We start from the raw sequence: 115,343 nt of genomic DNA, 5'->3' as shown, positions 1-115,343 counted from the left end.
CCCTCGTGCCGTGACGTCGGCAGGCGCACCTGTCAGGCGTTCGGCGAAGATGATGCGGCGATAAAGCGGCAAAAAAGCGGCAATGAAGCGGGCGTAAGAATCGCCAGTATATTACGCGAGGGCCCGCCTTGCCGGGGCCTGCCTTCGACGACAGTACGTCCCGAAACCCTCAGGATGCTGGTCGCTTGAACGGCGTATGCGCTTCCAGCTCGCCGATGTGCTCGTCCATCGCGGACGTCTCCCGATCGAGAAAATCCTCGATGGCCTGAGCAAATCGTTCGTCGGCAATCCAATGGGCCGACCACGTAGGCGTGGGCAACAGACCGCGCGACATCTTGTGCACGCCTTGCGCGCCGCCTTCGAAACTGCGCAGCCCGTGCGCGATGCAGTACTCGATGCCCTGCGCGTAGCAGGTCTCGAAATGCATGCCGGAGACGAAGTCCGTCGTGCCCCAGTAGCGGCCGTACATCGTGTCGCCGCTCACGACATTGAGGGCACACGCGAGCGGCTGGCCGTCGCGCTCCGCCATGACGAGCAGCAGCGCGTCGGGCATCGTCGCGTGCACCTGCCCGAAGAACGCGCGACTCAGGTACGGGGAATTCCAGTGCTCGCGGTAGGTGTTCTCGTAGCAACGATAAAAGAAGTCGAGCGCCGCGTCGTCGATCTGCTCGCCATGCAGCCATCGGTAAGTCACCCCGGCCTCGCGCACGCGCCGACGGTCCTGCTTCAGCTTCTTGCGCTTTTCCTGATTCATCTGCGCGAGGAAGTCGTCGAACGTGGCGAAGCCCGGGTTCTCCCAGTGAAACTGCACCCCCTCGCGCAGCATGTACCCGGCTTCGGTCAGCGCGGCCAGATCGTCGTCGTGCGTGAACAGCACGTGGATGGACGACAGTTCGAGCTGCCGGGCGAACGCAATCGCACCACGCGCCAGCGCCACGCGATCCGCCTGCGTGCGTGCGAGCAGACGCGGACCGGTCACGGGCGAGAACGGCACGGCACACAACAGCTTGGGGTAGTACTCGAGACCGTGACGCGCGAAGGCGTCGGCCCAGGCGTGGTCGAAGACGTATTCGCCCCGGGAATGCGACTTGACGTAGAGCGGCATCGCGCCGACGAGCACATCCTCCGCATGCATGAGCAGATAAGCCGGTTGCCAGCCCGTACGCTTGGCCGCGCATCCCGTCTCATGCATCGCATGGAGGAACGCGTGCTGCACGAACGGGTTGTCGCCCGCGAGCGCGTTCCACGCGTCGGCCGGCACGTCTTCGATCGATTGCACTACACGGATGACTACGTCGCTGCTCACTTCACACCTCGTCTGCGAACCGGCGGCTTGCCTGCCGCTTGCTTTCTGCCGCTCAGGCCAGCACGGAACACCGCCTCTGGCCGACATTGTCGCCGAACTTGCCATCGGCTTCAGGACGAAGATGCGACGCGAGCACAAACGTCGGCAAATGCCCTCAAGACACACCCAATAAAAAACCCGGCACACGGCCGGGTTTTCTTTGCGTCGACGAACGACGCGGCAAGCTTGGCGAAGTGGCAATTACTTCTTCGCGTTCGCCACGCCTTCGGTGATTTCCTTGTGGGCGGCTTCGATGCCTTCCCAGCCTTCGACCTTGACCCACTTGCCCTTCTCGAGCGCCTTGTATTGCTCGAAGAAGTGCTTGATCTGGTCCTTCAGGTAGCCCGGCACGTCGTCGATCGACTTCATGTGTGCCGTCATCGGGCAGATCTTGTCGACCGGCACGACCACGAGCTTGGCGTCAACGCCCGACTCGTCGGTCATGTTGAGCATGCCCAGTGCGCGGCAGCGAACGACCGAACCGGCCAGCAGCGGGAACGGCGTGACGACCAGCGCGTCGACGGGGTCGCCGTCGCCAGCCAGCGTTTGCGGAATGAAGCCGTAGTTGGCCGGGTAACGCATGCCCGTGCCGATGAAGCGGTCAACGACCAGCAGGCCCAGATCCTTGTCGGCTTCGTACTTCACCGGGTCGCTTTGCGCCGGGATCTCGATGATGACGTTGAAATCGTTGGGGAGGTCCTTACCGGCAGGCACGTGGTTGAAGCTCATGATGGCATTCCTGTGAATGAAAATTGGCATGCCGGTTGGCGGCGCGCATGCCCCGCCAACCGGCCGGATGCCACGCCGCCCGACGGCAATCGGGCGCGAAACATTATAGCGGGTTTGCCTGCATTGCCCCGCCGGAACGGTTCTCGTGCAACGACGGCAGCCGTGCCAGGCGCTCAGCCGTCAACGCGCCCACGTTGGCGCAGCCGAGCAGTTGCATCGTCGTGCGCAACTCACTGAGCAGCAACGCCAACACCCCCTCCACGCCCCGCCCGCCGCGCGCGGCCACGCCGTACAAAGGCGCGCGTCCCAGCAGCACGCCCTTCGCGCCCAGCGCGACGGCCTTGGCGACATCGGCCCCGCGCCGCACGCCGCCGTCCATGAACACGGACATCGCGGGACCGCCCGAACCCGACGCGCCCACAGCGTCGAGAATCGTCGGCAATGCTTCGACCGGTGCGAGCGTGCTGCCCAACTGGCGTCCGCCATGATTGGAGACCACGATGCCGTCCGCACCGTGGGCCTGCGCCGCACGGGCGTCCTCGACCGTCAGAATGCCCTTGACCAGCACTTCACCCGGCCAGTGCTTGCGCACCCACGCGAGGTCGTGCCAGCCGAGCGACAAATCCATCTGACGGCTCAGCATCGCCGCGTGACGCGCCAGATCCGCGCGCTCCCCCACGCTCTGCGCGATGTTGCGAAGCTGCGGTGCGCCGCCCACGAGCATCTGCCAGCTCCAGTGCGGATGCCGCATGCAGTCCGCCACGAGCCGCGGCGTGAAGCGCAGCGGCAGTTTGAAGCCGTTGCGCGTGTCGTGATCGCGCTTGCCGTGCACAGGGGTATCGACCGTGAGCATCAGTGTGCGAAAGCCTGCTTCGCGCGCCCGGCGCATCATGCTCTCGGCAATACGCCGATCCTGCTGCACATAGAGTTGCAGCCAAAGTTCGCCGTCGGGCACCGCCGCGCGCACGTCTTCGAGCAACGAGGTCGATGCCGTCGACAGCACGAACGGCAGTCCCGCATCGGCGGCTGCGCGCGCGAGCAGTTCGTCTGCGCGCGGCCAGAACAGGCCGTTAAGGCCCGTCGGGCCGACGACCATGGGTGCGGCGGCCGACCGTCCCCAGAAATTCGTCTCGCTGGATGTTGCGGAGATATCCGTCATGACGCGCGGCGCGAAGCCCCACTGTCCGAACGCATCCCGATTGCGCCGTAGCGCCTCGCCGTCCTCCGCGCCGCCTTCCAGATAATCGAAGGCCAGCTTCGTCAGACGACGCTTCGCCGCCCGGCGGTAATCCTCCACGCAGGAAAACGCGTGCATTGCTCCCCCTGTCCTGATGTTCTGGCGTGCCCCGTCGCCTTCTCTTGCGCATGCCCTGAAATCGGGCAAAGTTCGCTACTTGGGCACAAACAATTGCATTACAATCACAATCATTACAATCCGAACAACCCGCACCCCATGCCGCGCTCATCCGCCGGGGCGTCGCGCTCTGCCACAGACGCCGCCCAATCCACCAGCGACACCGCTTCGAGCGCCGCCGCCCCGCGTTCCTCGCTCTTCGTCGGCTCGACCGAGAAGACGTTTCAGGTGCTGCACGCCTTCGACGGTCCCGCGCGGTATATGACGCTGGGCGACATCGCCAAGGCGGCGGATCTGGATCGCAGCGCCACGCAGCGGCTGGTGCATACGCTCGAAGCTCTCGGCTATCTCTTCCGTGTGCCCGAGACGAGAACCTACGGACTGACGACCAAGGTGTTGCAGTTCTCGTACAACTACATTCGCGCCAACGAGTTGGTCGACAAGGCGTCGCCGTATCTGCTCGACATCAGCCGCCGTGTCGGCGAGACGACCAACCTGCAAGAGCTGGACGGCCACGAGATCGTGTTCGTCGCACGCTTTCCCGGACAGCATCTGGTGAACATCGATATCGTGGTCGGCGCGCGTCTGCCCGCGATGTTCACGGCGTCGGGCATTGCGATCCTGTCGCGTCTGCCTGAAGCACGCGTGCGCGAGATCCTCTCGGGCACGGCGCTCGAACCGATGACGCCATACACGCTCATCGACGAGAAGAAGCTGCTCGAACGGATTGCGCAGACCACACGTCGCGGCTACGCCATCGTCGAGAACGAAACCGTGATGGGCGACATCTCGGTCGCCGCCCCGATCACCGATCACGACGGTCACGCCGTCGCGGCCATCAACATCTCGGTGCCGACCTCGCGCTGGACACGTGAGCGCGCAGAAGCCGAACTCGCCCCGCACATTCAGGTCGCCGCGACCTCGATCTCGAAGTCGCGACTGTCGACGTTCCGACGCTGAGCGCGCTGAGCTGCTATCGGGTGCTGTCGAGTGTTATCTGGCGGTGACACGCGTCACCGCCGTCACACTTCAACGTCCTTCGAAAATCGCCAACTGACGCGCGAGTTCTTCGCGCAGTTCGGCCGACAATGCCGGTGCGGGCGGCACGAGCGGCGCGAGCATCGCCGGTGCGTTCACACCGATCAGATCCATCACCGACTTCATCGGACCGGGGTTCGTCTCGGCGAACGCCAGGTTCATCAGCGGAATCAGCGAGCGATGCAGCGCCAGTGCGTCGGCCGTCTCGCCTTCCGACGCCAGCGTGAAGATGCGTTGCCACGCCGTCGGCAGCAGCGACGCCGTCACCACGATCCCGCCACGCGCACCGGCTGCCACATGCAGCGGGAACAGCGTGTCTTCGCCGCTCAGCACGGCAAACGATTCGTCGACACCGGCGACGGTGCGCAAGAAATGCCACATGTCGGTGTTGCAGGCCTTCATGCCGATGATGTTCTCGTGGCGCGACAGCTCATGCAGCACTTCCGGCGCAATCGCGATACGTGTGCGATACGGAATTTCGTAGACGAGGATGGGCAGCGGCGACTCGTCGGCGTAGCGCAGGAAATAATCGCGAATACCGGCTTGCGTCGGGTTCGTGTAGTACGGCGTGAGGACCAGCAGACCGTCGGCGCCGGCAGCGGCGAAGTCGCGGCCCGCTTCGATGGCGTCGTGATAACCGGGGTCGAGTACACCAGCGATCACCGGCACGTCGCGGCCGTGCTCACGCACTTCCTGCGCCGTGAGTTCGGCCATGCGCACGCGCTCGGCGCGCGAGAGCGCACCGTACTCGCCAGTGCCGCCCAGCGGCACCACACCGTCGATGCCCTGCGCCAGCAGGTAGCGCATGAGCGCACGTGCGCCTTCGATGTGGATCGTGTCGTCGGTGTGCACCGGCGTGGGGATGGCCGGGAAAATGCCCTTCAGTTGTGCGGAGCGAAGCATGAGTTAAACGTCCGTGAATCGTGAGTTTGTTGGGGGCGGATACCGCATCCGGGCTTCAGGTCGCGAGGCTGCGCCGGCGCAGTCGCTCGGCCACCCAGATCAGTGCGGCGATGAAAAGGAACAGGCACGTGGAGACCGCAGCGATCACCGGCGAGATCTGCATCGTGATCTCGTCCCAGAACTGCTTGGGCAAGGTGGTCGACAGGCCGCCCGACGTGAACAGCGCAATCGTGAGTTCGTCGAACGACGTCGCGAACGCGAACAGGAACGACGACAGCAGACCCGCACCGAGAATCGGGAACGTCACCCGGCGCAGCGTCGCCCACGGGCGAGCACCCAGGCTGTACGCCGCCAGATCGAGACGCGTGTCGTAGTTGCGCAGCACCGCCATCATCGTGATGACGACGTACGGCACAGCCACCACGGTGTGCGCCAGCGTCAGCCCCACGCTGGAGCCGACCAGACCGATCTTCGCGAAGAAATAGAACACGCCGACGGCGAGGATCATGCGCGGCACCACAATCGGCGCGAGCACGAAGGCAAGCATCGCCGACTTGCCGCGCATGCCACCGCGTACCAGCAGGAACGCCGCCGGGGTGCCGATCAGCATCGACAGCAAGCCAGCACCGATACCCACGAGCATCGAACGTGTGACCGCCTGCATCCACAACGGCGAATCCCAGATCTGCTGGTACCACTGCAACGAGAAGCCCTTCGGCGGCCACGCCAGACCCGAGGCCGAATCGAACGACATCGGAATCATCAGCAGCGCGGGCGCGGCGAGGAACACGACCAGCAGGAAGACGACCACACGCAGCACAAGACCGTCGCCCTGCTCCGCCTGTGCGCCCCGGCCCTTCGGGAACGCGCGCAGCAAGAGGTCAGTCGCGGTGCCGAGCGTCGCAAGCACCTTCTCGCCGAGCGTGCGTGTCCAGCCGCCGCGCCGCTTGCCGGCTTTCACGTCCCCTGCGCCACCGGCCATCGTCGACAGACCGACCATACGGTCGTAGACGAAGAACACCACCAGCACCACGGCGAGTAGCAGCACCGAGATCGCACCGGCAAAGCCCCAGTTCAGCGCCTGCATCACCTGATCGATGATGAGCTGCGTGATCATGGTTTCGTGACGGCCGCCGAGCAGCGTCGGCGTAATGAAGAAGCCGATGGACGTGACGAAAACCATCAGCGCACCGGCCGCCACGCCCGGCAGCGACAACGGGAAGTACACGCGCCAGAACACCGTGCCGGGACGCGCGCCCAGTGTGGAGGCCGCGCTCGGCAGACGCCGGTCGATGTTCTCCATGACGGAGAGCATCGTCAGCACAGCCAGCGGCATGAGGGCATGCACCATCCCCAACACCACGGCGGGGAAGCTGTAGAGCAGCGACAGCGGCTGATCGATCAGTCCGAGATCGAGCAACGTGCGGTTCACGACGCCATTACGGCCGAGCAGCACCACCCAGGCGAACGTGCGCACAAGAAAGCTCGTCCAGAACGAAAGCAGCAGCCAGAACAGCAGGCGTTGCTTGCGCGCGCCAGTGAGCGTCGATAGCCGGTAGGCAATCGGATATCCGGTGAGTACCGCAAAAAAGGTCGTGTAGAGCGAGACCTTGAGCGTGATGAGCAACACCTCGACGTAGACCGACGAGGCGAACAGCCGCTGATATTCGGCAAGCGTGAAGCCGCTTTCACCGCGAATGCTCAGCAGCAGCAACTGGCCGACCGGGTAGATCAGCATGACGGCCAGCAGAATAACGATGGGTGCCGCCATCAGCAGCGGGCGCATGCGCGCGCGCCAGCGCGCCCGGCGCGGGGCCGGTTGAGCGGGTTGGGAAGACGAAGGACGGACCACGGCAGATGCACTCATGGCTTACCCCGCAATCGCCACGGCGTCGTCGGCACGCCACGCGAGGCCCAGCGTCTGACCGATTTCGAAACGGTTGCCCTGACGGCGCGTCGGGAACGCGGCCACGAGCGACTTGCTCGCGTCGCTGCCCGTCACCGTCGATTGCAGATACAGCTTCGTCATGCCGCCCGTGACCATGATGTCGGTCAGCTTCGCCGAGATCGTCGCCATGCCTTCACCGGCAGCGTCCGTGTCGTGCAGATGCAGGTTCTGCGGACGCAGCATCAGCTTGACCGTGCGGCCCTGCTCGACCTGCGGGTCGTAGACCATCGCGCCTGCGCCGTTCGCAGCTGTTACGCCCGGCATGGCCACGCGCACCTGATCGCCGGTGCGCGTAAGCACCGTTGCATCCAGCAGGTTCGACTCGCCCAGGAAGTCGGCCACGAACACGCTCTTCGGGCGGAAGTACAGATCGTCGGGCGTACCGAGTTGCGCGATCTCGCCCGCGTTCATCAGACAGATGCGATCGGACATCGTCATCGCTTCTTCCTGGTCGTGCGTGACGTAGACGATGGTGGTGCCCAACTCCCGGTGGATGCGCTTGATTTCGAGCTGCATGTGATCGCGCAGCTTCTTGTCGAGCGCGCCCAGCGGCTCGTCCATCAAAATGATCGACGGCCGGTAGACCATGCAGCGCGCAAGTGCAATGCGTTGCTGCTGACCACCGGAGAGTTCGCGCGGGTAGCGCTCTGCCACGTGCGGCAGATGCACCATTTCCAGCGCATTCATGACCATCTTGCGAGCGGCCTGTGCGTCGGTGCGACGCATCTGCAACGGGAACGCAATGTTCTCCGCCACCGTCATGTGGGGAAACAGCGCGTAGTTCTGGAACACCATGCCGATGTCGCGCTCGTACGGCGCGCCGTACGTGACATCGGTCCCATTGATGCGGATGGCCCCCGCATCGGGCTGCGACAGACCGGCGATGAGCGAGAGCAAAGTGGTCTTGCCCGAGCCGCTGGGGCCGAGCAAGGTCAGGAATTCGCCCTGGGCGACATCGAGGTCGGTCGGCGCGAGGGCGACGAAATCGCCGTAACGCTTGGACAGGCCCGAAACTTGAAGATTGGCAACGGTCATGAGATCAGCACCCCAAAAAACATGAAACGGAACAGCAGGTGAGGATCAGGTCAGGATCCAGCGGTTAAAGCGTTCGAGCGCCACGCTCTGGTTCTGCTGCCAGAACTGAGCGTTGATTTGCACGCCGCTCTTCATGTTGTCCGGGAACGTCGGGCAGTTCCTGGCGATCTCGGGCTTCACGAAGTTGAACGCTTCCGGTTGCGTCATGCCGGCCGGGAAGTACTTGGTCAGTTCCGCCTGACGCTTCGGATCGCTCGCGAACTTGATGAACTCGCGGCACGCGGCAGCGTTCGGCGTGCCCTTGAGGATCGACCAGTTGTCGCAGCCCCAGATGTTCTGGTTCCACACGATCTCGACCGGCACGCCGTTGGCCTGTGCCGACTGCGCACGCGACGCCCACGTGGCGACCATGTCCACTTCGCCCGAGCCGAGCATCTGCTCGACCTGCGCGCCCGTCGTCCACCACACGGCGACCTGCTTGGCGATCTTGTCGAGGCTCTTGAACGCACGGTCGAAGTCGCACGGGTACACCGATCCCGGCGCCACGCCATCGGCCAGCAGCGCTTCCTCGATGGTGTCGAACGGATACTTGCGAATCGAGCGACGGCCCGGGAAGTCCTTGACGTTCCACAGATCGGCCCACGACGACGGGGCCTTGCGGCCCTTGAACGCGTCGGTGCGATACGCCAGCACCGTCGAGTAGACGTTCGTGCCCACGCCGAACGGCGACATGTATTGCTTCGGAATCTTCGCGATGGTCGGGTCCGCTTCCAGACCGTGACGCTCCAGATACTCCTTGCCGCCCGACGTCAGCAGCAAGATCGCAGGCTGGCTGATCTTCGCCATGTCCCACGTGTAGCTGCCCGCTTCGACCATGCTCTTGATCTGCGCGGTCGGCTCGGCATTGGCCTGCACGCCGACGACCTCGATGCCCGTCGCCTTGGCGAACGGCTTGTAGTACACGGCGTCGTATGCCTTCGTGTAGATACCGCCGTCGTCACGCACCACGATGCGCTTGGAGGCGGCGCGCGAGGGCGTCCACACGAACGGGAAGGCGACGGCGGCCGCGCCGACGATGGCCGTCTTCATGGCCGTGCGACGGCCCGGTTGCGCGAGCGTCGCTTCGCTTTTGTGGGTGATATCGAGCGGGCTTGCGGAGGTCTTGCGTTTCATCATGGTCTCCGGTCTTGACTGGGAGGGTGGGCGCGGCGACGGACAGCAGGCTTGAAGAGACCGCCGCCACCGCGCGCGCAGTTATGGCAAAACAAACAGCAAAACTTGAAAAAACGTGTGTGCGTGAGTCCGTGCGCGATGTCTACGGAACGAGACGCCCCGGATTGAACAACTGGTTCGGATCGAGTGCCGCCTTCACCGTGCGCATCAGCGCCAGTTCGGCAGGCGCCTTGTAGCGCTGCATCAGCGGCAAGCCCGTTTGCCCGACGCCATGCTCGGCGCTGAAAGTGCCCGACAGACGTGCGGCGACATCGTTGACCGCAGCGCGCATCGCGTCGCCCATGGCGGCGCTGTCGGCGAGCGCCGCCCATGCGTCGAACGAGAACATCGGGATGAAGTGGACGTTGCCGTCGCCCATGTGGCCAACGATGGCGATATCGAGCCCCGGCACGATGGCGTGCACGGCGCGCGTGGACGCGTCGATGAATTCGGGCACGCTCGACACCGGCACGGCGCAGTCGGTGGTCAGGCCGATGGCGGCCTTCTTGTTCGCCTCGCTCACGCTATGGCGCACTTCCCAGAGATCGGCACGTTGCGTTTCGTTCGCGGCAATGACGGCGTCTTCGACCAGCCCTTGTTCGATGGCTTCGCCCAGCGTTTCGGTGAGCACCGCTTCGAGGCCCTCGGCATCGCGCGTGTCGCCCAGTTCGACAAGCACGTGCCACGCATGGGCAGCGGTGAGCGGATTGCGGCGGTTCGGCACGTTCGCCAGCACCAGGTCGAGCTGGTGACGGTTCATGATCTCGAACGCAGACAGACGCGAGCCACAGGCGTTTTGAAACATGCCCAGAATTTTCTGCGCGGCAGCCGGATCGCGCGGCGCGAACCACGCGAGCGAGTGATTTGTGGGCAGCGGATGGAGCTTGAGCGCGGCCGCCGTGACGATGCCGAGCGTGCCTTCCGCGCCGATGAACAGATGTTTGAGATCGATGCCGGTGTTGTCCTTGCGCAGCGCACGCAGACCGTCCCAGATGGTGCCGTCGGCCAGCACGACTTCGAGACCCAGCACGTTCTCGCGCGTGTTGCCGTAACGCAGCACGCTCGTGCCGCCCGCGTTCGTCGAGAGCGTGCCGCCGATCTGGCATGACCCTTCTGCCCCGAGACTCACCGGATACAGACGTCCGACATCGGCGGCCGCATCTTGCACGGTTTTCAGAATGCACCCAGCCTCGACAACCATCGAGCCGTTGGCCGCGTCGATCTGACGGATATGGCGCATGCGTGCCAGATTCAGAATGACCGGGGCCGGACCGTTGCCCGGCGGCACTGCGCCACCACACAGGCTGGTATTCCCGCCCTGCGGGAGGATCGATACCCCGGCCGCTGCACACAGCTTCACAATGTCGCTCACCTGCTCGGTGGACGACGGCAGCACCACGCACAGCGCCTCGCCCCGATAACGGCCGCGCCAGTCTTCGGTATGGCCCGCGGTATCCGACTCGCTCGTGAGCACGGCATCCGCGCCGAGCGCGTCCTGTAACCGGGTCAACAGCGGGGTCAACAGCGTCTCTTGGGTCACAGCGTGGTTCATCGCCTGCCTGCTCCTGAATGCTTCGGTTCGACTGCCTCGCCGGGTTCGTCGGTCGTTCAACCCGGCGGTACGCAGCGAACTGTAGTGCCATGCCAGACATCCGTCTGGCGATTCGATGTGATCAAGGATAGGCGATAAAAAATTGCAATAAAATATCTTTAATTGCAATGCGCTCATTTTAGGTGTTTATGCGGATGTGACCTATACGACGGTCAATGCTCTCGTGAGTTAAGTGATAATGGCCCCACCCTTCACACGAGGTGCAGTCGACATGCCCGAAGCTACACACTTCATCGGCAATCGCTGGGTCGCCCCCGCCAGGCGCGGCGGTGCCTCCGCGATGTCCCCGCTGTCGGCCAATACGGCCAACACCACCATTGCCGTCATCGATCCCTCCGACGGACAGCCCTTCACCGAAATCGCCCGCGGCGACGCCGAGGACATCGACCGTGCCGTGAGCGCGGCGCGCGCCGCCTTCAACGGCGACTGGGGCCGTACCGCCGCTGCCGAGCGTGGCCGCACGCTCTATGCCTTCGCCAGCCTTCTCGCGCGCCATCAGGAAGCACTGGCCCAACTCGAAGCCCGCGATACCGGCAAGCCCCTCAAACAGGCCCGTGCCGACGCCGCCGCCATCGTGCGGTACTTCGAGTTCTACGCCGGGGCCGCCGACAAGCTGCACGGCGAGACGATTCCCTATCAGCAAGGGTTCACCGTGTTCACGGTGCGCGAGCCGCACGGCGTGACCGGTCACATCATTCCGTGGAATTACCCGTTGCAGATCTTCGGACGCAGCGTGGCCGCCGCGCTCGCGACGGGCAATGCCTGCGTCGTCAAACCGGCAGAAGACGCGTGCCTTTCGCTGCTGCGCGTGGCGGAGCTGTCGCTCGAAGCCGGGTTGCCGCCGGGCGCACTCAATATCGTGACGGGCTACGGGGCCGAAGCCGGCGCAGCCCTGGCAAAGCATCCGGGCATCGATCACCTCTCGTTTACCGGCTCGCCCGCGACGGGCACGCTGATCTCGCAGATGGCCGCCGAGCACCACACGCCGGTGACGCTCGAACTCGGTGGCAAGTCACCGCAGATCATCTTCGCCGATGCCGATCTGGACGCCGTGATGCCGGTCGTCGTCAACGCCATCGTGCAGAACGCGGGGCAAACCTGCTCGGCGGGCAGTCGTCTGCTGGTCGAGCGCGATGCGTACGAGGGTGTCCTCGCACGACTGGCCGAAGCGTTTGCGCATCTGCGCGTCGGGCCGTCGCATGACGACCTCGATCTCGGTCCGCTCATCAACGCGAAGCAGCAACAACGTGTGTGGGACTTCCTCTCCGAAGCCCAGCACGACGGGATTGCCGTGATGTCGCAGGGCGAGGTCGTGGGTAGCGCGCCGGAGGCAGGCTTCTATCAGGCCCCGACGCTGCTGCGCGACGTCCCCGATACGCACCGTCTCGCCCGCGAGGAAGTCTTCGGTCCGGTGCTCGCCGCCATGCCGTTTACCGACGAAGCCGACGCCGTGCGACTCGCCAACGGCACGCTCTTCGGTCTGGCTGCCGGTGTCTGGACGCGCGACGGCGCACGTCAGATGCGACTGGCCCGCGATATTCGCGCCGGTCAGGTCTTCATCAACAACTACGGCGCAGGCGGCGGCGTGGAGTTGCCCTTCGGCGGCATGAAGCACTCCGGCCACGGCCGCGAAAAGGGGTTCGAAGCCCTTTACGGATTCACCACGCTCAAGACCGTCGCCATCCGGCACGGGTGATTCGCTTCGTTTGCGCTTCATTACCGCTTCATTACCGCTTCATTTCCGCTTACTTCGCACTTCGGAGACAAGGCATGCGTTTGCATCAGAAGGTGGCTATCGTGACGGGCGCCGGATCGGGATTCGGCGAAGGCATTGCCAAGACTTTCGCGCGCGAGGGCGCGGCGGTGATCGTGAACAATATGAATCGTGAAGCGGGCGAGCGTGTGGTCGGCGAGATCGTCGAGGCGGGCGGACGTGCGGCGTTCGTCTACGGCGACGTGTCGCGCGAGGAAGATCACGTCACGATGCTCACCGAGGCCGTCGCGCGCTTCGGCAAGCTCGACGTCGTCGTGAACAACGCGGGCACCACGCACCGCAACAAGCCACTGCTCGAAGTCACCGAAGCCGAGTTCGACCGCGTCTATGCGGTCAACGTCAAAAGCATCTTCTGGAGCGCCCGCGCCGTCATCCCCTACTTCCAGCAACATGGCGGCGGCGCGATGATCAACATTGCGTCGACGGCAGGCGTGCGGCCGCGCCCCGGCCTCGTCTGGTACAACGGCAGCAAAGGCGCGGTCATCACCGCGAGCAAGGCGATGGCCGCCGAGTTCGGCCCGCAGAACATTCGCGTCAACTGCGTCAATCCGGTCATCGGCGATACGGGCCTGACTGCCGAATTCATGGGCGTGCCGAATACGCCCGAGAACCGCGCCAAATTCCTCGCAGGCATTCCCCTCGGGCGTTTCTCCACGCCGCAGGACATCGCCAACGCGTGTCTCTATCTCGCCAGCGACGACGCCGCCTTCATCACCGGCGTGTGTCTCGAAGTCGACGGCGGCCGCTGCATCTAGCGCAGCCGCATCCGCCTGCGCGCATACCGTTTCCAGTCGTCCGTAGCACCCGTAGTTGTCGCACCACAACATAACGATAGACAACACAACGTCAAACCGGAGGAGATCCGTATGAACAGCGTTCCGACGCCCCCCTCGCCCATGGCCGACACGGCCTCGGCGGACTTTGAAACGGCCACCTACCGCAAGGTCGGCTGGCGGCTGATTCCGTTTCTGCTGCTCTGTTATGTCGTCGCTTATCTCGATCGCGTGAACGTGGGTTTCGCCAAGTTGCAGATGGTGGGCGACCTGCAATTCTCCGAGACGGTGTTCGGTCTCGGCGCAGGCATCTTCTTCATCGGCTACTTCATCTTCGAGGTGCCGAGCAACGTGATCCTGCATCGCGTCGGCGCGCGCGTGTGGATTGCGCGCATCATGATCTCGTGGGGCATCATCTCCGGCGCGACGATGTTCGTCTCCACGCCGTCGATGTTCTACGTCATGCGCTTCCTGCTCGGTGTGGCCGAAGCGGGCTTCTTCCCCGGCATCATTCTCTACATCACCTACTGGTACCCGGCCTCGCGTCGCGGGCGCATGACGGCATGGTTCATGACGGCGGTGGCGCTCTCGGGTCTTATCGGCGGTCCGCTCTCGGGCTGGATCCTGAAGGACATGAGCGGGGTGAACGGCCTCGCGGGCTGGCAGTGGATGTTCCTGATCGAAGCGATTCCGTCGGTGATCATCGGCATCGCGGTGCTCTTCGTGCTCGATGACCGGATCCGCGACGCCAGGTGGCTGAACGACGCCGAGAAGTCGATGCTTGAGCGCAACATCGCAAGCGACGTGCTCACCAAGGAAGATCTGCCGCTGCGTCAGGTGTTCTCGAGCCCGCGCGTGTGGATGATGAGCCTGATCTACTTCTCGTTCGTGATCGGCCTCTATGGTGTGGGCTTCTGGCTGCCTACGATCATCAAGAGTACCGGCGTGACGGATCCGTTGCAGATCGGTTTGCTCACGGCCATCCCGTACTTCTTCGCGGTCATTGCCATGGTCGCGGTCGGACGCCGTTCGGACCTGAAGGGCGAGCGTCGCTGGCACATCGCGATTCCGGCGTTCCTCGGCGCAATCGGCCTGTTCCTGTCGACGGTGTGGAGCCACAACACACAACTGGCCATGGTCGCGCTCACGCTCGCTACGATGGGCATCATGATCGTGCTGCCGCTTTTCTGGAGTCTGCCGACGGCATTCCTCGGTGGGACGGCAGCGGCTGCCGGGATTGCCATGATCAACTCGCTGGGCAATCTCGCGGGCTTCGTCGGCCCGTATCTGATCGGCTTTCTCAAGGACGCCACGCAGAGCACCAACAGCGGTATGTTCCTGCTCACCGTCTTCATGATTCTGGGCGGATTGCTGACGCTGGCAGTGCCTGCGCGGCTGGTGAACAAGTAGCCGGTGCGACCGATGAGGCGGTGGCGAACGAGACAGATCATCTGACAAAACGCCGTCTCGACCGCCGAGACCGAGGTGCTGCGGGGCTTCTGGCCGCGTGGCGCTTGCGGGAGTAACATACTCGACACGTTTCGCGTGAATCAGGCCGTCCCTGCCGGGGCGGCTTGTTTTTTGCTCCCCCAAGCATTCGTCTTCATCCGCTCGCATGTCCGCCAACGACTCACAGACGACACCGGCCGGCGTCTCGCCGACGCCCCTCACGCCCGCCGAGGTCAAATCGATCCTCACCGGCCTGCTGCTGATCATGTTTCTGGGCTCGCTCGACCAGACCATCGTCGCGCCCGCACTCCCGACCATCGCGCGAGATCTCGGCAGTTTCGACGCCGTCTCGTGGGTCGTGACCGCCTACCTGCTCTCGTCCACGGCGATCACGCCCATCGTCGGCAAGCTCTCGGATTTGTTCGGACGCCGTGTCGTCATCGCCGCGAGCGTCACCGTCTTTCTGGTCGGATCGGTGTTGTGCGCACTCGCACCCTCGATGCTCGCGCTGATCGTCGCGCGCGGCGTGCAGGGGCTAGGGGGTGGCGGGTTGATTGCGCTGTCGAACACGGTGATCGCCGATATCGTCTCGCCACGCGAGCGCGGTCGTTATCAGGGCTATATCTCGGGGATGTTCGCGGTCTCCGGCGTGGCCGGGCCAGTCACCGGCGGCGTGTTCGCCCAGTATCTCAACTGGACGCTCATCTTCTGGATCAACATCCCGCTCGGTCTGCTCGCGATCTATCTGAGCGACCGCGCGCTGCGACGTCTGCCGCGACGCGAAGGCAAGCCGAGCATCGACTATCTCGGCTCGCTGCTGCTGATCGTGTCGACGGTTTGTCTGCTGCTCGCGCTCACATGGGGCGGACACCGCTACGCATGGCTGTCGGCGGAAATCGGCGGTCTGGTTGCCGCGACGGTGATCGTCGGCGCGGTGTTCCTGCGCCACCAGCGTACGGTGCGCGAGCCGTTGCTGCCGGTCGCGCTACTCGCCAACCCGGTCTTTCGTATGACGTCGACGATGGCCGTGTTGGTGATGATGGTCAACATCAGCATCGGCATTTACGTGCCGCTGTATCTGCAATTGCAGCGCGGCGAGTCGGCGAGTAGCTCGGGGCTGATGCTGATCCTGCCCCTGCTGGGCATTGTGGTCGGTGCGCTGAGTTCCGGGCACTACATGCGTCGGACAGGGCATTACAAGCGTCCGCCACAGATCGGTTTGCCGGTGGCGTTCGCCGGGCTCGCGATCATCGCACTCGGCGTGCAGTCGCTGCCGCTTGCGGTGATCGGCATTTGCCTCGGCCTCGTGGGCATCGGCTTCGGCTCGGCCATGCCGGTCATGACCGTGGCGACGCAAAACGCCGTCGCGCCGCGCGACATCGGCATTGCAACCGCCGCGCATGCATTCTTCCGTGCCCTGGGCGGGATGATCGGCGTGGCGATGTTCGGCGCGCTGATCGTCGGCCTGCTGGTCGCAGGCGACAGCGGCAGCGGCAGCGCACCGCGCGAGTTGACCGACTTCCTGCGCCTGGGCGGCGCCCCCGCCGGGATGGAGGACCATCTGCGGCTGGCGTTCGGTGCGTTCTTCGGCGGCAGTGCGCTGATCGCAGCACTCGCCATTGTCGCCCTCGCACGGCTGCCGGAACTGCCGCTGCGTCAAAGCTCGGGTAACGAAGCGACCGCCATCGAGTAAGTCGTCTGCCGCTAACGCGTTGTGCAATTCGTCGGAACGGCCCATTCCGCAAAGTCCTGAGCACAGCGACAAAGTGCGACGCCGGGCAATACGGCACAGTGCGGACTCCCGTTCTTGTGACAAGGAGTCCGCGTTTGTTCCCTACACCGCGCTACAGCCCTACCGCGCCGTCCGGCCACGCTTGCGTCAACAGCGATACGACGACGACGGCGTCCCCACGGTCCGCAACGCCCGTAAGGCCCGCCACAGCCGCGTCGTCCGGCACCAGCGCCCCGGGCACGCCCACAGACACCTTCGTCCGCGATTTCTGGCAGACGCTACAGCGACCGCATAGCCCGCCTTGGCTCCTGCGGCCTGTCGTGCAGGATTCAGCGCCGCCTTCGGTGCCGTCACGCGCCCTGGGAAAGCGAGATGCTTGTGCTGCCTTCGGCAGTTTTGACGAGCCCCTTCATTTATCGCGCTGGAAGCGCCTTGCCGCCCTGCACGAGATTCCGGTGCTCGAACCCAAGCCGTCGACGTCCGGCGTCTCGTATCGCGCGAGCCCGCCGGTTCCCGATCACGTATTGCGCAAAGCGCTGCTGACGCTTGGCGACCCGGCATCGCAGGCGTCGGACTGGTTCGCGACGCTGGCGTCGCGCGCCATGGAAGCAGTGCTCGACAAATGCCCCTATGCCGATGCGCATCAACTGATGGAAGGCTTGTTGCGACGTCTGGAAGCCGAGCAGTCGCAAGCGAGCTGGACGACGGCCTTCGAACGGGTCGTCGCCCTGACGTACCGCTTCGAAGCCCGCACAGCGATTGCGGCACGCGCGATGCTGCTCACCGTCGACAAGCTGTCCGGCGACGGTGCGCAGGCGCTCGCGCAAACGTCGACATCTGCCAGCATCGAACATCTGATCGCGCATCGCCTGCACGCGATTGCCGATATGCGCGCGGACACACGCGCCGCTGCGTGGGGCGATTTACTCGCGGCCGTGGAACGTTCGAAAGCGTGTCCGCGAGCGCAGCGTCTCGTGCCGATGGCCCGGTTCATCGGGCTGCTCACGGAGGCTGAACAGCGCCCCGCTGCGTTAGCGGTCGTGAGCGCCTCGCGCAATTTCGTCATTCACGGCGGGTGGCGCGACCTCACGGACGCATTACTCAAATCCGTTCCCGGCAGTGAGATAGCCACCGTCGCGCGGGCCATCGTGCATCCCGATCAACGGCTACACAGCGCCGATATGTACGACACCATCGATGCGATATCCGACCGCGTCGACAGCATGCCCGAGCGCGACGCGCGAGCACTGCTGGCCCATCTGATCGAGATCGTCATGGCGCGCGCCGACTTCGTCTATCTCACGTTCTCGCCCGACGAATCCGCTCAGCTACTCGACGATCTGCGCTCGACATGCCGTCGCTGTGGCTTCGACGATCTGGCCGAAACGATGGCGCAAACGCTCGCGGAAGTGATGGACGACTACAAGGTCACGATGATGGATTGACCGGCCGCCACGCGGCTTTTCAGGATTCGCTCACCGCGTCGAAAACCGGTCGGGACCGTGATCGAAAAGCAAAGGTGTTCATCAGCGATGGGGCGCACGATGAAATCCCTCCCAACGAACTCAAGGAGTTCATGATGGAAATTTCCCCGGCATCCTCCTCGCCGAACGCCGTTGCCCCGCAGACTTCGGAAACGAACACCCACTCGAGCACGCCGCGAAACCCGACGCAAGCCGAGATGTCCGCCTCGCTGACCCGGATGTCCCAGACCGGCGATAGTCTCGACACGGGGACTATGAGCACTTGCACGGCGAGCAGCACCAATGTGCCCGTCCCGTTGAGGGCATTGCCGTCCCCCGCCAGCGCGGACGAGCCGACGAATGCCGAGCTGACCCAGCTTCGAGCTACGTTGAAGGCGATAAAGATGCAATTTCCCGATCGCCTCTCGAAAGAACGGACGCAACTCTTTCTGATGAAGCTCAACACCTCGTCCCCACTCTCCTCAAAAACGCTGGGCGTTTTCTTTGATGCGATAACCGATTTCCCACGCAACAAGCAGGAAAAGGACGCAAAATCAACGACGATCGCGACCGAGAAGGTCTTCACCGAGCTTGTGTCCCCTAAGGGCAATCCGATCGATGAAGGTGTGGCGAAAATCAGAGTCAGAGAGTTCTTCAGAAATATCGGTGACAAGGCCGTCAATTTGGAAACGGCAAATCACATCCTGAATTTCGCCTCGAACGAAATTAAAGATCGACCGGAAACCTGCCTTGCGCTCATCTCGGGACTCTGGGGAAAGTACAACGCCATCGAATTGGCATTCGCCCCTGAACTCGCCGCCCGGATCGTGACCCGCGAGATGTCGCTGACGCCGGAAGCCGATCGCTACAAGGTCTGGAAGCATGCGCTCGATAAGGTGGGGCAAGGCAACCCATCCTTCTCCCCCAGCGACATGTCGGGGTTCGTCAACGCGCTCTCGTCGAACCCTCCCGGTCAGGCGGAGGATATCGCGAGCGCCTGCGCCGACATCGCCAAGCCGCTTTATCACTACCCTCGTACGGTCTCGCGCGAAGACGATCAGATTCGGATTAGGGCACTGGAAGGATTTCTGAAAGGCGTGACAAGGGAGGATGCGCGTGCGTGCGTCATCGAAAAATTGATATCGCACATGGATCTGGCAACGCTCCCGGGCAAGCGCTGGAAACCCGCAATCGTCACCGTCACGAATAGCGTCTCGACACTCTTCAATACCGAGAACAAGACGAAAATCCGCAACGCGTTGAATGCGCTGGCCGGTGCGTAGGCCACATCAACGTCAGGGATTCGACACCTGAGAGGCACGCCTCACGCCTGTGCGGCGATCTTCGTGCGATCGCCGTAATCCGGGGCGCGCAAACGTCGGCGCCCGCTGTACGCGGGCGCTGACGAAACTTCGTTGCAAACCGGGCCATCGAAGGCCCGGCCATTGTCACGCCGTGGCGCACGCCCGGTAGTGACGATTCGCCTGATCCATCTGCCCCAGCCCTTCGAAGAGCTGTGCGAGCGCCAGATGCAGACGCTGTTGCAGATGCCGGTCGGCCGTATGACGCAGCGCCCCTTCGAGGAACGTCTGCGCCTTGCCCCACAAACGCTGATGCTGGCACAGCTTGCCCAGCGCGTAGAGCAGATCGGGGTCGTTCGGGTGACGCTGCTGCCACGCTTCCGCCTTCTGGATGAGCGGTAAGGCGTCTGCACCGGCGCACTCCGCATAGCGGCGCAGCAAACGGCCATCCCAATGCTCGGCCAGCGCAGCTTCGACGATGTCGCGCGCTTCGCGCGGACGGTCCAGCGAAATCAGCAGCTCGGCGGCGACATCGGCAGTCCGTGCCGAAGTACGCGCGTCCGCAGGCAGTTCTTGCCAGCATTTGAGCAGTGCGTCCGCATCGTGACGATGGTCGCGCAGAATGCCCTCGCTCGCTGTCTGCTTGAGCTTCGCGGCCAACGCCGGATGCAGCGCCTCGCGCTTTTCCAGCACCTTGAGCAGATTCAGCACCTCGGGCCAGTGCTTGAGATGCTGATGAGCCCGCAGGGCGACAAGCTGCGCCTGCATGCGACGTGCACCCTGCGCACGCATTTCCGTCAGCGCTTCGAGCGCGCCCTCGGCATCGCGCGTGTCGACGCGCAATTCGGCCGTCTGCAACAAACGTGCTTCTTCGAGATTCGCCCCTTGCGCTTCCGTCAGCCAGGCATCGCGCCGTGCGAATTCGCGCATGCGATGCGCTGCACGCGCACCGATGATCGCGGCCACGCCACGATTGTCGTCCTGCTCGGCCGCTTCGCGTGCCGCCTTCTCTGCGCGCGTATAACGTCCCGCAAAGAGATTCGCCACGGCATCGCGCAGCGCAATGTTCGCGCGACGGCTGCGCTGGCGATTGCGGTACGCGGCCACGCGTTCCGGCATCTTGTAGATGTTGCGCAGCACGCGAACGATCACGTACAGCGCCACGAACAAGGCCAGCAACGCCAGCACGAACAGGTTCAGCGACACGTCGATACGGTACGGCGGCACCAGCATGACCACCTGTCCGTGATTGAACGTGGCCAGCACCGCGAAGCCGGCCGCTACCGCAAACAGGAGCGTCAACCAGATCAGTCCTCGCATGCCCGGCTCCTTACGGCTTTTCCTTGACGTCCTTGACCTGACCGATGGCGGTCAGGCTGGCGTCAAGGGTCGGCAGTTCGATGGTGCGCGAGCCGGAATCGACCTGATCGAGCAACGTTTTGACGGCGGCGATGCGGCGCGACTTGGCGTCGAAATACTTGTCGAGCGCAGCCTCGGCGACCTGCACGTCGCTGTGCACGGCCGAGGCGTTGCGTGCGAGCAGCGCCAGACGTGCATTGAGCAGACGCAGCTTCAGGTTCGCACGCAAAAACGCGCCCTGCTCGGGGGCCACGAGCATCACATCCGGATCGTCGAGACGACGCACCTGTACCAGTTGCTTCAGGCTGCCGAGCATTTCACCGCTCAGGCGCTGCCACGTCGCCGTCCAGCCGGTCTCGCCCGCGCCGCTGGGGCCGGTGCCGTCCGCCTTCGGTGCGACGCGCTGCTCCTCGGCCTGCAACGGCAACGTATCGATCATGGCGATGGCCTGATCGAGCTTGCCGGTGAGTTGCGGCAGATCGGCGGCCGGTACGGCCTTGAGGCGGTCGATGTCTTTCTTCAGCGCATCGCGCACACCGGCGAGTTGCGGTGCGCCCGTGCGGGCCAGACGCGCATCCGCCCCTTCGAGCGCAATCAGCGCACCTCGCACGTTGCCCGTCAGTTGAAGCTGTTGATTCGCACTCGTGACGATCTGCTCGGTCTCGGCCAGCACCCATTCGTCGCGGTTGTGCGCGAGTTCCTGATAGAGCTGTTCGAGCGCAGCTTGCTGGCCGCGTGCGTCGGACACACGCCCTTCCAGCGAAGTGAGCCGATTCTGAAGATCGCGCTGATTGTCGAGCGCCTGCGCGGTACGGACCTGTGCCTGCAGGACCTGCGCATCGCCCGTTTGCTGACGGCGCGCCATTTCCTGCTGCACGCGGTCGAGCTTCTGGTTGAGCGACCACCCGCCGATACCGGCCCCCGCCGCGACAAGCACGAAGAGCAGCCAGGGGAGCGCCGCACCGGAGCCGCGACGCTTTTGCGGCGGCTCGGGTGGTTGCCACGCGGGCGGGCTGCCGGAAGTGCTGTACGTCGCACCGCCGGTCGCCGTGGAATGTGCCGTCGGGCCGGTCGACGCCGACGGGTTCTGGGAAGACTCTGGAACGCGATTATCTGTCGTCATGCTTGACTTGAATGGGATCCGCCCATGTTTTGAGTGCGGCCAGCAAGTTGTCGTCGCCGGGCGCGCACTGCGTAATCCTATCAAACCCCGCGGCACGCGCGGCATCCGCGATGCGGGTATGCGATGTAAAGCACGGTGCACTGAGGATCTGCGCGAGTACCTGCGGGGTGCGCGGCGTGTGCGCACCGTCGCGGGTGCCGTAGCGTGTAGCCAACAGTGTGCTCAGATGCCGGACCGCTTCGGAGCTGGTCAGCACCCACGCGCATCGCTGCGGCGAAACCAGCCGGGCTTCGAGTGCGGCCCACGTGGCGGCGTCCGGTTCGGGCGCACGACGCGTGTACGCGCTCACGATATCGACCTGCGTGCCGTTGGCCCGCAGCGTGTCGGCCAGCAACTCGCGCCCGCCGTCCCCGCGCATCAGCAGCACGCGGCGACCGGCCAGCGCCGGCAGATCCAGTTGTTCGAGCAAGGCTTCCGAGTCGAAGCGTGCCTCCGGTCCGCCCGGCGGGACGATCACGCGATGCGCCGGTGCCGCAATACCCGCTTCGGCCAGCGCTTGTGCACTGCCCGGGCCGACGACGGCCACCGGCAGCGTCTCGGGCCAGCGCACGGCGATCTCGCCATCGTCAGCCGCACCGCCAGGGGTTTGCAGATGCCCCCATCGCGACAGCGCATGCACCACAGCGTTAGGCGAGACAAAGACGGCCAGCGCGTACGACGTGAGCGAACGCAGCGCATCGTCGAGCGCAGCAAGCGCCGCCGGATCGGTCTGCGCCGCAATGTGCAACAGCGGAAAATCGAGCGTATCGATGCCCTCGACGTGCAGCCGGGCGGCCAGCGACTGCGCCTGTCCGTCCGGGCGCGTCAGGATCGCGCACGGCGCGACCGGCGCGGCGACGGCCCGAAGGTCAGTGCCAGCAGCGGCATCGACGGCTGAGGACGGAGCCGCTGCACGCGGCGCGCGCGACGTCAAACGGCGGCGTCCTTGGGCTCGGACGGCGGCACCAGCGCCAACCCGCCCGCGTCGATCAGTTCCTGCGCCACGCGCTGCCCCAGCGCCTCGGCACCCGCCACGTCCCCCTGTGCGATGCGCCCGACCCCTTGCGCACGAAGCACGGTCGCCCCGTCCGTCGACGCAATGAAGGCGCGCAGCGCCAGCTCGCCCTGCGGCGAGAACTCGGCGTAAGCGCCCAACGGCACCTGACACGAGCCACCCAGCGCTCGCGAGACGGCGCGCTCGGCGCTGACCGCGAGCGTGGTGTTGGCATCGTGCAACGGTGCGAGCCATTGCAAGATTTCGGGACGTCCGGCGCGCACCTCGATGCCCAGCGCCCCCTGACCGGCGGCCGGCAGGCTCGCGTCGGTCGGGATGATGGCGCGGATGCGGCTGCCCAGTCCAAGGCGCTTCAGGCCAGCGGCTGCGAGGATGATCGCCGCGAAGTCGCCCCGGTCCAGCTTGCCCAGACGGGTGTCCAGGTTGCCGCGCAGCGGCGCGACCTGGAGATGCGGATAGCGTGCGCGCAGACTCACCTCGCGGCGCAGGCTCGACGTGCCGACCACCGCCCCGGCGGGCAATGCGTCGAGGCTGTCGTAATCGTTGCTGACGAAGGCGTCGCAAGGGTCTTCGCGCTTAAGCACAGCGGCCAGCGTGAAGCCGTCCGGCAGTTGCATCGGCACGTCTTTGAGGGAGTGGACGGCGAGATCGGCACGGCCGTCGGCCAGCGCCAGTTCGAGTTCCTTGACGAACAGGCCCTTGCCGCCGACCTTCGCGAGCGAGCGGTCGAGAATTTGGTCACCGCGAGTGGTCATTCCGAGAATACTCACGTGACACTGCGGATATAATTTGTGCAGCGCGTCACGCACGTGTTCGGCTTGCCACATGGCAAGACGGCTCTCGCGCGATGCGATCACCAGGGTTTCAGGAGCAGCGAAGTTCATTCAGCAACCGCGTGAAGACCAAAAGAAAAAATGGTAACACGCTTGACCGGCCCGAAAGGCGGGTCTCGAGAGGAGCGACATGAAGAGCAGCGCAAAGGCAAAAGCCCCGAAAGAGGGCCGGGCCAAGTCGGTCGGCAAGACGTCCCCCGCGAAGGCAGCAGCCGCGGTTTCATCCCCCCCATCCAAGCGCCCGGGCCAGAAGGTCAACGGGCAGGACAAGTCCACTGCCATCGCCGCCGCGCCCAAAGTGCGCCGCTCGCGTGAGGACAAGGACGCGCCGCTGCGGGAGGACATCCGTTTTCTCGGCCGCCTGCTGGGCGACGTGCTGCGCGAGCAACAGGGCAGCGACGCCTTCGATCTGGTCGAGACCATTCGCCAGAACGCGGTGCGCTTTCACCGCGAAGGCGACCGCAGCGCCGCCAAGGCGCTCGATTCGCTGCTCAACGGGCTGACCAACGAGCAGGCCATTCAGGTCGTGCGCGCCTTCAGCTACTTCTCGCACCTCGCGAACATCGCCGAAGACCGGCACCATAACCGTCGCCGTCGCGTGCACGCGCTCGCCGGCAGCCGCGCCCAGCGGGGCAGCCTGAGCGCTGCGCTGCAAAGCCTGAAAGACGCCGGACGCGACGACCCCGCCACGCTGCAAGCCTTCTTCGCCAGCGCGCTCATCGTGCCGGTGCTCACCGCCCACCCGACCGAAGTTCAGCGCAAGAGCATTCTCGACGCCGAGCGCGAAATCGCCCGTCTGCTGGAACATCGTGACGACGCCCTCACGGAGCGCGAGTCGTCGCGCAACACCGATTCGATGCGCGCTTACGTCACGACGCTGTGGCAGACCCGCATGCTGCGTAGCTCTCGTCTGACGGTGGCCGACGAAATCGAAAACGCGCTGTCGTATTACCGCAGCACGTTCCTGTCCGAAATCCCTGCGCTGTACGACGACGTTGCCGCCGAACTGCACGACGCCGTGCCGAGCGTGCGCTCGGAGGGGCTGGGGCGCTTCCTGCAAATGGGCAGCTGGATCGGCGGCGACCGCGACGGCAATCCGAACGTGACGGCGCAGACGCTGCAACTGGCGATCACGCGTCAGGCCACGGAAATCTTCGCGCATTACCTCGAAGAAGTGCACTTGCTGGGGGCGGAACTGTCCGTCTCGCAACTGCTCGCCGGTGCGAGCGACGCCCTGCTCACGCTGGCCCGCCGCTCGCCGGACGACTCGCCGCACCGCACCGACGAACCCTATCGACGCGCCCTCATCGGCGTGTACGCGCGACTGGCCGCGACTGCACGCGACTGGGTCGGCCATGTGCCGCATCGCGGCGCCGTCGGCAATGCCAGTCCGTATCACGACGCCAGCGAGTTCATCTCGGACCTCAATACGGTCGTCGCCTCGCTCATGGCACACCACGGCAGCGCGCTGGTCTCGCAGCGGCTCGGGCCGCTCGTGCGCGCCGCCGAAGTGTTCGGCTTTCACCTCGCGAGCATCGACCTGCGTCAAAGCTCCGACATTCACGAAGCGGTCATTGCCGAGTTGTTCGCGAAGGCGGGCGTCGAAGCGAATTACGCCAAACTCGACGAGCGCGAAAAGCTTGCGCTGCTGCTGGGCGAACTGCGCGAGGCGCGTCCGCTCTTCTCGCCGTACCTCGACTACTCGCAACGCACCCGCGACGAACTCGCCGTGTTCTCGGCGGCGCGCGACATCCGCGCCCGCTTCGGCGCACGCGCGGTTCGCAACTACATCATCTCGCACACGGAAACCGTGAGCGATCTGGTCGAAGTCATGCTGCTGCAAAAGGAGACGGGACTCTTTCAGGGCGCGCTCGACAGCGACGGCGGCGACAGTACGAAGGGCGTCGCATCGAAGGTCGGCCCGATGGTCATCCCGCTGTTCGAGACGATTGCCGACTTGCGCAACGCGCCCGTCATCATGCGGGAGTTCTTCGACATCCCCGGCATGTCGAACGTCGTGACGCTGCAAGGCGGCGAGCAGGAAGTGATGCTCGGGTATTCCGACAGCAACAAGGACGGCGGCTTCCTCACGTCCAACTGGGAGCTGTACAAGGCCGAACTGGCGCTGGTGCGTCTGTTTGAGGAAAAGGGCATTCGTCTGCGCCTCTTCCACGGCCGTGGCGGCACCGTCGGCCGTGGCGGTGGCCCGACATATCAGGCCATTCTGTCGCGGCCGCCGGGCACCGTGAACGGTCAGATCCGTCTGACGGAGCAAGGCGAGATCATCGCCAGCAAGTTCGCGAACCCGGAGATCGGACGCCGCAATCTGGAGACCATCGTCGCCGCCACGCTCGAAGCCACGCTGCTGCCGAGTCTGAATCAACCGCCGCGTCTGGCCGCGTACGAGCAGGTCATGCAGACGCTCTCGGACACGGCCTTCAGCGCGTATCGCGATCTGGTCTACGAAACGCCGGGCTTCACCGACTACTTCTTCTCGGCCACGCCGATTGCCGAAATCGCCGAGCTGAACATCGGCTCGCGTCCCGCGTCGCGCAAATTCTCCGATCCGAAGCACCGTCGCATCGAAGACCTGCGCGCGATTCCTTGGGGCTTCTCGTGGGGGCAGTGCCGCTTGCTGCTCACCGGCTGGTACGGGTTCGGCAGCGCGGTGAGTGCGTATCTCGAAGGCGACGGCAGCAAGGCCGACGCCGCCGGGCGCGATAAACGTCTCGACACGTTGCGTCAGATGGTCAAACGCTGGCCGTTCTTCGCGAACCTGCTCTCGAATATGGACATGGTGCTCGCCAAGACGGATCTGGCCGTGGCATCGCGTTACGCCGAACTGGTGGCCGACGAAAAGCTGCGCAAGCGCGTGTTCAGCCGGATCGTCGACGAATGGCAGAGCACGTCGCAGGCGCTGGCGCTGATCACCGGGCACGACGAGCGCCTGGCGGACAATCCGATGCTCGCGCGCTCGATCAAGAACCGCTTCCCGTACCTCGACCCGCTCAATCACTTGCAGGTCGAACTGCTGCGCCGTCACCGCGCCGGGGAATCGGACGAGCGGGCGCGTCGCGGCATCCATCTGTCGATCAACGGCATCGCAGCGGGCCTTCGCAACACGGGCTGATCCCGCGTCGGTCCGACCTGCACCGGTCACGCCTGCGAGGCCGGTGCAGGCTGTTTGCGTGGGGGCGCACGGCCGGTCGGTGCGCCGCGCCTTGGGAATCTCCCCAACGACAGTCGTCCGATAGGACGTTATATTGCGATCCATTCGACCAGATTGCCGGGGGGCAACCATCATGCATACCGATTCGATCGGGCGATCCAGACACGCAACCTTCACCCGACGGGCAACGTTGTTCGTCACTTCTACGCTGCTGGGACTGGGTGCAGCTACGCACTTGGCGTATGCCAGCCCGGCCTTAGCCGCGCTCGTAGCCGCTGACCCAGCCGTTGTTCCAGCCGTTGTCCCAGCCGAAACGTCAGCGCCCTCCCTCGCTGAGCCGAACGCCAGCGACCCGCCCTCTCACACGCTGGCGGCCGCGCCGCATGGCGTTCGCGGCTTCGCGGTGCGTCTCGTGTCGCAAGCGATGGCGGGTGCGCCAGCCCATCCGTCACGCGAAGTCAGGCCGCGTCCGGTCGTCGACCCGGTGCTCGATCCGCTGATGAACGGCATTCTCAAGCGGCTGGCAATCAGCGAAGCCGTGGCGCGCAACAAGTACGGTTCGGGCAAAGCCGTGCAGGACACGGCGCGCGAACAGGCATTGCTCGACAGCATGGGCGAGCAGGCCCCGCAGTACGGCCTCACGCCTGCGCAGGCCCGCACCTTCTTCCGTCTCCAGATCGAGGCGGGCAAGCTCGTGCAGACGGCGTTGCTGGCGCGCTGGACGCGCGACGGCCATGCGCCGGGCGAGCCGGTGGATCTGGGCACGCGCCTGCGTCCGGCGCTCGACAAGCTGGGCACCTCGCTGCTGCACGACCTCGGCCGTCTGTGCGCCCTGCCGGACGACCCGACGCGCCTGGCGCGCATCCATCAGGCCCGCGAGCGCATCGCCCGCGCCGCGAAGCTCGAAGCGCTGCAACGGGCGGCGTTCGACGAAGCGACGTCCGGCCTGTGTCTGTCTGCCCCACCGCGCATCTGGACGCTCTCGATGGCGGCAACGCCCCACTAGGCCGAACGGACAGGATCACAGCGCCCGGCAGTCGTGGCCCGGGCGCGGCGGTTGTATAATCGCGGTTTGCCGTGCTTTGCCACGGTTCCGCTACGTTCCACGTTTGGCCACGCTACGACAATGACCTCCCAACTCCACAAGAAAGGCGAAGCCTGGTCGGCACGCTTTTCCGAACCCGTTTCCGATCTCGTCAAGCGCTACACCGCGTCGGTGTTCTTCGACAAGCGCCTCGCGCTGTTCGACATCGAAGGCTCGCTCGCCCACGCCGACATGCTGGCGGCGCAAGGCATCGTCAGCGCACAGGATCTGGCCGACATTCAGCGCGGCATGACGCAGATTCGCGGCGAAATCGAAGGCGGTCAGTTCGAGTGGCAACTGGATCTCGAAGACGTCCACCTCAATATCGAAGCCCGCCTGACCGCCCTGATCGGCGACGCGGGCAAGCGCCTGCACACGGGCCGCTCGCGTAACGATCAGGTCGCGACGGACATCCGTCTGTGGCTGCGCAGCGAGATCGACAACATCGGCACGCACCTCGGCGACCTGCGCCGCGCGTTGCTGGATCTGGCCGAACAGCACAGCGCCACGATCCTGCCGGGCTTCACCCACCTGCAAGTCGCACAGCCGGTGACGTTCGGTCATCACCTGATGGCTTACTTCGAGATGTTCAGCCGCGATGCCGAGCGCATGCTCGACGTGCGTCGTCGCGTGAACCGTCTGCCGCTAGGCGCTGCCGCCCTCGCCGGCACGAGCTACCCGATCGATCGTGAGCGCGTGGCCGCAACGCTGGGCTTCGAAGAGGTCTGCACGAACTCGCTCGACGCCGTGTCGGATCGCGATTTCGCCATCGAATTCACGGCCGCCGCCGCGCTCGTGATGACGCACGTCTCGCGCTTCTCGGAAGAACTGGTCCTGTGGATGAGCCCGCGTGTGGGATTCATCGATCTGGCCGACCGCTTCTGCACGGGCAGCTCGATCATGCCGCAGAAGAAGAATCCGGACGTGCCGGAACTGGCGCGTGGCAAGACCGGCCGCGTCAATGGGCATCTGATCGCCCTGCTCACGCTCATGAAGGGCCAGCCCCTCGCGTACAACAAGGACAATCAGGAAGACAAGGAGCCGCTGTTCGATACGGTCGACACCGTGATCGACACGCTGCGCATCTTTGCGGACATGGTGCCGGGCATCAAGGTGCGCGAAGCCAATATGCGTAACGCAGCGCTGCAAGGCTTCTCGACGGCGACCGATCTGGCCGACTATCTCGTGAAGAAGGGTCTGCCGTTCCGCGACGCCCACGAGATCGTCGCCCACGCCGTGAAGATCTGCTCGGATCGCGACATCGATCTGGCCGATCTCTCGCTCGCCGAATTGCAGAAGTTCTCGCCGCTCGTCGGGGAGGACGTCTTCGAATACCTCACGCTCGAAGGCTCCGTCGCCAGCCGCAACCACATCGGCGGCACCGCGCCGGCGCAGGTGCAGCGTGCCATTGCAGCCGCACGCGCGAAGCTGGCAAAGTAAGCGCTTCGACGTCTTTCGGCGCAGAGCAACGAGAAATGCCATCTTCACAGGTGGCATTTTTTTGTGGGCTGGACGAATCGCGTCGTCAGAACAACGGCAACGACAGGAAGCCCTTGATGACGAGCGCGTTCAGGATGTCGATAAAGAACGCTCCCACCATTGGCACGATCAGGAAGGCGAGGTGCGACGGACCGAAGCGCTCCGTCACTGCCTGCATGTTGGCAATCGCGGTCGGCGTCGCCCCCAGCCCAAAGCCGCAGTGACCTGCGGCGAGCACGGCCGCATCGTAGTTGCCGCCCATCACGCGGAACGTGACGAAGATGGCATACGCCGCCATCGCCACCGCCTGCGTCACGAGAATCACGATCATCGGCACGGCCAGCGTCGACAGATCCCACAGTCGCAAGGCCATGAGCGCCATCGCGAGAAACAACGACAGACTCACGTTCCCCAGCACAGACAGCGAACGGTCGAAGACCTCATAGCGGACGAGCGACAGCAGATTGCGCACAAGCACGCCCGTAAAGAGAACGCAGACGAACGTCGGCAATTCGAACGGCGTATCCGAAAGCCCTGCTGCGATCAACTCGCCGCCGAGCAGACAGATGGCGATCATCGCCACCGTCTCGATCAACGCCTGCGCCGTGATCAGGCGCACCGTATGCGGTTGCTCGAAGCCTTCCGGTGCAGCATCCTTTGTCGCCTCACGGCCCGGGACTTTGCCGCCAAGTCGGCGTCCGACCAGATATCGCGCGACCGGCCCGCCCAGCAAACCGCCCATCACCAGTCCGAACGTGGCACACGCCATCGCAATTTCGAGTGCCGACTGGACGCCGTAGCGCGTCGTGAGCGTCTCGCCCCAGGCTGCGCCCGTGCCATGTCCGCCTGCGAGCGTGATGGAGCCGCCCAGCAAACCGATGCCCGGCGCCAGCCCCATCGAGACAGCCAGCCCGACACCGATGACGTTCTGCATGATCAGCATGCCCGCCACGACACCCACAAAAAGCACCAGCCGCTTGCCGCCCGCACGCAAACTCGCGAGATTCGCCGACAGGCCGATGGTCGCGAAAAACGCCAGCATCAGCGGGCCTTGCAGGGAGGTGTCGAACCGCAGTTCGAAATGTCCGAACTGACGCATCGCCAGCGTGCCGAGCGCCACCAGCAGGCCAGCCGCGACCGGCTCAGGGATGCTGTACGTGCGCAGCGGCGCGATCCATTCGACAAGCTTGCGCCCCAGCAGCAACACCAACGTGGCACAGACGAGTGTGCCGTAGGTGCTGAACACCAGTTCCCTCGTGACGTCCATGACCTCCCCCCCACTCGAAAAATGCGACGAGTTTAGCAATGACGTCCCAAGAAAATGATGTGAAAAATCCCAAAAATGACGTGTTCGAGTAACGCCACCAAATTGGTGTTTTAGGCCATGCCACGGGCGTTTGCGAGGTTTTCGCGAGAATTCACAGATGTTTACGGAAATTTGCGGCGATTGACGTTGCGACGGCATCGCCTACGAACGAATTACGCAAGTTGCACACCGCTAATCGGCGTATGCGAAGGCACCACCGCCACATACGCGCCTTGGCCGAAAAAAAAGGTTCATTGAGCATTACCGGGGAAGGCGGCGCGGATTTTGAGGAAGAAGTATTCCTGGTCTCGGTAGCCGTAGGCGCGCCGCTTAATGACCTTGATAGTGTTGTTAATGCCCTCAACGATGCTGGTGTTTAGACGATGTCGGCATCTGGCCAGGATGCCATGCAGATAGCCTTTCAGACGCTGAGCGAAGGTGTTCAAGGGGGCTATTCCGCTTTGCTCGGCCTGCTCGCACCAGTGGTGCCAGGCTTGTTTTGCCCAGGCAGGTCTTCGGTAGAACCAGAGCCGCTTGAGTTCGTCCCTCAGGACATAGACCGTCAGCAGCGGCTGGTTGGCTTGCAGCAATTCGTCGAGCCGGACGGCCTGCTGCCGGTCTAGCTTGTCGCGGTTGCGCAATAACAGCCAGCGGCTCGATTTGATGACCCGGCGCGCGGGACGGTCCTGGCGCAGTTGGTTGGCCTGATCCACGCGCACCCGATCAATGACCTCTCGTCCGTACTTGGCCACGACATGGAACAAGTCATAGACGATCTCCGCCCGTGGGCAGTGGGCCTGGATTTCTAACTCGTAGGCCGTAGTCATGTCGATGGCTACGGCCTTGATGCGTTGGGCGACCCCACGCGGCAATTGCTCGAAGAACGCCCGAGCCGTCTCGCGTGAGCGTCCTGGGCCGATCCACAGCACCTGCCTGCTGATCGGATCGACGACTACCGTCGCGTACCGATGCCCTTTATGCAGGGCGAACTCGTCCATCGCTAAATACTCGATCCTGGACCAATCCGGTTCGCGCACTGACGCTCGGAGCCGGGCCTTGTCCAGCGTCTTGACGGTATGCCAACCCAGCTCGAAGAACCTCGCCACCGCCTGCACGTTGCTCGATTGCAGCAATTGGCTGCAGGCCGCCGCAAGCCGATCCGTCACCCGCTGGTAGCGACCCAGCCAAGTAAGCCGCTCCAGGCGCGGGCCACCGCATTGCTCACACAACAAGCGCCGGCGTGGAACATGAAGAACAACCCGGTACTCAAATAACGGCAGATCTCGCACCCGGCGCACCGTGGTCTCATGGACCTGGCGACATCGTGCGCCGCACTGCTCGCACAGCATCACCTTGGCGGTTGGCTTCAAATAGATCGACAGCGTGCGCCCTGTGCCCTCGGGCCACTCCACGCGTTCGACGGCATAGCCCTGCCAGCCTCCCAGCGACTCCAGCAGCTTGCGATCCAGCATCTCCACGCACTCCTGATGGCAAATTCCTGCCATCAAGAGTACGAAAACTTGTCAAATCCCTCCACGCTATTGCGCGATGAACCAAAAAAAAGCCCCATGCTTTCACATGGGGCCGCACTTTTCCGATGTTTGTCGGCCGGATTTTCGGGCCGCGCCGGACTCGCTTCGCAGCGAGTCGGCGAGTCAGCGCATCGCCGCATGGCGAATGCGCTTACTGTCGCACGCAGTCCACGAAGTACTCGGGACGGCCGTCGACCTCCTCGACCACCAGACCGTGAATGTCGGTATGGAAGCCAGGGAAGCGCTCGTTGAAGTCGCGCGCAAAACGCAGGTATTCGATGATCGCGGCGTTAAAGCGCTCGCCCGGGATCAACAGCGGAATGCCCGGCGGATACGGCGTGAGCAGCACGCTCGTGACACGGCCTTCGAGATCGTCGATAGGCACCCGGTCGATCTGGCGGTGCGCCAGCTTCGCGAAGGCGTCCGTCGGCTTCATCGCAGGTTGCATGTCCGAGAGGTACATCTCGGTCGTCACGCGCGCCACGTCGTTCGCCTTGTACACGCTGTGGATCTGATCGCACAGGTCGCGCAGACCAATGCGCTCGTAACGCGGGAACTGCGCGACGAACTCCGGCAGTACACGCCACAGCGGACGGTTGTGATCGTAGTCGTCCTTGAACTGTTGCAACTCGGTCAGCATCGAGTTCCAACGGCCCTTGGTAATGCCGATCGTGAACATGATGAAGAACGAGTACAGGCCGGTCTTCTCCACGATGATGCCGTGCTCGGCCAGATACTTCGTGACGATGGCGGCCGGAATGCCGCTCTCGCCGAACTCGCCGCCCACGTCCAGCCCCGGCGTGATGATCGTCGCCTTGATCGGGTCGAGCATGTTGAAACCGTCGGCCAGATCGCCGAAGCCGTGCCAGCGGTCGTTCGAGCGCAGCACCCAGTCCTCGCGCTGGATCGGGCCCTCGTCGCCCAGATTCTCCGGACCCCAGACCGAGAACCACCACGAATCGCCGTACTCCAGGTCCACCTTGCGCATGGCACGGCGGAAATCGAGCGCTTCGACAATCGACTCTTCGACCAGCGCCGTGCCGCCCGGCGGCTCCATCATGGCGGCGGCCACGTCGCACGACGCGATGATCGCGTACTGCGGCGAGGTCGACGTGTGCATCAGATACGCTTCGTTGAAACGGTACGTATCGAACGTGCGCGCTTCCGAATCCTGCACCACGATCTGCGACGCCTGCGAAATCCCGGCGAGCAGCTTGTGCGTGGAGTGCGTAGCGTAGATGGTCGCTTCCGACGAGCGTGGACGGCCTTCGCCGATGGCATGCATGTCGCGGTAGAACTCGTGGAACGCCGCGTGCGGCAACCAGGCTTCGTCGAAGTGCAGCGTGTCGATGTTGTTACCCAGCACGTCCTTGATCATTTCGACGTTGTAAATCACACCGTCGTACGTGCTTTGTGTAATCGTCAGAATGCGCGGCTTGGCGTTCGGGTCGCGTTCGAGCACTTCGCGCGCGAACGGGTTGGCTTCGATCTTGGCGCGAATCACGTCCGGCTCGAATTCCGACTTCGGAATCGGGCCGATGATGCCGAGGTGGTTGCGCGTGGGCGTGAGGAACACTGGCACCGCGCCCGTCATCGTGATCGCGTGCAGGATCGATTTGTGGCAGTTGCGGTCGACGACGACGATGTCGCCCGGCGCCACCGTGGCGTGCCAGACGATCTTGTTCGACGTCGACGTACCGTTCGTCACGAAGAAGAGGTGATCCGCGTTGAAGATGCGCGCAGCGTTGCGCTCGGACGCGCCCACCGGACCGTTGTGGTCGAGCAACTGGCCGAGTTCTTCCACGGCGTTGCAGACGTCGGCACGCAGCATGTTCTCGCCGAAGAACTGGTGGAACATCTGACCGACCGGGCTCTTCAGGAACGCCACGCCGCCCGAGTGCCCCGGGCAGTGCCACGAGTACGAACCGTCTGCCGCGTAGTGCGTGAGCGAGCGGAAGAACGGCGGCGGCAGCGAGTCGAGGTACGACTTCGCTTCACGAATGATGTGACGCGCCACGAACTCCGGCGTGTCTTCGAACATATGAATGAAGCCGTGCAGCTCGCGCAGGATGTCGTTCGGGATGTGGCGCGACGTGCGCGTCTCCCCGTACAGGAAAATCGGAATATCCGGATTGCGGCGGCGCACTTCCTGCACGAAGGCACGCAGGTTGATGATGGCCAGCGCGAGTTCGCCTTCGCCTTCACCGCCTGCTTCGCTCGAAAACGTGCCGAACTCGTCGTCGTCGATGGACAGGATGAAGCTCGACGCGCGGCTCGCCTGCTGCGCAAACGAGGTCAGGTCGCCGTAGCTGGTGAGGCCGTTGACCTCCATGCCCTCGGCTTCGATAGCCTCCGCCAAAGAACGAATCCCGGATCCGGAAATGTTTTCGGAGCGGAAGTCCTCGTCGATGATGACGATCGGAAAACGGAATTTCATTGGCGTTCCTTCGACAAAAGAACGAGCCACGGTCCGACATGGCCGTGGCTCTGGGGCATTGCGATGTGTGGGGTGCTCACCGGCGGCGAGTATGGCGCCTGGCAGGCTAGGTTTTCGGCAGCGTGACACCACGCTGTCCCTGATACTTGCCGCCGCGATCCTTGTACGACGTCTCGCAGACTTCGTCGGATTCGAAGAACAGCACCTGAGCCACGCCTTCGTTGGCGTAGATCTTGGCCGGCAGCGGCGTCGTGTTCGAGAATTCCAGGGTCACGTAGCCCTCCCATTCGGGTTCGAACGGCGTTACGTTCACGATGATGCCGCAGCGGGCATACGTCGACTTGCCCAGGCACACGGTCAGTACGCTGCGCGGAATGCGGAAGTATTCGACGGTGCGCGCGAGCGCGAACGAGTTCGGCGGAATGATGCAGACATCGCTCTCGACGTCGACGAAGGATTTCTCGTCGAAGTTCTTCGGATCGACGATCGTCGAGTTGATGTTCGTGAAGACCTTGAATTCAGGCGCACAGCGAATGTCGTAGCCGTAGCTCGACGTGCCGTAGCTGACGATCTTTTGCCCGTCCTGGGAATACCGGATCTGCGACGGCTCGAAGGGCTCGATCATGCCGTGCTCCTCGGCCATACGACGGATCCATTTGTCGGACTTGATGCTCATGTGTGGGCCTGAATTGGGGGAGTACGTAAAAAGTGGGCATATTTTACGCGAATGTTGCGGTGCGGTGATGTTTTCACTCGCAGCGCCCCACGCCGGGCCTTCCGGCCCGGCCCGACGGGCTTCGTGACGTGCCCACCCAGCCTTCAGGCCGTCTTCATGCCGTCCTTACGTGTTCTGCACGACGATCGACGGGAATTTGCTCGTCATGTCCTTCTGGCGCGCCGCAATCTTCACCGCGACCTTGCGGGCGATGGCCTTGTACAGCTCGGCCACACGGCCGTCCGGGTCGCCCACCACGCTCGGCATACCGGCGTCTGCGTGCACGCGGATGCTCATCTCCAGTGGCAGCTTGCCCAGCAGATCGACATCGAAATCGTGGCTCATGCGCTCGCCGCCACCCACGCCGAAGATCGGCTCCTCGTGCCCGCAGTTCGAGCAGATATGCAGACTCATGTTCTCGATCAGCCCCAGAATCGGCACGCCGACCTTCTCGAACATCTTGAGACCCTTGCGCGCGTCGAGCAGCGCCAGATCCTGCGGCGTCGTCACGATGACCGCGCCCGTGACCGGCACCTTCTGTGCGAGCGTGAGCTGGATGTCGCCCGTACCCGGCGGCATGTCGACGATCAGATAGTCGAGGTCGTGCCAGTTGGTCTGGTTAAGCAGTTGTTCGAGCGCCTGCGTGACCATCGGGCCGCGCCAGACCATGGGATTGTCCGGCTCGATCAGGAAGCCAATGGAACTGGCCTGCAAGCCGTGACCGTTCATCGGTTCGAGGGTCTTGCCGTCCTTCGATTCCGGCTTGCCGTGAATACCCAGCAGGGTCGGCAGCGACGGGCCGTAGATGTCAGCATCGAGAATGCCGACATTCGCGCCTTCGGCCGCCAGTGCGAGCGCGAGGTTCACGGCCGTGGTGCTCTTGCCCACGCCGCCCTTGCCCGAGGCCACAGCCACGATGTTCTTGACATTGGGAAGGAGCTTCACCCCGCGTTGTACGGTGTGCGCTACGATCTTCTGGCCGATTTCGACGGCTACGCGCTCGACCCCGGGCAGCTTGCCGATGGCCTCGGTAATACGCGTGCGCATCGCTTCGAACTGGCTTTTGGCGGGATAACCGAACTCGATCTGAATACCGACGTGGCCGTGCTCGGCCGCGACTTGCTTGACATACTTGCCGGCGATCAGGTCCAAGCCTGTATCCGGGTCGACGATACCACGCAGCACTTCATTGATTTGGGCGACTTCCATAGGGTCTCTCGCTCTGTCGAGGCGCACCGGGACGACCCGGCGTAGCGCTAACAACTTGTAACAACCGTGGCGCACGCTCTCGACTAGCATTCGAGGCGCGCGTGTTATGGGGAACCAGCCGTCGCGGCAAGATGTCCTTGCCTGCGGTTGAAGCTCAGCGCTATTGTAAAAGACGTCGCGCCGTCAGGCTCAAAACCCCTGCGGCGCGCGCGTGCTTCAACGAAGTGCTTACGCGTGTTTCATCACAGCTAGCTAATCGATAAGGAGCCTCAAATGAATAAGAACACTCTGCGCGCTTCCGCGCTCGTGCTGGTCTCGGCCGCCATGCTGGCCGGATGTCAGACGCAGCAGGGCACCAACACGGCAGTCGGCACCGGCGTCGGCGCAGCAGTCGGGGCGGGGCTGGGCAACCTCATCGGAGGCAATACCACCGGCACCCTGATCGGCGCCGCAGTTGGCGCAGCCGCCGGCGGGGCCACGGGCTACAACTGGCAGTCCATCAAAAACACGCTGGGCGGTCACACGGCCGGCACCGGCACCCAGATCTCCGAGCGTCCGGACGGCCAGCTCCAGGTCAACGTGCCGAGCGACGTGACGTTCGACACGAACCAGTACGCCATCAAGCCGAACTTCGCCGCCGTGCTCACCGATCTGGCGAACTCGCTTAACCAGAATCCGGGCATCACGGCCCGCGTAATCGGCCATACCGACAGCACCGGTGGCGACCGCATCAATATCCCGCTCTCGCAAAATCGTGCCAATGCGGTCATTCAGTATCTGACCTCGCGCGGCGTCGATGCTCGCCGTCTCCAGGGCGTGGGCGTCGGCTCCAGCCAGCCGGTCGCCTCGGACGCCACGGCAGAAGGCCGCGCGCAGAACCGTCGCGTGGAAATTCTCCTCCAAGCGCCTCAGCAACAACAGCAAGCGCCTCGCTAAGCGCGTCGCGAAGTATCACCGGACCGACATCCGATCAGTCCATGCAAACGCATGCCCGGTTCGCCGGGCATGCGCGCTTCTGCCCTCCAATGGCTCTCCGCCCGCCCGCATGCTGCAACGCAGCATCGAAAATCCGCACATCGGTTGAACTAATCCCCTGCCCCGTCGCTCAGACCCTTCGGAAGTGCCTACCGTGGGCGCTTTCATCTCCTCTTTGTTATTGACGTTACGTGTGCCTAGTTATGCCGGAACCTCGTTCCGGCTTTTTTTTGGTTCATTGAGCATTACCGGGGAAGGCGGCGCGGATTTTGAGGAAGAAGTATTCCTGGTCTCGGTAGCCGTAGGCGCGCCGCTTAATGACCTTGATAGTGTTGTTAATGCCCTCAACGATGCTGGTGTTTAGACGATGTCGGCATCTGGCCAGGATGCCATGCAGATAGCCTTTCAGACGCTGAGCGAAGGTGTTCAAGGGGGCTATTCCGCTTTGCTCGGCCTGCTCGCACCAGTGGTGCCAGGCTTGTTTTGCCCAGGCAGGTCTTCGGTAGAACCAGAGCCGCTTGAGTTCGTCCCTCAGGACATAGACCGTCAGCAGCGGCTGGTTGGCTTGCAGCAATTCGTCGAGCCGGACGGCCTGCTGCCGGTCTAGCTTGTCGCGGTTGCGCAATAACAGCCAGCGGCTCGATTTGATGACCCGGCGCGCGGGACGGTCCTGGCGCAGTTGGTTGGCCTGATCCACGCGCACCCGATCAATGACCTCTCGTCCGTACTTGGCCACGACATGGAACAAGTCATAGACGATCTCCGCCCGTGGGCAGTGGGCCTGGATTTCTAACTCGTAGGCCGTAGTCATGTCGATGGCTACGGCCTTGATGCGTTGGGCGACCCCACGCGGCAATTGCTCGAAGAACGCCCGAGCCGTCTCGCGTGAGCGTCCTGGGCCGATCCACAGCACCTGCCTGCTGATCGGATCGACGACTACCGTCGCGTACCGATGCCCTTTATGCAGGGCGAACTCGTCCATCACTAAATACTCGATCCTGGACCAATCCGGTTCGCGCACTGACGCTCGGAGCCGGGCCTTGTCCAGCGTCTTGACGGTATGCCAACCCAGCTCGAAGAACCTCGCCACCGCCTGCACGTTGCTCGATTGCAGCAATTGGCTGCAGGCCGCCGCAAGCCGATCCGTCACCCGCTGGTAGCGACCCAGCCAAGTAAGCCGCTCCAGGCGCGGGCCACCGCATTGCTCACACAACAAGCGCCGGCGTGGAACATGAAGAACAACCCGGTACTCAAATAACGGCAGATCTCGCACCCGGCGCACCGTGGTCTCATGGACCTGGCGACATCGTGCGCCGCACTGCTCGCACAGCATCACCTTGGCGGTTGGCTTCAAATAGATCGACAGCGTGCGCCCTGTGCCCTCGGGCCACTCCACGCGTTCGACGGCATAGCCCTGCCAGCCTCCCAGCGACTCCAGCAGCTTGCGATCCAGCATCTCCACGCACTCCTGATGGCAAATTCCTGCCATCAAGAGTACGAAAACTTGTCAAATCCCTCCACGCTATTGCGCGATGAACCTTTTTTTTTGGCCGCGCGCTTTTGGGCGACGCCCCCCCTGCTCCGACGCCCGTTTGGGCGCGGGCGGCGCCCGCCTGCTAGAATCGTCCTTTCCCGCACCCCTCAACCCACATAGTCAAACCACATGTCCCGCCGCATTCTTGTCACATCCGCACTGCCGTACGCCAATGGCCAGATTCACATCGGTCACCTGGTGGAATACATCCAGACCGACATCTGGGTACGGTTCATGCGAATGCAGGGCCATGAGGTCTACTACGTTGGCGCGGACGATACGCACGGCACGCCGGTCATGCTGCGCGCCGAAAAGGAAGGCCTCACGCCCAAGCAACTGATCGAGCGCGTGTGGACGGAACACAAGCGCGACTTCGACAGCTTCAACATCTCGTTCGACAACTACTATTCGACGGACTCGGAAGAGAACCGCGAATTGTCCGAAAACGTCTATCTCGCCCTGAAGGAACAGGGCCTGATCGAGGCGCGCGACATCGAACAGGCGTACGACCCGGTCAAGGAGATGTTCCTGCCGGACCGCTTCATCAAGGGCGAATGCCCGAAGTGCGGCGCGAAGGACCAGTACGGCGATTCGTGCGAAGTCTGCGGCTCGACCTACGCGCCGACCGACCTGCTCAATCCGTACTCGGTCGTCTCGGGCGCCACGCCGATTCGCAAGACGTCGACGCACTACTTCTTCAAGCTCTCGGACAAGCGCTGCGAGCAGTTCCTGCGCAAGTGGGTGTCGGGCCTCGCCCAACCCGAAGCGGCGAACAAGATGAAGGAGTGGCTCGGTGAAGATGGCGAGTCGACGCTCGCAGACTGGGACATTTCGCGCGATGCGCCCTACTTCGGCTTCGAGATTCCGGGCGCGCCGGGCAAGTATTTTTATGTGTGGCTCGACGCACCGGTCGGCTACTACGCCAGCTTCAAGAATCTGTGCGCCAAGCGCGGTCTGAACTTCAACGAATGGGTCAAGCCCGGTTCCACGACCGAGCAGTACCACTTCATCGGCAAGGACATCATGTACTTCCACACGCTGTTCTGGCCGGCGATGCTCGAATTCTCGGGCCATCGCACGCCGACCAACGTGTACGCCCACGGCTTCCTGACCGTGGACGGCCAGAAGATGTCGAAGTCGCGCGGCACGTTCATCACGGCCCAAAGCTTCATCGATACGGGGCTGAATCCGGAGTGGCTGCGTTATTACATCGGCGCCAAGCTCGGCAATACGATGGAGGACCTCGACCTGAACCTCGATGACTTCATCGCCCGGGTGAACAGCGATCTGGTCGGCAAGTACGTAAACATCGCCAGCCGTGCCGCGGGCTTCCTGATCAAGCGTTTCGACGGCCGTGTCTCGGCGGACGCCATGAACGCACCGTTGCTCGCACAGGTGCGCGCCGCTGCCCCGCAGATCGCCGCGTATTACGAAGGTCGCGAGTTCGGCAAGGCGCTGCGTCTGGTGATGGAACAAGCCGACGCGATCAACGGTTACGTCGATACGGTCAAGCCGTGGGATCTGGCCAAGGACCCGGCACAGGCTGCGGCGCTGCACGAGGCTTGCTCGGTGTGTCTGGAAGCGTTCCGCTTGCTGACGCTGTACCTCAAGCCGGTGCTGCCGACGACGTCGCAAGCGGTGGAGCAGTTCCTGAACATCGCCCCGCAGACGTGGCAGGACGTGAACCGTCCGCTCACCGCCGATGCCGCCATCAACGCGTACAAGCATCTGATGACGCGCGTCGAAGGCAAGCAGGTCGAAGCGCTGCTCGCCGCCAACCGCGACTCGCTGCAAGCGACGGCCCCGGCGGCCGACGCCGCAGCAGCGAAGGGCAAGGACAAGGCGGCGAAGTCCGAAAAATCGGAGAAGGCTGACAAAGCATCCGAGAAGGCCGACGACGGCATCATCACCATCGACGACTTCGCCAGGATCGATCTGCGCATTGCACGCATCGTCGATTGCAAGGCCGTCGAAGGGTCGGACAAGTTGCTGCAGCTCACGCTCGACGTCGGCGAAGCACAAACGCGCAACGTCTTCTCCGGCATCAAGTCGGCGTATCCGCAGCCCGAAGTGCTCGTGGGCAAGCTGACGGTGATGGTCGCTAACCTCGCGCCGCGCAAGATGAAGTTCGGCATGTCGGAAGGCATGGTGCTCGCCGCTTCGGCCGCCGACGGGAAGGCCGAACCGGGCATCTACATTCTTGAGCCGCACAACGGCGCGAAGCCCGGCATGCGTGTGAAGTAACGCGCAGTCCCAAAAGCGAAACACCCCGAGCGCCGACGATTCGGCCTCGGGGTGTTTTGTTTTGGGGCGTCGGAGGGCTCGCTTATCGCAAGTGGTCCACGGGCAACGCCGTGGTGAACTTCACCGTCTCCATCGAAAAGCTGGCGCTGATGTCCTGAAGATCGGCCACGCGGATGAGCTTTTTGTAGAAACGGTCATAGGCTGCAATGTCGGGCAGATAGACCTTGAGCAGATAGTCGATCTCGCCCGCCATGCGATGAATTTCGACGATTTCGGGCAATTCCCGTGCGCCCGCGACGAAACGGACCATCCAGTCCTCGCTGTGCGTGGCCGCCTTGATGAAGACGAACGCCGTGACGCGCAAGTCGAGTTGCTGCGGATCGCACAGCGTCACCTGCCCGGTGATCACGCCGCTTTCGCGCAGACGCTGCACCCGCCGCCAGCAAGGCGTGGGCGATAGATGCACCGCTTCGGCCAGCTCTCCGAGTGAGCGCGAGGCATCGGATTGCAGATTTTCGAGAATTGCGAGATCGGTTTTATCCACGATGACACCTGGGAGGAAAATTTTTCCAAATCCTACCCTATTCAAGAGATGATTTGGAAGCCTTTACCCGGCGACGGCAGGTAGACTTCATAAATTCTCCGAGAAAAATGCTCGCCATGAAAATCTTCACTCAACACCCTGCCTCAGTCAGCGAAAACTACCTCCAGCATATGGGGACATCGATGTCGTTCGCCCTGCCCCTGTTCGGCGCATGCCTTGCGTGCTTCGTCCATGCGGCGCTGCCGTTCATGTTCGAGAAGACCGGCAGCCGGATCATCACGCGTTTGCACGACCGGATGGTGACGCATCGCGATCGCCGCACGGGTCGTCAGACGCAATCGCCTCAGGCAACTCGGTAACATCGGGCCATCCCATCGTCATCGCTGCGGCGAACGCGACGCATAGCCCGCCCGAAGCGTCACCCGTCACGGCCGCTCCGACGCCGGATCCGGCGAGCGCGACGTCACCGTGACGCGGCCGTCAGGGCCGAAATGGGCGTTGAATATGCCCGGCGTGTTCACGCCGTCCTCGAGCCAGCGCCAACTCCACACCGTCTCCTTCTTCAGACGATATTCCGCGACCGTCGTCGGCTTGCCGAGCAGACGTCGCACGTCGTCCTGCGACATGCCCGGCTGCACCTGCTGGAAATTCTCCGCCGCGAGCGCCTGTGTCACGCTGCGCAGCTTGCCGTCGGCGGCAATGTCGACCATATAGGTCCGCAACCCGCCCGGGGAGCGCGGATATTCGAGACGGCGCGAACCGTCGTCGTTCTCCCACACGATCTCCGGCTTGCCCATCTGATCGCGCACCTGCGCCTCGGTCGTGACGCCCGGTTTGAGGTCGCGCAGCATCAGATCGTCCGGTTTGACGGCGTTGAACGTGTCCCGCGCCTTTTCACGCACCTTGTCGATTTGCTGCTGATCGCAGCCGAACAGTCCCAACAGACTCGCAAGCAATCCCATAGCGACTCCCCAACGAAGGCCCCGGCGCGCCCCTGATTCGCGCGCCCCAAGTTCGAAATCGAGCGACGTTTTCATCGATACCCTCCTTTTCTCTGTTGTCGGCCACGCGCCCGCATCACCAACGTACCGATGTCACTGCATCAGTCGAAGCGCCGGTTAAAGAGCACGTCGAAGCCGGACAGCGAACCGGTGCGCAGCGCCAGTTGCCAGCGGCGCGACACCTGCCACGTGATTTTTACGATACTCGCAGCACTTGTCAGACTTTGTTCGTATCCCAACGAGAAGTTGTCCGAGATCGCCTTGCCGAGCTTGACGACCTGCTCGTCGTCCGCCAGCCCGGAATCGCTGGTGCCGATACTGAACTCGTCGATCCCCAGATCCTTGATGATGCGCTTGCCGCCCGTGGCACCGAGCAGCGCCGTAGCCGCCCCCGCCATCGCCTGACGCTGGCCGAGTCCTGCGCCATCCGGCCCATGCCCGAACATCAGCCACGACAGCTTCTCTTCGTCGGACACATTCGGCTCGGAGACGAGCGTCACGCGCGGCTGACGCACCGTGCCCGTCACCAACACGCCGGCCGCCACTTCCTGATTGCGGCGCATCGCCTGAATGTAGATGTCCGGGTTGCCCAGCGGGCCGACGAAATTGATCTGCCCTCGCTCGATGGCCAGCTTGCGGTCAAACGCTTCGTACGTGCCTTCCGCCACCGTGATCGTGCCGGTGCCGCGCATCGGTGTGAGGGGATCGCTTTGCACGCGCATACTGCCGCGCAACAGCAGGTCGGCGCCGGCGCCCACGAAGCGGAAGTCGCGGCCCAGATTCACTTCGACGTTGATGTGCGGCGAGAACTGACTGGCTGGCTTCTCGCTGATGCGCGCCGCCTCCTCCTTCGGATCGAGCGGCTTGGCCCGTGCCTGAGCGCCGCCGCGCACAACCACGACGTCGTCGCTCAACTTCGGCGCGGTCGTGGGCGGCAACGCGAAACGCGCGCGGTCCACGGTGAAGCTGCCGTTCACGGCCATCGATTCGCCGCTGCCCGTGGCCTTGGCCTCGCCCGTGAGCGACAACTGACGGTCCGGTGCGGCGAACAACTGTAATTTGTCCGCGGCGAGTGTGATAGCGAGCGTCGGCTCCGGTGTGTCGAGACGGATATTGCCCGTCGCGCGCGCCGTGCCTCCGCCACCGCCGGTCACGACCACGTCGCGCAGCACGATCTCGGTCGGCATAAGCGCGATGCGCATCTTGCCGTCCTTCACGCTCACGCCCGTGTCGAACATCTGTACCGAAAGATCGTCGGCCGTCAGTTCCCCGGTCGGACGCGGCTTTGCCACCGTGCCCGCCAGCGCCACCTGCAAGTTGGCTCGGCCCTTGAAGGCGAACTGTGCACCGGCGAGGTCTTCGAACTTGGAGAGATTCGGAATGGCGACGGCGATACGGCCGGTGAGCGGCGCATCGTCCGGTACCTCCGGAATGCCGTCCTGCACGCGCAGTCCGGTTTGCACATCGGCGTCGAGCGTGCCGACCAGCGAGGACACGGCCTTGAGCGTCGTGCGCGCCGACTGCCCCGACAGATCGATACGCGTGCGCAACTCGGAGATGCCAAGCGGCACGCGCGCGCCCACCCCGCCCTTCTCTGCGCTCAGGCCGGGGACACCTGTTACCGTCACCTTGACGTGATCGTTCACGCCACTGCGACGCAGCGTGACATCGCCGCTGCGACGCACGATTTCCACGAAGCCGTCCGCGCGCTGACCGGCGCTTACATTCCACTTGCCGTCGAGCACGAGGTCGCTGGCAATCGGCGGCACCTCGCCGGTGAACGAATGCACGACACGCAGCACCTGCGCGACGTCCAGCGTGTCGATCGTGCCCGCTGTCTTCAGTTGCCCCCCGCCGTAATCGAAGTTCGCGAGCGAGAGCGCACCGGCCCCCGTCACAAGCTTCGCCGCACCGAGATGCACGCGCTGCGCGCTCGCTTCGATCTGCCAGGGCGAGGCGAGACCCAGCTTCGGCACGCCACGATTTTCGAGCGTCTGGATCGTGCCCTTCCACCCCGGCTTGCCGCCGGTGTTGGTCACGGCCCCCGAAGCGTCGAGATTCATGTCAAGCGGTGCTTCGCGCAACTTCCCAGCCGCCTTCAGGTGCAGTGTGTGCGCACCGCGCGTGCCCGCTAACGCCAGCGACAGCTTGTCGAGTCGCGCGACGCTGCCGGCGAAGCCCTGCCCATCGAGCGTCACGTTCAGACGGTCGCCCGCGACGCCGGGGAAACCGCCGCTGACATCCACCTTACCGGCCAGATGCGCCAGCTTTTGCGCGCCGAACACGAGGTTGTCGGCGGCAAGGGTTGCGGCAACCACTGGACGCTCCATCGTGCCCGAGACCTGACCGTCCAGTTGCAGACGGCCTGCCAGACCGAAGCCCAGCTTGTCGAGCGACGGCGCGTCGACGTTTACTGCCATCTTGTCGCCGGGCGCACCGAAGCTGCCGCGCAAGACGACCTTGTTCCCCGCCACGAGCAGGTTCGCATCGCTCGGCAACAAGCGCGTGCCCGCCAGCTTCACCGTGCCTGCACCGCTCATCGGCAAGTCGGCATAGACGCTGTCCTGCAATGCGAACTTCAGCGCCAGACCGAAATCGGGGCGCAACGCGCCCTGTGCATCGAACAGACCGGTGACGCTGGCGACCGGGGTCTTTGCCCCAGGCTTTTGCGGACCGTAAAGGTCGTACCAGGCGGCAGGATCGAAACGCGTCAGCCTGATCTGTGCCTTGTAAGCACCTGTGTCGCCATTTTCCAGCACGCCTGTCGCGGCGACCTTGCCGTGTCCCGCATCGAGCGACAGCGCATGAATCGTGGTGCCCTTTGCGTCGAGACCGACGTCGGCGAGGACTCGGCGGGCCGCGTCGCGCCAGTCGAGCGCGATGCGCTGGCCGTTCGCGTCGAGCTTGACGTCGAGCGGGCCGCCCAGCTTCGTCGCGGGCAGCTTGCCGTACAGCGCGCGCAGGTCGAGGTCGCGCATCGTGAAAGCGAAGCCGCCGACGCTCGCTTCGGCATCGGCCGTGGTGTCGTTCGCGCCCGCAGCAGCGCTTGCGGTACTGGCTACGCTTGCGGAAGACGTCGCCGGGGTTGCAGGCGCGGGTGCGCTTGCCGTCACCGACACCTTCTCGCGTCGCAACTCGCCGCTACCGGTCAGCACGGCGCGACCTGCGAGTTTCAACTCGATACCCGTGAATGCCTGACGCGTCGCATCCAGCAACACTTGCGTGCGCAAACTGTCCACCGGTAGCCAACCTGCATCGATCGCGCCGGGCTTCGCGTTGGTCACCGACACCGGCCCCAGCACGCGGAATTCCTTGGCCCCCGGTTGCGGCCGCAAGTCGGCCTGCACGGCGAGGTCCGCCTGCGGCGCGCCCGGTGCGAAATCGCGCGGGTTGACGTGATCGAGCGCAATCTGCGCGCGCGAGAGCGGCACCGGACCGAACGGCGACGCAGCGATGTGCGCCGTCCCGTTCAGCTTCTCGCCGCTTGCCGTCAGGTCGACGACAAGAGCGTCGAGCGAGCCGGACAAATCGGCCTTGAGCGCGACGGGAATCTCACCCGCCTTCGCCTGCAATCCAACGTTGCCGTTCAGTGCAAACGGCCGCTGCCCGTTCAGTTGCAGATTGGCCAGCGCTTCGCCATACGGCGTGCCGAGATGCCCGATCTGCACCGTGTGCTGCGTGCCGTCGCTTCGACCTGCGACGCGAATGTCTTCGAGCACGAGTGCAGGCGAGTGCAGCGTGAGCTTCGCCACGCGCACGTCGTTCAGCGTCAATCCCAACGGCAGGCGCAGGCTTGTCGGCATCGTCGTTGGCGTGTTCGACGGCGGCGACGGCGCGAAAGCCAGATCCACATCCCCCGCATGGAGCTTGTCGACGGTGAAATGCAGCGGACTCAGGCCGAGATTCCAGCGGCTTTCGAGTCGGCTGACGGTGATGCGGGTCGCACCATCCACGTAGCGCATGTCGTTGAGCGTGAAACCGTGCAACACGCTGCCGCTGCGCCATTCGCCAGCGAGCTTACCGCCGAGCGTGGAGACGGCCGTCTGCCATAGCCAGCGGCTGCCGCGCTCGCTCGACATCGCCCACACCAACGCGCCGATGGCCAGTACGAGGATCAGCAGCAGCGCGAGGACGATGCCCGCGAGCGCGCGTCCCCAGCGTCGGCGCCGTGGCGGCGGCGGTGGTGTCGACGCGTTACCCGGCGGCGCGCTACCACCACCGTCCGTGCCCTGCACGCCGGGGTGCACTAAAGTGGGTTCCGCGGGTTCCGTGGGTTCGCGTCCGGCGTCCGGTGCGCCGTGGCCCCGCTGCCCCCGTTGCCCCACACTGCGAACATGGATCATGGCGGTCGTCGGCATCAGCGTATCGAGCAGCATCTTCATCATCAGAAGGCCACCCCCAGCGAGATCGACGGACGGAAGCGCCGGTCATGCACGCCATATCCGAGATCGAGGTTCACCGGGCCGACAGGGCTGCGCCAGCGCACCCCCAAACCGACACCGTGATACAGCGGTGTGGGATGCCGGTAGTCGTCGGTCGCCGTGCCCACGTCCCAGAACACCGCGCCGCCCCAGTCGCGCGTGACCCAGCGCTGATATTCGAGGCTTGCCGTCGCGAGGTACTTCGTCGGGAAGGTCGTGCCGTTCTGCTGACGGCCGATGCTCTGATACGTGTAGCCGCGAATCGACGACGTGCCACCCGCGAAGAACAGCAGCGACGACGGAATCCGGTTGCTGTTGCCGTTCGTCAGCACCGCCCCGAGTTCGAGGCGCGCCAGTACGCGATCGCGCTGTCCGACCGGGAAGTACTGGCGAATCCGGCCGTAGAGCCGCGCGAAACTCTGATCGGTCAGCAGCGGCTTTGCGGCGAAGCCGAGCTGCGTGTTGATGATGTTGCCCTTGCGCGGAAAGATCAGGTCGTCGACGTCGCGACGGTTCCACGAGAACGCAGGTACGAGTGCCTTGTTGAGGAAACGCTCGCCACCGTCCGGACGCTCGTCGGTACGATAGAAGTCCAGCGTGTACGCCCAGTCGTAGCGCTCGCGCGAGCGCGCACGCTTGATGCCGACCTGCGTCGAGCGCTGATCGAGACCGTTCAGATACGTGCGGTCGAACGACCCGCGCAGGCTGTTGGTGTACGCGCTCTCGTCAGGCGGCATGCCGATTTCGGCGTAGCCGCCCTGCCGATACTGTTCGAGACGCGCTTGCGAATCGAACGTCCACGCCTTGCCGAACAGGTTGTAGTACGAGTAGCGCCCGTTGATGCTCGCGCCGGTGTCCGTCGTATAACCGACACCGCTTTGTACACGGTGCTCGGGGAATTCGCGCACTTTCACTTCCACCGGCGCGAGCTCGGCCTTCGCCGGGTCTTCCGTCACCGAAATGATCACATTGGAAAAGTACGGCGTCGCCTGAATCTGGCGTTGCAGTTCCTGCAAGCGGTCGGCGTCGAAGGCCTCGCCCTCGGACAACGGATTGACGTTGCGGATGATCTGCGCGGGATAGCGGCGCGTGCCGGTGATCACCAGCGGCCCGAGCGTGAACGGCGGGCCGCTCTCGTAGGTCGCGGCGAGCGAGGCGGCGTCGTTGTCGGCGTCGACGACGGCGCGTGAGAACGTCATCTTCGCGGCGTGGTAACGCTTCTGTCCCAGCTGGAACAGGGTGTCGTTCTTCGCCTTGTCCCAGTCGGGCTGGCGAAACGGGGCGTCTGCGGGCAACTCCCAGGCATTGCGCAGTTGCTCGACGCGCTGCGGATCCTGCTCGGCGACCGGGCCGGTGAACTTGAGATCGACGTCTTTGATGTGCGTACGGGGGCCCGCCTCGACCTTGATGTCGACATCGCGTTTGCCGTTGACGGTCGCGACATCCACATGGGTGACGGGCGAGAAATAACCCTCCGTCGACGTCAACTCCTGGACCTGCTCGCCGATGGTGGCCACGATGTGCTCGAACTGGGCCTCGCCGATGTCGTCGCGCGACGCGTAGCGCACGACGTCGAGGTTGTCCTTCAGGAGCTTGGCGATTTCTTTGGGCGCGTCGACGCGCACCCGATAGTCGGCTTGCGCCAGACCGGGTGCGCACAGGCCGCAAGCCAGCGCCGTCAGACTCGCCAGTCGGGTGGCCGGGTGGCGAACGCGCAGGAAATGCTGGAGTGAACGTACTAATGAACGAACTAAAGGGCGTACTGAAATGCGCACGCCAAAGCGACGGCCAGCGTCGTGTCCGGATTTGATCTGCGAGACGGTCAAAACCTTCCTTGAAAATATCGCCGCCGGTGGTCCGGCGTGCCGTGTGGAGTGCTCAAACGCACGATGCCCGCCAGCATGGCACAACGAGACACCGCGCATTGCGTACGTGAGTCGTATTTGAACATATCCGGAAGTGCGGTTCACCCATACAGCGTAAATTCGGGCAAATCGCCCAAAACGCCGAAACACCGAAACACCGAACGGCGACGGGTTTGCGGTAGAATCTGCGTCGATTGGCACCGTCTCGACGGCGCCGCTTTTGCCTATTTTTCAAGCAATCGACCATGTACGAGTCCGACATCACCCAATTCATCAAGCAACTCAAGACTGAGAAGCCGACCCTGGAAGCGGAGCAACGCAAGGGCCGCGCCCTGCTGTGGGACAAGCAACCGATTGATATGGAAGAGCGCAGCCGCGCCCAGCAATCGCGTGTGGCCCAACAGCCGTACGTCTACCAAAGCGAGTAAATCGCCGTTCTCCGGCCGAGTTCCCCATTGAATCCGAGTACGCCCGACGATCCGTCGTTCACGCCCGACCCGATCCCCGAGATCGCGCCGGTGCCTGAGCACGTCGATCCCGTGGCGAGCGGTGCTGCCGACCACGCGCCGCACGATGGCCGAAACGACGGTTCGCGCGAGATTCCGGCCCAAAGCGGTTCAGTCGAGACGAGCGCGGTCGACACGGATGCGGCCGAGGCGGACGCGGCAGACGCCGCCGCCCCCGAAGACGCAACCGGCGAAGCGGCGCCCGTTGCAACGTCGCGCCCGGCCGGTGGCGCCGGCAGTTCGGCCACCGAACTGCCCACCCCGCACGACGGGCAGGACTCCACGCCCGATACGGTCGACGGTGTCGCGCGCGCACGTCTGTATGGCGAGCCGCTGTTCGCTCTGCCGAACGATCTCTACATCCCGCCGGACGCCCTCGAGATCTTCCTGGAAGCCTTCGAAGGCCCGCTCGACTTGTTGTTGTATCTGATCCGCAAGCAGAACTTCAACGTGCTCGACATCCCGATGGCGCAGGTGACGAAGCAGTACCTGCTCTATGTGGAACAGATCCGCCGGACCAATCTGGAACTGGCGTCCGAGTATCTGCTGATGGCGGCGATGCTCATCGAGATCAAGTCGCGCATGCTGCTGCCGGTGAAGAAGGCCGACACCGGCGAGGAAGCGGAAGATCCACGCGCCGAACTGGTCCGTCGTCTGCTGGAGTACGAGCAGATGAAGCTCGCTGCGCAAAAGCTCGATACGCTGCCGGTGCTCGGTCGCGACTTCCTGCGCTCGCAGGTCTACATCGAGCAAAGCCTTCAGCCGCGCTTTCCCGATGTGGACGCCGAAGACCTGCGCGCCGCGTGGGCCGAGGTGCTGCGTCGCGCCAAGCTTGTTCAGCATCACAAGATTTCTCGCGAAGAACTGTCGGTGCGCGAGCACATGAGCCAGATTCTGCGACGTCTGCAAGGCGCACGTTTCATGGAGTTCACCGAACTCTTCGACGTGACGCGCGGCGTGCCGGTAGTGGTGGTCAACTTTATCGCCATGCTCGAACTCACGCGCGAGTCGCTGCTGGAGATCACGCAGGCCGAGCCGTTTGCGCCGATCTACGTCCGCCTGACTTACACCCCAAACTGAGCGCCCCATGAAAGTCATCCCCTCGATTCACGAACTGCGCGACCAACTGCGCGGACAGAATCGCGTCGCCTTCGTGCCCACAATGGGCAATCTGCACGAAGGCCACCTCTCGCTCATGCGACTCGCTCGCCAGCACGGCGATCCGGTCGTGGCCAGCATCTTCGTGAACCGTCTGCAATTCGGGCCGAACGAGGACTTCGACAAGTACCCGCGCACGATGATGGACGACATCGAGAAGCTCACGCGCGAGAACGTCTACGTGCTGTTCGCGCCGGACGAGAAGGAGATGTACCCGGAGCCGCAGGAATACCGCGTCGAGCCGCCGCACGATCTGGGCGACATTCTCGAAGGCGAGTTCCGCCCCGGCTTCTTCAAGGGCGTATGCACGGTCGTGACCAAGCTGTTCTCGTGTGTGCAGCCGCGCGTGGCCGTGTTCGGCAAGAAGGATTACCAGCAACTGATGATCGTGCGCAGCATGTGCCGTCAGTTCGCCCTGCCCATCGAAATCATTGCCGCCGAGACGGTGCGCGCCGACGACGGCCTCGCGCTGTCCTCGCGCAATCGCTATCTGTCGGACGCGGAGCGCGCAGAAGCGCCGCAACTGTATCGCTTGCTGAGTGAAATCCGCGACACCGTGAACGGTGGCAGCACCGACTACGCGGCGCTCGAAGCGTCGGCCATGAAGACGCTGACCGAACGTGGCTGGAAGCCGGACTACGTGTCGATTCGCCAGCGCGCCAATCTGCGCGTGCCCGCCCCCGGCGCGGCACCGGCGCAAAGCCTCGTGGTGCTCGCTGCGGCCAAGCTGGGCGCAACGCGTCTGATCGACAATCTCGAAATTTGAGCGCCGGGCCCGCCGCGCACGGTCCCACGACCGGCGCGACGGGCTCCAGGCGCAAGCCGTGCGCGTGTCGGCACCTCGCCGATTCCGCGCGCACATTCTTCGTCGCGCAGCGTGCGCGGCATCGCAACACATCGCAACACAAGAGGCACGCCATGTACCGCACCATGCTCAAGTCGAAGATCCACCGCGCCACCGTAACGCATTGCGAATTGCATTACGAAGGCTCGTGCGCGATCGACGAAAACCTGCTCGAAGCCTCGGGCCTTGTCGAAAATGAGCAAATCGACATCTTCAACGTCAACAACGGCGAACGTTTCACGACCTACGCCATTCGCGGCGAGCGCGGCAGCGGCATGATCTCGCTCAACGGCGCGGCCGCACGTCGCGCGCAGCTCGGCGACATCGTGATCATTGTGTCGTACGCACAAGTCGAGGAAAAGGAAGTGCTGGCCGGCTTCAAGCCCAAGCTGGTGTTCGTCGACGAGAAGAACGCGCAGAAAGGCGAGCGCGATCACGTGCCCCTGCAACCGTGGGAAGAAACCCGCGCCTTCGAAGCCGCTCAAGCCGCGAAGTAAGGCGACGCGCCGAACATCGGCGCGCCCCAATGAAAAGGGACCTGCGGGTCCCTTTTTTCTCACTGTGACCACGCAGACCGGGTCACTTCGCCACAAATGCGGTGATGCCATCCCACTGCGGCAGATCGCGCTCGACGCGCCCCGGCGCGACATCCCACAACGTCAGTCCGTGCGCGGCGAGCTGCACGTAGTTCTGCGTGTTGCGCAGCATGCCGAGCACCGGCAGGCCCGCCTCCTCGCAGTAGCGCGAGAGCTGATCGGCCGCCCGGGTGCGGGCGTCCACACGCATCCCCACCACCCCGATGCGCACGTCGCCCTGCCGCACCGCCTTTTCTTCGCCCAGCTTCTGAAGAAAATCGCGCGTGGCGAGAATATCGAAGATCGATGGCTGCAACGGCACCAGAACGTGGTCCGCGAGCTTGAGAATCGAATCGAGACGCTTGCCGTGCAGGCCTGCGGGCGTGTCGAGCACCGCGTGCGTCGTGCCCTTGGGGGGACGCGCCACCTCGTTGTGGTCGACATCCCAGGTGGCAATCGGTCGCAGCGCGGGCGGACGCAGTCCCAGCCAGGCGCGCGAGGACTGCTGACGATCCGTGTCGCCCAGCATGACGGCATGGCCCTGCGCGGCGAGATAGCCCGCCAGATTCGTTGCCAGCGTGCTCTTGCCCACGCCACCCTTTGGATTCGCCACCACAATCACCGGCATTGCAGACTCCCCGAGGTCGATTTTCGCCAATAGTACAACGGGGCGATGACGGTGCTGCTTGCGCCGGGTCGGGTCGAGTCCCGGCCGGGCCTCGGCACGTCGTCCGGACGCACGCGAGCGTCAAGGCAACCGGCCGTCCCACTACCGCAGACAGGCCCACACGCGCGCTAAATCCAGATGCTCGGCAAATGAGTCGGCCAACCGGTCGAGCGACGCCTCGCGCAGCGCGTTGTAGTCCTGCACCGCCAGATCGCGTGCGCCCGCCCAGGCGAGCAGCGCTTGCAGTGCCTCGGGGGTGTCGAACAGGCCGTGCAGATACGTCCCCATGACCTGATCGTCGGCAGAGCGGGCGCCGTCGGCGACCGGGCCTCGACCTTGTACACCGTGTTCGCCGCCGTCCAGCCAGACAGCGGGACGCGCAAGCGCCGCCCCGCGCGTCACCCCCATGTGGATCTCGTAGCCGTTCACCGGCGCGTCGCCTGCGGTGAGACGTCCGGTCACCACGCGCAGTTGCTTTTGCGTCTGCATGGTGGTCTCGATCTCCAGCCAGCCAAGGCCAGTGGTCGTGCCCGCATCGCCTTCTAACCCAAGCGGGTCGTGAATCGCAGCCCCCAGCATCTGCAAACCGCCGCAGATCCCCAGCACTTTGCCACCATAGCGAAGATGCCGCGCTATCGCCGACTCCCACCCTTGCGCGCGCAACCACGCGAGATCGGCGCGCACGTGCTTGCTGCCGGGCAAGATCACCAGATCGCTGGCGGGCCACGCCTCGCCCGCACCGACATAACGGAAATCGACTTGCGGATGCGCACGCAGGGCGTCGAAATCGGTGTGATTGCTGATGCGCGGCAAGGCGGGCACGGTGACGCGCAGACGCGTCTCGCCGCTCGCGGCCTTGTGACGCTCGCCAGGCAGCATGTCCTCGCCGTCGAGATGCAGCCCGTGCAGGTACGGCAACACGCCCAGCACCGGGACGCCCGTCTTCGTCTCCAGCCAGTCCAGCCCGCTGGTGAGCAGCGACGGATCGCCGCGAAAGCGATTGATGACGAAACCCTTGATACGTGCACGTTCGGTGTCCGACAGACACGCGAGCGTGCCGATCAACTGCGCGAAAACACCTCCCCGGTCGATGTCGGCGACGAGCAGCACCGGCGCATCGACCGCCTCCGCGAAGCCCATGTTCGCGATGTCGCGCGCGCGCAGGTTCACCTCGGCCGGACTGCCCGCGCCCTCGACCAGCACCGCGTCGTACTCCGTGCGCAGACGCTCGTACGCAGCCAGCACCGCCGCCATCGCGCGCGGCTTGTACTCGTGATACGCACGCGCATCGAGATCGGCCACGACCTTGCCGCCGATGATGACCTGTGCGCCCCGGTCGCTGCTCGGCTTGAGCAGCACGGGATTGAAGTCGGTATGCGGGGCGATGCCTGCCGCTTGCGCCTGCAACGCCTGTGCGCGTCCGATCTCGCCGCCGTCGGCCGTCACGGCACTGTTGAGCGCCATGTTCTGCGGTTTGAAGGGCGCGACACGCACACCCTCGCGATACAGCAGACGGCACAGTCCGGCGACGACCGTGCTCTTGCCTGCATCCGACGACGTCCCCTGAATCATCAGGGTGCCGCGACGCGGGTTGGCAGGCGCTTCGAATTTGACAGGGATTTCACTCATGACGCGGATTATCGCATCGGGCGCTCGTACAATATCCGCCATGACCGACCTCGTTCCGAACACTCCCGATCTCACCTTCGTACTCGGCGGCGCGCGCTCCGGCAAGAGTGCGTTTGCCGAACGTCTCGCCACGCAGAGCGGCCTGCCCGTGACCTATGTCGCGACGGCCGCCGTGACCGGCGAGCCCGAGATGCAGGCACGCATTGCGCACCACCGGGCGAGCCGTCCGGGGCATTGGGAAACGGTGGAGGCCGGACGCGAACTGGCGCGCACGCTGCGGGAAGTCGCGCGGGACGGCCATTGCGTGCTTGTCGACTGTCTGCCGCTGTGGCTGGCGGGTTGGCTATGCCCGCCGGACGATCATCCCGACGGACCCGCGACGGATACACAGTGGCAGAGCGTCGTCGACACGCTCGTGCAAACGCTGCTGTCGCTACCCGGCAAGATCGTCGTCGTCAGCAATGAAATCGGTCTGGGCGTGATCCCGATGGGCTCGGTCACGCGGCGTTACGTCGATGAACTGGGACGTCTCAATCAGCGTGTTGCCGCATTGTCGCCGCATGTGCGTTTCGTCGTCGCCGGGCTACCGATGGCCGTCAAGGGATAAGAGAAAAGGAGTCACTCGCCGATGCTCACAGGACTCGCACCCGAATCGCTTTGGCTCGCCGCATTGATCGGCGTGTTGCTCGACGCCTGGCTCGGCGAGCCGCGGCGCTGGCACCCGCTGGTCGGCTTCGGTTATATCGCCAACGGCGTGGAGGCATGGCTCAACGATCCCGAAGTGCGCGACAAGCCGTTCAGCGCCATGACACGTGGCGCGTGGGCGTGGTGCATCATGCTCGTGATTCCGGTACTGATCGCGTGGGCGCTGACGTTCCTGCCGGGCTGGGGCGGCGTCGTCTGGCAAGCGCTGGCGTTGTACGCGGCGCTCGGCGCCCGCAGTCTGCGCGAACACGTCATGCCCATTGCCCACGCCCTGCGCGAGGGCGATCTGACCCAGGCACGCGCCCTCACGGCACGCATCGTCTCGCGCGATACGGAAGACGCTAATGCCTCCGATCTCGCGCGCGCCGCCGTCGAATCCACGCTGGAGAACGGCAACGACGCCATCTTCGGCGCGCTCTTCTGGTTCGCGATTGCCGGTGCGCCCGGCGTCGTGCTGTTCCGTCTGGCCAATACGCTCGACGCGATGTGGGGCTATCGCACCGACAAGTTTCTGTTCTTCGGCCGACCGGCAGCGCGCATCGACGACGTCCTCAACTGGATTCCCGCGCGATTGACGGCGGCGAGCTACGCGATTTTCGGCGACGTTGCGCGCGCCATCGATTGCTGGCGCACGCAGGCCAGCGCCTGGTCCAGCCCCAACGCCGGTCCTGTGATGGCCGCGGGTGCGGGCAGCCTCGGCGTTCAGCTCGGCGGCCCGGCGCGATATCACGGCGAGTGGGAGACGCGTCCGCCACTTGGCTGCGGTATGGAACCCTGCGCACAACACATCAAGGCCGCGTGGCGGCTGATCTCGCGTTCCATGTGGATGTGGCTGATCGTCACCGGCGCGCTGGCGCTGTTCGCCGCGTCGCAGGCCGATGCCATGCCCACCCCATTGCTGTAACCCGCTTTCCGATCGTCATGTCTGCATCACCCGCCGCAACCGCACCGTTACCCTCGTCGTCTCCCTGCGACGCCCCACGCCACGGTGGCAATCTCGGCGAAGCCATTCGCCGGTTTGGCCGTCCTCGCGAAGACTGGCTGGATCTGTCGACCGGCATCAATCCGGTGGGGTATCCGGTGCCGATGCCACCGCCGCGTGTCTGGCGCGATCTTCCCGACGCCTTCGACGACCTGCTCGACGTGGCCGCCCGCTACTACGACGTGCCGGTGGAAACCGTCGTGCCCTGCGCCGGGTCGCAGGCGGTCATCCGCGCGCTGCCCGCGCTGCTTCGGCCGGGACGCGTCGCCGTCGCCTCGCTCACTTACAGCGAGTACGCACCGGCGTTCGCGCACGCCGGACACACGCTCGTCTCGTGGCTCGGACCGGAAACGGGCTTGCCGGATGTCGACTACCTCGTCTGGGCCAACCCAGACAATCCGACGACGCGAACCGTCTCACGAGAGACACTCGCCCAATGGCAAGCACAACTGGCCGCGCGCGGCGGCATGCTGATCGTCGACGAAGCCTTTGCGGACGTCTGCCCCGACACGTCGATGACGCCTCACGCAGGCGAAGACGGCCTCGTCATCCTGCGCTCGGTCGGCAAGTTCTTCGGATTGGCAGGGATCCGTGCGGGCTTCGCGTTGTGCCCACAAGGGCTTGGCAACCGTCTGACCGAACGGCTCGGTGCATGGACGGTCAGCGGCCCGGCAAGGTTCGCAGTGCGAGCGGCCCTGAGCGACATGGCGTGGCAACGTACGACGCGGGAACGTTTGTTGCACGAAGGTGAACGACTGTTATCGCTGTTGCGCGACCAGCGATGGCCGACGGTTGGCACACCGCTATTTGCCTGGACGCCACACGTGCTTGCGCCGCAATGGCACGCGCAACTGGCTGAACAAGGCATATGGACGCGCCTGTTCGATGCACGTCCGATCTCGTCGGCGGATGGCGTCCAAACGACGCCCAGCCTGCGTCTGGGCTTGCCCGCGACCGAAGACGAATGGCAGCGGCTGGCGGGCGCGCTGTCGGCGCTGCGTCCCGGATTCCGTCCTAAATGACGCTTTCGGGAACTGCCACGGACCGGACCCATCCAATTTTTTCGTTATGCTTCCGAACGGGGTGCACGTTGCCGAGGGACCGCTTACGCAGTATTAAACGACGGGGGTTCCTGCCGTTTTCGTTACAAATTGAAGCATTTCTGCAACAAATGCACACAGTCATCGCCGACAGGCGCCGCTAGACTGAAGGTTCTTTCGCAAGGGCTTTCCCAATTAAAAGGACGACCAAATGAAAAAACTGCCGCTGTTGCTCGCCACGCTTCTGACCGCCACTGTTGTGACGGTGGGTTGCTCCAAGAAGGAAGACCAACCGGCCGCTCCGGCTGCCGACACGACTGCGCCGGCGCCGGCCACAGCCAGCGATGCAGGCGGTGGCGCAATGAGCGCCCCGGCGTCGGACGCAGGCGCTACGGCCCCCGCTCCGGCATCGAACTAACGCCGTGCGGTAGCTCGGTCGTTGCCGTGGACTCCGGACCATCGTGCAATGCACCGAGTTACCGGGTGCCGCCCCGTTTCAGTAACGTGTTAGCTGTGCTCCAGTAACGTTCCCGTCACTTCCGGCACCGCGTTAAACACTGCGCCCCCTGAACGCTTCAGCGTCAGGGGGCGCAGTCGTTTCCAGTCGCTTCGGTCGACGCAGGCGTGCCGAAGGCCTGAATCGACGTGTTACCTCACGACTGCCACACCGGCGTCGAGGACACCATAAGCTTGCACTTTGCTAGTGCTCGTCGCACTGGTTCCCGAACCGGCCCCGCCACCCGGCGCAGCGCACCCCGCGAGCATCGCGACCACCATAAGCGCCGCAGCGCCCACTATTGCCATGTTTCGTTTCACCACGTCGACTCCTTCGGTTCGTTCCGGCACGGCTGGCTTGCCGCCGAATGCCTCGCATCATTCGACAGCCGTTGCGTGACATCGGTTCGCACGACAGTCTTTCAAACGCTTGTCGCCGCGCCCCAACCCGCAGAGAATGGCGAGTCCGTGGCGGGAATGATCTCATTTTTCGACGTTTCCTTTGTCGACGCGTCTCGCGTCTTGCACCTCGCACCCGCCAGCCCTTACACCCCTTCGCTTCGCGCTCATCGAACGCATCGCACCCATGTCGCTGATATCGCTGCCCCGCCCGGCCATGCTCACCCGTCTTCGCGTTCAGACACTTGCCCTCGCCTTCGCCTGCCTCGCAGGTGCGCCCTTGTCCAGTGCGCACGCCGCCGTCTCCGTAAAGGACGACTCCGGCGCGACCGTCACGCTGCCCGCCCCGGCGCAGCGCGTGGTCAGTCTGTCGCCGCACGCCACGGAGTTGCTGTTCGCCGCTGGCGCGGGCGACAAGGTCGTGGGGGTCGTGAAGTACTCCGACTATCCGGAAGCGGCGCAGCGCCTGCCGCATGTGGGCGACAACAGCGCACTCGATCTCGAACGCATTCTCGCGCTCAAGCCCGACCTGCTCGTCGTGTGGATGCACGGCAACTCGCAGCGTCAGGTCGAGGCGCTGCGTCAGTTGAAGTTGCCCGTTTTCTATTCGGAGCCGAAGCATCTGACCGATCTGCCTGCGGCCATCGAGACGCTCGGCACGCTGATGGGCACGCCTGCAAAAGCCAAGGAATCCGCAGAGGCTTTGCGCGCGCGTTATGAGGCGTTGCGCAAGCAATATGCGTCGCGCGCGCCGGTGCCGGTGTTCTATCAGGTGTGGACGCAACCGCTCATGACGCTGAACGGCACGCATATGGTGAGCGATGTAATCCGCCTGTGCGGTGGCGTGAATGTCTTCGCGGACGAACCGGCGCTCGTGCCGCGCGTGTCCATCGAAGCCGTGCTCGCCAAAGCGCCGGAAGCGATGTTTACCGCCACACCCGGGGCGACCAAGTCCGACAAGCCGCTGGCGACGCTGGATAACTGGCGCAAGTGGCCGCAACTGCCGGCCGTCGCGCACAATAATCTGTTCGGCATCGACGGCGACCTCATCAACCGTCCCAGCCCGCGCATTCTCGACGGCGCGCGCACGATGTGCGAAGACCTCGATATCGCACGGTCGCGTCGCACAACCGCAGCGAAGTGACGTCGTCGCAGACGACATCGCGCGCGATGAGGCAAGGCTCGGACGCACACCGATCGCGACAAATAGCGTCAGAGCGTCGTAACGCAGCGTCGGGCGTCTAACCGTTCCAGCGAATCAACCGTGCCTGACCATCGTCGGCGATACGTAAATGGCAGATGCCGCCGAAGTCGAGCGTCCATGACAGGCATGCCGTCGTCGGCAGGCGCAGCGCGGTCGCCGTGTGCAGCCGAATGGGACCCGCGTGCGCCACAGCGACATGGACGGCGTTCTTCTCTGCATGTCCATCGGGCGGGTCTGTGCGCAATCCTCTCGCCCACGCGTCCACGCGCACCGCGATGTCCCGCGCCGACTCGCCACCCGGCGGCGAGAAGCCCGAGACGTCGTTCGCCCACGCCTCCAGATCGTGACGATCGATGGCGTCCCACGACCGCATTTCCCACGCCCCGAAATCCATCTCGGCCAGCCTTGTATCCTGCGTCACCCGCAGCCCGAACGACGCCGCCAGGACGTCCGCCGCACGACGCGCGCGTTGCAGGGGACTGCTGTGGATGGCGACGGGCGTCCGGCCATTGAGTAATGCCACGAGCCTCGTTTGCATCGACGACACGCTCGCGTCGAAACGAGAGACGTCGACCGGCAGGTCCGTCCGCCCATAGCAGACGTTCGACGCAACATCGGGTGGCGGATGACGCACCAGAATCAGATCCATGCGCACACCGTGAGATAAAGCGCCAGCTCGCCGAGTTGCTGCGCGAAGCCGAGCGTATCGCCGGTGTAGCCGCCGAGGCGTCGGCGCAGATAGCGGATGAACGCCGCACGCAACGCGATCAGGACCACCACGCCTGTCACACCGGCACGCCAATCCGGCCACCCCCACCACGGCGCGCTGCATAGTACGCCGAACATCAGTCCGGCGAGACTCAGCCGTTGCGCCACCGGCTTCGCCTTGCCTTCGGGGCGTACGTAGTCGAGGGCGCGCAGCAGACTGATTGCCATGCTGCGACTCGCCGCATGCGCGCCGATCAGCACCACGGCAAAGCCGCTCCACCCCACCGACGCCTGAATGTCGACGAGCGCCTGCCACTTGATTGCCAGCGCCAGCCACAGCGCCACAGCGCCGTAAGTCCCGATGCGCGAATCGTGCATGATCTCCAGCACGCGCTCGCGCTCGAACGCCCCGCCGAAAGCGTCGACGGAATCGGCCAGACCGTCTTCGTGAAATGCCCCCGTGAGCAGCACGCTCACGCCGAGCCCCAGCGCGATGGCGAGATGCGGCGACCAGACGTGTCCCGTCGCCACCGTCAGCAACGCCACCAGCGCACCGACGAACACGCCGACGAGCGGGAAATAGCGCGTCGCAGCGTTCAGTTGCTCGGGCGAGTAACCGACCCACTGCGGAATCGGCACACGTGTGAAGAATCCGAGCGCGGTAAGGAACAAGCGCAACTGTCCCCGGCATCCGCAGAACGAGGCCCGTGCGCGATCCCGCACCACCGGCACGCGCGGCTGCGGTGCAGTGTCGTCGGACGGATCTGGGGCGGAGGTCGTCATTCTTGAGTCGTCTCGTACTCAGTCGAGGTCATTCGCGATCGCTCACGCCCGCGCCTTCGAACGTCGCCATCTCGCGCAGGAACGCCGCAGCCGCCTGAATCAACGGCATCGCGAGCGCCGCGCCCGTGCCTTCGCCGAGACGCAGCCCCAGGTGCAGCAGCGGTTCTGCCCCCAGCGCCTCGAGCATGGCGCGATGCCCCGTTTCATCCGAGGCGTGCGCGTACACGCAGTAATCGAGCACCGCAGGCGCGACGCGCGCGGCGACCAGCAGTGCCGACGTGCTGATGAAACCGTCGACCACGATCACAAGGCCGAGCTTCGCGGCAGCGAGATACGCGCCGGTCATCATCGCGATCTCAAAGCCGCCGAAGGTCGCAAGCGTTTCAAGCGGGTCGGGCGTGTCAGGCGGAGCACCGGTCGCCGGATGCGCAGCCAGCGCACGCTCAAGCACGGCCGTCTTGCGGGCGAGCCCCGCGTCGTCGACCCCCGTGCCACGGCCGACGCAGTCCGCGAGCGGTCGTCCCGTCAGACGTTGCATCAGACACGCGGCGGCCGACGTGTTGCCGATGCCCATCTCGCCGAAGCCGACCATGCGCGTGCCGCGCGACGCATGCGCCACCACACGCGCAGCCCCGGCGGCAAGCGCCGTCTCCAGTTGCTCGCGCGTCATGGCGGGCACATCGACGAAGTTTTGCGTGCCGCGCGCGACGGGAATGTCCACGAGCGACGCATGGGCCGGAAAGTCCGCCGCCACGCCCGCATTGATCACTTCCATCTCGATGCCGCCTGCGCGACAGAAGACGTTGATGGCCGCACCACCGCGCAGGAAGTTGAGCACCATTTGCGCCGTCACGGCTTGCGGATAGGGACTCACGCCTGCGGCCACCACGCCATGATCGCCCGCGAACACCAGCATCGCGGGACGCGTGAGCTCCGGCGTCGCGCTCTGCTGAATGCGACCGATCCGGTGGGCCACGCGCTCCAGCGCGCCGAGACTGCCGGGCGGCTTCGTCTTGATGTCGATGGCATGCTGAAGTGCGGCATCCATGGCCGTCGATGGCGCGGCGATGTCGAAGAGTTCTGCCAGCAAGGGGCTGAATGCGGTCATACGGGAACGTCCTGAAACGATGAGCAGTGAGACTGGAATTACATTTCGACGCCGGGCTGCGCGCGGATGCCGTCGGCAAACGCGTGCTTCACGGGCGTCATGTCGGTGACGGTGTTGGCCGCATCGATGAGCGCCTGCGGCGCGCCACGGCCGGTGATGACCACGTGCTGCATCTCCGGGCGCGCCTGCAAGTCCGCGATCACCGTGTCCACGTCGAGATAGCCGAGCTTGAGCGCAATGTTCAGTTCGTCGAACAACACCAGACCGAAGGATGCATCCTGCAACATGCGGCGTGCCTGTTCCCACGCCGCTTCGGCCTTGGCGATATCGCGTGCGCGATCCTGCGTCTCCCACGTGTAGCCTTCGCCCATCACGTAGAACTCGCATTCTTCGGGGAAGCGACGCAGAAATTTCTCCTCGCCCGTGGGAATGGCCCCCTTGATGAACTGCACGACGCCCGTCTTCATGCCGTGCCCCATCGCACGCACGACCATGCCGAAGCCCGAGCTGGATTTGCCCTTGCCGTTGCCGGTCGTAATGACGATCACGCCGCAGTCGCGCTGCGCTTTCTCGATCTTCTCGTCGACGACCGCCTTTTTGCGCACCATGCGCGCGCGATGGCGTTCGTTGCGACCGTCGTCCGCATGGGCATCGGCGTCGTTGTCGGCGCGCAGCGCGTCGGATTTCGGAGTTTCCTGGGTCATGGACAGCACCTGTCAAACAAGTCGAATACGGGAATAAGGGGACGTACACCGGCTAAGTCAGTCATGTGCGCCGCACTGGCACGAGCGCCTCGTCGTCGCCATCGCGAATCAGGCGCAACGGATACCCGAACGCGTCGCTGCAATACTCGGCCGAGAGTACCTCCTGCACCGGCCCGGCGCGCCAGCCGCCACGGCCATCAAGTAACAAGGCATGCGTGGCAAAGCGACGCGCGAGGTTGAGATCGTGACACGAAAAAACGACGGCGCAATCGTCGCGCTGTGCGTGAAGGGCAAGGCGTTCGAGCGCGTCGATCTGATGATGCAGATCGAGATGCGATACGGGTTCGTCGAGCAACAGTAACGGCGTGGCCTGCGCAATCGCCGCGGCCAGCGAGACACGCTGACGCTCGCCGCCCGAGAGCGTCGTGACGTCACGCGACGCGAAATCTTCCAGCCCGACCTGCGCGAGCGCGGCGATGGCCAGCGCGACGTCCTCGTCGGACTCCCATGCGCCCCAGCGGCCCTGCGCGAGATACGGATGACGCCCCGCCAACACGACCTCCAGCGCAGTCGCGCCGAACGCGTCGCGGCTCTGCTGGGGCATGAGCGCGCGCACTTTCGCCAACGGGCCGGGACGCCACTGCGCGAGCGGCTTGCCTGCGATGTCCACCCGTCCGCTGGCGGTGATGGTGGCGTCGCGCTGCGGTTTGTCGTCGATGGGTCGCAGGCCCGCGAGCGTGCCGAGCAGCGTCGTCTTGCCCGCGCCGTTCGGTCCGGCCAGACACCAGCACTCGCCGGGCGCAATCGACAGGTCCAGCCAGTCGACCAGCACACGCTCGCCCGCGCGCAGCGTCAGCGCGTGCGTTTGCAGCATCGCTGCGTCGGTGGGCGGCTTGGTGGTCGGGTTCTTTGTGGACATGGATCTCATCGAATCACCCGTCGCGAGAGCAGCCACAGGAACACGGGCACGCCGATCAGGGCCGTGATGACACCGACCGGCAGTTGCGTCGGCGCGATCACGGTGCGCGCAACCAGATCGGCGAGCATCAATAACGCGCCGCCGCCGAAGGCCGCCGCCGGAATCAACATGCGCTGGTCGTTGCCGAAGCGCAGACGCAGGATGTGCGGCACCACGAGCCCGACGAAGCCGATGCTCCCTGCGGTCGTCACCGCGACGGCCGTCGCGAGCGACGCCGCCAGATAGATGCGCGCACGCAACGGGCCCACGGCGACACCGACGGCCTGTGCGACGGCCTCGCCGCGCAGCAACACGTTCAGCCGATGGGCGACCGGACACACGATGAGCAAGGTCACGGCCAGTGCGATCAGCGGCAGCGACGCGCGATCGACACCATTCAGATCGCCCGTCAGCCAGAACAGCATGCCGCGCAGACTCGCGTCGGGCGCGAGCGTGAGAATCAGGGTGGAAAGTGCGCCGAAACCGGCAGCCATCATCACGCCGGTGAGCAACAGTTTGGTGCTGCTGTCCTGATCCCCGGGACGCAGGAAGCTGCGATGCGAGAGGCCCATCACGATCGCGATGGCGATGAGCGCGCCGAGAAAGGCGCTCGTCTGCACCCAGAAAAAAGGCAGCATGAGCGCCAGCGACGCAAGCGCTGCGACGCCTGCGCCACCGGAGATGCCGAGCACGTAAGGGTCGGCGAGCGGGTTGCGCAGCAACGTTTGCATAAGCGTGCCAGCCACCGCCAGCAAGCCGCCGCAGGCGAATGCGGCGAGCGCGCGCGGCAGACGCAGCCGCCAGACCACGTCGCCAGCCAGACCGACGTCGTGGCCGAGCGCAAGCGCGCCGATCTCACGCAGCGAAACGGGCACGCTCCCGAGCATGAGCGACGCAACGAGCACGGCCAGCGCGATGCCGGCCAGCCCCGTCCAGATGGCGAGGGCGCGACGCAGCGTCATGCGGCGTCACGTCCCGCCGGGACGTCGTCAGAACTGCTTCCAGCCAAGCGAGACGTAAATTGCGCGTCCGAGGGTGTTGTAGCCATAGACCGTCTGGTAGTTCTTGTTGAAGACGTTGTCCAGATGCGCCGAGACGTACCAGGATTTGTCGATATCGTAGCGTGCCTGCAAGTTCACGAGCGTGTAGGCGCCGAGATGCTGGCCGCCCGTATCGTAACGCTCGCCACTGTAAAAGACATCGCCCCCGACCGAGTATTTGCCGAGGAATTTCTGCGTCACGCCGAACGACGCGTATTGCCTGGCGCGGCGGGCAAGGACCTTGTTGGCATCGAGATCGGTCGGGTTCTGACGCGTGAACGACGCACGAACGTCCGTGCCCGTCCACTGAATCTTGCCCTGATACGTCAGCTCAAGCCCTTCGACGCGCGCGTTCGCCACGTTCGCGGCCGTGTACGGGAACACGGACAGCGACTGGATCAGATTCGTATAGCTCGTACGGAACAGCGCGAGCTTCGCGAGGCCGAAGGCCGGGTCGTAGAACTGGACGGCGAGTTCCTTCGAGATCGAACGCTCCGGCTGGAGGTTCGGATTACCGTAACCCGGGTAGAACAGTTCGTTGAAGGTCGGTGCGCGGAAACCGTCCGACGCGTTGGCCATCAGCTTCCACTGCTCGGTCAGCTTGTAACCGTAGCCGACCCAGTAGCTGTTCGCACCGCCGAAGTCCGAATAGATGTCGCGGCGCACCGTGGCCTGCACTTCATGCTTTTGCGCGAAGACACCTTCGTACCCGACATAGAACGAATCGAGATGGCGGTTGTTGTGGTTATACGTCGTGCTGCCTTCGACCGTCTGTTCCTGACGCGTGTAACCGGCGATCAGCTTGTGGTCCGGCATGAAGGCGTATTCGTTAGCCCAGTCGATCTGGTTATTCGACGTATGAAAGTTGCCGTTGCCCTTGCCGTTCAGATAGTTGTAGCTGTAGTCGTCGCCCTGCGTGACGGTGAAGCGCGTGTTCCACTTGTCCGTGATATTGCCCTTGGCGTAGGCCGAGATCTGGCGCACGCGTGCGTCGGTGTCGTTCAGATCGGAAGGCTTGCCGAAGGCGTTGTCGTAGCTGCTGCTGCCGTCGCTCTGGAACAGACGCGCACCGACTTCCCAGGTGTCGCCGAACTTGCGCGAGAGCGAGGCCGTCACGCTGGTGTTGTCGTCGCCGTTGCGGTTCGGGTTGACCTTCGGCGCGAAACGCGGGTCCTGCGCCGAAATGCCGTTGGTGTGAAAACGCGACACATCCAGCGAGAAGCGCGTCTTGCCGTCTTCGAACGACCCGGCGATACCTGCGTTGGCCTGCGTGGTGTTGTTCGTGCCGTAGCCGACTTCGGCGTAAGCCTTGGGCGGGCCACCGTCACCGCGGCGCGTGAAGATCTGGATCACACCGCCCACGGCTTGCGAGCCGTACAGGGCGGACACGTTGCCGCGCACGATTTCGATGTGGTCGATCTGCGACACCGGAATCTGAGCGATGTTGGTCACACCGGTCGTCGCCGAGTTGACGGGCACGCCGTCGATCAGCACCAGTGACGAGTTCGAGTTCGCGCCGCGCATGAAGATGCTGGCCGTCGTGCCGAAGCCGCCGGTCTGCGCAATTTCCACACCGGCCTGACCGCGCAGCAGCGACGGCAGATCCTGCGCCTGGCTTTGCTCTATCTGCTCGCGCGTGATGACCGAGGTGGACGCGAGCGTGTCCGCCAGCTTCTGCTCGGTACGCGAGGCCGTCACGACGGTCGTGTTGAGCGACGCGTCGCTCGACTGCGCCTGCGCGCAGAAGCTTGCGGCCAGCAAGGCGGCGGCCATCGCGAGACGGTGCGGCGCGGGCGTGCGGGTGGAAATGTCGGAAATGAAGGGAATGCGAGCGGCAGGTGCCGAAGCGAGACGTGCAAAGGCAGGCGCGTGCGGCGCCATCGCGCGAACGTGGGTGCGCATGGTCAGGTGTGACTTCCGTAGTTTTCTTATAGCCTTGACCCGTTCCCCCGCGGGCCGCCGGCGCAAGGGGAGCGCCGGTGACACGTCACGGATGCGGAGCATCGACACATGAAAACGACGTCAGGCCGCCTGCGGCACAGGGCCGGGCGGCACGGATAATTCCCCACTCACTTAGGCCGGTATCCGGGCTGGTCATCATGGCGCCTGACCGGCCTTCCCGCATGCGGATAGCACGCAGTGGCAATGGAGGCGAAGCGCGTTTTCGGAAACCTTTCGGGCCGAAAGAATGACTTACCGTTGCGGGGGCAGCACAGGTTGGCCAGCCCGTGTGGGGACGCGGCTCCCTGTTTCCCGTTTAACTGCGCATGCCGGGGGGCGTGCGCGAGCACCGAAGTGCCGCAAGTGTAGGGGCCATTGGAACGAGCGTCAATGCTCGTTCGTCGGGCATTGGCCGCCGATTCCGTTAGAATGTAGGGCAATCAAGAGGACGCAGCCCGATGCTCACCGATCTCGACAATCTCACCGACAAAATGGAACAGCTGGTTGTTATCAGCCAGCGTTTTCACCAACACAATCAAGCGCTGCTCGCGGAACTCGACCGCGCGCGTGCCGAATGCGACGAAACCCGCGCTGCCATTGAGCAATTGCGCACGGAGCGCGACGCCTTGCGTCTGCAACGCGATCAGCTTGCTGCCAAGATCGACGAGGCACAGGTTCGCCTGAACGCCATCCTTGAAAAGCTTCCCACGCAGAACCCCGCTGAGGGTCAGATGGATCTGCTCGGTGCCCCCGGTGGAGAAAACGCATGACGATCAAGCAGCTCGAAGTTCATATCCTGGAACAGTCTTACCGACTCGCCTGCCCGCCGGAACATGAAGCCGACCTGCTGGCTTCGGTGTCGCGCGTGGATGCCGAAATGAGCAAGGTTCGCGCGCAAAGCAGCGTGCGCGGCACCGACCGCATTGCCGTCATGGCAGCGTTGAGCCTGGCATCCGAATTGCTTGCGCTGGAAAAAAGTATTGCGGCCGGACAAGCATTCCCCGCCGAAGAAATTCAGCGTAGAATGCAGCTCATGGACGAACGACTGAGCGCAGTGATCGATCAGTATCAGAACTGAAAGACACCCGCAGATGTCCGGTCCGAAAGGTTAGTTTTCCCTGCCTGGTTCGCGAAAGTCATAGATTCCTTGAACCAATGATCTGTTGCAGGTTGCGGAAGTTTGTAGTGCTGGCGTGAGCGTCACTCTGTCTGATGAACCCAAAGCGCTACTAACCGCGACCACCTTGAACCTTCGGTTCAGGATGCCGGCTTAGCGGCTGAGGCGGGGACCCAATGCACGGCACTGCGTGAATCACGCAGTGCCGTTTTTTTTCGTCCGACGAGGTTTGTGCGCAAAACAAAGGCGACCCGCGGGTCGCCTTTGTTCTTTGCTCAATGCCGCGCGTCAGAACTGTGCCTCGTTCAGCGACAGGGCCGAGTCGGCCCCCTCGGTAATCGACTGTGCCAGACCCGGCGCCTGCGTCAGGATGTGATCTGCAAAGAAGCGTGCGGTGCCGATCTTGGCATCGAAGAACGACGGATCCTGATCGCGCAGCTTTTGCGCGGCCAGCAACGCACGCCCCATCTGCCAGCCACCCAGCACGATACCTGCAAGCTTCAGATACGGCACGCTGCCAGCGAACACGGCGTTGGCGTTGTCCTGCGTGTTCGCCACGACATAGTCGACCACGATCGACAGCGCTTCGCGTCCCTTGGCAAGACGCTCCGCCACCGATGCCGCCACGCCACCCGCAGCGCGCAACTCGTTCTCCGTCGCTTCGACCATCGCGCACAGCGTGCGCGCCACCGCACCACCGTCGCGTAGCGTCTTGCGACCGATCAGGTCGTTCGCCTGAATGGCGGTCGTGCCTTCGTAGATCGGAAGAATGCGCGCGTCGCGATAGTACTGCGCCGCACCGGTTTCTTCGATGAAGCCCATGCCGCCGTGTACCTGCACGCCGAGGCTCGTGACCTCCAGCGACATCTCCGTGCTCCAGCCCTTCACGATCGGTACGAGGAATTCGTAGATTGCCTGGGCGCGCTTGCGCTCGGCGGCATCGGCAGCGTGATGACCGATATCGGCCTGTGCCGCCGCCACGTAGGCCAGCGTGCGGGCGCCTTCGGTCAGCGCGCGCATCGTCATGAGCATGCGTTTGACGTCGGGGTGATGAATGATCGTGACGGCGTCGCGCGACGAGCCATCCACCGGACGGCTTTGCAAACGATCCCGCGCATACGCCACCGCGTGCTGATAAGCACGCTCGGCGACGGCCACGCCCTGCATACCGACAGCGAAACGCGCGGCGTTCATCATGATGAACATGTACTCGAGACCGCGGTTCTCTTCGCCGACGAGATACCCCGTCGCACCGCCGTTGTCACCGAATTGCAGCACGGCCGTCGGGCTCGCCTTGATGCCGAGCTTGTGCTCGATGGAGACACAGTGCACGTCGTTACGCGCACCGAGCTTACCCTCGGCGTCAACGTTGAACTTCGGCACGATGAACAGCGAGATGCCCTTCACGCCCGGGGGCGCATCGGGCGTGCGCGCGAGCACGAGGTGGACGATGTTCTGCGCCATGTCGTGTTCGCCGAACGTGATGAAAATCTTGGTGCCGAAGATGCGATAAGTGCCGTCCGCTTCCCGCTCGGCGCGCGTGCGTACCATTGCCAGATCGGAACCGGCTTGCGGCTCGGTCAGGTTCATCGTGCCGGTCCACTCGCCCGAGAGCAGCTTCGGTACGTAGAGGGCGCGCTGTGCGTCGGTGCCCGCAGTAAGCAGCGCTTCGACGGCGCCGTCGGTCAGCAGCGGGCACAGGGCGAACGACAGGTTCGCGGCATTGAGCATTTCCGTGCACGGCGTGGCGACGAGCTTGGGCAACCCCTGACCGCCGAACGCCTGCGGATGCACCACGCCTTGCCAACCCGCTTCGGAGAACTGACGGAACGCTTCCTTGAAGCCGGGCGTGGTCGTGACAACGCCATCCTTCCACGTGCTCGGCTGCTGATCGCCGATCACGTTCAGCGGTGCGAGCACTTCCTGATTGAAGCGGGCCGCTTCTTCGAGCACAGCCTGAGCGAGTTCGGGCGAGGCGTCCTCATAACCCGGCAGCGCAGCGATGCGATTCAGGTCCGCCAGTTCGTTCATCACAAACTGCATGTCCTTGATCGGGGCCTGATAACTCATGTCGTTCCTCCAAGGGATTCCGATTGCCTTCGGTGGGTGGCGATTACCGGGATGCTTATCGTTATGTTTGTTCTGTTTTCACTGCAGGTGCTGCTCGACCGATTCGCATGAAGACGCACTGACACGCCTCCTCATGCGAATCGGCTGCAAGCGATGACGCTCGCAGCCGCACAACTTCACTTCGGTACTACGTCAGACGCTTACAGCGCGCCCGTCAGTTCCGGCACGACGGTGAACAGATCGCCCACCAGACCGTAGTCCGCCACCGAGAAGATCGGCGCTTCCGGATCCTTGTTGATCGCCACGATCACCTTCGAATCCTTCATGCCCGCCAGATGCTGAATCGCCCCCGAGATACCGACGGCCACGTACAGTTGCGGCGCCACGATCTTGCCCGTCTGACCGACCTGATAGTCGTTCGGCACGTAACCGGCATCGACTGCTGCGCGCGATGCGCCCAGCGCCGCACCCAGCTTGTCCGCCAGCGGCTCCAGCACCTTCGTGTAGTTTTCGCCGCTGCCCAGACCGCGACCACCCGAGACGATGATCTTCGCCGAGGTCAGTTCCGGACGGTCCAGCTTCGTCACTTCACGACCCACGAACTGCGACACACCGGCGTCCGGCGTCGCCGCGACACTTTCCACCGCAGCGCTGCCGCCCGTGGCCGCTGCCGGGTCGAAGCCCGTCGCGCGCACCGTGATGACCTTCACCTTGTCGGCGCTTTGCACCGTCGCAATCGCATTGCCTGCGTAGATCGGACGCTCGAACGTGTCGGCGCTGTCGACCTTCGTGATATCCGAAATCTGCGCGACGTCGAGCAACGCCGCAACCCGCGGGGCGATATTCTTGCCGTACGCCGTGGCCGGGGCCAGGATGTGCGAGTAGTTGCCCGCAATCGACACCACTTCGTCGGCGATGTTCTCGGCCAGACCGTCGCCGAAGTAGGCAGCGTCTGCGAGCAGCACCTTCTTCACACCGGCGATCTGCGCGGCGGCGTCCGCCGCAGCCTTCGCATTGCTGCCTGCGACCAGCACGTGCACGTCGTCGCCGCATTGCAGCGCTGCCGTGATCGTGTTCAGGGTCGCCGATTTGATGGTTTGGTTGTCGTGTTCTGCCACGACCAAAACTTTAGCCAGATTGCTCATTTCTCGTCGTCTCCCTTAGATAACCTTGGCTTCGGTCTTGAGCTTGTCGACGAGCGCTGCAACGTCCGCCACCTTCACCCCTGCGCTGCGCTTGGGCGGCTCGGCCACCTTCAGCGTCTTCAGGCGCGGGCTCACGTCCACCCCCAGATCCGCAGGCTTCACGGTCTCCAGCGGCTTCTTCTTCGCCTTCATGATGTTGGGCAGCGTCACGTAACGCGGCTCGTTCAGGCGCAGGTCCGTCGTGATCACGGCGGGCAGCGACAGCGACACGGTTTCCAGACCGCCGTCCACTTCGCGCGTGACTTGTGCACGGTTATCCGCCACCGACACCTTCGAGGCGAACGTCGCCTGCGGCAGCTTGGCCAGTGCCGCGAGCATCTGCCCCGTCTGGTTGGAATCGTCGTCGATCGCCTGCTTGCCCAGGATCACCAGTTGCGGCTGCTCCTTGTCCACCAGCGCCTTAAGCAGCTTGGCCACGGCCAGCGGCTGCAACTCTTCGTCAGACTCGATGAGAATCGCGCGGTCCGCACCGATGGCCAGCGCCGTACGCAGCGTTTCTTGCGACTGGGACACGCCCGCCGACACCGCGATCACTTCCGTCGCCACGCCCGCTTCCTTCAGACGCACCGCCTCTTCCACCGCGATTTCGTCGAACGGATTCATCGACATCTTCACGTTCGCGATGTCGACACCACTGCCGTCGCTCTTCACGCGAACTTTTACGTTGTAATCCACTACCCGTTTGACCGGTACCAGGATCTTCATGAACTCGCTCCAAAGTTACGTTTACGTCAATCCGCTGCCATTATAACCACTCAGCTGATGATGCATTATGTGCCCATTTATGGCATTTTGCGGCAAATGATCATGTGATGTTCTCAATGCGCCACGGATGCACGATCCTTACGATCACGGCTTCGGATGCAGGCCAGACGCGCTTACCCAGCGCCCCGCCACCCCGAACGATCGTGCTATTTTTATGCAAATCGAGACGCACAGCCAGTTTCCTCGTGGTGCGTTTCCTCTAGAGAATTCACCCCGGCGCAGGACGGCCTATGATCGAATGGCGCACCCGATCATCACTGTGCCGTCGCACGTACGACGGTCACCCGGCCAACGCGCCAGGAGGAGACATGACCACGCATTCGGAATCGCGCCTGCAAGCCAGCGACGGACTGATGCTCCACGTCCATCGCTGGTACCCGGACACCGACGGCGACGCAGATATCCCCCTGCGCGCCGTGGTCGCCATCGTGCACGGCATGGGAGAGCACGGCGGACGGTACGCGCGTCTGGCGGCGCATTTCGCGTCGCTCGGCATTGCGACCGTCACCTACGATCTGCGCGGCCACGGCCGCTCGGAAGGCTCGCGTGTCTACGTCAATCGTTTCGACGAATACCTCGACGACACCGAGATCTTCCTCACGCACGTGCGCACGATCTTCGGGCCGACGCCGCTCTTTCTGCTCGGACACAGCATGGGGGGCGCCATCGCGGCGCTCTACACGATCACGCGCGCGCCCGCGCACGTGAGCGGCCTGATGCTCAGCAGCCCCGCCCTCGCCCCGGGCGAACCGGTCGCGCCGTGGATGGTGAAGGCCGGCCGCTGGGTATCGCGCTGGCTGCCGAAGGTGCCGGTCTTCAAGATCGATCCGGCCGCCATTGCCCGCGACAAGACCGTGGTCGATGCAGCGAAGAAAGATCCGCTAAACGCGTATCGCGGCACCCCGGCACGCACCGCCGCCGAATTGCTCGACGCCATGGCGCGCATACACGCCAACGCCGACGCGCTGCATTTGCCGCTTTACGTCTTCCACGGCACCGCCGACCGGCTCACCGCACCGTGGGCCAGCGAACAGTTTCACGGCAACGCCGGGTCGCAGGACAAGACCCTTCGGCTGTATCCCGGTCACTTTCATGAGACGCTCAACGACCTCGATCGCGAGAAGGTTATCGAGCAACTGACGCATTGGCTGCTGGCGCACGTGCCGGAAACCGCCGCCACAAAGCGCAAGCAACCGGCGTCCATGACGCATGAACCGCTCATGGGCACGACATCGGCCGCAAAGCCCGCGCTCGGGACTCACCCCAGCCACTGACGAACGCCGTCGCGCGGCGGGCGCGGAACCCGCCTCGCGAACAGGGTCTCGTCACGCAATACCTCGCTGAGCGTTACACTGAAGCCGTGTGGAATTGCGAGGAGCCTCGGGCATGCAAGCGCAGACGACACAGACGACGCAGACGACGCAGACGAAATACTCGCCACAAACGGTCACCGGCATGCATTTCTGGACGCCGACGATCTTCAGCATCAAGACCACGCGCCCGCCCGGGCTGCAATTCACCGCCGGGCAGTTCGTGCGTCTCGGATTACCGGGCGACGATGGCGAACTGATCTGGCGCGCCTACTCCTTCGTGAACTCGCCCGCCGAAGATACATTGGAGTTCTACGTAATCACGATTCCCGAGGGCCAGCTCACACCCCGGCTGTCGGAACTCAAGGTCGGCGACGAACTGTTCGTCGATCACACCGCCTACGGCTTCCTCACGCTCGATCGTTTCACCGGTGGCGACGACCTGTGGCTGCTTGCCACTGGCACCGGCCTGGCGCCCTTTGTGTCGATTCTCCGAGATCCGGAAGTCTGGCAGCGCTTCAAGCGCATCTTCGTCGTGCATAGCGTGCGATGGGAGCGCGACCTCGCCTATTACGAAGAACTCCGGCACTTCTCGCATCCGGACGTCGATCCGGCGCTCGTCGACAAGCTGCACTTCGCGGTGAGCGTCACGCGCGAGCAGACACCCGGTGCGCTCTATGGACGCATCACGTCGTTGCTGGCGTCGGGGGAACTGGAGAAGGCCGTCGGCGCGACGCTCGATCCCGCCACCTCGCGCATCATGGTCTGCGGCAATCCGGACATGATCAAGGAACTGCGCGCCTGGTTCACCGGCAAGGGTTACGCGGTGAGCCGTACGGCGACACCCGGGCCGCTCGTACTGGAAAAACAGTGGTGACGGCGGCTGGCACGCGCAGCCAGTCGGGGGCTGAGAGCGATCAGTCGGTCGGCTTCGTCCACTGCGGCGTGCGCTTCTCGATGAATGCCTGCACGCCTTCGAGCGCGCACGCCTCCATCATGTTGCAAGCCATCGTCTGCCCCGCCATCTGATAGGCCGCTTCGATACCCGTTTCGGCCTGTCGGTAGAACAGCCCCTTGCCCGCCGCCACCGCAGCCGCAGGCTTGGCAAGAATCGAGCGGCACAGCGCCGCCACTTCGCCGTCGAGTCGCTCCATCGGCGCGACACGATTGACGAGACCGCGCTCGCGAGCCGTCTGCGCGTCGATGAAGTCGCCCGTCAGCAGCATCTCCATCGCTTGCTTGCGCGTGAGATTGCGCGAGAGCGCCACACCTGGCGTTGCGCAGAACAGACCGACGTTGATGCCCGACACCGCGAAGCGTGCCGCCGACGCAGCGACCGCAAGGTCGCACATCGCCACCAAGTGACACCCCGCCGCCGTCGCGATACCGTGCACGCGAGCGATGACCGGCTGCGGCATGCGCTGGATCGTCAGCATCACGCGCGTGCATCGATTGAACAGCGTACGGTAGTAGTCGAGCGACGGCTCGGCGCACATCTCCTTGAGATCGTGCCCGGCGCAGAACGCCGCCCCCGCAGCGGCCAGCACGACCACGCGCGCTGTGGCGTCGCGTGCGACGTCGTCCAGCGCATCTTGCAGCGCATCGAGCATCGCTTCGGAGAGAGCATTGAATTGACGTGGACGATTCAGCGTGAGCGTGACCACACCGGCCAGATCGCCTTCACCACGCGTGACGAGTACCAGCGGCCCGCTGGCCGCAGTCGCTTCCGATGACGTCATGTTGTCTCCAGTGCCGCCTCCAGCCCTTCATCCGATATGTCGGGAGGACGGGCGGCATCTTGCATTCGTCGCATGCGTGCTCACCTGCTCCACGCCGCGCTGCCGTCAGACGTCGGCGAGCACCTTCAGATGGGCCACGACGCTGCGTCCGAGCGCCGAGAGGTTGTAGCCGCCTTCGAGGCAGCTCACGATGCGTCCCTTCGCGTGACGATCGGCGATGGCCTTGACTTCCTTCGTCATCCACGCGAAGTCCGCTTCGGTCAGCCCGAGGCCGCCGAGATCGTCTTCGCGATGCGCGTCGAAGCCTGCCGAGAAGAAGATCATTTCCGGACGGAACGCATTGAGGCGCCCCAGCCAGCCATACTCGATGGCTTCACGTGCGGCCATACCGGACGTGCGCGCTTCGAGCGGAATGTTGAGCATGTTCGGCGCAGGATCGTTTGCGCCGGAGAACGGGTAGAACGGGTGCTGGAAGATGCCGCACATGAGCAGACGCTCGTCGTTGCCGAACGCGGCTTCGGTGCCGTTGCCGTGGTGCACGTCGAAGTCGACGATCGCCACACGCGACAGCCCATGCACTTCGAGCGCGTGCGCCGCCGCAATCGCCACGCTGTTGAACAGGCAGAAGCCCATCGCGCGCGTGGGCGTAGCGTGGTGGCCGGGCGGGCGTACGCTGCAAAAGGCGTTGTCGAGTTCGCCACGAATGACCGCATCCGTCGCTGCAATCGCCGCGCCCGCCGCCCGCGTTGCCGCGCGCCACGAGTACGGGTTCAGCAGCGTATCGGGATCGATGGGGAAGTACCCGGATTCGGGAATGTTCTCGCGAACGAAGTCGATGTGGTCTTGCGTGTGCACGAGCCGCAGACTGGCCTCGTCGGCCACCGGGGCTTCACGGCGTTCGAGCAGACCGTCGATGCGTCCCGCGATCAACTGGTCTTCGATTGCGCGCAACCGTTCGGGGCATTCCGGATGCCACTCGCCCATTTCGTGACGCACGCAATCGGGGTGCGTATAAAACCCGGTAGCCATTCGTTGTGTCGCCTATCGCTTCGAATCGTTATATTGGGACGGGCGGGGGATGCCCGCCGCGCCGTGGTCTCCACGTCCGGTAGCGGCCGGGCGCAGAGCCTGGCTCGCGTCGCGAAAATGTGCCGCGAACATCACACGACATCACCTGCAAACGCGTGCCGATAGCCGGCATCCCCCATGAACACTGTCACGGACAGTGCACAGGCCTTAAGGTATCACAGGTGCACTCGGTTATACTGCCAAGCAGTCTCCCAGCAGACCCGTGTCAGCCGGCAAGGGCCGATCTCCCGAAATTCGGGACGGCAGGAACTGGCATGAATGGTTGACGCTCTAGATGGCATCTCGCTTTGAGTGAGCACTTTGCGTCACTCGAAAGCGGGCCCATCGGCATCGATCGCTATCGATGAGAGCCTCAACGCGACTAACGTGATTGCGGCCAACCGTCGCATCGCATTCGGACTTCATACAGGCCTGACAGACAGCATGACATCACCGGTACGGATGTACGATTCTCTCCCGCTGGCGCAAGCGCGCCGCGCTCGACCGGACACAGCGCGCCCTCTGACTGCGGCGTCGCTCCGGCAATTTCCCCGTTCGTCTTACGTGGCTCGCTCATTCGGCTCACTTGGCTCGCTCGGCGTCGCGCTGTGCCTGAGTGCATCGTTCGCGATGACGGCCTTGACGAGTGTCGACGCGCACGCGCAGACGCAGGCGCGCCCCAAGGCGATCGCGCAATCTACGCAGTCATCGCAGACGGAGTTCGAGGAAGAAGTGGTGCCGCAACGTTACGCGGCGAATCCGGAAGTCGACGCGTTCATCAACGACCTCGTCGCGCGCAACGGCTTCAATCGTGGCGAGCTTCAGAAGATCTTCTCGCGCGTCGTGTTCTCGCAGACGGCCGCACGCCTCGTCGCGCCGCCCGCCACGCCGGGCCAGAAGAACTGGACGAAGTACGAAAAGAACTTCCTCGACAACACCCGCATCAATGGCGGCGTGCGCTTCTGGAATCAGAACGCTGCGGCGCTCGCACGCGCTGCGCGAGAGTACGGTGTGCCCGAAGAGATCATCGTCTCCATCATCGGCGTCGAGACGATCTACGGGCGCAACATGGGCAACTTCCGCACCATCGACGCGCTCACCACGCTGGCGTTCGATTATCCGCCCGCCCGCAACCGTTCCGAGCGCATGGCGCTGTTCCGCAAGGAGCTCGAGAACCTGCTGCTGTATGCACGCGAGCGAAGCGTCGATCCGTTCAGCATCTACGGATCGTATGCCGGTGCCATCGGCATTCCGCAATTCATGCCGTCGTCGATCCGCAACTACGCCGTGGATTACAGCGGCGACGGGAAGATCAATCTGACGACCGACGTGGCGGACGCCATCGGCAGCGTTGCCAACTTCCTCAAGCAGCACGGATGGCAGGCGGGTCAACCGGTGGTCTGGAACATTGCTGCCGATCGCGGCAGTCAGGGGCTGGCCGAAGCCGGTGCCGACGGACAACCCGAACCGCATTGGAAGCTCGGCGACTTCATCAAGGCCGGTATGCTGATGAACGAGCCGAAGCTCGATGTGGGCGGGGCGCTGGACACGCCGGTGCTGATCGTCGATCTGCCGACGCCGGGACAAGCCACGCAGTACCGCATGGGGCTCACGAATTTCTACGTGCTCACGCGCTACAACCGAAGCTTCTTCTACGCCATGGCGGTGTACGACCTGGCCGACGCGATTAAGGCGGCGCGCGCGCCGTAATCTCGGCGACGTCGCAGCAAGCCACGGCTTGTCGTGGGAATGAAAAACGGGACCCTCGGGTCCCGTTTTCGTTTGCGGTATCGCGACTACGTACTGACTTACGCCGGGAACACGCCCGTCGACAGATAGCGGTCGCCCCGGTCGCAGACGACGAACACGATGGTCGCGTTCTCGACCTCATGCGCGAGATTGAGCGCAATCTGGCAAGCGCCCGCTGCCGAGATGCCGCAGAAGATGCCCTCTTCCGCCGCGAGACGGCGCGCCATGATCTCGGCTTCGGCTTGCGTTACGGAGACGGTACGGTCCACACGCGCACGGTCGAAAATCGTCGGCAGATACGCTTCCGGCCACTTGCGAATGCCCGGGATACGCGACCCTTCGGCCGGCTCGGCACCGATGATCTGCACGGCCTCGCTCTGCTCTTTCAGATATTGCGAGACGCCCATGATGGTGCCCGTCGTCCCCATCGCGGAGACGAAGTGCGTGACGCGTCCTTGCGTGTCGCGCCAGATTTCCGGGCCGGTGGTTTCGTAGTGCGCCAGCGGGTTGTCCGGGTTGGCGAACTGGTCGAGGATGATGCCTCGGCCGTCGCGTTGCATCTGCTCGGCGAGGTCGCGTGCGTACTCCATGCCGCCCTTGACCGGCGTCAGGATGATCTCGGCACCGTAGGCGCCCATGCTCTGACGACGCTCGATGGAGAGGTCTTCCGGCATGATCAGGACCATCTTGTAGCCACGGATCGCGGCGGCCATGGCCAGCGCAATACCGGTGTTGCCGGACGTGGCTTCGATCAGTGTGTCGCCCGGCTTGATGCGCCCGCGCAGTTCGGCGTGTTTGATCATCGACAGCGCCGGACGATCCTTCACCGATCCCGCCGGGTTGTTGCCCTCGAGCTTGCCGAGAATCACGTTGTTGCGGCGGCGGATTTCGTCGTCGGGCAAACGCACCAGTTGCACCAGCGGTGTATTGCCGATGGTGTCTTCGATAGTCTTATAGGCCATTGCGCTAAGCTTTTTTCGGTCGGGAATCGAAACATTCTAATCCACCGGCCATGTCCGCGCTCAGGGTAAGGTCTCGCGACCGGGTGATGCCTCTACGCGCCTACGCGCCTACGCGCCCAAGCGCCCCCGGTCGCTGGCAACGTCAGAGCTTCGGTGCGCTCGCCGTTGCCGGTGCCTTGGCCTTCTTCGACTTGGACGCCTTGGCCGTGCTGACGTCACCGCTCGCGGCAGCCGAGCCCGATGCCGGGGCCGGTGCGGCGGCGGCGCCCTTGGCACTGTCAGCCTTCGCGTCCTTCGTCGCGTCCTTCGACTTCTTCGACTTGCTGGCCTTGGTGTCCGCCTTGGTGTCGGATGCGCCGGTGGTCCCCGCCGCACCGGTCGCCGCCGGAAGCGGTGCCCCCGGCATGGCCGTCGTCGAAGTTGCGCCCGGCGACGCGGGCTTCATCGTCGTCCCCCCGGTCGGGGTGGGCGTCGGCGTCTTTTGCGTGGCGGTGGCAGGCACCGGCGTGGCAGGGGTCACCGGTTTGGCGGGCGTTGCCGGTGCAGGGGCAGCAGGCGTCTGAGCGGCGGACGGAGCGGGTTTGGAAGGCGTGGCGGGCGTCTGTGCCACGGAGGGTGCGGGCTTTGCGGTTGCGGGGGCTGGTGCGGGTGTCGCAGGGGCCTGTGCGACAGGCTTGGCCGGTGGGACCGCCGGTGCCGGTGTCGCTGCAGGCTTCGCCGGGGCCGCAGCCGCCGCACCACCGCCCTGTCCATTGATCGTCATGCCCTCGGATTGCAGCGACGTCACCGACTTGGTGCCCAGACCCTTGACGCGCTTGGCGACATCGGCCGCGTCCTTGTAGGGCCCGTGGGCGTTACGCTCGTCGATGATCGCCTTGGACTTGACCGGCCCGATGCCCTTGAGCGTCTCGAGTTGCGACTGGTCGGCGGTGTTGATGTCGACGGCCGCCATTGCCAGGCCGCACAGGGTGAAGAAGGTCACAACCGCCAGCAAAAGTTTGCGAAGCATGATCTGTTCCTCGTAAGGTCACTCGGGCCAATGCCGTGGCGCACCGACACATCGGATGTCCCCAACATCCCCGATACCCATTTAACGCCCCAATGCCCGCCCGGATGACACGGAGGGATCAAACGACAACGGGGAGCCGTCTGGCTCCCCGTCTTTTACTGCTCAACCACCTGTCGACGCTTACTGAGGCACTTACTGCGCCAGCAACCAGCGCACGTAGCGGGATACGCCCTCGCCCACCGTGTAGAACGGCTGCTGATAGCCGCCGACCTGTCGCAGATGGTCGATGTTCGCCTGCGTGAAGCACTGATACTTGCCGCGCAGGGCGTCCGGAAACGGGATGTACTCCACGAGGCCCTGCTTGACCATGTCGTCAAGCGACAGCGCCACTTCGCCGGTCTGCGCGCGCAGCGTGTTGATGACAGCGACCGCGATGTCGTTGAACGGCTGCGCCCGGCCCGTGCCGAGGTTGAAGATACCGCTGCGCTCCGGGTGATCGAAGAAGTGCAGGTTGACCTTGACGACGTCCTCGACCGAGACGAAATCTCGGCTTTGCGTACCGGCGGCGTAGCCGTTGTACTCGCCGAAGAGCTTCACACGACCGTTTGCGCGGAATTCGTTGAAGTTGTGGAACGCCACCGAGGCCATGCGCCCCTTGTGCGCTTCACGCGCCCCATACACGTTGAAGTACCGGAAGCCCGCCACCTGGCTCGGCAGCTTGCCGCCCGCATCACGCATGGCACGGCGCACGATCTGGTCGAACAGGAACTTCGAATAGCCGTAGACGTTGAGCGGCTTCTCGTACTCGCGCGTCTCCACGAAGGTTTCCGACGCACCGTACGTTGCCGCCGACGAGGCGTAAAGCAACGGCACGGTCTGCGCCTGGCACGCCTCGAACAGCGCCCGCGTGTAGCGGAAGTTGTTCTCCATCATGTAGCGGCCGTCGGTCTCCATCGTGTCGGAGCAGGCACCTTCATGGAAGATCGCGCGCACGCGGCCGAATTCGCGGCGTTGAAAGCGTGCGACGAAATCCGTCTTGTCGAGGTAATCGCTGATGTCGCAATCGACCAGATTACGGAATTTGTCGGCGCGCGTGAGGTTGTCGACCGCCACGATGTCGGTCTCTCCGCGCTCATTGAGGGCTTTGACGAGGTTGGCGCCGATGAAGCCCGCGGCGCCCGTCACGATGATGGTCATGTCAGTTCGGAAAAGAGTTCGTTGTAATCGACGGTCGCCGTCCCCAGCTTGCCGACGACGATGCTGCCCGCACGGTTAGCGAGCACCACCGCCTGCGGCAGCGGCAGTCCGGCCGACAGTGACGTGGCCAGCGTGGCGATCACGGTGTCACCCGCACCCGAGACATCGTACACCTCGCGCGCCTGCGCCGGCACGTGGAGCGCGCCATTTTCGGTAAAGAGCGTCATGCCCTCCTCGGAGCGCGTGAGCAGCAGCGCTTCGAGGCCGAGCGATTCGCGCAGATTCTGGGCCCGCGACGACAGATCGTCCTCCGAATGCCAGACGCCGACGACCTGCTGTAACTCGGCACGGTTCGGCGTGAGAATCGTCGCACCTCGATAGCGTTCGTAGTCGTTGCCCTTCGGGTCGACGAGCACCGCCTTGCCAGCCGCACGCGCCGCTTCGATCATCGGCTGCACATGTGTCAGACCGCCCTTGGCATAGTCCGAGAGCAGCACGACATCGTAGCTGGCGAGCAGTTGGCGATATTGATCCAGCACCGCCAGCAGCACTTCGCGCGCGGGCTGATTCTCGAAGTCGATGCGCAGCAGTTGTTGCTGACGTGAGACGATGCGCAGCTTGATGGTCGTGGCGAGATCGGCGTCGCGCGTGACGAATGCCGTCACGCCGCTGGCGTCCAGCATATCGACGATGCGCTCGGCCGGTTCGTCCTCACCAAGCACGCACAGCAGCCCGGCTTGTGCGCCGAGCGACGTCGCCCCCAGCGCCACGTTCGCCGCGCCGCCCAGGCGCTCTTCATTACGCTTGACGTGCACCACCGGCACCGGTGCTTCCGGCGAAATGCGATTGACGTCGCCAAACCAGTAGCGATCGAGCATTACGTCGCCAACGATCAGCACGCGCGCGCGACTGAAGGCCTCGCGTGGCACGTTGGGCACACCCGGCGCCTGAATCGTGCGCGTGAGCGAAGTTGCCGTCGAAGTCATCTGTCTTTCCTTGAAATTCAGGCCGACTGGCCCAGGCCACGACCGATGGCGTGGTACTCGATGCCCAGCTCTTCCATCGCCTCCGGCTCGTAAAGATTACGACCGTCGAAGATCAGCGGCAGCGAGAGCGCCGTCTTCACCTTGGCGAAGTCCGGGCTGCGGAAGGCCTTCCATTCGGTGACGATCACGAGCGCGTCCGAACCGGTTAGCGCGTCGTTTTGCGTCGCACAGAATTCGATGCGGGCATGCGCGTCGGCATCGTCGGCAAAATCCAGCGCGATCACGCGGCGCGCTTCATCGAGCGCCACCGGATCGTACGCCCGCACCCGTGCGCCACGACGCACCAGCTCGGCAATCACGCGACGGCTCGGCGCCTCGCGCATGTCGTCCGTATTCGGCTTGAAGGCCAGCCCCCACAGCGCGAACGTCTTGTCCTTCAGATCGTCGCCGAGACGGGTCACGATCTTGTCGATCAGCACCGTCTTCTGCGTTTCGTTGACGGCTTCCACCGCGTTCAGAATGCGCAACGGCAGGCCGTAGTCTTCGGCGGTGCGCACAAGTGCTTGCACATCCTTCGGGAAGCAGGAACCACCGTAGCCGCATCCGGCGTAGAGGAAGTGATAGCCGATACGCGGGTCGGAGCCGATGCCCTGACGCACGTCTTCGATATCCACACCGACGCGATCGGCCAGATTAGCCAGCTCGTTCATGAAAGAGATGCGCGTGGCCAGCATGGCGTTGGCGGCGTACTTGGTGAACTCGGCGGAGCGCACATCCATGTACAGCGTGCGTTCGTGATTACGGTTGAACGGCGAGTACAGGCGCTTCATCATCGCGCGCGCCTGCTGGCCGTCGGCATCGTCGGCCACGCCGATCACGATACGGTCCGGACGCATGAAATCGTCCACGGCCGCGCCTTCTTTCAGGAATTCGGGATTCGAAACGACGGAGAACTTCACGTCGGCGTTGCGCTTGGCAAGCTCTTCCGTGACTGCCGCGCGCACCTTGTCCGCCGTGCCGACGGGCACCGTCGATTTGTCGACGATCACCTTGAAGCTCCTGGCGTAGCGACCGATGTTGCGCGCTGCCGCCACGACGTATTGCAGGTCGGCCGAGCCGTCTTCATCGGGGGGCGTACCCACGGCGATGAATTGCACGTCGCCGTGGGCGACCGACGCTTCGACGTCCCTCGAAAACTGCAGACGGCCGGCTTCGCGGTTACGCGCGATGACTTCTTGCAAGCCCGGCTCGTGAATCGGTACGCCGCCGTTGTTCAGAATCTCGATCTTGCGGGGATCGACGTCGAGACAGAACACGTCATTGCCGACGTCAGCCAGACAAGCACCCGTAACTAAGCCGACGTAGCCGGAACCGATGATGGTGATCTTCATGATATTGGGGTGTGATAAATCTTACGAAGCCGCCGGCACGTCGGCGCGGCGCGGCGTATAGGTCTCCCAGCCATTACAGCCGGGGCATTGCCAATAGAAAAGGCGCGCACGGAATCCGCACTGGTCGCAGACGTAGCGCGGCAACGACTTGGTGCGTTGCGTGATGAGCTTGCCCATCAGCTGAAGGTCCGACTGCGTGTCGCCCTGCGCGGTGGCGGCGTGCGCTTCAAGCAGACGCGCCATGCCGGGTGCGCTCGGGGCACGGTGCATTTGCTCGCGCATCAGAATGAGCGCGGCCTCCGGACCTTCAAGCGAAACCGTCTTTTCATAGACGATTTCGAGCAGGTCGTCCGAAGGATTCTTGCGCAGCGCCTCGCGCAACGTGGCCAGGCCTTCAGGGGCGCGTCCGAGTGCTTCATACGCCTTCATCACGCGCTTGGCAGCCAGACCGAGATACATCGGATTTTGTTCTTCGATGGTGCGCAATACGCGCAGTGCGCCTTCGGCGTCACCGGCAGCAAGCAACATATCGCCGCGCAACAGCGGCGCACGCACGTTCGCCGGGTTGACCGCCAGCGCGGCATCCAACTCGTGGCCGACGGCGTCGACATCCTTGCGTTGCAGCGCTTCTTGCGCCAATTCGCAATGGAATTGCGCAATTTCCTTGCGATACGAGACGGCCGGATCGAGATCGCTCAGCGTCTCGGCCTCCGCCAGCGCCTTGCGCCATTCCTTCTCGATCTGATAAATCGTGAGCTTCGCGTGCTGTGCCGCTTTCGCGTATGCGCCGGTGTGCAGACGGCTGAACGCGTCTTCGGCGCGGTCGAGCAGACCGGCCTTGAGGAAGTCGTGACCGAGTTCGTAGAGCGCGTGCTCCTGATCGGCCTGCGGCAGATCGTCTCGCGAAAGCAGATTCTGATGCACGCGAATGGCACGCTCCGTCTCACCGCGACGGCGGAACAGGCTGCCCAGCGCGAAGTGCAGTTCGGTCGTCTCGGGATCGAGCTTGGCGACTTCGATGAAGGCGTCGATCGCCTTGTCCGGCTGTTCGTTGAGCAGGAAATTCAGCCCGCGGAAATAGGACGCCGGCAGATTGCGGCTTTCCGAGAGCAGGCTGCGCAAATCCAGTCGCGCGGCGACCCAGCCACAGCCGAAGATCACGGGGATGGCAAGTAGCCACCAAACCTCGAATTCCATGAATGCGTGTTGTCGTTGAAACAGTCGATGAGGATGGCGAGCATCGCGCGCCGCAGCTTCGCCTTAGACCGGCGGCAGCATCGGCGGCTGGTCGCTCGCTTCGGGTGCCCGCTGAGCACGGGCCAGATCGCGTCGCGCACGGCGCAACTCAAGGCGTTGACGCATCAGACTCGGCAACGTGGCGAGCACACCGATGACACCACCGACCACGAAAAACGCCAGGCCGATCATGATGAGCGGCGCCGTCCACGTATGACCCAGGAACAGGTTCAACGTGACCTCGCCCGTGTTGGCGAGCGCCAGGCACAGCAACACCACGAATACGATCAGGCGAACGATCCAAACAATCAGCTTCATGCCGAAAGGCTCCTGCGGCAGGATTGCCGTATGTTTTGCGACTTGGGCCGGCCAAACGTGTCGAGGCGAAACGACGACAGCGTCGAAGCCCTTCCCTACGCACCGGGCCGGCACGTGGGCGTATTGTACCGGATGTGCCCTGTGAGGCGTCGTTCCTGCAAATGCCTTCACATTTCCGGCGCTTGTCCGCACTCGCGGAGCATTGCTGATCGCCGGAGACAAAAAAAGCGCCCGAAGGCGCTTTTTTTGCGTAGTAGATCCCAAAGGGCCTTATTGGTCCGACGCCTTGTGATCAACCCGCTCTCGCAACTCCTTGCCCGGCTTGAAGTGCGGCACGAATTTCTCCGGCACCATCACTTTCTCGCCCGACTTCGGGTTGCGGCCGACGCGCGGTGGCCGACGGTTGAGCCCAAAGCTACCGAATCCGCGGATTTCGATTCGATGACCGCGCGCAAGCGCATCGGCCATCGCGTCGAGAATCGTCTTCACCGCGAAATCGGCATCCTTGAGCACCAACTGGGGAAACCGCGCCGCCAACTGGTTGACCAATTCAGACTTGGTCATAGGCCTTGGACCTTACTGATTCTGGCTGTCCAGCTTGGCCTTGAGCAGGGCACCGAGGTTCGTGGTGCCGCTCGCTGCCGAGCTATCCGACGACATCTTGCTGATCGCTTCCTGTTGCTCGGCCGAATCCTTAGCCTTGATCGACAGGTTGATGTTGCGCGACTTGCGATCGATGTTGACGATCATTGCGTTGACGGCTTCGCCTTCCTTCAGCACGTTACGGGCATCTTCCACACGGTCGTGCGAAATTTCCGATGCGCGCAGGTAGCCTTCGACGTCGTCGCCCAGCGAAACGACCGCACCCTTCGGATCGACGGCCTTGATGGTGCCGTCAACGATCGAGCCCTTGTCGTGGATCGCCACGAACGTGTTGAACGGATCGCCTTCGAGCTGCTTGATACCCAGCGAGATGCGTTCCTTCTCGACGTCGATGCCCAGAACCACGGCTTCGACTTCGTCGCCCTTCTTGTACTTGCGAACGGCTTCTTCGCCGGCTTCGCTCCACGACAGGTCCGAGAGGTGGACCAGGCCGTCGATGCCGCCAGGCAGACCGATGAACACGCCGAAGTCGGTGATCGACTTGATTGCGCCCTTGATCTTGTCGCCCTTCTTGAAGTTGCGCGAGAAGTCATCCCACGGGTTCGGCTTGCACTGCTTCATGCCGAGGCTGATACGACGACGGTCTTCGTCGATCTCGAGCACCATGACTTCGACTTCGTCGCCCAGCTGGACAACCTTGGTCGGTGCAACGTTCTTGTTGGTCCAGTCCATTTCCGACACGTGAACCAGGCCTTCGATGCCCGATTCCACTTCGACGAATGCGCCGTAGTCGGTGATGTTGGTGACCTTGCCGAACAGGCGGGTGCCTTGCGGGTAACGGCGAGCAATGCCTTCCCACGGATCTTCGCCGAGTTGCTTGACGCCCAGCGAGACGCGGCCCTTTTCCTGATCGAACTTGAGGATCTTGGCGGTGACTTCCTGGCCAACCGACAGAACTTCGCTCGGGTGACGCACGCGACGCCATGCGATGTCGGTGATGTGCAGCAGGCCATCGATGCCGCCGAGGTCGACGAACGCGCCGTAATCGGTGATGTTCTTGACCACGCCCTTGACGATCGCGCCTTCCTTGAGCGTTTCGAGCAGCTTGGCGCGCTCTTCACCCTGGGTGGCTTCGATCACGGCACGGCGCGACAGCACGACGTTGTTACGCTTGCGGTCGAGCTTGATAACCTTGAATTCGAGGGTCTTGCCTTCGTACGGGGTCGTGTCCTTGACCGGACGCGTGTCAACCAGCGAACCCGGCAGGAATGCACGGATGCCGTTGACCATCACGGTCAGGCCGCCCTTGACCTTGCCAGTAATCGTACCGGTCACGAGGTCGCCCGATTCGAGGGCCTTTTCCAGTTGCAGCCACGAGGCCAGACGCTTGGCCTTGTCGCGCGACAGCACGGTGTCGCCGTAGCCGTTTTCCAGGGCGTCGATCGCCACGGAAACGAAATCGCCGGCCTGAACTTCGACCTCGCCCTGATCATTCAGGAATTCTTCGATGGGGATGTACGCTTCGGACTTGAGGCTGGCGTTGACGACCACGAAGTTGTGGTCAACCCGAACGACTTCTGCGCTGATGACTTCACCAGCCCGCATGTCTTGACGGGAGAGCGACTCTTCGAAAAGCGCCGCGAAAGATTCGTTGGTCGAGGTTTGCAGGTCGGACATAAAAGTGGATTACGCCGCTGACGTCCGTCTTCCGAGGGGGTTGACGCTAACGTACAACGGTTGGGTTAAAGGTTAGACAAAACCCGGCCGGATGACTGCATGAAACACCCGGTCAGGCGCCTTGCGGGTACTGCACTTGCGCGAACCATTCGAGCACCTGAGCCACCGCCTGATCGACGTTGAGCCCCGATGTGTCGAGTACCCGCGCACCCTCTGCCGGCCTTAGCGGCGCTTCGGCACGGGTACGATCCCGCGCATCACGCGCCTCAAGATCCAGCATGAGACTGTCTATGTTAGCAGAAAATCCTTTTTCTATCAATTGCTTATACCGCCTCTCGGCACGCGCCTGTGGCGTGGCGGTCAAAAAGACCTTCAGATCGGCTTCCGGGAAGATCACCGTACCCATGTCGCGGCCGTCCGCCACAAGGCCCGGTGCCGTCTTGAAGCCCCGCTGGAGCGCCCTGAGCGCCTGGCGTACCGCCTTGTGCACCGCAATACTCGACGCCCGGTTGCCGATCGCTTCTGCTCGGATCGCATCGGTCACATCCTCGCCGGCCAGCCAGATCCGCTGATCGCGAAAACGCACGTCGAGCGTTTCGGCAAGCACCGCCAGTGCGCTGACGTCGTCCGGATCGATCCCGTGGCGTGCGCTCGCCAGCGCGGTCAGCCGATAAAGCGCCCCGCTGTCGAGGTAATGAAAGCCCAGCTCGTCGGCCACACGGTGCGCCACCGTCCCCTTGCCGGATGCCGTCGGGCCATCCACCGTAATGACCGGAATCGAGTCGTCCACCACCGTCAAATCAGGCATCCCTTCGTCTCTGTCTATTCAACACATTAAAAAATAATACTTCCCTTCTAAATAATAATGATTATCATTTAGATGTAGGCGCTGTTAGGCGCCGCCGGAAGATGTCACTGCCATGCAAAGCCGCGATTATCCCTTAGCTGGCCCCGAATGGGTGCCGCCACCCGATCAGCAAAACCGTACGCCGCGTCGCGCGCAGCGATGGATGGGGTTTGCCGGGGCGGGAACGCTGATCGCCGTCGGCTATATGGATCCGGGCAACTGGGCCACGGCCATCGCCGGTGGCGCCCGCTATGGCTACACGCTACTGAGCGTCGTCTTGCTCTCGAGCGTCATGGCATTGTTGTTGCAGTGGTTGGCCGCGCGCGTGGGTCTGGTGACCGGACGCGACCTTGCGCAACTCTCACGTAGCCAGTATAGCCGTCGCACCTCGCTGGCGTTATGGGGGCTTTGCGAGATCGCCATCATTGCCTGCGATCTTGCCGAGATCATCGGCAGCGCGGTGGCGTTGCAACTGCTGTTCGGTCTGTCGTTACCCGTGGGCGTAGTGCTCGCAGGGGCTCTCGCGTTCGCGATGCTGGGGTTGCAAGGCTTTGGGCAGCGACGCCTCGAAGGTGCTGTCGCCGCATTGATCCTGCTGACGGCGGGATGTTTCGCTGCGCAACTGGCGCTCGCCAATCCCGACTGGGGCGCAGCCGCCGCCGGTTTGCGTCCGCGCAGCGAAATCGTGGCGCAGGCGGGCATGCTCTGGCTCGCCACCGGCATTCTCGGCGCGACCGTCATGCCCCACAACCTCTATCTGCACTCGGCGCTGCTTCGCATGCGAGGCGAGACGATGCCCGAACGCACGCCTGCGGCCATGCAGCGTGCGCTACGGACGACCCAATGGGACACCACACTCTCGCTCGGTTTCGCGTTCGTGATCAACGCCGCGCTGCTGATCCTGGCCGCGGCTGTCTTTCATGCGAGTGGGAACACGTCGGTGGAGTCACTTGGCGATGCACACAAGTTGCTCGCGCCGCTGCTCGGCAACCAATGGGCCGGCGTGATGTTCGCGGTCGCATTGCTCGCCTGCGGCCTGAATTCGACCGTAACGGCGACGCTCGCCGGTCAGGTCACGATGGAGGGCTTTCTTAACCTGCGCATGAAGCCCTGGCAACGCGCGCTCATCACGCGCGCGCTGGCGCTTGTGCCTGCCCTGCTGATCGTTGGCCACGGTGGAGAAGCGCAGACGACGAACTCGCTGATCTTCAGTCAGGTCGTTCTGAGTCTGCAATTGCCGTTCGCCGTGATCCCGCTGGTACGGTTTGCCGGTGACGCGAAGCTCATGGGGCAATGGCGAGTGCGCGGGGTGCTACTTGCGACTGCATGGCTGATCGCTGGCGCGATCGTTGCGCTCAATGGCGTATTGCTCTGGCAGACCTTGAGCGGACGAGGATAAGAGCCCGGATAAGGGCACCGACAAGGGCACGAATAAAACGGACTTCGCCGAAGCCATCACGCCTCAGCGAAGATTCGATCCGCGACAATCGTTGATACCCCATCCGGCCGTCATGACGCGACGCGTGCGAACTCCGCGAAGTACGTCGGAAATGTCTTGGCGACGCATTTTGGATCGTTGATGGTGACCGGCACGCCGCCCAGACTCACGAGCGAGAAGCACATCGCCATACGGTGGTCGTCATAGGTGTCGATAGCGGCATTGGCAGTGAGCGTAGCCGGCGGCGTCACCCGCAGATAATCGGCCCCCTCTTCCACCGTCGCACCGACTTTGCGAAGCTCGATCGCCATCGCCGCCAGTCGGTCCGTTTCCTTCACTCGCCAACTCGCCACATTGCGCAGCGTCGTCGTACCGTCCGCGAACAGGGCCGCGACGGCAATCGTCATGGCGGCATCGGGAATGTGGTTGAAGTCCATGTCCACGGCACGCAGCTTCCCCGAGGGCGTGTCGATGCCGTGCACCTCAATGGCGTCGTCGAACATCGTGACGCGCGCGCCCATTGCCGCCAGTGCGTCGACGAAACGCACGTCGCCCTGCATGCTGTCGCGCCCCACACCTTCGACACGCAACGGCCCACCCCCGATAGCACCCGCCGCGAGGAAGTACGACGCCGACGATGCGTCGCCCTCAACACGCACCTCGCCCGGACTGCGGTACTTTGCACCATCGGCATCCGCAGCAGGCAGCGTGAATCGCGACCAGCCGTCCTGACGCACGTCGATCCCGAATCGACGCAGCAGGCGCAACGTGATGTCGATGTACGGTTTCGAAATCAGCTCGCCCTCGACCTCCACAACGATCTCACCCGTCGTGGACGGCAACAGCGGCAACGTCAGCAACAGCGCCGTCAGGAACTGACTGGACACATCGCCGCGCACACGAATCGGGGCGGCAGGCGCGACCACCTCAGCCGGCTTGATATGCAACGGCGGGTACCCGGCATTGCCCAGGTAATCGATCTGCGCGCCAAGCTGACGCAACCCGTCCACCAGATCGCCAATGGGACGCTCGTGCATCCGCGCCACACCCGAGACCTCGTAGTCGCCGCGACTCAGCGACAACGCTGCCGTCAGCGGACGAATCGCGGTGCCCGCATTCCCCATGAAGAGCTTTGCAGCCTTCACCGGGAACACACCGCCGCATCCCTCGACGATGAAATCGCGCGAGTCGCCGACCTGCGTCCACTTCACACCCAGTGCGGCCAGCGCATCAAGCATGACCTGCGTGTCGTCCGACGCCAGCAGCTCACGCACGTGCGTCGTACCGCGCGAGAGCGCCGCGAGCAGCAGTACGCGGTTCGAGATACTTTTCGAGCCGGGCAGACGAAGCGTGCCTTCGGCGTGGCCGTAAGGGCCGAGATCGAGCCTTTCCATTACTTTTCCTGTTGCTTGGCCCAATCCGTTCGCGCCTGACTGGTGCGAGCGAACACAGCCTCGAGACCGGCACCGTCGCCGGCATCGATCAATTGACGCAGTGAGCCGAGGGTGGCGAGATAGCCGTCCAGCTCGGCGAGCAGTGCGTCGCGGTTGGCGACACAGATGTCGCGCCACATCTCCGGGTTCGACGCCGCAATACGCGTGAAATCCCGAAAACCACCGCCAGCGAATCCGAACTTTAGCGCAGCATCCGGAGCGTCGAGGATCTGCGCGATCAACGCGTACGACAGCACGTGCGGCAAGTGGCTGACCGACGCGAACACGTGATCGTGCTGTCGCTCGGTCATCTCCGAGACGCGCGCACCGGTCGCTTCCCACATTGCCCGTACGCGTGCAACATCGTCGGCACGATTGGCCGGTTGCGGGCACAACACGACGCGACGGTCGCGGTAGAGATCGACCTTTGCGGCGTCGACGCCGGACAGCTCGGCCCCGGCAATCGGGTGCCCGGGCACGAAACGCCAGGCCGCATCGCCCAACGCTTCGTGCGCGGCGGCGACGGCGTCCGTCTTGGTGCTGCCAGCATCGGTCACGATCGTCTCACCACTCAGATGCGGGCGAATGGCCGCCAGCAGCGCCGGCGTCTGCGCAACGGGTGCGGCGAGCAGCACGACGTCCGCCCCCGAAACCGCGTCCGCCATCGACGTTGCGGCCCGATCGATCACACCGAGTTCGCACGCGCGGGCGAGCGAGGCTTCGGTCCGGCCGACACCCACGACTTCGTTCACCGCGCCCGCCGCTTTGAGCGCACGTGCCAGCGAACCGCCGATCAGTCCGACGCCGCAGATAACGAGTTTATTAAGAGGCATGGTGGGCGGCCTGTCGTTCACGCGGAACGCGGGTACGACCCGAGCACCTTGCAGTAAGCCGCATTCTGGCGAAGCGCCTCGAGCGCCTTCGCGACATTTTCGTCGTCGCGATGCCCCTCGAAGTCGACGTAGAAGTAATACTCCCACGTACCACTCTTCGCGGGACGCGATTCAAAACGCGTCATCGACACGCCGTTGTTCGCCAGCGGTTCGAGCAACGCCACCACCGCGCCGGCGCGGTTCGGCACGGAGAGAATCAGCGACGTCTGATCGCGACCGCTCGGTGCAGGGTCCTGCGTACCGACGACGACGAAGCGCGTGCGATTATGCGGGTCGTCCTGCACGTGCGAGAAAGCGATTTGAAGTCCGTACTGCGTCGCCGCCGACTCACCGGCAATCGCCGCAATGGACGGGTCGGCTGCCGCCATGCGGGCGGCTTCGGCATTGCTCGACACGGCCTGACGCTCAAGCTGCGGAAAGTGTGCCGTGAGCCAATGCTGACATTGCGCCAGCGACTGCGCATGCGAGCAGATACGTGTCACGCCGTCGAGCGTGCCGGTGCGCGACATCAGGTTGTGATGAATCGGCAGCGCCACTTCGCCACCGATGGTGAGCGGGCTTTGCAGCAACAGGTCCAGCGTGCGCGACACCACGCCTTCGGTCGAGTTCTCGACGGGCACGACACCGAAATCGGCACTGCCCGCTTCGACGGCGCGGAATACTTCGTCGAGCGACGGGCACGGCAGGCCCTTCACGCTCTGACCGAAATAGGACAAGGCCGCTTGCTCACTGTAGGTTCCCGCCGGGCCGAGATATGCCACGGTCATCACCTTCTCCAGCGCGCGGCTGGCCGATATGATCTCGCGCCAGATAGACGCGAGATTGTCGCCGTAAAGCGGGCCGTCGTTGGCTTGCTGCAGACGCGAAATCACCTGCAGTTCGCGCTCGGGGCGGAACACCGCCGCGCCGAAGCGCTTTTTGACCTCACCCACTTCGAGGGCGACGGCCGCACGTTGATTCAACAGCTTGAGCAGCTGCGCGTCGATAGCATCGATTTTCTCGCGCAAGGGGCGCAGCGATGCGTTCAGATCGTCTTCCATGGAGCCTATTGTCTTCTTGCTATGTGACATGGTCAGGCAACTCCCAGCACGACGTTCTCAATCAAGTTGAGGAACACGCGTCGCACTGGCGATGTGCCCTCGTCAGCCGTGGCTGCGCTCGAATTCGCGCAGATAGTCGACCAGTGCCTCGACGCCGGCAAGCGGCATTGCGTTGTAGATCGAGGCGCGCATGCCTCCCACGGACTTGTGGCCCTTGAGTTGCAGCAGGCCGCGCTCGCGAGCGCCGGCCAGGAAAGTTTCGTTCAATGCGTCGTCGTTCAGGAAGAACGGCACGTTCATGCGCGAGCGGCAATCCGGCGCGACCGACGTGCGATAAAAGCCACTGCCGTCGAGATAGCCGTACAGCAGATCGGCCTTCGCCTTGTTCGCTGCCTCCATTGCCGCCAGACCGCCCTGCCGCTTGAGCCACTGGAACACCAGACCGGCGATATAGATCGCGTACGTCGGAGGGGTGTTGAACATCGAATCGTTCTCGGCCACGATCTTCCAGTCGAAAGCGCTCGGCGTGAACGGCAGCGCGCGGCCCAGCAGATCGTCACGAACGATGACGACCGTCAGCCCCGACGGGCCGATATTCTTCTGTGCGCCGCCGTACATCACACCAAACTTCGACACGTCCATCGGACGCGAAAGAATATGCGAGGAAACGTCGGCCACCAACGGCACGTCCGGCAAGCCGGCCGCCGCCAGATCGGGCGTCCAGAAATACTCCACGCCGTGAATGGTCTCATTCGTGCAAATGTGCACGTACGCCGGATCCTTCGACAGCTTCCATTCGTCGACTTTCGGCAAGCGCGTGAACTTCTCGGCCTCGGTACTCGCGGCAATGTTGACGTCGCAATACTTGCGCGCTTCCTTCTCAGATTTGACGGACCACGAACCGGTCACCACGTAATCGGCCGTGCGGCGCTCATTGGCACGCGCACCGCCCAGCAGATTCATCGGGATGATGGCGTTCTCGGCAAGCGCGCCGCCCTGCATGAACAGGACGCGGTAATTGTCCGGGACTGCCAGCAGTTCGCGCAGATCGGCTTGCGCCTGCGCCAGAATGCTCATGAACTCGCGACCGCGATGGCTCATCTCCATCACGCCCATACCGGAACCGTGCCATTCGAGCATCTCCTCGGCCGCCTGGGTGAGGACCTCGGCCGGCAACGCAGCCGGGCCGGCGGAAAAATTGAAAGCGCGCGTCATATTGGATTTACTGCAGTAAAAGTGAAACGCAAGCCGGCGGAACTCGACCCGTGCGGCTTGCGTTTCACATCTTGGCTGGATTCGCGCGATGCCCCGTGATATCTCGCGATATATCCGATGATTCATGTAGCGGCTGCGGCAAAGACTCACTATACCGCCAGTTAGGCATCAGGTGCGGGCACCCGCCTTAATTCAGACGCCGACCGATCGCTTCTCGGAATGATCCGATCTGACGCCAGCCCCGCTTCGGGGGGGATGAATCCCCTAAACGCAAAATGGCCGTTTGCGATCTCTCGCAAACGGCCATTATCCGGCAATCCCCGAGGGGACTCGCCGAAATTTACTTCTTGGCCGGAGCCTTCGGTGCCGACTTGGCGGCCGCAGCGATTTCGGCGTCAGCTTGCTTGCTCGTCGCGTCGATCGATTGCGGCATGTACTTCTGCATCAGACCGCCAACGACTTCCTGGCCGACCTGATCCTGCACCTTGATGTACTTCTGGCCGACGGCGCTCTTGTAGAAAGCGGTCAGACCCTTGATTTCTTCCGTCGAGTAGTTCTTGCCGTATGCAGCGTATTGAGCTTGCACAGCGTCGTTCTTGAATTGGTCGGACGTGAACACCTTGCCTGCGCCGTCGACCAGCTTCTGCACCGAATTCTGTTGCAGGGTGGGCACGATCGCTTGCTTCTGAGCATCGGACAACGTCTTGTTCTCGACCAGTTGGCGCTCGAGCACTTGCGGTGCCAATTGCTTGGCTTGCGCTTGGGCGCCTTCGCCGATAGCCGTCACGAGCTTATTCGAGTCGATGGCGTCCAGCAGTTCCTTGATCGCTGCCTTCTTGTCCGCGTCAAGCGGAGCGCTCTGCTGAGCCATTGCCATTGCCGGTGCTGCGAGCAGCAGCCACATCCACTTCTTGACGTTGTGTTGCATAGTAATAGTCACTCCAAAGTTCGTCGGCCTTCGCTGACGATAAATAGATGCATCCTCGCCTGGGCACTTCACTGCATCGGGCCAGATTCTACTGACTTTTCGGGGCAATGCACCCCTAGATTACATCGAGTTACGCCGGTATTACTCCGTGACATCCGCTTCCGGCGTCTCATCGTCGCCTTGCGCGTCGCCATTTTCAGCAACTTCCGCGTCAGACTCAACGATGCGTTGCAGACCCGAGAGCGTCGTACCTTCGTCCAGGCTGATCAGCGTCACCCCTTGCGTGGCGCGACCCATTTCGCGAATCTCGGAGACGCGCGTGCGAATCAGCACCCCGCCGGTCGTGATCAGCATGATCTCGTCATCCGGCTCGACCAGCGTTGCGGCAACCACACGGCCGTTGCGCTCGCTCGTCTGGATCGCAATCATACCCTTAGTGCCACGGCCGTGGCGGGTATATTCCGTGATCGACGTGCGCTTGCCGTAGCCGTTCAAAGTCGCCGTCAATACGGACTGCTGCTCGTTTTCGGCGACCAGCAACGCAATCACGGTCTGACCGTCTTCGAGCTGCATCCCACGCACGCCCCGCGCCTCGCGTCCCATCGGACGGACGTCGTTCTCGTCGAAGCGCACGGCCTTGCCGGCGTCGGAAAACAGCATGACGTCGTGGGCGCCGTCGGTAATCGCCGCGCCGATCAGCACGTCACCGTCGTCGAGATTCACGGCGATGATGCCCTTCTTGAGCGGACGGCTGAAGGCCGCGAGCGGCGTCTTCTTGACCGTGCCCAAGCTCGTTGCCATGAACACGAAGCGATCTTCCGTGTACTCCTTGACCGGGAGCACTACGTTGATCTTTTCGCCTTCCTGCAACGGGAACATATTGACGATCGGACGGCCACGCGAGTTCCGCGAACCCTGCGGCACTTCGTAAACCTTGATCCAGTAGACGCGGCCACGGTTCGAGAAGCACAGGATCGTGTCGTGCGTATTCGCGATGAACAGCGTGTCGATCCAGTCGTCGTCCTTCGTGGCTGCCGCCTGCTTGCCGCGACCGCCACGCTTCTGCGCACGGTACTCGGACAGAGGCATCGACTTGATGTAACCCGAATGAGACAGCGTCACGACCATGTCCTGCGGCGTAATGAGGTCTTCGGTATCGAGTTCGGTCGCGTTGTGTTCGATGGTCGAGCGGCGGGCGTCGCCGAACTCGGCGCGCACGGCCGTCAGCTCTTCGCTGATGATGGCCGTCACGCGCGGCGGGCTGGCCAGAATGTCGAGCAAGTCGGCGATTTGCGCCATCACTTCCTTGTACTCGGAAACGATCTTGTCCTGCTCCAGACCGGTCAGGCGTTGCAGACGCATCTGCAAAATTTCCTGCGCCTGCGTCTCCGACAAGCGGTACAGCCCGTCCGGCTGCACGCCCACGGCAACATCGAGCCCTTCCGGACGGTAGGCCGCCAGGCCGCCCTGCGTCTCCGTCTCGGCGCGCGCCAGCATCTCGCGCACGACCGACGAATCCCACGACTTCTCCATCAATGCCGCCTTCGCGATCGGCGGCGTCGGCGCTGCCTTGATGATCGCGATGAAGTCGTCGATGTTAGCGAGTGCTACCGCCAGACCTTCGAGCACGTGGCCACGCTCGCGGGCACGCCGCAGTTCATAGATCGTGCGGCGAGTAATCACTTCGCGGCGGTGCGCCAGGAAGTGCACCAGCATTTCGCGCAGATTGAGCAGCTTGGGCTGGCCATCGACCAGCGCTACCATGTTCATGCCGAACGTATCTTGCAATTGCGTATGCTTATACAGGTTGTTCAGGACAACCTCGGGCACTTCGCCGCGCTTGAGTTCGATCACGACGCGCATACCGCTCTTGTCCGACTCGTCGCGAATGTCGGAAATACCTTCCAGACGCTTTTCGTTGACGAGTTCGGCAATCCGCTCGAGCAGTGAGCGCTTGTTAACCTGGTACGGCAGTTCGTCGACGATGATCGCCACGCGCTGGCCGCGATCGATGTCTTCGAAGTGCGTCTTCGCGCGCATCACCACACGGCCACGGCCGGTGCGATAACCTTCGCGCACACCGGAGATGCCATAGATGATGCCGGCAGTCGGGAAATCCGGCGCCGGAATGATCTCGATCAATTCGTCGACGGTCGCTTCCGGGTTCTTCAATACATATAGGCAGCCCTCGACGACTTCGTTGAGGTTGTGCGGCGGGATGTTGGTCGCCATACCCACGGCGATGCCCGACGAACCGTTGAGCAGCAGGTTCGGGATGCGCGCGGGCAGGATCAGCGGTTCCTTTTCGCTGCCGTCGTAGTTCGGTCCGAAGTCGACGGTTTCCTTGTCGATGTCGGCAAGCAGTTCGTGGCCGATCTTGGCCATACGAACTTCGGTGTATCGCATGGCGGCGGCGTTGTCGCCGTCGACCGAACCGAAGTTACCCTGGCCGTCGACCAGCATGTAGCGCAGCGAGAACGGCTGCGCCATGCGAACGATGGTGTCGTAGACGGAGGCGTCGCCGTGCGGGTGGTACTTACCGATGACGTCACCGACGATACGCGCGGACTTCTTGTAAGCGCGGTTCCAGTCGTTGTTCAGTTCGTGCATGGCGAACAACGCGCGGCGGTGAACTGGCTTCAGGCCGTCACGCACATCCGGCAAGGCGCGGCCGACGATCACGCTCATGGCGTAATCGAGGTACGACCGCCGCATTTCTTCTTCGAGCGAAATCGGGAGAGTTTCTTTGGCGAACTGATCCATTATCCGTGTCTATCAAGCCCTAATCGCGATAGGCGGCTGCCGGCGATATGATCGTGCGATTCTAACATGCCCGTCATAGGCATCCGAAACGAGCGTGATGCGATGCACAAGAGACGTCTGGCATGCCAAAACGTCAAACACGGGAAAGAAATGAAACGGTTGGCGAGGGGCCTCAAAAGGTGTTGCGCTCAAACCACAACTGCGCCACGACGGGCGGCAAAGCTGGGGTTTTTCTCGCGAGCGCCCGAATCGCTATGGCAAAATGCCGTGGCATAAGTTAGACATTATTCGAAGTGCATGGGCCATGCTTTCGCGCATTTGCCGATGTTATACTTCGAGCGATGTAAGACTTTGGTTCTGTCGTCTAGGCTCGCAGTAAACCTGCGGTAATCTCATTTCGAGAGGAGAAATATGAATAAATTCGCTAAGCTCGCGATCGTTGCAGCTACCGCAGTGATGGCTGCTTCGGCTATGGCCCAAAATTACGTCCAGACCGCTCCGGGCCCGATCGCGGCCTCGAAGCAAGCCGTCAACGACAACTGGGTGAACGGCAGCGGCGAGTGGGTTTGGAAGAACGGCTCGGACGAACTGTGCTGGCGCGATGCGTATTGGACCCCGGCTACGGCCAACGCCAAGTGCGACGGTTCGATCATCGCTCAAGTCGCAGCTCCGGCACCGACCCCGGTCGCTCCGGTCGCTCCGGTTTCGCAAAAGGTCACGTACCAGGCTGACGCACTGTTCGACTTCGACAAGGCTGTCCTGAAGCCGGCCGGCAAGCAGAAGCTGGACGACCTGGCTGGCAAGGTTCAGGCGCTGAATCTGGAAGTCGTGGTTGCTACGGGCTACACGGACCGCATCGGTTCGGACAAGTACAACGACCGTCTGTCGCTGCGCCGTGCTCAAGCTGTGAAGGCTTACCTGGTCAGCAAGGGCGTCGAAGCCAACCGCGTGTACACGGAAGGCAAGGGCAAGCGTAACCCGGTTACGACGGATTGCAAGGGCCCGGTTAACGCCAAGCTCAAGGCTTGCCTCGCACCGGATCGTCGCGTGGAAGTCGAAGTCGTCGGCACGAGCAAGTAATACGCTCTACCGGCAACGAAAAAACCCCGCCTCGGCGGGGTTTTTTTCGTCTGTCGCAAAGGATCGGACGGCCGGATCGAAGGATGCGCTGCGCGCCGGCGTGCCTCCGAGCTCAGGCCTCGCTTCCCAACTGCGGGTATTGGCGCCTGACCATGAACGCCATCAACGCCTTGACCGGACGGTCGCGCCACCACGATCCGGTCTCCAACGGCTTGAACATCATGCGCGTGGCGGCCTCCACCGGCATGTACTGCTTCATGACCTCCCCCGACATTTCCAGGAAGGCATCCCACGTCATCGTCTCGAACGGCGGCGGCGTGCGCCAGAAGCGGTTGAGCGGCTCGAAGGCAAACGCGATGTCTTCGTCGCGCACGAGTTCGCTACGCGCCACCATCGTGCGCAACCGGCTGATGACCCCGTGCTGCTCCACCGCGTTATAGCGGTCGAAGGTCTTGCGGAAATAGCGGTAGTGGCCAACTTCCTCGCTGCTCAGCTTATGCATCATTTGCTTGAGTTCCTCGACCGGCATATACGATTCGAGGCAGCGGTAGATCATGGCCGTCTGCGTCTCGGTGACGCATCGCGACAACGCCTCGAGCGCCAGCGACGGGCGCATGTATTGCACGTCGCAGCGTGGCTTGTAGCGCGCGAGAAACGCCTCATAGGCCTGGGACCAGTCGAACTCCGGCCACACACGGGCGATATAGTCTTTGGCAAGTCGCCCGTGCTCGACTTCCTCGGGCAGCCAGGTATCTTGCAGCCACGTGCGCATCTCGTCGTCGTCGCCATACATCTGGTTGAGCGTGGAGACAAACTCGGGGACACTGGTCTCGATGAACGACACCGTGGCAAGGGAATAGAAGATGAACGCGTTGCTACGAACAGACGGCTCTGCTGCCATGACTCACGCTCCTATCGGCATAGGCGGTTGAACATGTACATGAAACGTCACGCAAAGGTCACAAAAGCATAGTATAGGAATTGGCCCAATATCGCAGTGCGGCAAACATTCGGTGACAGATGCATCGTCTTCGTGCGCGATGTGCTCACAATGCCCACCGTACCGCACCACACCGAACACCGACACCTCATGACCCAACGCTACTGGTTGATGAAGTCCGAACCCGAAGAGGCGAGTATCGACGACCTCGCCAACGCCCGGCAGCAGACCCTTCCATGGACCGGCGTTCGCAACTATCAGGCGCGCAACTTCATGCGCGACGACATGCAAGTGGGCGACGGCGTGCTCTTCTACCATTCGAGCTGCGCAGTACCCGGCATTGCCGGGCTCGCCACGGTCGCATCGAAAGCGTATCCCGATCCCACGCAATTCGACCCAAAGAGCCCCTACTTCGATCCCAAATCACGGCCCGACGCGCCGCGCTGGCTGCTTGTGGACGTCAAGCTCAATCGCAAGACGCGGCTCGTGCCGTTGACGGAAATGCGCGAGACGCCCGAACTCGACGGCATGCTCGTGCTAGCGCGTGGCAACCGTCTGTCGATCACCCCGGTATCGCCCGAGCATTGGAAATTCATTAGCAAGCACTTACTTAGAGCGTGATTTGGGAAAAGGATCCCAAGGGAACCAAAATTGTTGCGATAGCGTCTGTATAACGTTGCCGCCACACGCATAGTGCGTACCCACTCGCTAGCGATATGGCATCAACCGGTCAAACGTTCGCCGCCAAGATGCGAACTTATATTTAAAAAAGGACAACACTATGCGCAAGTCTCTCGCTGCCGCTCTTCTGATTGCGACTGCCGCCAACGCCGCGTATGCCCAGTCGGGTGACGAATCGACGCGTCAGGTTTCCGGCGTGCTGGGTCTGGAAGCGAACGCCACGAAGGAAGTCGAACAGGACACCGTGCACATCACCATGTCCGCGCAGGAGCAAGGTCCTGACGCGGCCACCGTGTCGCGCAACCTCACGCAAAAGGCGAACAAGGCGATGTCCGTCGCCAAGAGCCAGAGCGCTGTCGACGTGCACACCGGTAACGTCTCGCTGTATCCGACGACCAACCGCGACGGCAAAATCACGGCCTGGCGCGGTCGCACGGAACTGCAAATGACGTCGAAGGATTTCGGCGCGGCGTCGCGTCTCGCGAGCCAGATCTCGGACCAGATGCAAATGGACGGCGTGTCGTTCTCGCTCTCGCGTGAAGCGCAGGAGAAGACGCAGGCCGAGCTGACGAATCAGGCGATTCAGGCGTTTCGCAATCAGGCGCAGAACAACGTGAAGGCGTTCGGTTACAGCGGCTACACGATCCGTCAGGTGCAGGTCGGTTCGAACGCGCCGACGATGCCGCGCCCGTACGCGATGAAGGCGATGGCCATGAGCGCCAGCGCCGACGCGGCGCCGCCGATGCAACTCGAAGGCGGCAAGACGCAAGTCACCGTCACGGTCTCAGGCACGGTGCAGATGAAGTGAGCGCGCCGTCCCGCAGATCTGCGGGGCGCGCAAAAAGCAATGCCGCCTCCGAAGTCCGGAGGCGGCATTTTTTTCGACTGACGTGACCGTCACCGACCGCAAGCCATGACAACGGCGCGTCACATTGCCGCACCACGTGACACCCGCCGCACGAGAAACGCCTCTTGCGTGCGATCCCGTCGGAACTGGCGCCTCACGTGACAACGTATCGCAAACGTCTCACTTGAACCTGTCGCGCAGCAGATTCTTCTGTACCTTGCCCATCGTGTTGCGCGGCAATTCCGCGACGACGTGCACACGCTTAGGCACCTTGAAGTTGGCAATGCGCTGCTTGAGTGCATCGATCACAGCGCGCTCGTCGGGTGCCTGCGCCCCGGCGCGCGGCACAATGACCGCGACCACCGCTTCGCCAAAATCGGGGTGCGGCACGCCGATCACGGCGGACTCGGCCACCCCGTCCATCTCGTCGATGAAGCCCTCGATTTCCTTCGGGTAGACGTTGTATCCGCCGGAGATGATGAGATCCTTCGAGCGGCCGACGATGTGCACATAGCCGTCCTCATCGAACCTACCCACGTCCCCGGTCTTGAAGTAGCCGTCACCGGTAAATTCCTCGGCCGTCTTCTCCGGCATGCGCCAGTAGCCTGCAAAGACGTTCGGCCCTTTCACCTGAATATGCCCGATGTCGCCTTGCGCACTCGGCTGGCCGTCGTCGCCCACCACACGCACGGTCACGTCCGGCAGCGGCACACCGACGGTGCCTGCACGACGCACCTTCGCCGCGTCGCCATGATACGGATTCGAGACGAGCATCACCGTCTCCGACATGCCGTAGCGCTCCAGAATCGTGTGCCCCGTGCGCTCGCTGAATGCGTCGAACGTCTCGCGCAGCAGCGGTGCCGAGCCCGAGATGAACAGACGCATATGGCGACATACGTCCCGATTCAGACCCGGCTCGGCGAGCAGTCGCACGTAATACGTCGGCACGCCCATGAACACGGTGGCCCTAGGCAGTTGATGCAGCACTTCGCGCGCATCGAACTTCGACATCCAGATCATCTTGCTGCCGGAGTAGAGTGCCGCATGACTGGCGACGAACAAGCCGTGCACGTGGAAGATCGGCAACGCGTGCAGCAGCACGTCGCCGCCCCCGTCCGACTGCGGTTCGCGCCAGCCCCAGAACGCATGCAGCACCCGCGTGTTGCTCGCAAGATTGCCGTGCGACAGCATCGCGCCCTTGCTGCGCCCCGTGGTTCCCGAGGTATAGAGGATGGCCGCGAGGTCGTCGGGTGCGCGCGGCACCGTCTCGAACGTGTCGCCGAACCACGCCGCGCGCTCAAGCAGCGAGCCGGTCCGGTCGTCGCCCAGCGTGAAGACGTGTTTCGCACCGTTCGTGAAGGCGATCTTCGAGACCCAGCCAAAGTTCGACGGACTACACACCACCACATCCGGCTCGGCATTCTCGACGAAATAGGCGATCTCGCCCTCGCGATACGCCGTGTTGAGCGGCAGATAGACGTACCCGGCACGCAGCGTGGCGAGATACAGCAACAGCGCTTCGGGCGACTTCTCGACCTGCACGGCAACGCGCGCGCCGGGCGTCAGATCCAGACTCGCAAGCAGGTTCGCGATGCGCGCGCTGGCGTGCTCGAGATCGCCCCAACTGTAGTAAAGCCCTTCGGGGGTCTCGATGGCGCACGCCGATTTGTCAGCAGGGAAGCGTTCGGCAAAGAGTCGATAGAGGTTGGCGTCTTGCGTCATAAACAGAACCGGAAATCAATCAGAACGAAAAATGCGTCGATAAACATGGCAAAGAGAAGGCGAAGCGCATCAGGCACACAAGGCGCTCAACGCCCTCGGAAATCGGGCGGCCGCTTCTCGAGAAATGCGGCCACGCCTTCGCGGTGATCGTGCGAGTCCCAGTAGGAGAAGGCGCGCTGCCACTCCGCCTCGGACAGCGGCGGCACGCTCGGTGCAAGACGCGCGATCAGCCACTTGTTCAATTGCGCGGCGAGCGGCGCGCCGGCCGCGATGCGCCGCGCGCAAGTGTAGCCTGCCTCCTCGAGCGCCTCGTCGTCGACCACGCGAGTCAGCAGGCCTTTCTCGCGCGCCTCGCTCGCGCCGAACACCCGCCCTTCGAGCAGGATTTCGAGCGTCGCCGCGCGACCGGCCAGCGCCAGTACGCCGCGCAACTCGCCCGGCGCCATCGGAAACCCGAGTTTGTTGATGGGCACGCCGAATCGCGCCCCCTGCCCTGCAATGCGCAAATCGCAGTGCGTGGCGATCTCCATGCCACCGCCCACACAAACGCCTTCGATCAACGCGACGCTCGGGTGACGGCAGCGCGCCAGCGCATCGAGCGTCGGTCCGATGATCTCGCCGTGATAGCGACGCAACGTGTCATAGCTGCCGCGCTCGACCGGAAACTCCTCGATATCCGCCCCGGCGGCAAAGTTGCCCTGCGCGCCGCGAACGACGATGGCGCGTACGCGCGAGTCCTCGTCGAGCGCCTGCACATGTGCGCGCAGCGCGCGCCACATCGCCACCGAGATGGCGTTGAGTTTGGTGGGATTGGAGAGCGTGAGCGTCACCAACCCTTCGTCGAGCAGACTGTCGTCGCGCAGCACTTCTCCCGCTACTTCGCTCACACGTGCCTCCATGAAGTTGTTCGTCGTCACAGAAGACGCGACACCGCGCGCCCCAGCGCAGGCTCGCCGTCGATGAGCCGTTGCAGATTCGCGTCGAGTTCATCGGGCTCGTACAGATAATTCACCATCATCCCGCACGACTGCTTCGCGCCCTTCTTCGAGAGATCGGCATGCCAGTTGATACGCTCCACGCGCGCGCCATTGCCGAGATGGAACCGCGCGACGGGGTCTCGCGGCTGTCCGCGCACGGTCTCGCGAGCGAGGTAGTACGCCGCCAGCGCTTCGCCCAGCGCGCGCTGCAACGCCCGCCCGCTCTTGCGATCGGGAGACGCTTGCAACCACGCCATCATTTGCGCCCCGGACGCCTGCGTCGCCAGCGACGGCTCCTGCGCAAGCAACTTCGCACGCTTCGGCCCGAGGGCCTCGGCAAGCGCTTGCGCCGACAGTTGTCGCAGCCAGTCGTTGAAGCCGGGAATCGGCGAGAGCGTTGCGAAATTGCGCAACTTAGGGAAATCGAGGCGCAACTCGTCGATCACGCGCTTGAGCAGGAAGTTGCCGAAGCTCACGCCGCGCAGACCCGGCTGGGTGTTCGAGATCGAGTAGAAGATGGCCCATCGCACGCGTCGCAGGTCTTCGAGCGGCGCTTTTTCGTCGAGCAGCGAATGAACGTCGGCGGCCATCTCCGGCACGAATGCCACCTCGACGAAGATCAACGGCTCGCGCGACATACGGGGATGGAAGAACGCGTAGCAGCGGCGGTCGGAATCGAGCCGGTTGCGCAGATCGGCCCACGACGAAATCTCGTGCACGGCCTCGTAGCGCATGAGCTTTTCGAGTAGCGACGCGGGCGAATCCCACGTGATCGGATGCAGTTCCAGCAGACCGACGTCGAACCAGGTCGAGAACAGGCTGCCCAGGTCGTCTTCGAGCGCCGCCAGTCCGGGCAGCGCGGCGCGATGACGCAGCATGTCGGCGCGCCAGTTGACGAGGAACGGCAGACCGTCCGGCAGCGCGTTAAAGCGCTTGAGGAACCGCACGCGCGCGCTCCCCAGTGCCCCGGCGAGACCGGTCGCCGTGCTGGCGGCGCGACGGGCGTCCTTAGCCGCATCCTTGGCAGCGTCTTTACTTGCGTCCTTGCCTGTGTCCTTGACTGCGCCCTTGCCGTCGCCCCCAACTTCGCCATCGCTCGCGCAGATGTCGGCCACGACTGTGAGCAACGCCAGTTGCTCTTCGGCAGACGCCGCGCCATAGCGCGCCATGAACTCGCGCGCCGCTTCGTTGGCGGAAGAATCCGTCAGACGCGCCGAAAAGCACTGCGCCAACTGTCGGCGCAACGCGTTTTCCGCTCGCGCCGACAGCGGTGCGGCAACGATCTTGCCGTCGCCCTTGCCGTCCTTGCCGTCTTTCGGCGCACCACCCTGCCCGCCGGACTTGCCGCGTCCGAACCACTGCCCGAGCCGCTCCCCGAGCGTCGGCCTGGGCGACGGCACCGGTGCGCTCACGTCCGACACGCTCTCCGACGCGCCGCGACCGGGCGCGGAGGACGAAGCCAGCGAGGGCGACGAGGGCGACGAAGGCGCCGCCGCCATCGACGAAGTCAGCGCTACAGGAACGGACATTGCGGACATGATCGGCTCATCCTTCATGGTTTCCTCTCAAGGCGGGGGCTCGCTTCGGCGACCGCCATATCACGCGATATCACGTCATCCCATCAGCCAGTCCGGCAGCCACAACGACAGACCCGGCATCAGACAAATGAGCACGACAGCCACCACCATTAACACGACGAAAGGCATCACACCCCAGACGATGTCGCGCAGTGCGATATCGGGCGCGGTGTTCTTGATCACAAATATGTTGAGACCGACCGGCGGGTGAATCAACCCCAGCTCCATGACGATCGTCATGACCACCCCGAACCACACCAGATCGAAGCCCGCCGCGCGCAGCGGCGGCAGAATGATCGGCGCGGTCATCAGGATGATGCTCACCGGTGGCAGAAAGAACCCCAGCACGACCACCATCGACAGAATGGCGGCGAGCAGCACCCAGCGCGACAGATGCAGCCCTACGATCCATTGCGCGGCCGACTGGCTGATGTGCAGATAGCTCATCACGTACGAGTAGAGCAGCGACATGCCGATGATGAACATGAGCATGGTCGACTCGCGCAACGTCCCCGTGAGAATCGGCGCGAGCTGACGCGGCGTCCACATCCGGTAGATCACGGCAATGAGCGCGAGCGCCAGGAGCCCGCCCAACCCGGCTGTCTCCGAGGGCGTTGCGTACCCACCGTAGAGCGCCGCCATCACGCCGATGAGCAACGTGACGAACGGCAACACGCGCGGCAGCAGCGCAAGCTTCTCGCGCATCGTGGCAGGCGGCTCGCTCGGAAACGGCGACGGCGTGCCGTCGCGCGCCAGCGCCAACTGCGCGTTGGCGTACTCCTTTCGATAGCGCCATGCCGCGTAGCACGAGAACAGCCCCACGAGCAGCAGCGCAGGCACGATGCCCGCGAGGAACAGACGTCCGAGCGACTGCTCGGCGGCCACGGCGTAGAGGATCATCGTGATCGATGGCGGCAGCAGGATACCCAGCGTGCCGCCCGCCGCGATGATGCCCGCCGCAAACCCCGGCGAGTAACCGCGCTGACGCATCTCCGGAATCCCGGCGCTGCCGATGGCGGAACACGTCGCCGGACTCGACCCGGCCATGGCGGCAAACAACCCGCAGGCGAACACGTTGGCGATGCCGAGCCCGCCCGGAATGCGTCGCATCCACGCGTGCAGCGCCAGGTAGAGATCCTGCCCCGCGCGCGACTTGCCGATGGCCGCGCCCTTCAGGATGAACAACGGAATCGACAGCAGCGTGATGCTCGCCATCTCCTCGTAGACGTTTTGCGTCACCGTATCGAGCGACGATGCAGGCATGAAGCCGAACATGAACGCCACCGCGACAGCCCCCAGTGCGAACGCGATGGGCATCCCCGAAAACATGACGACGAGCGTTGCGCCGCCATAGAGGAATCCGATCGTGAGCTCGCTCATGCGTGCCCTCCCGTGCCGTGCTGCGTGGTGCCTCTCATCTCACACGCCCCGATAGCCACTTGCAGCAGCAACTGAACCGTGAGCAACGTCATGCCGAACGCCATCAGGCCGTAGGGAATCGCCAGCGGCGGCCCCCATGTCGAACTGCTGGTCTGGCCGTCGACGTACGCTTCCCAGAAGAGCGTCCATGACTTCCACGCGAAGAACGCGCAGAACAGGAAAGTCAGAATGTCGACGAACCAGCGTCGCACGCGATTCACGCGGGCAGAGAGCAGTGTCGTGATCGCTTCGATGCCGATGTGCCCGCGCAGATGCTGGACGTGTGCGGCCGACACGAAGGTCGCGCCGACCAGCAGGAACACGGCGGCCTCGTCCTGCCAGTCGGTCGCGAGCTTGAGCACGTGCCGCGCGAACACGCTGTAACTGAGCACCAGCGCGGCCCCCACGAGCGCGAACATGCATACGACCATGAGCAGGCGGCTCACGCCCTGCAAGAGGGCGTCGAGCCGCCGCAACGCGCGCGAACGGGCGACCGTCGGCTCCGCGCTCGCGACGGCCCCGCTCATGCAGGCACCTTCTCGGCCAGCGCGAGCAGCTTCGCGCACGTATCCGACTTGCTCGCGTAATCCTTCCACGCGGTGCGCCGGGCAATGTCGCGCCACTTCATCACGGTCGCCTCGTCGAGGTCATAGACCTTCGCACCGGCCTTCGTGTAGACGCTCGCGATCTGCGCATCGTCGGCTTTCGCCGCTTCCGTGCCGAACGCCTCCAGATCGGCCCCGACTTGCAGAATGACCTGCTGCTGATCCTTGGGCAGCTTGTCGAAGACCTGCTTCGACATGAGCAGCGGTTCCAGCATGAACCAGTACGACTTGTTGCGGCCGGTGGTCAGATGCTTCGAGACTTCTTCCAGACGAAACGACATCAGGCTGGTGGAGGACGTCATCGCCGCATCCATGGCGCCGGTCTGCATGGCCGCGTACAGCTCGTTCGACGGCAGGGAGATGACCGCAGCCCCCGCTTCCTTGAGCATCATGTCCATCTCGCGGCTGCCGCCGCGCACCTTCAGGCCCTTGGCGTCCTCAGGCGCGACAAGCGGTTTGGACCGGCTGGCCACGCCCCCTGCCTGCCAGACCCAGCTCACGATCACGATGTCCTTCGCGGCGAGCACGTCGGTCAGCACCTTGCCGATCTCGCCGTTACGCCAGGCGTTGCCCTGCGCGTACGAGGTCACAAGCCCCGGCATCAGTCCGATGTTCAGTTCCCGAACTTCGCCGCCCGCGTACGGCAGCGGATAGAGCGAGAGGTCGAGCGCCCCGCGACGCAAGGCCGAGAACTGGGCGTTGGTCTTCATGAGCGAACTGCCCGGATAGACCTGGAACTTCAGTGCGCCGTTGGTACGCTTTTCGACTTCCTGAGCGAACTTGCGGCACAAACGATCGCGAAAATCGCCTTCGGTCAGCGTGCCGCCGGGGAATTGATGGGAAATCTTGAGTGGGCCGGTTTGCGCGAAAGCGCCGCCCCAAGGGCTGGCCAGACCACCGGTGACCAGCGCCGATGCGGCACCGAGCATGAGTTGCCGCCGCAGCGGGGAAGGGGTTGTCTCCATGGCGTCTCCTGTCACTTTTGTCAGCGATGAACCTGCGAAGTCCGGTGCGTGACATCGCCCGAAGCCCGCCTCGCCAACCACCGAAGACGGACGCCGGGTGCACCGCCGGAAACGCCGGCACTGCATGTACGGATGACTGCTTTGTTTTTGAAGTTTCGAGTGCGCGAGTTGCCGCTCTCGGAATGAAATCGTATAGTTAAACCGTCATGGTGTATACAAATCGACCCGTTAAAAAATACACTTTTGGCGTTTACCCCGATCTTCAAGGGGGAATTCGCGCGTTACTTTGGCAGCCATGAACCCCATACGACCCCGTATCACGGGGTCGAAACCCGACCGAGCGAGAGCGTCATGACCGTAAAACCGAAGCGATCGGAAGCGCTACGACAGGCCATCGAGGAAAAGATTGCGGTGGGCGAATACCCGCCCGGCATGCGACTCGACGAGGTCGAACTGGCCACTGCGTTCGGTGTGTCGCGCACGCCGTTGCGTGAAGCGCTGATTCAGTTGGCGTCGTCAGGCGTGATCGAGATCCGGCCGCGCCGGGGCGCGGTCGTCGCACAAATCGACCCGCAGCGGCTGTGCGAGATGTTCGAGGTGATGGCGGAGCTGGAGTCGATGTGCGGACGGCTGGCGGCGCGCCGCATTACCGAAGACGAACTGGCCGAGCTACGGCAGACGCACGAAGCCAGCCGGGCGGCGGCCGAGGCGCGCGACATCGACACGTATTACGAAGTCAACGCGCAATTCCACGCGCTCATCTATCAGGCGAGTCACAACGCCTATCTTCAGGAGACGGCGCTGCAACTCCACCGGCGTTTGCGCGTGTACCGCCGCTTGCAACTGCGCGTGCGCGACCGGCCGCATCAGTCGTTCTCGGAACACGACGCCGTTTTTCGTGCCATCGAGGCAGGCGACGCGGACGCCGCGTCGGAGCATCTGCGCGGCCACGTCACGGTGCAAGGCGAGCGCTTTGCGGACCTGATGGCGTCGTTGCATGCGCTCTCGCGCAAGGCGGGCTGAGGGCGTTGCGCCCTCACACCCTCACACCCTCACACCCTCACACCCTCACCCGCTCACGTCGTCACGCCGCCGACGTCACCTGCGTGCGACGATACGACCACACCAACATGATCACGCCAGCGACGATCATCGGCAGCGACAGCCACTGGCCCATCGACAGACCAAACGACAGCAAGCCGAGGAAAGCGTCAGGTTCGCGCGTGAATTCGGCGAGGAAGCGGAACAGGCCATAGCCCACGAGGAACATGCCCGACACCGCGCCCACCGGACGCGCACGCCGCGCAAAGAACCACAGCAGCAGGAACAGCGCCACGCCCTCAAGCGCAAATTCGAACAACTGCGACGGGTAACGCGGCAGACCGTGGAACTGCGCGAACACCATTGCCAGCGCATGATCGGCCATGGCCTGCGGATGCGCGAACATCCATTGCGCATCTTCCGCTGCCGCTTGCGGGAACAGCATCGCGAAGCGCGAATCGGGCGACGTCACCCGGCCCCACAACTCACCGTTGATGAAGTTGCCCAGACGCCCGGCAGCCAGCCCCAGCGGGATCATCGGTGCGATGAGATCCGTGCCTTCGAGCAGCGAGTGTCCGCGACGGCGCGTGAACAGCCACATCGCCACCAACACCCCGAGGAAGCCGCCGTGGAATGACATGCCGCCTTCCCACACCTTGAAAATGTCGAGCGGATTGGCGAGATAGAACGACAGCTTGTAGAAGATCACGTAGCCCAGACGTCCGCCGAAAATCACGCCGAGCACACCGTAAAACAGCATGTCGTCGAGATCCTGCGCCTTCCAGCCTTGCGCCGCGATGGACGGCTGGCGCACGCGCAAGCGTCCCACCAGCAGGAAGAGAATGAAGCCGACCAGATACATCAGGCCGTACCAGCGGATAGCGAGCGGGCCGAGATGAATCGCGACCGGGTCGAATTGAGGATGAATCAGCATGGATCAGAAGAATCGATTCGTGAACAAAAGTTCCGCCAGGGGGCGCGGGGACTGCCTTCGCAAAACGGCTGCCGTCTCCTCCGTTTCCGTGTTAGCGCCATGCGCTGTGCCGGTCGGTGAAACCACCCACCGGCAAGCCACGGGATGGGCAGCACGATACCACGAGCACACGGCAGCGCGACATGCGAACGCGCGCGCAGGTGCTTGCGCGTGCCCGCATGCACCACTTCCGCGGTCCGACCACTCCGCAAGACCGGCTCAACTCGAGAGCGTCGCACCCGGCGGGGTATGCGCCACGCCGCGCGCCGTCTCGAGAAACCCTTCGAGTACGGGTGTAACCTCGGCTGTGCGCCACAGCAGTCCGGTCTCGATTAGCGCACTCGTCTCGCGCAGCGCCCGGTAGGTCACCCCCGTGCGTCGCAAGTGGCAAAGCGATTGCGGCACCAGCGCCACGCCCATACCCGCCGACACCAGACTGACGATCGTCTGCATCTGGATCGCCTCCTGTCCCACGCGCGGCGTGAGGCCGAGCGCGGCGTAGCATCCCATGATGATGTCGTAGAACGCCGGGGCCACGCGGCGAGGGAAGATGACGAGCGGCTCGTCGGCGAAATCCACGAGACTCACCGGCGCACCGGGTTGACCGTGACTGCCCGCCGGTGGCGCATCGTCCTCAGGGCCTATATCGCTGTGACGTCCCGCAGGCAGCGCCAGCATCAGCGGTTCGCGCACGATAGGCAGATACGACAGTTCGTTGGCGTAGCGCGCGGGCACCGGCGGAATGAAGAGACCGGCGTCGATACGCCCGTCCATCAGCGCCTCGACCTGCACGTCGCTGGTGGCTTCGAGCAATTGCAGCCGCACGCGCGGATAGCGCTCGCCGAACTCGCGCAGGAGCGGAGGCAGGATGCCGTAGTCCGCCGTCGAGACGAAGCCCAGCGAGAGCGTGCCGACCTCGCCGTGCGCCAGCCCTTGCGCGAGGGCGGGCAGCGCGTCGGCATCGGCCAGAATGCGGCGCACCTCCGGCAGCAGTTGCCGCCCCACTGCCGTCAGCTCGACGGAGCGGTTGGTGCGCACAAACAGCGGCGCACCCAGCGACGCCTCCAGCGCCCGGATCTGCTGCGAGAGCGGTGGCTGGGTCATCGAGAGCCGCTGGGCGGCACGGCCGAAATGCCGTTCTTCGGCCACAGCGACGAAGTATCGAAACTGACGCAGGTCCATGATATGTTTTTCGACTCAATTCAAGTCAAATAATATATTTGACAAGCATTCAAGGAAAGACGAATCTTGACGTCCTCCTCATACGACAAGCTGTAGTTTCACGGAAGACGACCATGCCTCATTACCGTTCCCGCACCTCCACGCACGGCCGTAACATGGCCGGCGCCCGCGCCCTGTGGCGCGCCACCGGCATGACCGACAACGATTTCGGCAAGCCGATCATCGCGGTGGTGAACTCCTTCACGCAGTTCGTGCCGGGTCACGTGCACCTGCGCGATCTGGGCGCCATCGTCGCCAAGGAAATCGAAGCGGCGGGCGGTGTGGCCAAGGAATTCAACACCATCGCCGTGGACGACGGCATCGCCATGGGTCACGGCGGCATGCTGTACTCGCTGCCGTCGCGCGAACTGATCGCCGACTCCGTGGAATACATGGTCAATGCGCACTGCGCCGACGCCATGGTCTGCATCTCCAACTGCGACAAGATCACCCCGGGCATGCTCATGGCCGCCATGCGCCTGAACATTCCGGTCGTGTTCGTCTCGGGCGGCCCGATGGAAGCGGGCAAGGTCAAGTCGGGCGACGGCCAGGTCATCGCCAAGATCGACCTGATCGACGCCATGATCAAGGCCGCCGACCCGAAGATCAGCGACGCCGAAGTCGCCGAAGTCGAGCGCAGCGCCTGCCCGACGTGCGGTTCGTGCTCGGGCATGTTCACCGCGAACTCGATGAACTGTCTGACGGAAGCCATCGGCCTCGCGCTGCCGGGTAACGGCACCATCGTGGCCACGCACGCCTGGCGTCGCGGGCTGTTCGAGCAGGCTGGCCGTCTCGTGGTCGATCTGTGCCGTCGCTACTATCAGGAAGAAGACGCCTCGGTCCTGCCGCGCAACATCGCCACCAAGGCCGCGTTCGAAAACGCCATGACGCTCGACGTCGCCATGGGCGGCTCGACCAACACCGTGCTGCACTTGCTCGCCGCGGCACAAGAAGCGGGCGTCGACTTCAAGATGGCCGACATCGACCGCATCTCGCGCAACGTGCCGTGCCTGTGCAAGGCCGCACCGGCGACCGACAAGTACCACATCGAAGACGTGCACCGTGCCGGCGGCATCATCGGCATTCTGGGCGAACTCGCCCGTGGCGGCCTTCTCGACACGTCGTGCGGCAACGTCCACAGCGGCACGCTCGGCAACGCCATTGCGCAATGGGACGTGACGAACAGCGCCAACGACAAAGCGCAAACGTTCTACAGCGCCGCCCCGGGTGGCGTGCCCACGACCATCGCCTTCAGCCAGTCGTCGACGTACCCGTCGCTCGACCTGAACCGCGAAGTCGGCTGCATCCGCGACAAGGAACACGCTTACACGAAGGACGGCGGTCTGGCCGTGCTGTACGGCAACCTCGCCGACAAGGGCTGCATCGTGAAGACGGCTGGCGTCGACGAATCGCAGTGGGTCTTTACCGGCCGCGCCCGCGTGTTCGAAAGCCAGGACGACGCCGTGGACGCGATTCTCGGCGACAAGGTGCAGGCGGGCGACGTGGTCGTGATTCGCTACGAAGGTCCGAAGGGCGGCCCGGGCATGCAGGAAATGCTGTACCCGACGTCGTACCTGAAGTCCAAGGGCCTGGGCAAGACTTGCGCCCTGTTCACGGACGGTCGTTTCTCGGGCGGCTCGTCGGGTCTCGTGATCGGCCACGCCTCGCCGGAAGCGGCCGAAGGCGGCACCATCGGTCTGGTGGAAGACGGCGACGTGATCGAGATCGACATCACCCAGCGCAAGATGCATCTGGCCGTGTCGGACGAAGAACTCGCCCGCCGTCGCGCCGCGATGGAAGCACGTGGTGACGACGCATGGCAGCCGGTCGGCCGTGAGCGCGTCGTCTCGCAAGCCCTGCAAGCCTATGCAGCACTCGCCACTTCCGCCGACCGTGGCGCCGTGCGCGACCTGTCGCAACTGAAGCTGGGCAAGCGTGGCTAGTCGCGTAAACGGTTGAACCGTGAGCGGCGGCGGCCTCGATGGACAAAGCCCACCCGCTCACGCGCAGTAGCACAGCAACATCGCATCAAGTGGCGTTCCGTACCCGTGCGGGATGCCACCGTCAGTACAGCGTGATACAACAACGCCTATGTGCGACGCTGCGACGGCTCGTGGCGTGGCGCATCCCCACAGGAGAGAGACGTCATGACATTCAACCGTCGTTCGCGCAACGTCACGCAAGGCGTGGCACGCTCGCCCAACCGCTCGATGTACTACGCGCTGGGCTACAAGGAAGAAGATTTCGACAATCCGATGATCGGCGTGGCCAACGGCCATTCGACGATCACCCCGTGCAACGCGGGGTTGCAGCGTCTGACCGATGCTGCCGTGCAAGCGATCAAAACCCATCAGGCCAATCCCCAGACCTTCGGCACCCCGACCATCTCCGACGGCATGTCGATGGGCACGGAGGGCATGAAGTATTCGCTCGTCTCGCGTGAAGTCATTGCCGACTGTATCGAGACGGCGGTGCAGGGCCAGTGGATGGACGGCGTGGTCGTCATCGGGGGCTGCGACAAGAACATGCCGGGCGGCATGATCGCGCTCGCACGCATCAATGTGCCGGGCATCTATGTCTACGGCGGAACGATCAAGCCGGGCAACTGGAAGGGCAAGGATCTCACCATCGTCTCCTCGTTCGAAGCCGTGGGCGAATTCACCGCCGGGCGCATGACCGAGGCCGATTTCAAGGGCATCGAAAAGAACGCCTGTCCGACGACCGGCTCCTGTGGCGGCATGTACACCGCCAACACGATGAGCTCGTCGTTCGAAGCGCTGGGCATGTCGTTGCTCTACTCCTCGACGATGGCCAACCCCGATCAGGAGAAGGTCGACTCGGCAGCCGAATCGGCACGGGTGCTGATCGAGGCCGTCAAGCAAGACCTCAAGCCGCGCGACATCATTACGCGCAAATCCATTGAGAATGCCGTTGCGCTGATCATGGCCACGGGCGGCTCGACCAATGCCGTGCTGCACTATCTGGCGATTGCCCATGCGGCGGACGTCGAGTGGAGCATCGAGGACTTCGAACGCATTCGTGCTCGCGTGCCGGTCATTTGCGATTTGAAGCCGTCGGGCAAGTACGTGGCGACCGATCTGCACAAGGCCGGCGGCATTCCGCAAGTGCTCAAGATTCTGCTCGACGCCGGCCTGCTGCATGGCGACTGCATGACGATCACCGGGCGCACCATTGCCGAAGAACTGAAGGACGTGCCGTCGGTACCGCGCGCCGATCAACAAGTGATCTTCCCCATCGACCGCGCCCTTTATAAAGAGGGCCACCTCGCGATTCTCAAGGGCAATCTGGCCGAAGACGGCGCCGTTGCCAAGATCACC

General features: G+C 63.8%; 95 protein-coding genes, 1 other RNA gene and 1 riboswitch (1 of these 97 only partly in view). Of the genes, 35 read left to right on the top strand and 61 right to left on the bottom strand.

The window, feature by feature from the left end; genetic code table 11:
• Window positions 1-169: 169 nt before the first annotated feature.
• From MB84_RS06515 to MB84_RS06505, 3 genes are all read right to left on the bottom strand, one after another.
• On the bottom strand, window positions 170-1,306 hold the full coding sequence (locus MB84_RS06515) for a GNAT family N-acetyltransferase (protein ID WP_046291182.1): 1,137 nt from the start codon (window positions 1,304-1,306) through the stop codon (window positions 170-172).
• A 240-nt stretch (window positions 1,307-1,546) separates the two neighbouring features.
• Window positions 1,547-2,074 (bottom strand): inorganic diphosphatase, encoded by a 528-nt coding sequence (gene ppa / locus MB84_RS06510; protein WP_039399943.1) that lies wholly within the window; start codon window positions 2,072-2,074, stop codon window positions 1,547-1,549.
• A gap of 103 nt (window positions 2,075-2,177) precedes the next feature.
• Window positions 2,178-3,389 carry an alpha-hydroxy acid oxidase gene (locus tag MB84_RS06505; protein ID WP_046291181.1) on the bottom strand — a complete coding sequence of 404 codons (1,212 nt, stop codon included), beginning with the start codon at window positions 3,387-3,389 and terminating at the stop codon, window positions 2,178-2,180.
• 138 nt (window positions 3,390-3,527) lie between these two features.
• On the opposite strand from MB84_RS06505, the gene MB84_RS06500 reads away from it, so the two are divergent.
• Window positions 3,528-4,388: an IclR family transcriptional regulator gene (locus tag MB84_RS06500; protein ID WP_046293490.1), complete on the top strand. Its 861-nt coding sequence runs from the start codon at window positions 3,528-3,530 to the stop codon at window positions 4,386-4,388.
• Between the two features lie 69 nt (window positions 4,389-4,457).
• On the opposite strand, the gene MB84_RS06495 is transcribed toward MB84_RS06500, so the two are convergent.
• The 5 genes from MB84_RS06495 to MB84_RS06475 all read right to left on the bottom strand — a co-directional run bounded on the left by MB84_RS06495 (window position 4,458) and on the right by MB84_RS06475 (window position 11,116).
• Complete coding sequence (locus MB84_RS06495; protein WP_046291180.1) at window positions 4,458-5,369, bottom strand: dihydrodipicolinate synthase family protein; 912 nt, start codon at window positions 5,367-5,369, stop codon at window positions 4,458-4,460.
• 55 nt (window positions 5,370-5,424) lie between these two features.
• Window positions 5,425-7,140 carry an ABC transporter permease subunit gene (locus tag MB84_RS06490; protein ID WP_157122877.1) on the bottom strand — a complete coding sequence of 572 codons (1,716 nt, stop codon included), beginning with the start codon at window positions 7,138-7,140 and terminating at the stop codon, window positions 5,425-5,427.
• Between the two features lie 99 nt (window positions 7,141-7,239).
• On the bottom strand, window positions 7,240-8,352 hold the full coding sequence (locus MB84_RS06485; RefSeq protein ID WP_046291178.1) for an ABC transporter ATP-binding protein: 1,113 nt from the start codon (window positions 8,350-8,352) through the stop codon (window positions 7,240-7,242).
• Between the two features lie 45 nt (window positions 8,353-8,397).
• Entirely contained in the window at window positions 8,398-9,441 is a 1,044-nt protein-coding gene (locus MB84_RS06480; protein WP_046293489.1) for an ABC transporter substrate-binding protein, read from the bottom strand.
• Window positions 9,442-9,667: 226 nt separating this feature from the next.
• Window positions 9,668-11,116 (bottom strand): FAD-binding oxidoreductase, encoded by a 1,449-nt coding sequence (locus tag MB84_RS06475; RefSeq protein WP_046291177.1) that lies wholly within the window; start codon window positions 11,114-11,116, stop codon window positions 9,668-9,670.
• Between the two features lie 271 nt (window positions 11,117-11,387).
• Between MB84_RS06475 and MB84_RS06470 the strand changes: the two genes are divergently transcribed.
• The 6 genes from MB84_RS06470 (at window position 11,388) to MB84_RS29795 (ending at window position 19,650) form a co-directional block, all read left to right on the top strand.
• Window positions 11,388-12,872 carry an aldehyde dehydrogenase family protein gene (locus MB84_RS06470; RefSeq protein ID WP_046291176.1) on the top strand — a complete coding sequence of 495 codons (1,485 nt, stop codon included), beginning with the start codon at window positions 11,388-11,390 and terminating at the stop codon, window positions 12,870-12,872.
• 74 nt (window positions 12,873-12,946) lie between these two features.
• Window positions 12,947-13,705 carry an SDR family oxidoreductase gene (locus MB84_RS06465; protein WP_046291175.1) on the top strand — a complete coding sequence of 253 codons (759 nt, stop codon included), beginning with the start codon at window positions 12,947-12,949 and terminating at the stop codon, window positions 13,703-13,705.
• 111 nt (window positions 13,706-13,816) lie between these two features.
• On the top strand, window positions 13,817-15,133 hold the full coding sequence (locus MB84_RS06460; protein WP_046291174.1) for an MFS transporter: 1,317 nt from the start codon (window positions 13,817-13,819) through the stop codon (window positions 15,131-15,133).
• A gap of 205 nt (window positions 15,134-15,338) precedes the next feature.
• A complete protein-coding gene (locus tag MB84_RS06455) occupies window positions 15,339-16,865 on the top strand; it encodes an MDR family MFS transporter (protein WP_046291173.1) in 1,527 nt (508 codons plus the stop codon).
• Window positions 16,866-17,359: 494 nt separating this feature from the next.
• On the top strand, window positions 17,360-18,349 hold the full coding sequence (locus tag MB84_RS06450) for a hypothetical protein (protein ID WP_046291172.1): 990 nt from the start codon (window positions 17,360-17,362) through the stop codon (window positions 18,347-18,349).
• Window positions 18,346-19,650: a hypothetical protein gene (locus MB84_RS29795; RefSeq protein ID WP_157122647.1), complete on the top strand. Its 1,305-nt coding sequence runs from the start codon at window positions 18,346-18,348 to the stop codon at window positions 19,648-19,650. The genes MB84_RS06450 and MB84_RS29795 overlap by 4 nt, the downstream gene beginning before the upstream one ends.
• A gap of 165 nt (window positions 19,651-19,815) precedes the next feature.
• Here the strand turns inward: MB84_RS29795 and MB84_RS06435 are convergent, their stop codons facing one another.
• The 4 genes from MB84_RS06435 to hemC are packed head-to-tail and all read right to left on the bottom strand — an operon-like array spanning window position 19,816 to window position 24,088.
• Window positions 19,816-20,988, bottom strand: a complete 1,173-nt coding sequence (locus tag MB84_RS06435) for a heme biosynthesis HemY N-terminal domain-containing protein (RefSeq protein WP_046291169.1) — start codon at window positions 20,986-20,988, stop codon at window positions 19,816-19,818.
• A gap of 10 nt (window positions 20,989-20,998) precedes the next feature.
• The gene (locus MB84_RS28860) at window positions 20,999-22,150 is read right to left on the bottom strand and encodes a uroporphyrinogen-III C-methyltransferase (RefSeq protein ID WP_052653018.1); all 1,152 of its coding nucleotides are present in this window, start codon (window positions 22,148-22,150) and stop codon (window positions 20,999-21,001) included.
• A complete protein-coding gene (locus MB84_RS28855) occupies window positions 22,137-23,123 on the bottom strand; it encodes a uroporphyrinogen-III synthase (RefSeq protein ID WP_052653017.1) in 987 nt (328 codons plus the stop codon). Before MB84_RS28855 ends, MB84_RS28860 begins: the two co-directional genes overlap by 14 nt.
• Window positions 23,120-24,088, bottom strand: a complete 969-nt coding sequence (gene hemC / locus MB84_RS06425) for a hydroxymethylbilane synthase (RefSeq protein WP_046291168.1) — start codon at window positions 24,086-24,088, stop codon at window positions 23,120-23,122. Before hemC ends, MB84_RS28855 begins: the two co-directional genes overlap by 4 nt.
• A gap of 79 nt (window positions 24,089-24,167) precedes the next feature.
• On the opposite strand from hemC, the gene ppc reads away from it, so the two are divergent.
• The 3 genes from ppc to argH all read left to right on the top strand — a co-directional run bounded on the left by ppc (window position 24,168) and on the right by argH (window position 29,730).
• Window positions 24,168-27,167, top strand: a complete 3,000-nt coding sequence (gene ppc, locus MB84_RS06420; protein WP_046291167.1) for a phosphoenolpyruvate carboxylase — start codon at window positions 24,168-24,170, stop codon at window positions 27,165-27,167.
• Window positions 27,168-27,396: 229 nt separating this feature from the next.
• Entirely contained in the window at window positions 27,397-28,212 is an 816-nt protein-coding gene (aroQ, locus tag MB84_RS06415) for a gamma subclass chorismate mutase AroQ (protein WP_169834986.1), read from the top strand.
• A 120-nt stretch (window positions 28,213-28,332) separates the two neighbouring features.
• A complete protein-coding gene (gene argH, locus MB84_RS06410) occupies window positions 28,333-29,730 on the top strand; it encodes an argininosuccinate lyase (protein ID WP_046291166.1) in 1,398 nt (465 codons plus the stop codon).
• Between the two features lie 85 nt (window positions 29,731-29,815).
• Here argH and gltS read toward each other — a convergent pair whose 3' ends face one another.
• The 5 genes from gltS to apbC form a co-directional block, all read right to left on the bottom strand.
• Window positions 29,816-31,036 carry a sodium/glutamate symporter gene (gene gltS, locus MB84_RS06405; RefSeq protein ID WP_046291165.1) on the bottom strand — a complete coding sequence of 407 codons (1,221 nt, stop codon included), beginning with the start codon at window positions 31,034-31,036 and terminating at the stop codon, window positions 29,816-29,818.
• Between the two features lie 290 nt (window positions 31,037-31,326).
• Complete coding sequence (locus MB84_RS06400; RefSeq protein WP_046289972.1) at window positions 31,327-32,547, bottom strand: ISL3 family transposase; 1,221 nt, start codon at window positions 32,545-32,547, stop codon at window positions 31,327-31,329.
• A 211-nt stretch (window positions 32,548-32,758) separates the two neighbouring features.
• The gene (locus MB84_RS06395; RefSeq protein WP_046291164.1) at window positions 32,759-35,044 is read right to left on the bottom strand and encodes an arginine/lysine/ornithine decarboxylase; all 2,286 of its coding nucleotides are present in this window, start codon (window positions 35,042-35,044) and stop codon (window positions 32,759-32,761) included.
• 106 nt (window positions 35,045-35,150) lie between these two features.
• Complete coding sequence (gene dcd, locus MB84_RS06390; RefSeq protein ID WP_039373928.1) at window positions 35,151-35,720, bottom strand: dCTP deaminase; 570 nt, start codon at window positions 35,718-35,720, stop codon at window positions 35,151-35,153.
• A gap of 165 nt (window positions 35,721-35,885) precedes the next feature.
• Window positions 35,886-36,968, bottom strand: a complete 1,083-nt coding sequence (apbC, locus tag MB84_RS06385; protein WP_046291163.1) for an iron-sulfur cluster carrier protein ApbC — start codon at window positions 36,966-36,968, stop codon at window positions 35,886-35,888.
• Between the two features lie 273 nt (window positions 36,969-37,241).
• On the opposite strand from apbC, the gene MB84_RS06380 reads away from it, so the two are divergent.
• A complete protein-coding gene (locus tag MB84_RS06380; RefSeq protein WP_046291162.1) occupies window positions 37,242-37,904 on the top strand; it encodes a YiaD family glycine zipper/OmpA-like lipoprotein in 663 nt (220 codons plus the stop codon).
• A gap of 274 nt (window positions 37,905-38,178) precedes the next feature.
• Here MB84_RS06380 and MB84_RS06375 read toward each other — a convergent pair whose 3' ends face one another.
• Window positions 38,179-39,399 carry an ISL3 family transposase gene (locus MB84_RS06375; RefSeq protein WP_046291161.1) on the bottom strand — a complete coding sequence of 407 codons (1,221 nt, stop codon included), beginning with the start codon at window positions 39,397-39,399 and terminating at the stop codon, window positions 38,179-38,181.
• 207 nt (window positions 39,400-39,606) lie between these two features.
• On the opposite strand from MB84_RS06375, the gene metG reads away from it, so the two are divergent.
• Window positions 39,607-41,721 (top strand): methionine--tRNA ligase, encoded by a 2,115-nt coding sequence (gene metG, locus MB84_RS06370; RefSeq protein ID WP_046291160.1) that lies wholly within the window; start codon window positions 39,607-39,609, stop codon window positions 41,719-41,721.
• Between the two features lie 82 nt (window positions 41,722-41,803).
• Here the strand turns inward: metG and MB84_RS06365 are convergent, their stop codons facing one another.
• On the bottom strand, window positions 41,804-42,265 hold the full coding sequence (locus MB84_RS06365) for an Lrp/AsnC family transcriptional regulator (RefSeq protein WP_039403921.1): 462 nt from the start codon (window positions 42,263-42,265) through the stop codon (window positions 41,804-41,806).
• Between the two features lie 116 nt (window positions 42,266-42,381).
• On the opposite strand from MB84_RS06365, the gene MB84_RS06360 reads away from it, so the two are divergent.
• Window positions 42,382-42,624, top strand: a complete 243-nt coding sequence (locus tag MB84_RS06360) for a DUF6356 family protein (protein WP_046293487.1) — start codon at window positions 42,382-42,384, stop codon at window positions 42,622-42,624.
• A 66-nt stretch (window positions 42,625-42,690) separates the two neighbouring features.
• On the opposite strand, the gene bamE is transcribed toward MB84_RS06360, so the two are convergent.
• The 3 genes from bamE to MB84_RS06345 all read right to left on the bottom strand — a co-directional run bounded on the left by bamE (window position 42,691) and on the right by MB84_RS06345 (window position 49,405).
• On the bottom strand, window positions 42,691-43,227 hold the full coding sequence (gene bamE, locus MB84_RS06355; protein ID WP_046291159.1) for an outer membrane protein assembly factor BamE domain-containing protein: 537 nt from the start codon (window positions 43,225-43,227) through the stop codon (window positions 42,691-42,693).
• A 140-nt stretch (window positions 43,228-43,367) separates the two neighbouring features.
• A complete protein-coding gene (locus MB84_RS06350; protein WP_052653015.1) occupies window positions 43,368-47,651 on the bottom strand; it encodes a translocation/assembly module TamB domain-containing protein in 4,284 nt (1,427 codons plus the stop codon).
• Window positions 47,651-49,405 carry an autotransporter assembly complex protein TamA gene (locus tag MB84_RS06345; protein ID WP_084010008.1) on the bottom strand — a complete coding sequence of 585 codons (1,755 nt, stop codon included), beginning with the start codon at window positions 49,403-49,405 and terminating at the stop codon, window positions 47,651-47,653. The genes MB84_RS06350 and MB84_RS06345 overlap by 1 nt, the downstream gene beginning before the upstream one ends.
• Before the next feature lie 392 nt (window positions 49,406-49,797).
• Between MB84_RS06345 and MB84_RS06340 the strand changes: the two genes are divergently transcribed.
• From MB84_RS06340 to panD, 4 genes are all read left to right on the top strand, one after another.
• Window positions 49,798-49,980: a DUF3460 family protein gene (locus MB84_RS06340; RefSeq protein WP_046291158.1), complete on the top strand. Its 183-nt coding sequence runs from the start codon at window positions 49,798-49,800 to the stop codon at window positions 49,978-49,980.
• Between the two features lie 330 nt (window positions 49,981-50,310).
• Window positions 50,311-51,138 carry a segregation and condensation protein A gene (locus MB84_RS06335; protein ID WP_046293484.1) on the top strand — a complete coding sequence of 276 codons (828 nt, stop codon included), beginning with the start codon at window positions 50,311-50,313 and terminating at the stop codon, window positions 51,136-51,138.
• Window positions 51,139-51,145: 7 nt separating this feature from the next.
• A complete protein-coding gene (gene panC, locus MB84_RS06330; RefSeq protein ID WP_046291157.1) occupies window positions 51,146-51,982 on the top strand; it encodes a pantoate--beta-alanine ligase in 837 nt (278 codons plus the stop codon).
• Between the two features lie 152 nt (window positions 51,983-52,134).
• Window positions 52,135-52,557: an aspartate 1-decarboxylase gene (gene panD, locus MB84_RS06325; protein ID WP_046293483.1), complete on the top strand. Its 423-nt coding sequence runs from the start codon at window positions 52,135-52,137 to the stop codon at window positions 52,555-52,557.
• 82 nt (window positions 52,558-52,639) lie between these two features.
• Here panD and MB84_RS06320 read toward each other — a convergent pair whose 3' ends face one another.
• Both MB84_RS06320 and MB84_RS06315 read right to left on the bottom strand, forming a co-directional pair.
• A complete protein-coding gene (locus tag MB84_RS06320) occupies window positions 52,640-53,263 on the bottom strand; it encodes a ParA family protein (protein WP_046291156.1) in 624 nt (207 codons plus the stop codon).
• A 141-nt stretch (window positions 53,264-53,404) separates the two neighbouring features.
• Window positions 53,405-54,931 carry a cobyric acid synthase gene (locus MB84_RS06315; RefSeq protein WP_046291155.1) on the bottom strand — a complete coding sequence of 509 codons (1,527 nt, stop codon included), beginning with the start codon at window positions 54,929-54,931 and terminating at the stop codon, window positions 53,405-53,407.
• A 40-nt stretch (window positions 54,932-54,971) separates the two neighbouring features.
• Between MB84_RS06315 and cobU the strand changes: the two genes are divergently transcribed.
• From cobU to MB84_RS06290, 5 genes are all read left to right on the top strand, one after another.
• Window positions 54,972-55,538, top strand: coding sequence for a bifunctional adenosylcobinamide kinase/adenosylcobinamide-phosphate guanylyltransferase (cobU, locus tag MB84_RS06310; RefSeq protein WP_046291154.1), 567 nt, complete (start codon window positions 54,972-54,974; stop codon window positions 55,536-55,538).
• Between the two features lie 21 nt (window positions 55,539-55,559).
• Window positions 55,560-56,540, top strand: coding sequence for an adenosylcobinamide-phosphate synthase CbiB (gene cbiB / locus MB84_RS06305; RefSeq protein ID WP_046291153.1), 981 nt, complete (start codon window positions 55,560-55,562; stop codon window positions 56,538-56,540).
• A gap of 17 nt (window positions 56,541-56,557) precedes the next feature.
• Window positions 56,558-57,640 carry a threonine-phosphate decarboxylase CobD gene (gene cobD, locus MB84_RS06300; RefSeq protein WP_046291152.1) on the top strand — a complete coding sequence of 361 codons (1,083 nt, stop codon included), beginning with the start codon at window positions 56,558-56,560 and terminating at the stop codon, window positions 57,638-57,640.
• A gap of 229 nt (window positions 57,641-57,869) precedes the next feature.
• A complete protein-coding gene (locus tag MB84_RS06295) occupies window positions 57,870-58,076 on the top strand; it encodes a hypothetical protein (RefSeq protein ID WP_046291151.1) in 207 nt (68 codons plus the stop codon).
• Window positions 58,077-58,739: 663 nt separating this feature from the next.
• Window positions 58,740-59,696 (top strand): cobalamin-binding protein, encoded by a 957-nt coding sequence (locus MB84_RS06290; RefSeq protein WP_245725494.1) that lies wholly within the window; start codon window positions 58,740-58,742, stop codon window positions 59,694-59,696.
• A 97-nt stretch (window positions 59,697-59,793) separates the two neighbouring features.
• On the opposite strand, the gene cobC is transcribed toward MB84_RS06290, so the two are convergent.
• The 7 genes from cobC to MB84_RS06255 all read right to left on the bottom strand — a co-directional run bounded on the left by cobC (window position 59,794) and on the right by MB84_RS06255 (window position 66,959).
• Complete coding sequence (cobC, locus tag MB84_RS06285) at window positions 59,794-60,405, bottom strand: alpha-ribazole phosphatase family protein (RefSeq protein ID WP_046291150.1); 612 nt, start codon at window positions 60,403-60,405, stop codon at window positions 59,794-59,796.
• Window positions 60,396-61,247 (bottom strand): adenosylcobinamide-GDP ribazoletransferase, encoded by an 852-nt coding sequence (locus MB84_RS06280; protein WP_084009632.1) that lies wholly within the window; start codon window positions 61,245-61,247, stop codon window positions 60,396-60,398. Before MB84_RS06280 ends, cobC begins: the two co-directional genes overlap by 10 nt.
• Before the next feature lie 28 nt (window positions 61,248-61,275).
• Window positions 61,276-62,355 carry a nicotinate-nucleotide--dimethylbenzimidazole phosphoribosyltransferase gene (cobT, locus tag MB84_RS06275; protein WP_046291149.1) on the bottom strand — a complete coding sequence of 360 codons (1,080 nt, stop codon included), beginning with the start codon at window positions 62,353-62,355 and terminating at the stop codon, window positions 61,276-61,278.
• A gap of 38 nt (window positions 62,356-62,393) precedes the next feature.
• Entirely contained in the window at window positions 62,394-62,963 is a 570-nt protein-coding gene (gene cobO, locus MB84_RS06270) for a cob(I)yrinic acid a,c-diamide adenosyltransferase (protein ID WP_046293480.1), read from the bottom strand.
• Between the two features lie 157 nt (window positions 62,964-63,120).
• The gene (locus tag MB84_RS06265; protein ID WP_425415888.1) at window positions 63,121-63,978 is read right to left on the bottom strand and encodes an ABC transporter ATP-binding protein; all 858 of its coding nucleotides are present in this window, start codon (window positions 63,976-63,978) and stop codon (window positions 63,121-63,123) included.
• 5 nt (window positions 63,979-63,983) lie between these two features.
• Window positions 63,984-64,979, bottom strand: coding sequence for a FecCD family ABC transporter permease (locus tag MB84_RS06260; RefSeq protein WP_046291148.1), 996 nt, complete (start codon window positions 64,977-64,979; stop codon window positions 63,984-63,986).
• Window positions 64,980-65,006: 27 nt separating this feature from the next.
• Window positions 65,007-66,959 carry a TonB-dependent receptor plug domain-containing protein gene (locus MB84_RS06255; RefSeq protein WP_046291147.1) on the bottom strand — a complete coding sequence of 651 codons (1,953 nt, stop codon included), beginning with the start codon at window positions 66,957-66,959 and terminating at the stop codon, window positions 65,007-65,009.
• A 157-nt stretch (window positions 66,960-67,116) separates the two neighbouring features.
• Window positions 67,117-67,367: riboswitch (cobalamin riboswitch) on the bottom strand.
• Between the two features lie 89 nt (window positions 67,368-67,456).
• Here MB84_RS06255 and MB84_RS06250 point away from each other — a divergent pair.
• The 3 genes from MB84_RS06250 (at window position 67,457) to ssrS (ending at window position 68,291) form a co-directional block, all read left to right on the top strand.
• The gene (locus tag MB84_RS06250) at window positions 67,457-67,768 is read left to right on the top strand and encodes a hypothetical protein (protein WP_039400036.1); all 312 of its coding nucleotides are present in this window, start codon (window positions 67,457-67,459) and stop codon (window positions 67,766-67,768) included.
• A complete protein-coding gene (locus tag MB84_RS06245; RefSeq protein ID WP_039400039.1) occupies window positions 67,765-68,076 on the top strand; it encodes a cell division protein ZapA in 312 nt (103 codons plus the stop codon). The genes MB84_RS06250 and MB84_RS06245 overlap by 4 nt, the downstream gene beginning before the upstream one ends.
• A gap of 34 nt (window positions 68,077-68,110) precedes the next feature.
• A non-coding RNA gene (ssrS, locus tag MB84_RS06240) (6S RNA) lies at window positions 68,111-68,291 on the top strand.
• A gap of 112 nt (window positions 68,292-68,403) precedes the next feature.
• On the opposite strand, the gene MB84_RS06235 is transcribed toward ssrS, so the two are convergent.
• From MB84_RS06235 to MB84_RS06225, 3 genes are all read right to left on the bottom strand, one after another.
• A complete protein-coding gene (locus MB84_RS06235; RefSeq protein WP_046291146.1) occupies window positions 68,404-70,185 on the bottom strand; it encodes an acyl-CoA dehydrogenase in 1,782 nt (593 codons plus the stop codon).
• A 200-nt stretch (window positions 70,186-70,385) separates the two neighbouring features.
• On the bottom strand, window positions 70,386-71,330 hold the full coding sequence (locus MB84_RS06230) for an electron transfer flavoprotein subunit alpha/FixB family protein (protein WP_046291145.1): 945 nt from the start codon (window positions 71,328-71,330) through the stop codon (window positions 70,386-70,388).
• Between the two features lie 15 nt (window positions 71,331-71,345).
• Window positions 71,346-72,095, bottom strand: a complete 750-nt coding sequence (locus tag MB84_RS06225) for an electron transfer flavoprotein subunit beta/FixA family protein (RefSeq protein WP_046291144.1) — start codon at window positions 72,093-72,095, stop codon at window positions 71,346-71,348.
• 368 nt (window positions 72,096-72,463) lie between these two features.
• Between MB84_RS06225 and MB84_RS06220 the strand changes: the two genes are divergently transcribed.
• Both MB84_RS06220 and MB84_RS06215 read left to right on the top strand, forming a co-directional pair.
• Window positions 72,464-73,429 carry an alpha/beta hydrolase gene (locus tag MB84_RS06220; RefSeq protein ID WP_065225759.1) on the top strand — a complete coding sequence of 322 codons (966 nt, stop codon included), beginning with the start codon at window positions 72,464-72,466 and terminating at the stop codon, window positions 73,427-73,429.
• A gap of 112 nt (window positions 73,430-73,541) precedes the next feature.
• Entirely contained in the window at window positions 73,542-74,342 is an 801-nt protein-coding gene (locus MB84_RS06215) for a ferredoxin--NADP reductase (protein WP_046291143.1), read from the top strand.
• Between the two features lie 40 nt (window positions 74,343-74,382).
• Here MB84_RS06215 and MB84_RS06210 read toward each other — a convergent pair whose 3' ends face one another.
• Complete coding sequence (locus MB84_RS06210; RefSeq protein WP_046291142.1) at window positions 74,383-75,204, bottom strand: enoyl-CoA hydratase; 822 nt, start codon at window positions 75,202-75,204, stop codon at window positions 74,383-74,385.
• Window positions 75,205-75,309: 105 nt separating this feature from the next.
• Window positions 75,310-76,233: a histone deacetylase family protein gene (locus tag MB84_RS06205; protein WP_046291141.1), complete on the bottom strand. Its 924-nt coding sequence runs from the start codon at window positions 76,231-76,233 to the stop codon at window positions 75,310-75,312.
• Between the two features lie 603 nt (window positions 76,234-76,836).
• Here MB84_RS06205 and mltB point away from each other — a divergent pair.
• On the top strand, window positions 76,837-77,982 hold the full coding sequence (gene mltB, locus MB84_RS06200) for a lytic murein transglycosylase B (protein WP_245725493.1): 1,146 nt from the start codon (window positions 76,837-76,839) through the stop codon (window positions 77,980-77,982).
• A 98-nt stretch (window positions 77,983-78,080) separates the two neighbouring features.
• Here mltB and cysM read toward each other — a convergent pair whose 3' ends face one another.
• From cysM to cmk, 10 genes are all read right to left on the bottom strand, one after another.
• Entirely contained in the window at window positions 78,081-78,983 is a 903-nt protein-coding gene (cysM, locus tag MB84_RS06195) for a cysteine synthase CysM (protein WP_046291139.1), read from the bottom strand.
• Between the two features lie 142 nt (window positions 78,984-79,125).
• Window positions 79,126-79,992: a ComEA family DNA-binding protein gene (locus MB84_RS06190; protein WP_046291138.1), complete on the bottom strand. Its 867-nt coding sequence runs from the start codon at window positions 79,990-79,992 to the stop codon at window positions 79,126-79,128.
• A 192-nt stretch (window positions 79,993-80,184) separates the two neighbouring features.
• Window positions 80,185-81,189, bottom strand: a complete 1,005-nt coding sequence (gene rfaD / locus MB84_RS06185; protein WP_046291137.1) for an ADP-glyceromanno-heptose 6-epimerase — start codon at window positions 81,187-81,189, stop codon at window positions 80,185-80,187.
• Window positions 81,186-82,175, bottom strand: a complete 990-nt coding sequence (rfaE1, locus tag MB84_RS06180) for a D-glycero-beta-D-manno-heptose-7-phosphate kinase (protein WP_052653014.1) — start codon at window positions 82,173-82,175, stop codon at window positions 81,186-81,188. Before rfaE1 ends, rfaD begins: the two co-directional genes overlap by 4 nt.
• A gap of 17 nt (window positions 82,176-82,192) precedes the next feature.
• A complete protein-coding gene (locus MB84_RS06175) occupies window positions 82,193-83,566 on the bottom strand; it encodes a UDP-glucose dehydrogenase family protein (protein WP_046291136.1) in 1,374 nt (457 codons plus the stop codon).
• A gap of 21 nt (window positions 83,567-83,587) precedes the next feature.
• Window positions 83,588-84,763 carry a lipopolysaccharide assembly protein LapB gene (gene lapB, locus MB84_RS06170; protein ID WP_046291135.1) on the bottom strand — a complete coding sequence of 392 codons (1,176 nt, stop codon included), beginning with the start codon at window positions 84,761-84,763 and terminating at the stop codon, window positions 83,588-83,590.
• A gap of 63 nt (window positions 84,764-84,826) precedes the next feature.
• Window positions 84,827-85,120, bottom strand: a complete 294-nt coding sequence (locus MB84_RS06165; protein ID WP_046291134.1) for a LapA family protein — start codon at window positions 85,118-85,120, stop codon at window positions 84,827-84,829.
• A 270-nt stretch (window positions 85,121-85,390) separates the two neighbouring features.
• Window positions 85,391-85,684 (bottom strand): integration host factor subunit beta, encoded by a 294-nt coding sequence (locus MB84_RS06160; RefSeq protein WP_017232087.1) that lies wholly within the window; start codon window positions 85,682-85,684, stop codon window positions 85,391-85,393.
• A 12-nt stretch (window positions 85,685-85,696) separates the two neighbouring features.
• Window positions 85,697-87,400: a 30S ribosomal protein S1 gene (gene rpsA / locus MB84_RS06155; protein WP_046291133.1), complete on the bottom strand. Its 1,704-nt coding sequence runs from the start codon at window positions 87,398-87,400 to the stop codon at window positions 85,697-85,699.
• A 112-nt stretch (window positions 87,401-87,512) separates the two neighbouring features.
• The gene (cmk, locus tag MB84_RS06150) at window positions 87,513-88,208 is read right to left on the bottom strand and encodes a (d)CMP kinase (protein WP_211279352.1); all 696 of its coding nucleotides are present in this window, start codon (window positions 88,206-88,208) and stop codon (window positions 87,513-87,515) included.
• A 112-nt stretch (window positions 88,209-88,320) separates the two neighbouring features.
• Here cmk and MB84_RS06145 point away from each other — a divergent pair, with 112 nt between their 5' ends.
• Window positions 88,321-89,646: an Nramp family divalent metal transporter gene (locus MB84_RS06145; protein ID WP_046291132.1), complete on the top strand. Its 1,326-nt coding sequence runs from the start codon at window positions 88,321-88,323 to the stop codon at window positions 89,644-89,646.
• Window positions 89,647-89,756: 110 nt separating this feature from the next.
• On the opposite strand, the gene aroA is transcribed toward MB84_RS06145, so the two are convergent.
• The 6 genes from aroA to gyrA all read right to left on the bottom strand — a co-directional run bounded on the left by aroA (window position 89,757) and on the right by gyrA (window position 97,957).
• Window positions 89,757-91,079 carry a 3-phosphoshikimate 1-carboxyvinyltransferase gene (gene aroA, locus MB84_RS06140; protein WP_046291131.1) on the bottom strand — a complete coding sequence of 441 codons (1,323 nt, stop codon included), beginning with the start codon at window positions 91,077-91,079 and terminating at the stop codon, window positions 89,757-89,759.
• Window positions 91,079-91,951, bottom strand: a complete 873-nt coding sequence (locus tag MB84_RS06135; protein ID WP_046291130.1) for a prephenate dehydrogenase — start codon at window positions 91,949-91,951, stop codon at window positions 91,079-91,081. Before MB84_RS06135 ends, aroA begins: the two co-directional genes overlap by 1 nt.
• 17 nt (window positions 91,952-91,968) lie before the next feature.
• Entirely contained in the window at window positions 91,969-93,051 is a 1,083-nt protein-coding gene (gene pheA / locus MB84_RS06130; protein ID WP_046291129.1) for a prephenate dehydratase, read from the bottom strand.
• 102 nt (window positions 93,052-93,153) lie between these two features.
• A complete protein-coding gene (serC, locus tag MB84_RS06125; protein WP_046291128.1) occupies window positions 93,154-94,266 on the bottom strand; it encodes a 3-phosphoserine/phosphohydroxythreonine transaminase in 1,113 nt (370 codons plus the stop codon).
• Window positions 94,267-94,606: 340 nt separating this feature from the next.
• The gene (locus MB84_RS06120; protein WP_052653013.1) at window positions 94,607-95,194 is read right to left on the bottom strand and encodes a DUF2059 domain-containing protein; all 588 of its coding nucleotides are present in this window, start codon (window positions 95,192-95,194) and stop codon (window positions 94,607-94,609) included.
• 141 nt (window positions 95,195-95,335) lie between these two features.
• Window positions 95,336-97,957: a DNA gyrase subunit A gene (gene gyrA, locus MB84_RS06115; protein ID WP_046291127.1), complete on the bottom strand. Its 2,622-nt coding sequence runs from the start codon at window positions 97,955-97,957 to the stop codon at window positions 95,336-95,338.
• Between the two features lie 411 nt (window positions 97,958-98,368).
• Here gyrA and ompA point away from each other — a divergent pair, with 411 nt between their 5' ends.
• On the top strand, window positions 98,369-99,037 hold the full coding sequence (gene ompA / locus MB84_RS06110) for an outer membrane protein OmpA (protein WP_039400094.1): 669 nt from the start codon (window positions 98,369-98,371) through the stop codon (window positions 99,035-99,037).
• A gap of 112 nt (window positions 99,038-99,149) precedes the next feature.
• On the opposite strand, the gene MB84_RS06105 is transcribed toward ompA, so the two are convergent.
• Complete coding sequence (locus MB84_RS06105) at window positions 99,150-99,938, bottom strand: hypothetical protein (protein WP_052653011.1); 789 nt, start codon at window positions 99,936-99,938, stop codon at window positions 99,150-99,152.
• Between the two features lie 189 nt (window positions 99,939-100,127).
• Between MB84_RS06105 and MB84_RS06100 the strand changes: the two genes are divergently transcribed.
• Window positions 100,128-100,598, top strand: a complete 471-nt coding sequence (locus MB84_RS06100) for an EVE domain-containing protein (RefSeq protein ID WP_046293473.1) — start codon at window positions 100,128-100,130, stop codon at window positions 100,596-100,598.
• 160 nt (window positions 100,599-100,758) lie between these two features.
• Window positions 100,759-101,466 (top strand): SIMPL domain-containing protein, encoded by a 708-nt coding sequence (locus MB84_RS06095; RefSeq protein ID WP_046291126.1) that lies wholly within the window; start codon window positions 100,759-100,761, stop codon window positions 101,464-101,466.
• 219 nt (window positions 101,467-101,685) lie between these two features.
• On the opposite strand, the gene MB84_RS06090 is transcribed toward MB84_RS06095, so the two are convergent.
• The 6 genes from MB84_RS06090 to dctP all read right to left on the bottom strand — a co-directional run bounded on the left by MB84_RS06090 (window position 101,686) and on the right by dctP (window position 108,770).
• Window positions 101,686-103,227, bottom strand: a complete 1,542-nt coding sequence (locus MB84_RS06090; protein ID WP_046291125.1) for a malonate--CoA ligase — start codon at window positions 103,225-103,227, stop codon at window positions 101,686-101,688.
• Between the two features lie 86 nt (window positions 103,228-103,313).
• The gene (locus tag MB84_RS06085; RefSeq protein WP_084010006.1) at window positions 103,314-104,126 is read right to left on the bottom strand and encodes an enoyl-CoA hydratase/isomerase family protein; all 813 of its coding nucleotides are present in this window, start codon (window positions 104,124-104,126) and stop codon (window positions 103,314-103,316) included.
• 14 nt (window positions 104,127-104,140) lie between these two features.
• Window positions 104,141-105,742: a malonyl-CoA decarboxylase domain-containing protein gene (locus tag MB84_RS06080; protein WP_245725492.1), complete on the bottom strand. Its 1,602-nt coding sequence runs from the start codon at window positions 105,740-105,742 to the stop codon at window positions 104,141-104,143.
• 75 nt (window positions 105,743-105,817) lie between these two features.
• Complete coding sequence (locus MB84_RS06075; RefSeq protein WP_046291124.1) at window positions 105,818-107,161, bottom strand: TRAP transporter large permease; 1,344 nt, start codon at window positions 107,159-107,161, stop codon at window positions 105,818-105,820.
• Complete coding sequence (locus tag MB84_RS06070) at window positions 107,158-107,727, bottom strand: TRAP transporter small permease (protein ID WP_046291123.1); 570 nt, start codon at window positions 107,725-107,727, stop codon at window positions 107,158-107,160. The genes MB84_RS06075 and MB84_RS06070 overlap by 4 nt, the downstream gene beginning before the upstream one ends.
• A complete protein-coding gene (dctP, locus tag MB84_RS06065) occupies window positions 107,724-108,770 on the bottom strand; it encodes a TRAP transporter substrate-binding protein DctP (protein WP_046291122.1) in 1,047 nt (348 codons plus the stop codon). The genes MB84_RS06070 and dctP overlap by 4 nt, the downstream gene beginning before the upstream one ends.
• Window positions 108,771-109,121: 351 nt before the next feature.
• Between dctP and MB84_RS06060 the strand changes: the two genes are divergently transcribed.
• A complete protein-coding gene (locus tag MB84_RS06060; protein WP_046293470.1) occupies window positions 109,122-109,793 on the top strand; it encodes a GntR family transcriptional regulator in 672 nt (223 codons plus the stop codon).
• A gap of 61 nt (window positions 109,794-109,854) precedes the next feature.
• On the opposite strand, the gene lgt is transcribed toward MB84_RS06060, so the two are convergent.
• Entirely contained in the window at window positions 109,855-110,745 is an 891-nt protein-coding gene (gene lgt, locus MB84_RS06055) for a prolipoprotein diacylglyceryl transferase (RefSeq protein ID WP_046291121.1), read from the bottom strand.
• A gap of 258 nt (window positions 110,746-111,003) precedes the next feature.
• Window positions 111,004-111,966, bottom strand: a complete 963-nt coding sequence (locus MB84_RS06050; protein ID WP_046291120.1) for a LysR family transcriptional regulator — start codon at window positions 111,964-111,966, stop codon at window positions 111,004-111,006.
• A gap of 113 nt (window positions 111,967-112,079) precedes the next feature.
• Here MB84_RS06050 and ilvD (MB84_RS06045) point away from each other — a divergent pair, with 113 nt between their 5' ends.
• Both ilvD (MB84_RS06045) and ilvD (MB84_RS06040) read left to right on the top strand, forming a co-directional pair.
• Window positions 112,080-113,948, top strand: coding sequence for a dihydroxy-acid dehydratase (gene ilvD, locus MB84_RS06045; RefSeq protein WP_046291119.1), 1,869 nt, complete (start codon window positions 112,080-112,082; stop codon window positions 113,946-113,948).
• 204 nt (window positions 113,949-114,152) lie between these two features.
• Window positions 114,153-115,343, top strand: partial view of a dihydroxy-acid dehydratase gene (ilvD, locus tag MB84_RS06040; protein ID WP_046291118.1) — the 5' portion only. Its footprint extends 483 nt past the window's final position; only the first 1,191 of its 1,674 coding nucleotides appear in the window; its start codon is at window positions 114,153-114,155; the stop codon falls past the right edge of the window.

The organism is Pandoraea oxalativorans (assembly GCF_000972785.3).
Lineage (GTDB): Bacteria > Pseudomonadota > Gammaproteobacteria > Burkholderiales > Burkholderiaceae > Pandoraea > Pandoraea oxalativorans.
The sequence above is the reverse complement of the archived record's forward strand: the minus strand, read 5'-3'. Positions and strand labels throughout refer to the sequence as shown.

Coding starts and splice junctions, on each gene's coding strand:
- lgt (WP_046291121.1), bottom strand. CDS start 110,745: ATGCTGATTCATCCTCAATTCGACCCGGTCGCGATTCATCTCGGCCCG.
- MB84_RS06400 (WP_046289972.1), bottom strand. CDS start 32,547: ATGCTGGATCGCAAGCTGCTGGAGTCGCTGGGAGGCTGGCAGGGCTAT.
- MB84_RS06290 (WP_245725494.1), top strand. CDS start 58,740: ATGTCGCTGATATCGCTGCCCCGCCCGGCCATGCTCACCCGTCTTCGC.
- MB84_RS06165 (WP_046291134.1), bottom strand. CDS start 85,120: ATGAAGCTGATTGTTTGGATCGTTCGCCTGATCGTATTCGTGGTGTTG.
- MB84_RS06105 (WP_052653011.1), bottom strand. CDS start 99,938: ATGGCAGCAGAGCCGTCTGTTCGTAGCAACGCGTTCATCTTCTATTCC.
- MB84_RS06225 (WP_046291144.1), bottom strand. CDS start 72,095: ATGAAGATCCTGGTACCGGTCAAACGGGTAGTGGATTACAACGTAAAA.
- MB84_RS06215 (WP_046291143.1), top strand. CDS start 73,542: ATGCAAGCGCAGACGACACAGACGACGCAGACGACGCAGACGAAATAC.
- MB84_RS06265 (WP_425415888.1), bottom strand. CDS start 63,978: ATGTCCACAAAGAACCCGACCACCAAGCCGCCCACCGACGCAGCGATG.
- MB84_RS06295 (WP_046291151.1), top strand. CDS start 57,870: ATGAAAAAACTGCCGCTGTTGCTCGCCACGCTTCTGACCGCCACTGTT.
- cobT (WP_046291149.1), bottom strand. CDS start 62,355: ATGACCGCATTCAGCCCCTTGCTGGCAGAACTCTTCGACATCGCCGCG.
- MB84_RS06095 (WP_046291126.1), top strand. CDS start 100,759: ATGCGCAAGTCTCTCGCTGCCGCTCTTCTGATTGCGACTGCCGCCAAC.
- MB84_RS06245 (WP_039400039.1), top strand. CDS start 67,765: ATGACGATCAAGCAGCTCGAAGTTCATATCCTGGAACAGTCTTACCGA.
- ilvD (WP_046291119.1), top strand. CDS start 112,080: ATGCCTCATTACCGTTCCCGCACCTCCACGCACGGCCGTAACATGGCC.
- MB84_RS06490 (WP_157122877.1), bottom strand. CDS start 7,140: ATGGCGGCACCCATCGTTATTCTGCTGGCCGTCATGCTGATCTACCCG.
- dctP (WP_046291122.1), bottom strand. CDS start 108,770: ATGGAGACAACCCCTTCCCCGCTGCGGCGGCAACTCATGCTCGGTGCC.
- rfaD (WP_046291137.1), bottom strand. CDS start 81,189: ATGACCATCATCGTGACGGGCGCCGCGGGCTTCATCGGCGCCAACCTC.
- rfaE1 (WP_052653014.1), bottom strand. CDS start 82,175: ATGACTTCGACGGCAACTTCGCTCACGCGCACGATTCAGGCGCCGGGT.
- cbiB (WP_046291153.1), top strand. CDS start 55,560: ATGCTCACAGGACTCGCACCCGAATCGCTTTGGCTCGCCGCATTGATC.
- MB84_RS06505 (WP_046291181.1), bottom strand. CDS start 3,389: ATGCACGCGTTTTCCTGCGTGGAGGATTACCGCCGGGCGGCGAAGCGT.
- MB84_RS06455 (WP_046291173.1), top strand. CDS start 15,339: ATGTCCGCCAACGACTCACAGACGACACCGGCCGGCGTCTCGCCGACG.
- MB84_RS06375 (WP_046291161.1), bottom strand. CDS start 39,399: ATGCTGGATCGCAAGCTGCTGGAGTCGCTGGGAGGCTGGCAGGGCTAT.
- MB84_RS06500 (WP_046293490.1), top strand. CDS start 3,528: ATGCCGCGCTCATCCGCCGGGGCGTCGCGCTCTGCCACAGACGCCGCC.
- MB84_RS06060 (WP_046293470.1), top strand. CDS start 109,122: ATGACCGTAAAACCGAAGCGATCGGAAGCGCTACGACAGGCCATCGAG.
- MB84_RS06120 (WP_052653013.1), bottom strand. CDS start 95,194: ATGCAACACAACGTCAAGAAGTGGATGTGGCTGCTGCTCGCAGCACCG.
- cobU (WP_046291154.1), top strand. CDS start 54,972: ATGACCGACCTCGTTCCGAACACTCCCGATCTCACCTTCGTACTCGGC.
- metG (WP_046291160.1), top strand. CDS start 39,607: ATGTCCCGCCGCATTCTTGTCACATCCGCACTGCCGTACGCCAATGGC.
- MB84_RS06160 (WP_017232087.1), bottom strand. CDS start 85,684: ATGACCAAGTCTGAATTGGTCAACCAGTTGGCGGCGCGGTTTCCCCAG.
- MB84_RS06205 (WP_046291141.1), bottom strand. CDS start 76,233: ATGGCTACCGGGTTTTATACGCACCCCGATTGCGTGCGTCACGAAATG.
- MB84_RS06080 (WP_245725492.1), bottom strand. CDS start 105,742: ATGTCCGCAATGTCCGTTCCTGTAGCGCTGACTTCGTCGATGGCGGCG.
- MB84_RS06340 (WP_046291158.1), top strand. CDS start 49,798: ATGTACGAGTCCGACATCACCCAATTCATCAAGCAACTCAAGACTGAG.
- cobD (WP_046291152.1), top strand. CDS start 56,558: ATGTCTGCATCACCCGCCGCAACCGCACCGTTACCCTCGTCGTCTCCC.
- MB84_RS06480 (WP_046293489.1), bottom strand. CDS start 9,441: ATGAAGACGGCCATCGTCGGCGCGGCCGCCGTCGCCTTCCCGTTCGTG.
- MB84_RS06090 (WP_046291125.1), bottom strand. CDS start 103,227: ATGACGCAAGACGCCAACCTCTATCGACTCTTTGCCGAACGCTTCCCT.
- MB84_RS06135 (WP_046291130.1), bottom strand. CDS start 91,951: ATGCCTCTTAATAAACTCGTTATCTGCGGCGTCGGACTGATCGGCGGT.
- argH (WP_046291166.1), top strand. CDS start 28,333: ATGACCTCCCAACTCCACAAGAAAGGCGAAGCCTGGTCGGCACGCTTT.
- ppc (WP_046291167.1), top strand. CDS start 24,168: ATGAAGAGCAGCGCAAAGGCAAAAGCCCCGAAAGAGGGCCGGGCCAAG.
- dcd (WP_039373928.1), bottom strand. CDS start 35,720: ATGAGCATCAAGTCCGACAAATGGATCCGTCGTATGGCCGAGGAGCAC.
- pheA (WP_046291129.1), bottom strand. CDS start 93,051: ATGGAAGACGATCTGAACGCATCGCTGCGCCCCTTGCGCGAGAAAATC.
- MB84_RS06210 (WP_046291142.1), bottom strand. CDS start 75,204: ATGACGTCATCGGAAGCGACTGCGGCCAGCGGGCCGCTGGTACTCGTC.
- MB84_RS06360 (WP_046293487.1), top strand. CDS start 42,382: ATGAAAATCTTCACTCAACACCCTGCCTCAGTCAGCGAAAACTACCTC.
- hemC (WP_046291168.1), bottom strand. CDS start 24,088: ATGAACTTCGCTGCTCCTGAAACCCTGGTGATCGCATCGCGCGAGAGC.
- MB84_RS06175 (WP_046291136.1), bottom strand. CDS start 83,566: ATGAAGATCACCATCATCGGTTCCGGCTACGTCGGCTTAGTTACGGGT.
- MB84_RS06070 (WP_046291123.1), bottom strand. CDS start 107,727: ATGAGCGGGGCCGTCGCGAGCGCGGAGCCGACGGTCGCCCGTTCGCGC.
- MB84_RS06485 (WP_046291178.1), bottom strand. CDS start 8,352: ATGACCGTTGCCAATCTTCAAGTTTCGGGCCTGTCCAAGCGTTACGGC.
- MB84_RS06460 (WP_046291174.1), top strand. CDS start 13,817: ATGAACAGCGTTCCGACGCCCCCCTCGCCCATGGCCGACACGGCCTCG.
- MB84_RS06465 (WP_046291175.1), top strand. CDS start 12,947: ATGCGTTTGCATCAGAAGGTGGCTATCGTGACGGGCGCCGGATCGGGA.
- MB84_RS06350 (WP_052653015.1), bottom strand. CDS start 47,651: ATGATGAAGATGCTGCTCGATACGCTGATGCCGACGACCGCCATGATC.
- cobO (WP_046293480.1), bottom strand. CDS start 62,963: ATGGTGCGCAAAAAGGCGGTCGTCGACGAGAAGATCGAGAAAGCGCAG.
- MB84_RS06100 (WP_046293473.1), top strand. CDS start 100,128: ATGACCCAACGCTACTGGTTGATGAAGTCCGAACCCGAAGAGGCGAGT.
- lapB (WP_046291135.1), bottom strand. CDS start 84,763: ATGGAATTCGAGGTTTGGTGGCTACTTGCCATCCCCGTGATCTTCGGC.
- bamE (WP_046291159.1), bottom strand. CDS start 43,227: ATGGGATTGCTTGCGAGTCTGTTGGGACTGTTCGGCTGCGATCAGCAG.
- MB84_RS06235 (WP_046291146.1), bottom strand. CDS start 70,185: ATGAGTTATCAGGCCCCGATCAAGGACATGCAGTTTGTGATGAACGAA.
- MB84_RS06255 (WP_046291147.1), bottom strand. CDS start 66,959: ATGCGCACCCACGTTCGCGCGATGGCGCCGCACGCGCCTGCCTTTGCA.
- MB84_RS06145 (WP_046291132.1), top strand. CDS start 88,321: ATGCAAAGCCGCGATTATCCCTTAGCTGGCCCCGAATGGGTGCCGCCA.
- MB84_RS06470 (WP_046291176.1), top strand. CDS start 11,388: ATGCCCGAAGCTACACACTTCATCGGCAATCGCTGGGTCGCCCCCGCC.
- MB84_RS06280 (WP_084009632.1), bottom strand. CDS start 61,247: ATGACGACCTCCGCCCCAGATCCGTCCGACGACACTGCACCGCAGCCG.
- gltS (WP_046291165.1), bottom strand. CDS start 31,036: ATGGACGTCACGAGGGAACTGGTGTTCAGCACCTACGGCACACTCGTC.
- MB84_RS06320 (WP_046291156.1), bottom strand. CDS start 53,263: ATGCCGGTGATTGTGGTGGCGAATCCAAAGGGTGGCGTGGGCAAGAGC.
- MB84_RS06250 (WP_039400036.1), top strand. CDS start 67,457: ATGCTCACCGATCTCGACAATCTCACCGACAAAATGGAACAGCTGGTT.
- cmk (WP_211279352.1), bottom strand. CDS start 88,208: ATGCCTGATTTGACGGTGGTGGACGACTCGATTCCGGTCATTACGGTG.
- MB84_RS06085 (WP_084010006.1), bottom strand. CDS start 104,126: ATGGAGGCACGTGTGAGCGAAGTAGCGGGAGAAGTGCTGCGCGACGAC.
- serC (WP_046291128.1), bottom strand. CDS start 94,266: ATGACGCGCGCTTTCAATTTTTCCGCCGGCCCGGCTGCGTTGCCGGCC.
- cobC (WP_046291150.1), bottom strand. CDS start 60,405: ATGGATCTGATTCTGGTGCGTCATCCGCCACCCGATGTTGCGTCGAAC.
- gyrA (WP_046291127.1), bottom strand. CDS start 97,957: ATGGATCAGTTCGCCAAAGAAACTCTCCCGATTTCGCTCGAAGAAGAA.
- panD (WP_046293483.1), top strand. CDS start 52,135: ATGTACCGCACCATGCTCAAGTCGAAGATCCACCGCGCCACCGTAACG.
- MB84_RS28860 (WP_052653018.1), bottom strand. CDS start 22,150: ATGACGACAGATAATCGCGTTCCAGAGTCTTCCCAGAACCCGTCGGCG.
- rpsA (WP_046291133.1), bottom strand. CDS start 87,400: ATGTCCGACCTGCAAACCTCGACCAACGAATCTTTCGCGGCGCTTTTC.
- cysM (WP_046291139.1), bottom strand. CDS start 78,983: ATGGCCTATAAGACTATCGAAGACACCATCGGCAATACACCGCTGGTG.
- MB84_RS06050 (WP_046291120.1), bottom strand. CDS start 111,966: ATGGACCTGCGTCAGTTTCGATACTTCGTCGCTGTGGCCGAAGAACGG.
- apbC (WP_046291163.1), bottom strand. CDS start 36,968: ATGGAAGTCGCCCAAATCAATGAAGTGCTGCGTGGTATCGTCGACCCG.
- aroA (WP_046291131.1), bottom strand. CDS start 91,079: ATGGAAAGGCTCGATCTCGGCCCTTACGGCCACGCCGAAGGCACGCTT.
- panC (WP_046291157.1), top strand. CDS start 51,146: ATGAAAGTCATCCCCTCGATTCACGAACTGCGCGACCAACTGCGCGGA.
- MB84_RS06230 (WP_046291145.1), bottom strand. CDS start 71,330: ATGAGCAATCTGGCTAAAGTTTTGGTCGTGGCAGAACACGACAACCAA.
- MB84_RS06475 (WP_046291177.1), bottom strand. CDS start 11,116: ATGAACCACGCTGTGACCCAAGAGACGCTGTTGACCCCGCTGTTGACC.
- MB84_RS06075 (WP_046291124.1), bottom strand. CDS start 107,161: ATGAGCGAGCTCACGATCGGATTCCTCTATGGCGGCGCAACGCTCGTC.
- MB84_RS06435 (WP_046291169.1), bottom strand. CDS start 20,988: ATGCGAGGACTGATCTGGTTGACGCTCCTGTTTGCGGTAGCGGCCGGC.
- MB84_RS06220 (WP_065225759.1), top strand. CDS start 72,464: ATGACCACGCATTCGGAATCGCGCCTGCAAGCCAGCGACGGACTGATG.
- MB84_RS06380 (WP_046291162.1), top strand. CDS start 37,242: ATGAATAAGAACACTCTGCGCGCTTCCGCGCTCGTGCTGGTCTCGGCC.
- ompA (WP_039400094.1), top strand. CDS start 98,369: ATGAATAAATTCGCTAAGCTCGCGATCGTTGCAGCTACCGCAGTGATG.
- ppa (WP_039399943.1), bottom strand. CDS start 2,074: ATGAGCTTCAACCACGTGCCTGCCGGTAAGGACCTCCCCAACGATTTC.
- MB84_RS06260 (WP_046291148.1), bottom strand. CDS start 64,979: ATGACGCTGCGTCGCGCCCTCGCCATCTGGACGGGGCTGGCCGGCATC.
- MB84_RS06395 (WP_046291164.1), bottom strand. CDS start 35,044: ATGAAATTCCGTTTTCCGATCGTCATCATCGACGAGGACTTCCGCTCC.
- MB84_RS06495 (WP_046291180.1), bottom strand. CDS start 5,369: ATGCTTCGCTCCGCACAACTGAAGGGCATTTTCCCGGCCATCCCCACG.
- MB84_RS06315 (WP_046291155.1), bottom strand. CDS start 54,931: ATGAGTGAAATCCCTGTCAAATTCGAAGCGCCTGCCAACCCGCGTCGC.
- MB84_RS06190 (WP_046291138.1), bottom strand. CDS start 79,992: ATGCTTCGCAAACTTTTGCTGGCGGTTGTGACCTTCTTCACCCTGTGC.